Source organism: Kitasatospora sp. NBC_00315 (assembly GCF_041435095.1).
Lineage (GTDB): Bacteria > Actinomycetota > Actinomycetes > Streptomycetales > Streptomycetaceae > Kitasatospora.
Window position 1 is genome coordinate 1,320,542 of record NZ_CP108025.1, and the last position, 114,741, is coordinate 1,435,282.

General features: G+C 72.4%; 94 protein-coding genes, 1 tRNA gene, 3 rRNA genes, 1 pseudogene and 1 riboswitch (2 of these 100 only partly in view). Of the genes and pseudogenes, 30 read left to right on the forward strand and 69 right to left on the reverse strand.

The genetic code is table 11. From position 1 onward, the window contains the following. Positions 1–56 carry the beginning of an enoyl-CoA hydratase family protein gene (locus tag OG823_RS05535; protein ID WP_371477997.1) on the reverse strand. It extends 709 nt beyond the left edge of the window, so 56 of the gene's 765 nt are visible here — the first part of the coding sequence; it begins with the start codon at positions 54–56; its stop codon lies off the left edge, out of view. A gap of 135 nt (positions 57–191) precedes the next feature. Here OG823_RS05535 and OG823_RS05540 point away from each other — a divergent pair, with 135 nt between their 5' ends. After that, positions 192–494, forward strand: coding sequence for a hypothetical protein (locus tag OG823_RS05540; RefSeq protein ID WP_371477998.1), 303 nt, complete (start codon positions 192–194; stop codon positions 492–494). A 592-nt stretch (positions 495–1,086) separates the two neighbouring features. Then, entirely contained in the window at positions 1,087–3,393 is a 2,307-nt protein-coding gene (locus OG823_RS05545; protein ID WP_371478000.1) for a glycosyl hydrolase family 18 protein, read from the forward strand. A gap of 51 nt (positions 3,394–3,444) precedes the next feature. Here the strand turns inward: OG823_RS05545 and OG823_RS05550 are convergent, their stop codons facing one another. Continuing rightward, entirely contained in the window at positions 3,445–4,608 is a 1,164-nt protein-coding gene (locus tag OG823_RS05550; RefSeq protein ID WP_371484317.1) for a geranylgeranyl reductase family protein, read from the reverse strand. A gap of 289 nt (positions 4,609–4,897) precedes the next feature. On the opposite strand from OG823_RS05550, the gene OG823_RS05555 reads away from it, so the two are divergent. Next, a complete protein-coding gene (locus OG823_RS05555; protein ID WP_371478002.1) occupies positions 4,898–6,259 on the forward strand; it encodes a dipeptidase in 1,362 nt (453 codons plus the stop codon). Here the strand turns inward: OG823_RS05555 and OG823_RS05560 are convergent. The 7 genes from OG823_RS05560 to OG823_RS05590 all read right to left on the reverse strand — a co-directional run bounded on the left by OG823_RS05560 (position 6,235) and on the right by OG823_RS05590 (position 14,205). Beyond that, entirely contained in the window at positions 6,235–7,038 is an 804-nt protein-coding gene (locus OG823_RS05560; RefSeq protein WP_371478003.1) for a DUF4184 family protein, read from the reverse strand. The genes OG823_RS05555 and OG823_RS05560 overlap by 25 nt on opposite strands. A gap of 210 nt (positions 7,039–7,248) precedes the next feature. Next, positions 7,249–8,334 carry an NUDIX domain-containing protein gene (locus OG823_RS05565; RefSeq protein WP_371478005.1) on the reverse strand — a complete coding sequence of 362 codons (1,086 nt, stop codon included), beginning with the start codon at positions 8,332–8,334 and terminating at the stop codon, positions 7,249–7,251. Positions 8,335–8,672: 338 nt separating this feature from the next. Then, on the reverse strand, positions 8,673–9,560 hold the full coding sequence (locus tag OG823_RS05570; protein WP_371478006.1) for a C40 family peptidase: 888 nt from the start codon (positions 9,558–9,560) through the stop codon (positions 8,673–8,675). 452 nt (positions 9,561–10,012) lie between these two features. Further along, complete coding sequence (locus OG823_RS05575) at positions 10,013–11,455, reverse strand: acyl-CoA synthetase (protein WP_371478007.1); 1,443 nt, start codon at positions 11,453–11,455, stop codon at positions 10,013–10,015. 136 nt (positions 11,456–11,591) lie between these two features. Continuing rightward, on the reverse strand, positions 11,592–12,554 hold the full coding sequence (locus OG823_RS05580) for an electron transfer flavoprotein subunit alpha/FixB family protein (protein WP_371478008.1): 963 nt from the start codon (positions 12,552–12,554) through the stop codon (positions 11,592–11,594). Positions 12,555–12,599: 45 nt separating this feature from the next. Then, positions 12,600–13,385, reverse strand: coding sequence for an electron transfer flavoprotein subunit beta (locus OG823_RS05585; RefSeq protein ID WP_371478010.1), 786 nt, complete (start codon positions 13,383–13,385; stop codon positions 12,600–12,602). Between the two features lie 406 nt (positions 13,386–13,791). Beyond that, positions 13,792–14,205 carry a TlpA family protein disulfide reductase gene (locus OG823_RS05590; protein ID WP_371478011.1) on the reverse strand — a complete coding sequence of 138 codons (414 nt, stop codon included), beginning with the start codon at positions 14,203–14,205 and terminating at the stop codon, positions 13,792–13,794. Between the two features lie 343 nt (positions 14,206–14,548). On the opposite strand from OG823_RS05590, the gene OG823_RS05595 reads away from it, so the two are divergent. From OG823_RS05595 to OG823_RS05605, 3 genes are all read left to right on the forward strand, one after another. Next, positions 14,549–14,977, forward strand: coding sequence for a DUF4395 domain-containing protein (locus OG823_RS05595; protein ID WP_371478013.1), 429 nt, complete (start codon positions 14,549–14,551; stop codon positions 14,975–14,977). 181 nt (positions 14,978–15,158) lie between these two features. Then, a complete protein-coding gene (locus tag OG823_RS05600; protein WP_371478016.1) occupies positions 15,159–15,938 on the forward strand; it encodes a lysophospholipid acyltransferase family protein in 780 nt (259 codons plus the stop codon). 394 nt (positions 15,939–16,332) lie between these two features. Further along, the gene (locus OG823_RS05605; protein WP_371478017.1) at positions 16,333–17,379 is read left to right on the forward strand and encodes a TolB family protein; all 1,047 of its coding nucleotides are present in this window, start codon (positions 16,333–16,335) and stop codon (positions 17,377–17,379) included. 236 nt (positions 17,380–17,615) lie between these two features. Here OG823_RS05605 and OG823_RS05610 read toward each other — a convergent pair whose 3' ends face one another. From OG823_RS05610 to OG823_RS05640, 7 genes are all read right to left on the reverse strand, one after another. After that, complete coding sequence (locus OG823_RS05610; RefSeq protein WP_371478019.1) at positions 17,616–18,302, reverse strand: maleylpyruvate isomerase family mycothiol-dependent enzyme; 687 nt, start codon at positions 18,300–18,302, stop codon at positions 17,616–17,618. Positions 18,303–18,499: 197 nt separating this feature from the next. Continuing rightward, positions 18,500–18,616, reverse strand: a 5S ribosomal RNA gene (gene rrf / locus OG823_RS05615). Positions 18,617–18,706: 90 nt separating this feature from the next. Beyond that, positions 18,707–21,847, reverse strand: a 23S ribosomal RNA gene (locus OG823_RS05620). A 285-nt stretch (positions 21,848–22,132) separates the two neighbouring features. Then, positions 22,133–23,656: ribosomal RNA gene (locus tag OG823_RS05625) — 16S ribosomal RNA — on the reverse strand. Together the 16S, 23S and 5S rRNA genes form the textbook arrangement of a ribosomal RNA operon. A gap of 419 nt (positions 23,657–24,075) precedes the next feature. Next, positions 24,076–25,152 carry a low specificity L-threonine aldolase gene (locus OG823_RS05630; protein WP_371484318.1) on the reverse strand — a complete coding sequence of 359 codons (1,077 nt, stop codon included), beginning with the start codon at positions 25,150–25,152 and terminating at the stop codon, positions 24,076–24,078. Then, positions 25,149–25,907: an SDR family NAD(P)-dependent oxidoreductase gene (locus OG823_RS05635; RefSeq protein WP_371478021.1), complete on the reverse strand. Its 759-nt coding sequence runs from the start codon at positions 25,905–25,907 to the stop codon at positions 25,149–25,151. Before OG823_RS05635 ends, OG823_RS05630 begins: the two co-directional genes overlap by 4 nt. Then, positions 25,904–27,304, reverse strand: coding sequence for a DUF6421 family protein (locus tag OG823_RS05640; protein WP_371478023.1), 1,401 nt, complete (start codon positions 27,302–27,304; stop codon positions 25,904–25,906). Before OG823_RS05640 ends, OG823_RS05635 begins: the two co-directional genes overlap by 4 nt. Before the next feature lie 501 nt (positions 27,305–27,805). Here OG823_RS05640 and OG823_RS05645 point away from each other — a divergent pair. Further along, the gene (locus tag OG823_RS05645) at positions 27,806–28,369 is read left to right on the forward strand and encodes a DUF5134 domain-containing protein (protein ID WP_371478025.1); all 564 of its coding nucleotides are present in this window, start codon (positions 27,806–27,808) and stop codon (positions 28,367–28,369) included. Positions 28,370–28,520: 151 nt separating this feature from the next. Then, on the forward strand, positions 28,521–29,477 hold the full coding sequence (locus OG823_RS05650; protein WP_371478027.1) for a M56 family metallopeptidase: 957 nt from the start codon (positions 28,521–28,523) through the stop codon (positions 29,475–29,477). 125 nt (positions 29,478–29,602) lie between these two features. Here the strand turns inward: OG823_RS05650 and OG823_RS05655 are convergent, their stop codons facing one another. Beyond that, positions 29,603–30,064 carry a MarR family winged helix-turn-helix transcriptional regulator gene (locus OG823_RS05655; protein WP_371478029.1) on the reverse strand — a complete coding sequence of 154 codons (462 nt, stop codon included), beginning with the start codon at positions 30,062–30,064 and terminating at the stop codon, positions 29,603–29,605. 87 nt (positions 30,065–30,151) lie between these two features. Here OG823_RS05655 and OG823_RS05660 point away from each other — a divergent pair, with 87 nt between their 5' ends. Further along, the gene (locus OG823_RS05660) at positions 30,152–31,690 is read left to right on the forward strand and encodes an MFS transporter (protein WP_371478031.1); all 1,539 of its coding nucleotides are present in this window, start codon (positions 30,152–30,154) and stop codon (positions 31,688–31,690) included. A gap of 206 nt (positions 31,691–31,896) precedes the next feature. Continuing rightward, positions 31,897–32,535 carry a TetR/AcrR family transcriptional regulator gene (locus OG823_RS05665; protein ID WP_371478034.1) on the forward strand — a complete coding sequence of 213 codons (639 nt, stop codon included), beginning with the start codon at positions 31,897–31,899 and terminating at the stop codon, positions 32,533–32,535. 67 nt (positions 32,536–32,602) lie between these two features. Here OG823_RS05665 and OG823_RS05670 read toward each other — a convergent pair whose 3' ends face one another. Further along, positions 32,603–33,469 (reverse strand): helix-turn-helix domain-containing protein, encoded by an 867-nt coding sequence (locus OG823_RS05670; protein ID WP_371478036.1) that lies wholly within the window; start codon positions 33,467–33,469, stop codon positions 32,603–32,605. A gap of 419 nt (positions 33,470–33,888) precedes the next feature. Between OG823_RS05670 and OG823_RS05675 the strand changes: the two genes are divergently transcribed. Continuing rightward, entirely contained in the window at positions 33,889–34,434 is a 546-nt protein-coding gene (locus OG823_RS05675; protein WP_371478039.1) for an ATP-binding protein, read from the forward strand. Positions 34,435–34,713: 279 nt separating this feature from the next. Here the strand turns inward: OG823_RS05675 and OG823_RS05680 are convergent, their stop codons facing one another. After that, complete coding sequence (locus OG823_RS05680; RefSeq protein ID WP_371478041.1) at positions 34,714–34,950, reverse strand: DUF397 domain-containing protein; 237 nt, start codon at positions 34,948–34,950, stop codon at positions 34,714–34,716. Between the two features lie 516 nt (positions 34,951–35,466). Here OG823_RS05680 and OG823_RS05685 point away from each other — a divergent pair. After that, positions 35,467–36,372 (forward strand): sirohydrochlorin chelatase, encoded by a 906-nt coding sequence (locus OG823_RS05685; RefSeq protein ID WP_371478042.1) that lies wholly within the window; start codon positions 35,467–35,469, stop codon positions 36,370–36,372. A gap of 839 nt (positions 36,373–37,211) precedes the next feature. Then, a riboswitch (cyclic di-AMP (ydaO/yuaA leader) is annotated at positions 37,212–37,372 on the forward strand. Then, a complete protein-coding gene (locus OG823_RS05690; RefSeq protein WP_371478044.1) occupies positions 37,359–38,657 on the forward strand; it encodes a transglycosylase family protein in 1,299 nt (432 codons plus the stop codon). (Overlaps the previous riboswitch by 14 nt.) A gap of 157 nt (positions 38,658–38,814) precedes the next feature. Here the strand turns inward: OG823_RS05690 and OG823_RS05695 are convergent, their stop codons facing one another. After that, a complete protein-coding gene (locus OG823_RS05695; protein WP_371478046.1) occupies positions 38,815–39,675 on the reverse strand; it encodes a class I SAM-dependent methyltransferase in 861 nt (286 codons plus the stop codon). A gap of 285 nt (positions 39,676–39,960) precedes the next feature. On the opposite strand from OG823_RS05695, the gene OG823_RS05700 reads away from it, so the two are divergent. Next, a complete protein-coding gene (locus tag OG823_RS05700; RefSeq protein ID WP_371478047.1) occupies positions 39,961–40,161 on the forward strand; it encodes a hypothetical protein in 201 nt (66 codons plus the stop codon). Between the two features lie 76 nt (positions 40,162–40,237). On the opposite strand, the gene OG823_RS05705 is transcribed toward OG823_RS05700, so the two are convergent. The 6 genes from OG823_RS05705 to OG823_RS05730 form a co-directional block, all read right to left on the reverse strand. Next, positions 40,238–41,266 (reverse strand): LacI family DNA-binding transcriptional regulator, encoded by a 1,029-nt coding sequence (locus OG823_RS05705; protein ID WP_371478048.1) that lies wholly within the window; start codon positions 41,264–41,266, stop codon positions 40,238–40,240. Positions 41,267–41,291: 25 nt separating this feature from the next. Next, a complete protein-coding gene (locus tag OG823_RS05710) occupies positions 41,292–43,016 on the reverse strand; it encodes a glycoside hydrolase family 13 protein (RefSeq protein WP_371478049.1) in 1,725 nt (574 codons plus the stop codon). 92 nt (positions 43,017–43,108) lie between these two features. Next, the gene (locus tag OG823_RS05715) at positions 43,109–44,020 is read right to left on the reverse strand and encodes a sugar ABC transporter permease (protein ID WP_371478050.1); all 912 of its coding nucleotides are present in this window, start codon (positions 44,018–44,020) and stop codon (positions 43,109–43,111) included. A 73-nt stretch (positions 44,021–44,093) separates the two neighbouring features. Beyond that, entirely contained in the window at positions 44,094–45,095 is a 1,002-nt protein-coding gene (locus OG823_RS05720) for a carbohydrate ABC transporter permease (RefSeq protein WP_371478051.1), read from the reverse strand. Between the two features lie 138 nt (positions 45,096–45,233). Next, positions 45,234–46,511: an extracellular solute-binding protein gene (locus tag OG823_RS05725; RefSeq protein ID WP_371478053.1), complete on the reverse strand. Its 1,278-nt coding sequence runs from the start codon at positions 46,509–46,511 to the stop codon at positions 45,234–45,236. A gap of 547 nt (positions 46,512–47,058) precedes the next feature. Next, positions 47,059–47,760: a helix-turn-helix transcriptional regulator gene (locus OG823_RS05730; protein ID WP_371478055.1), complete on the reverse strand. Its 702-nt coding sequence runs from the start codon at positions 47,758–47,760 to the stop codon at positions 47,059–47,061. A 51-nt stretch (positions 47,761–47,811) separates the two neighbouring features. On the opposite strand from OG823_RS05730, the gene OG823_RS05735 reads away from it, so the two are divergent. Then, positions 47,812–48,357: a GNAT family N-acetyltransferase gene (locus OG823_RS05735; protein ID WP_371478056.1), complete on the forward strand. Its 546-nt coding sequence runs from the start codon at positions 47,812–47,814 to the stop codon at positions 48,355–48,357. On the opposite strand, the gene OG823_RS05740 is transcribed toward OG823_RS05735, so the two are convergent. Together OG823_RS05740 and OG823_RS05745 are read right to left on the reverse strand one after the other, a co-directional pair. Further along, positions 48,350–49,507: an aldose epimerase family protein gene (locus tag OG823_RS05740; RefSeq protein ID WP_371478058.1), complete on the reverse strand. Its 1,158-nt coding sequence runs from the start codon at positions 49,505–49,507 to the stop codon at positions 48,350–48,352. The two genes, OG823_RS05735 and OG823_RS05740, sit on opposite strands and share 8 nt — an antisense overlap. Before the next feature lie 174 nt (positions 49,508–49,681). Beyond that, entirely contained in the window at positions 49,682–52,741 is a 3,060-nt protein-coding gene (locus OG823_RS05745) for an AAA family ATPase (protein ID WP_371478060.1), read from the reverse strand. Positions 52,742–53,075: 334 nt separating this feature from the next. Between OG823_RS05745 and OG823_RS05750 the strand changes: the two genes are divergently transcribed. Then, positions 53,076–54,026, forward strand: coding sequence for a terpene cyclase (locus tag OG823_RS05750; RefSeq protein WP_371478062.1), 951 nt, complete (start codon positions 53,076–53,078; stop codon positions 54,024–54,026). Positions 54,027–54,286: 260 nt separating this feature from the next. Here OG823_RS05750 and OG823_RS05755 read toward each other — a convergent pair whose 3' ends face one another. Beyond that, positions 54,287–54,715 carry a DUF6325 family protein gene (locus OG823_RS05755; protein ID WP_371478063.1) on the reverse strand — a complete coding sequence of 143 codons (429 nt, stop codon included), beginning with the start codon at positions 54,713–54,715 and terminating at the stop codon, positions 54,287–54,289. Between the two features lie 241 nt (positions 54,716–54,956). Here OG823_RS05755 and OG823_RS05760 point away from each other — a divergent pair, with 241 nt between their 5' ends. Next, on the forward strand, positions 54,957–55,280 hold the full coding sequence (locus OG823_RS05760) for a nuclear transport factor 2 family protein (protein WP_371478065.1): 324 nt from the start codon (positions 54,957–54,959) through the stop codon (positions 55,278–55,280). Between the two features lie 73 nt (positions 55,281–55,353). Here OG823_RS05760 and OG823_RS05765 read toward each other — a convergent pair whose 3' ends face one another. After that, the gene (locus OG823_RS05765) at positions 55,354–56,577 is read right to left on the reverse strand and encodes a serine hydrolase domain-containing protein (RefSeq protein ID WP_371478067.1); all 1,224 of its coding nucleotides are present in this window, start codon (positions 56,575–56,577) and stop codon (positions 55,354–55,356) included. 129 nt (positions 56,578–56,706) lie between these two features. Between OG823_RS05765 and OG823_RS05770 the strand changes: the two genes are divergently transcribed. Beyond that, positions 56,707–57,276 carry an NUDIX hydrolase gene (locus tag OG823_RS05770; protein ID WP_371478068.1) on the forward strand — a complete coding sequence of 190 codons (570 nt, stop codon included), beginning with the start codon at positions 56,707–56,709 and terminating at the stop codon, positions 57,274–57,276. Between the two features lie 72 nt (positions 57,277–57,348). Here the strand turns inward: OG823_RS05770 and OG823_RS05775 are convergent, their stop codons facing one another. Next, positions 57,349–57,963: a cytochrome b/b6 domain-containing protein gene (locus tag OG823_RS05775; protein ID WP_371478070.1), complete on the reverse strand. Its 615-nt coding sequence runs from the start codon at positions 57,961–57,963 to the stop codon at positions 57,349–57,351. Then, the gene (locus OG823_RS05780) at positions 57,947–58,609 is read right to left on the reverse strand and encodes a molybdopterin-dependent oxidoreductase (protein WP_371484319.1); all 663 of its coding nucleotides are present in this window, start codon (positions 58,607–58,609) and stop codon (positions 57,947–57,949) included. Before OG823_RS05780 ends, OG823_RS05775 begins: the two co-directional genes overlap by 17 nt. 294 nt (positions 58,610–58,903) lie before the next feature. On the opposite strand from OG823_RS05780, the gene OG823_RS05785 reads away from it, so the two are divergent. From OG823_RS05785 to OG823_RS05795, 3 genes are all read left to right on the forward strand, one after another. Then, on the forward strand, positions 58,904–59,710 hold the full coding sequence (locus OG823_RS05785) for a TetR/AcrR family transcriptional regulator (RefSeq protein ID WP_371478073.1): 807 nt from the start codon (positions 58,904–58,906) through the stop codon (positions 59,708–59,710). A 272-nt stretch (positions 59,711–59,982) separates the two neighbouring features. Beyond that, positions 59,983–61,830, forward strand: coding sequence for a hypothetical protein (locus tag OG823_RS05790; RefSeq protein WP_371478075.1), 1,848 nt, complete (start codon positions 59,983–59,985; stop codon positions 61,828–61,830). 384 nt (positions 61,831–62,214) lie between these two features. Beyond that, entirely contained in the window at positions 62,215–64,482 is a 2,268-nt protein-coding gene (locus tag OG823_RS05795; protein ID WP_371478078.1) for a glycosyl hydrolase family 18 protein, read from the forward strand. Between the two features lie 61 nt (positions 64,483–64,543). On the opposite strand, the gene OG823_RS05800 is transcribed toward OG823_RS05795, so the two are convergent. From OG823_RS05800 to OG823_RS05850, 11 genes are all read right to left on the reverse strand, one after another. Next, positions 64,544–65,251, reverse strand: coding sequence for a spermidine synthase (locus OG823_RS05800; RefSeq protein WP_371478079.1), 708 nt, complete (start codon positions 65,249–65,251; stop codon positions 64,544–64,546). Positions 65,252–65,318: 67 nt separating this feature from the next. Next, positions 65,319–66,452, reverse strand: coding sequence for a YeiH family protein (locus tag OG823_RS05805; RefSeq protein ID WP_371484320.1), 1,134 nt, complete (start codon positions 66,450–66,452; stop codon positions 65,319–65,321). Between the two features lie 11 nt (positions 66,453–66,463). Continuing rightward, a complete protein-coding gene (locus OG823_RS05810) occupies positions 66,464–67,027 on the reverse strand; it encodes a cysteine dioxygenase (RefSeq protein ID WP_371478080.1) in 564 nt (187 codons plus the stop codon). A gap of 105 nt (positions 67,028–67,132) precedes the next feature. Further along, positions 67,133–68,038, reverse strand: coding sequence for a LysR family transcriptional regulator (locus OG823_RS05815; protein ID WP_371478081.1), 906 nt, complete (start codon positions 68,036–68,038; stop codon positions 67,133–67,135). A 182-nt stretch (positions 68,039–68,220) separates the two neighbouring features. Next, on the reverse strand, positions 68,221–69,093 hold the full coding sequence (locus tag OG823_RS05820; RefSeq protein ID WP_371478083.1) for an amino acid ABC transporter permease: 873 nt from the start codon (positions 69,091–69,093) through the stop codon (positions 68,221–68,223). Then, a complete protein-coding gene (locus tag OG823_RS05825) occupies positions 69,090–69,734 on the reverse strand; it encodes an amino acid ABC transporter permease (RefSeq protein WP_371478084.1) in 645 nt (214 codons plus the stop codon). The genes OG823_RS05820 and OG823_RS05825 overlap by 4 nt, the downstream gene beginning before the upstream one ends. Positions 69,735–69,942: 208 nt before the next feature. After that, entirely contained in the window at positions 69,943–70,839 is an 897-nt protein-coding gene (locus OG823_RS05830; protein ID WP_371478085.1) for a glutamate ABC transporter substrate-binding protein, read from the reverse strand. A gap of 9 nt (positions 70,840–70,848) precedes the next feature. Continuing rightward, positions 70,849–71,577: an amino acid ABC transporter ATP-binding protein gene (locus OG823_RS05835; RefSeq protein ID WP_371484321.1), complete on the reverse strand. Its 729-nt coding sequence runs from the start codon at positions 71,575–71,577 to the stop codon at positions 70,849–70,851. A gap of 59 nt (positions 71,578–71,636) precedes the next feature. Continuing rightward, positions 71,637–71,888, reverse strand: coding sequence for a LapA family protein (locus tag OG823_RS05840; protein WP_371478086.1), 252 nt, complete (start codon positions 71,886–71,888; stop codon positions 71,637–71,639). Between the two features lie 273 nt (positions 71,889–72,161). Next, positions 72,162–73,934: an ABC transporter ATP-binding protein gene (locus tag OG823_RS05845; RefSeq protein ID WP_371478087.1), complete on the reverse strand. Its 1,773-nt coding sequence runs from the start codon at positions 73,932–73,934 to the stop codon at positions 72,162–72,164. Between the two features lie 106 nt (positions 73,935–74,040). Then, complete coding sequence (locus OG823_RS05850; RefSeq protein ID WP_371478088.1) at positions 74,041–75,855, reverse strand: ABC transporter transmembrane domain-containing protein; 1,815 nt, start codon at positions 75,853–75,855, stop codon at positions 74,041–74,043. 358 nt (positions 75,856–76,213) lie between these two features. On the opposite strand from OG823_RS05850, the gene OG823_RS05855 reads away from it, so the two are divergent. Next, positions 76,214–77,077 carry an aldo/keto reductase gene (locus tag OG823_RS05855; RefSeq protein ID WP_371478089.1) on the forward strand — a complete coding sequence of 288 codons (864 nt, stop codon included), beginning with the start codon at positions 76,214–76,216 and terminating at the stop codon, positions 77,075–77,077. Positions 77,078–77,213: 136 nt separating this feature from the next. Here the strand turns inward: OG823_RS05855 and OG823_RS05860 are convergent, their stop codons facing one another. Next, entirely contained in the window at positions 77,214–78,110 is an 897-nt protein-coding gene (locus OG823_RS05860; RefSeq protein WP_371478091.1) for a MarR family transcriptional regulator, read from the reverse strand. A gap of 405 nt (positions 78,111–78,515) precedes the next feature. Here OG823_RS05860 and fabG point away from each other — a divergent pair, with 405 nt between their 5' ends. Next, complete coding sequence (gene fabG / locus OG823_RS05865; protein WP_371478092.1) at positions 78,516–79,283, forward strand: 3-oxoacyl-ACP reductase FabG; 768 nt, start codon at positions 78,516–78,518, stop codon at positions 79,281–79,283. A gap of 247 nt (positions 79,284–79,530) precedes the next feature. On the opposite strand, the gene OG823_RS05870 is transcribed toward fabG, so the two are convergent. After that, entirely contained in the window at positions 79,531–80,493 is a 963-nt protein-coding gene (locus OG823_RS05870; RefSeq protein ID WP_371478094.1) for an LLM class flavin-dependent oxidoreductase, read from the reverse strand. A 136-nt stretch (positions 80,494–80,629) separates the two neighbouring features. Between OG823_RS05870 and OG823_RS05875 the strand changes: the two genes are divergently transcribed. Beyond that, on the forward strand, positions 80,630–80,854 hold the full coding sequence (locus OG823_RS05875; protein WP_371478095.1) for a hypothetical protein: 225 nt from the start codon (positions 80,630–80,632) through the stop codon (positions 80,852–80,854). A 149-nt stretch (positions 80,855–81,003) separates the two neighbouring features. Beyond that, positions 81,004–82,005: a phosphatase PAP2 family protein gene (locus tag OG823_RS05880; RefSeq protein WP_371478097.1), complete on the forward strand. Its 1,002-nt coding sequence runs from the start codon at positions 81,004–81,006 to the stop codon at positions 82,003–82,005. Between the two features lie 20 nt (positions 82,006–82,025). Here the strand turns inward: OG823_RS05880 and OG823_RS05885 are convergent, their stop codons facing one another. Further along, entirely contained in the window at positions 82,026–82,214 is a 189-nt protein-coding gene (locus OG823_RS05885; protein WP_371478098.1) for an I78 family peptidase inhibitor, read from the reverse strand. A 138-nt stretch (positions 82,215–82,352) separates the two neighbouring features. Here OG823_RS05885 and OG823_RS05890 point away from each other — a divergent pair, with 138 nt between their 5' ends. Further along, entirely contained in the window at positions 82,353–82,625 is a 273-nt protein-coding gene (locus OG823_RS05890; RefSeq protein WP_371478099.1) for a DUF6343 family protein, read from the forward strand. Positions 82,626–82,699: 74 nt separating this feature from the next. On the opposite strand, the gene OG823_RS05895 is transcribed toward OG823_RS05890, so the two are convergent. After that, positions 82,700–84,325, reverse strand: a complete 1,626-nt coding sequence (locus tag OG823_RS05895) for an aldehyde dehydrogenase family protein (RefSeq protein ID WP_371478100.1) — start codon at positions 84,323–84,325, stop codon at positions 82,700–82,702. 176 nt (positions 84,326–84,501) lie between these two features. On the opposite strand from OG823_RS05895, the gene OG823_RS05900 reads away from it, so the two are divergent. Next, positions 84,502–85,281, forward strand: a complete 780-nt coding sequence (locus OG823_RS05900) for an IclR family transcriptional regulator (RefSeq protein ID WP_371478101.1) — start codon at positions 84,502–84,504, stop codon at positions 85,279–85,281. 325 nt (positions 85,282–85,606) lie between these two features. Here the strand turns inward: OG823_RS05900 and OG823_RS05905 are convergent, their stop codons facing one another. Beyond that, positions 85,607–86,770 (reverse strand): hypothetical protein, encoded by a 1,164-nt coding sequence (locus OG823_RS05905; RefSeq protein ID WP_371478103.1) that lies wholly within the window; start codon positions 86,768–86,770, stop codon positions 85,607–85,609. Positions 86,771–86,946: 176 nt separating this feature from the next. Then, complete coding sequence (locus tag OG823_RS05910) at positions 86,947–87,876, reverse strand: 5-dehydro-4-deoxyglucarate dehydratase (protein ID WP_371478104.1); 930 nt, start codon at positions 87,874–87,876, stop codon at positions 86,947–86,949. 533 nt (positions 87,877–88,409) lie between these two features. On the opposite strand from OG823_RS05910, the gene OG823_RS05915 reads away from it, so the two are divergent. Continuing rightward, positions 88,410–89,201 (forward strand): NAD-dependent epimerase/dehydratase family protein, encoded by a 792-nt coding sequence (locus tag OG823_RS05915; protein ID WP_371478105.1) that lies wholly within the window; start codon positions 88,410–88,412, stop codon positions 89,199–89,201. A gap of 134 nt (positions 89,202–89,335) precedes the next feature. Here OG823_RS05915 and OG823_RS05920 read toward each other — a convergent pair whose 3' ends face one another. The 15 genes from OG823_RS05920 to OG823_RS05990 all read right to left on the reverse strand — a co-directional run bounded on the left by OG823_RS05920 (position 89,336) and on the right by OG823_RS05990 (position 107,033). Then, positions 89,336–90,775, reverse strand: coding sequence for an aspartate aminotransferase family protein (locus OG823_RS05920; protein WP_371478106.1), 1,440 nt, complete (start codon positions 90,773–90,775; stop codon positions 89,336–89,338). Then, positions 90,765–92,675 carry a 1-deoxy-D-xylulose-5-phosphate synthase gene (gene dxs, locus OG823_RS05925; RefSeq protein WP_371478107.1) on the reverse strand — a complete coding sequence of 637 codons (1,911 nt, stop codon included), beginning with the start codon at positions 92,673–92,675 and terminating at the stop codon, positions 90,765–90,767. Before dxs ends, OG823_RS05920 begins: the two co-directional genes overlap by 11 nt. A 75-nt stretch (positions 92,676–92,750) precedes the next feature. After that, positions 92,751–93,779 carry an adenosyl-hopene transferase HpnH gene (hpnH, locus tag OG823_RS05930; protein WP_371478108.1) on the reverse strand — a complete coding sequence of 343 codons (1,029 nt, stop codon included), beginning with the start codon at positions 93,777–93,779 and terminating at the stop codon, positions 92,751–92,753. 2 nt (positions 93,780–93,781) lie between these two features. Continuing rightward, positions 93,782–94,522 (reverse strand): 1-hydroxy-2-methyl-2-butenyl 4-diphosphate reductase, encoded by a 741-nt coding sequence (locus OG823_RS05935; RefSeq protein ID WP_371478109.1) that lies wholly within the window; start codon positions 94,520–94,522, stop codon positions 93,782–93,784. Beyond that, positions 94,519–96,672, reverse strand: coding sequence for a squalene--hopene cyclase (gene shc, locus OG823_RS05940; protein WP_371478111.1), 2,154 nt, complete (start codon positions 96,670–96,672; stop codon positions 94,519–94,521). The genes OG823_RS05935 and shc overlap by 4 nt, the downstream gene beginning before the upstream one ends. Positions 96,673–96,679: 7 nt before the next feature. Next, on the reverse strand, positions 96,680–97,768 hold the full coding sequence (locus tag OG823_RS05945) for a polyprenyl synthetase family protein (RefSeq protein ID WP_371484322.1): 1,089 nt from the start codon (positions 97,766–97,768) through the stop codon (positions 96,680–96,682). A 107-nt stretch (positions 97,769–97,875) separates the two neighbouring features. Then, positions 97,876–99,303, reverse strand: coding sequence for a hydroxysqualene dehydroxylase HpnE (hpnE, locus tag OG823_RS05950; RefSeq protein ID WP_371478113.1), 1,428 nt, complete (start codon positions 99,301–99,303; stop codon positions 97,876–97,878). A 130-nt stretch (positions 99,304–99,433) separates the two neighbouring features. After that, complete coding sequence (hpnD, locus tag OG823_RS05955; RefSeq protein WP_371484323.1) at positions 99,434–100,291, reverse strand: presqualene diphosphate synthase HpnD; 858 nt, start codon at positions 100,289–100,291, stop codon at positions 99,434–99,436. 41 nt (positions 100,292–100,332) lie between these two features. Further along, positions 100,333–101,316: a squalene synthase HpnC gene (hpnC, locus tag OG823_RS05960; protein ID WP_371478114.1), complete on the reverse strand. Its 984-nt coding sequence runs from the start codon at positions 101,314–101,316 to the stop codon at positions 100,333–100,335. Between the two features lie 284 nt (positions 101,317–101,600). Continuing rightward, positions 101,601–102,416, reverse strand: coding sequence for an ABC transporter ATP-binding protein (locus OG823_RS05965; RefSeq protein ID WP_371484324.1), 816 nt, complete (start codon positions 102,414–102,416; stop codon positions 101,601–101,603). Between the two features lies 1 nt (position 102,417). Beyond that, positions 102,418–103,389 carry an ABC transporter permease gene (locus OG823_RS05970; RefSeq protein ID WP_371478116.1) on the reverse strand — a complete coding sequence of 324 codons (972 nt, stop codon included), beginning with the start codon at positions 103,387–103,389 and terminating at the stop codon, positions 102,418–102,420. A 144-nt stretch (positions 103,390–103,533) separates the two neighbouring features. Beyond that, positions 103,534–104,424 (reverse strand): glycosyltransferase family 2 protein, encoded by an 891-nt coding sequence (locus tag OG823_RS05975; protein ID WP_371478118.1) that lies wholly within the window; start codon positions 104,422–104,424, stop codon positions 103,534–103,536. Then, positions 104,421–105,158 carry a CDP-alcohol phosphatidyltransferase family protein gene (locus tag OG823_RS05980; protein ID WP_371484326.1) on the reverse strand — a complete coding sequence of 246 codons (738 nt, stop codon included), beginning with the start codon at positions 105,156–105,158 and terminating at the stop codon, positions 104,421–104,423. Before OG823_RS05980 ends, OG823_RS05975 begins: the two co-directional genes overlap by 4 nt. Positions 105,159–105,228: 70 nt before the next feature. After that, the gene (locus tag OG823_RS05985; RefSeq protein ID WP_371478120.1) at positions 105,229–106,290 is read right to left on the reverse strand and encodes an iron-containing alcohol dehydrogenase family protein; all 1,062 of its coding nucleotides are present in this window, start codon (positions 106,288–106,290) and stop codon (positions 105,229–105,231) included. Next, the gene (locus OG823_RS05990) at positions 106,278–107,033 is read right to left on the reverse strand and encodes a sugar phosphate nucleotidyltransferase (protein ID WP_371478121.1); all 756 of its coding nucleotides are present in this window, start codon (positions 107,031–107,033) and stop codon (positions 106,278–106,280) included. The genes OG823_RS05985 and OG823_RS05990 overlap by 13 nt, the downstream gene beginning before the upstream one ends. A 545-nt stretch (positions 107,034–107,578) precedes the next feature. Here OG823_RS05990 and idi point away from each other — a divergent pair. Further along, positions 107,579–108,217, forward strand: coding sequence for an isopentenyl-diphosphate Delta-isomerase (gene idi, locus OG823_RS05995; RefSeq protein WP_371478123.1), 639 nt, complete (start codon positions 107,579–107,581; stop codon positions 108,215–108,217). 240 nt (positions 108,218–108,457) lie between these two features. On the opposite strand, the pseudogene OG823_RS06000 reads toward idi, so the two are convergent. Then, positions 108,458–108,928 (reverse strand): annotated as a pseudogene (locus OG823_RS06000) (ATP-binding protein); the annotation flags it as partial. Positions 108,929–109,519: 591 nt separating this feature from the next. Between OG823_RS06000 and OG823_RS06005 the strand changes: the two are divergent. Then, positions 109,520–109,604, forward strand: a tRNA-Leu gene (locus OG823_RS06005). Between the two features lie 123 nt (positions 109,605–109,727). On the opposite strand, the gene OG823_RS06010 is transcribed toward OG823_RS06005, so the two are convergent. The 4 genes from OG823_RS06010 to OG823_RS06025 all read right to left on the reverse strand — a co-directional run. Beyond that, entirely contained in the window at positions 109,728–110,969 is a 1,242-nt protein-coding gene (locus OG823_RS06010) for a recombinase family protein (RefSeq protein ID WP_371478124.1), read from the reverse strand. 359 nt (positions 110,970–111,328) lie between these two features. Next, positions 111,329–112,411 (reverse strand): IS630 family transposase, encoded by a 1,083-nt coding sequence (locus tag OG823_RS06015; protein WP_371484327.1) that lies wholly within the window; start codon positions 112,409–112,411, stop codon positions 111,329–111,331. A 456-nt stretch (positions 112,412–112,867) separates the two neighbouring features. Continuing rightward, a complete protein-coding gene (locus OG823_RS06020) occupies positions 112,868–113,902 on the reverse strand; it encodes an ABC transporter permease (RefSeq protein ID WP_371478125.1) in 1,035 nt (344 codons plus the stop codon). Continuing rightward, a protein-coding gene (locus OG823_RS06025) for a sugar ABC transporter ATP-binding protein (RefSeq protein WP_371478126.1) crosses the window boundary here: on the reverse strand, positions 113,899–114,741 show its 3' portion. Its footprint extends 657 nt past the window's final position; only the last 843 of its 1,500 coding nucleotides appear in the window; its start codon lies off the right edge, out of view; its stop codon occupies positions 113,899–113,901. Before OG823_RS06025 ends, OG823_RS06020 begins: the two co-directional genes overlap by 4 nt.

A 114,741-nucleotide genomic window follows, 5' to 3' on the forward strand; every position in this document is an offset into this window, starting at 1 on the left:
AGCGTGGTGACGGCGTCGGTGGTGCCGACGCGGACGAGCGGTTCTTCGCGGGTCATCGCGGTGGCCTGCTTTCCGGCTGAGGGTGGGTCGGATTGCCTGGGCACGACTCTGGCACGTCGCGCTGCGCCGGGCCAGAGCCGGCCGCGAAAACCACTGGTCAGCAGCTCTGCGCCCTGCCACGATCGGCTGCCGTGACCACGTCCACGACCCACCCCGCCGACCGTCTGCTCCTGCTCGCCCCGCGCATCGACGAGACCGGCCTCCAGTTGCTGACGACCGCCCGCCGCCGGGGTCTGCGGGCGCACACCGCCACCTCCTGGCGGGTGCCGCGTGAGCTGCGCGCGCCGCGGGCCGCGCACCTGTACGGCGGCCCGCTCTTCGGCGACTGCGTCGGCCGGGAGCTGGACGTCGTGCTGCGCGCGGCCGGTCCGGACGCGGAGCTGGCGGCGGGCGACCGGCGGTTCGTCCGCCACCTGCCGCAGACGGTCCGCTGAAACGGCCGCGCCCGGCGCGTCGTCAGGGGCCACCGGGCGTGTCACCGGTCGGACGGGCCGCCACGCGCGCGCCGGACCGCGCCGGAGCGCGGCGCGCAGCGCGGGAACGGGCGCGAAAACGCCTCCGCCCGGGGCGTCGGAACGCACCCGGGCGGAGGGGGATCTGAGCGCCAGGCCCGATTCGAACGGACTCTTCCTACTGAAAGTAGGACGTGCTCCACCAGCACCACTGACGCCTGTACGAAGATCTCTCTTCGACGGGATGAACATTACCAGAATCGATCACGACGTCCGAACGCCCCGGGCCCGCGTGTCCCCGGCCGGCCTCGCGCCCTGCCGGCCCCGGGGCCGGCCCGTCGACCGCCCCGAACTCCGAAGTGGTATGGACCTGTTGACGCATTGGTCCAGTCCTCCTACAGTTCCCATGCCCCCACCCCCACCAACGGGGGCATCGGTCGAGCACGTACCAGCGCATCGACACGTACAGAGGTCGTACGTCCGCGTACCCGCGCCCCGACCGCGCGTCACCGCCCGACCGTACGCGCAAGGTTCGGCACCACCCTGTTCAACCCCCACCGCTACAGGGAGAACCATGTCCGTTCAGCATCGGCCCGGCCAGGCCGGACTGCGCGGCAGACTGCTCAGTCTGCTCTCCGCGCTGCTCCTGCCGCTGGCCGCGATCACCGCACTCGCCACCCCGGCGCACGCCGCCGGGAAACTCACCGCCGTCTTCTCCAGCGCCGACAACGGCTCCTGGTGGAAGGGCACCTACATCGTCCACAACGACAACGCCGCCGCCGTCTCCGGCTGGACCCTGGAGTTCGACCTCCCGGCCGGCGTGACCATCAGCGGCAGCTACAACGGGGACGCCACCGTCAGCGGGCGCCACGTCACGGCCAAGAACGCGTACTACAACGCGAGCGTCGCCGCGCACGGCACCACCGAGCCGTACAGCTTCTGGTTCGTGGCCAACGGGCCGATCGGCGCACCGACCGGATGCCGGATCAACGGCGACAAGTGCGACGGGAGTTCGGACGTCCTGCCGACCGCGCCCGGCGCGCCCCAGCTGACCGAGTCGACCGCGCACTCGCTGGCGCTGAGCTGGCCGGCCGCGGCCGCCGGGGACTTCCCGGTCGCCTCCTACGAGGTGGTCAGCGGCACCACGGTGCTGGCGACCACGACCACGACCACGGCCCTGGTCACCGGACTCACCCCCGCGACCTCCTACACGCTGACCGTCCGGGCCCGGGACACGCGCGGCAACACCGGCCCGCCGAGCGCCGCCGTCACCGCGCGGACGGTCGATCCGGCCTCCGACACGGTGCCGCCGACCGCGCCGGGCGCCCTGCACAGCACCGGCGTCACCTCGGCCTCGGTGACCCTGGCCTGGACGGCGGCGACCGACAACCAGCGGATCACCGCGTACGACGTCTACCAGGGTGGCACCCTGGTGCAGACGGTCGCCGGCGCCGCCCTGACCGCGACGGTCACCGGCCTCTCCCCCTCCACCGCCTACACGTTCACCGTCAAGGCGCGTGACCCCGCCGACAACGCCTCGCCCGCGTCCACCGCGCTGACCGTCTCCACCGCCGACCTGGTCGGCGCGGGGAAGTACGCCAAGGTCGGCTACTTCGCGCAGTGGGGCATCTACGGCCGCCAGTACTTCGTCAAGAACCTGGACACCTCCGGCAGCGCCGCCAAACTCGACGTCGTCAACTACGCCTTCGAGAACATCGACCCGGTCAACCTGACCTGCCTGGCCGGGGTCACCAAGGGCACCACCGCCGATCCGGAGGACCCGGAGCAGGGGACGGGTGCCGGGGACGCCGACGCCGACTACGCACGGCCGATGAGCGCCGCGCAGTCCGTCGACGGCGTCGCGGACGACGGCTGGGCACCGCTGCGCGGCAACCTCAACCAGCTGAAGAAGCTCAAGGCCAAGTACCCGAACCTCAAGGCCGTGGTCTCGCTCGGCGGCTGGACGTACTCCAAGTACTTCTCCGACGCGGCCGCCACCGACGCCTCCCGCAAGAAGCTCGTCTCGTCCTGCATCGACATCTGGATCAAGGGCAACCTGCCGGCCTACAGCGGCGCGGGCGGGCCCGGCGTCGCGGCAGGCGTCTTCGACGGCATCGACCTCGACTGGGAGTGGCCCGGCTCGGCCGACGGCCACCCCGGCAACCACTACAGCGCGGCCGACAAGGACAACCTGACCCTGCTGCTGGCGGAGTTCCGCAAGCAACTGGACGCACTCGGCGGCTCGCACAAGCTGCTGACGGCCTTCACCCCCGCCGACCCGACGAAGATCGCGAACGGCTGGGACCTCTCGAAGATCTTCGGCTCGCTGGACATCGCCAACATCCAGGGCTACGACTTCCACGGATCGGGCAGCGACAACTCCTGGGAGCCGAACCGCACCGGCGACCAGGCCAACCTGTACCCCGACGCCCAGGACCCGTACTCCTTCCACTTCAGCGTGGACGGCGCCGTCCAGACCTACCTGAGCGCCGGGGTGAACCCGCGCAAGCTCACCATCGGGTTCCCGTTCTACGGGCGCGGCTGGCAGACCGTGGCCGCCGGCGGCAGCGCGAACGGCGAGTGGCAGACGGCGGGCGGCGCGGCGCCCGGCCAGTTCGCCGAGGAGGCCGGTACCCGGGGCTACAACAACCTGATCACCAGCGTCCCGAACCTGACCGTCTACCACGATCCGCAGTCGATCTCGACCTACGGCTACACCGGGGCGGGCGGCCAGTGGTGGAGTTTCGACGACGCCTGGTCGATCGGCCAGAAGACCGCGTACCTGAAGTCGAAGGGACTGCTGGGCAGCATGATCTGGGAGATGTCCGGTGACACCCCGAGCGGCACCCTCATCACGGCGCTCGACAACGGCCTGAAGTGAGCGGGGGCCCGGCGGACCGGTGACGGTCCGCCGGGCCCGTGCCCGTCCGGGTCAGCGCGAGGCGAGCGCGGAGAGCCTGCGCGCGGCCCGGTACTGGCGCAGCACCTGGGCGAAGGTGGTGTGCCCCTGCGTGGTGCGGGCGAAGGCCCGCCAGGCCGGATCGACCAGGCAGACGGCCGCGTGGAACAGGTACGGCCGGCGCTCGAAGGCGCCCAGCATCTGCTTGCCGGCCCGCATCTCCACGCCCAGCCCGGCCTTGATCGCGAAGGCGTAGTTGAGCGCCTGCCTGCGGACGTCGTTGGCACCGCCGGCCTCGGCCACCTTGACCGCCCAGTCCCCCGCCAGCCGGCCGGAGCGCAGCGCGTACGAGATGCCCTCGCGGGTCCACGGCTCCAGCAGCCCGGCCGCGTCGCCGGCGACCAGCACCCGGCCGCGGGACAGCGGCGAGTCCTCGGCGCGGCAGCGGGTCAGGTGGCCCGACTCGATGCTCGGGGTGAAACCCGCCAGCCCGAGCCGGGCGATGTAGTCGGCGAGGTAGCGCTTGGTCCGCTCGCCGTCACCGCGCGCGGAGATGACGCCGACGGTGAGGCTGCCGGAGTCGGTCTTCGGGAACACCCAGCCGTAGCTGCCGGGCAGCGGCCCCCAGTCGAGGTGGATCCGCCCGGCCCAGTACTCGGACACCTCCGGCGGGACGGGGATCTCCGCCTCCAGGCCCAGGTCGATCTGGTCGAAGGTCACGCCGACGTGGCGGCCGATCCGCCCGGCGCTGCCGTCCGCGCCGACCACGGCCCGGGCCTCGAAGGTGCGTCCGTCGGTGGCGGTGACCACGGCCGTGCGCGTGTCGCCGCCGAGCTGCTCGACGCCGCTGACGGTCACTCCGGTCACCAGCACAGCGCCGGCCTGCTTGGCGGCCTGCACCAGGCGGTGGTCGAACTCGTCCCGGTTGACCAGGCCGAACAGCATCCGCTTCGAGCGGCGGGTCCGGGTGAAACGCCCGTCGTAGGCGAACGTCACAGCGTGCACGCGGTCCTGCAGCGGCAGCTGGAAGCCCGGCGGCAGGCTGTCCCGGGAGGGGCCGATGATGCCTCCGCCGCAGGTCTTGTAGCGGGGGTGCTCGGCCTTGTCGAGCAGCAGCACGCGACGGCCCTGCGAGGCGGCGGCGTACGCGGCCGAGGAGCCGGCCGGCCCCGCGCCGACCACGACCACGTCCCAGATGCCGTCGAGCGGTTCGGGCCCGGGCCCGGGGAGCTCGGCGGCGGAAGCCTCTGCACCGACAGGGGTGTCTGCACCGCTCGGGCCGTCGGCGCCGAGCGAGCTGCGGGGAACGGAGCTACCGGAGTCTGTCACGTCGAGTCATCCTATGCGTCCGTCCCGCCGGGGCGCTGCCCCCCACCGCCGTCGCGCCGGATTCGCTCGCGGAACGGGCTCCGGCAGGTCCTATGATCATCCGCATCCCCCTGTCCCGTTCACCCGAACCACCCCCTCGGAGAACCTGGAGCGCCCGATGCCGCAGCCGCTGGCCGATGCCGTACACGCCCTGATGGGCCGGGCCCGTGCCGACCTCGCGGACCTGGTCGCCTTCCGCTCCGTGGCCGACCCCCGCCAGTACCCGGTCGAGGAGTGCGAGAAGGCCGCCCGCTGGGTCGCCGACGCCTTCGCCGCCGAGGGTCTGACGGGTGTACGACTGCTGGACACCCCGGACGGCACGCAGTCCGTCTACGCCGAGCTGCCCGGCCCGCCGGGCGCGCCGACCGTGCTGCTGTACTCCCACTACGACGTGCAACCTCCGCTGGACGAGGCGGCCTGGCAGAGCCCGGCGTTCGAGCTCACCGAGCGCGACGGCCGCTGGTACGGACGCGGCGCGGCGGACTGCAAGGGCAACATCCTGATGCACCTCACGGCCCTTCGGGCCCTGCGTGCGGTGGACGGCTGCTACCCGGTCGGGCTGAAGATCGTCGTGGAGGGGTCGGAGGAGCAGGGCACCGGCGGCCTGGAGCGGTACGCCGAGGCGCACCCCGAACTGCTGGCCGCCGACGTCATCGTGATCGGCGACACCGGCAACTTCGCGGCCGGACTGCCGACCGTGACGGCCTCGCTGCGCGGGATGACCGTGGTGGAGGTCACCGTCGCCACCCTGGCCGGAAACCTGCACTCGGGCGCCTTCGGCGGCGCCGCCCCGGACGCGCTGCAGGCGCTGGTCCGGCTGCTGGCCTCGCTGCACGACGAGCAGGGCGCGCTGACCGTCACCGGCCTGCAGGCGGACCAGAGCTGGCAGGGCGTCGCGTACCCGCAGGAGCAGTTCCGCGCGGACGCCAAGGTGCTGGACGGCGTGCACCTGTCCGGCACCGGCAGCATCGCCGACCGGCTCTGGGCCCGCCCGGCGGTCACCGTGCTCGGAATCGACGCACCGCCGGTGATCGGCGCGACCTCCTCCGTCCAGGCCCGCGCGAAGGCCCTGGTCAGCCTGCGGGTGCCGCCGGGCATGGAGATCACGGCGGCCCAGGACGCCCTGGTGGCGCACCTGGAGGCCGGGGCGCCGTTCGGCGCGCGAGTGGAGGTCGCCCGGCTCGGCAGCGGCGAGGCGTTCCGCGCGGACACCTCCGGCCCGGCCTACGAGGCGATGGGCGCGGCGATGCTGGAGGCTTTCGGCGTCCCGATGGTCGCCTCCGGCGAGGGCGGCTCGATCCCGCTCTGCAGCACGCTGCGCACGCTCTACCCCGAGGCCGAGATCATCCTGATCGGGGTGGAGGAGCCGACCACCCAGATCCACGCGGTCAACGAGAGTGTCGACCCCCGCGAGCTGGAGCTGATGGCGCTGAGCGAGGCGCTCTTCCTGCGCAACTACGCGGCGGCCCGTCGGGCCTGAGCCCGGCCGCCGGTCCGGCGGTCGCGCCGCCCCCGCAGGCGTGCGGCCGTCGCGTACCCCACGGCGCCCGCGGCCAGACCCGCGCCGGCCCCGAAGCACAGCTCGTTGACCGGGTTGCGCTCCCGGCGGGCCAGCCGCTGCGCGGCGCCGGCCGCGGTGGCCGCGCCGAGCAGCGCCGCCACCGCCGGGCGCCACCCGCGCGGCAGCTCGACGGACGGACGCACCGGCTCCAGCCGGCCGGCCGCACGGACGGCGTACCGGGTCAGCCACCCGAGGCCCGCCACCGAGCAGCCGTGCTGCAGGACGCCGTACAGCGGGAGGCCGGCCACCCGGCGGTCCAGGACGGGCAGCAGGCGCACCCCGCAGCGGCCCTCGTGGGTGAAGCCGTCCCAGCCGACGTGGGTGGCGGCGCCGAGGGCGGCCGACACGGCGAACCAGCCGGCCCGCCGCGCGCTCGGGCCGTGCCCGGTACGGACGCTCGCGGCCTCGGCCGCGCGAGCGGCGCCCGGCGGCAGCAGCGCGACCAGCGGCCCGCGCAACAGCCCGTGCCAGGCCGCCACCAGCCCGGCGGCGAGCGCCACGTCGACGGTCGCCACCGCCCACCAGCGGTGGGTCGGGCCGCCCAGCCGGTAGACGCCCGGGAGCAGGGACGCGGCGAAGAACGGCACGTCCGGCGCCATCGACCCGGCCACCAGCGCCGACGCGACCAGCGGACCGCGCGCCCGTACGCCGTCCAGCAGCGGGAGGACGGCGGCGGCGTGGCTGACCGTGAACGGCATACCGCCCATCCTGCCCGGTGCCGCCCGGCCCCGCCGGGTGGCGGCGGGTGGGCGAGTGGCGGGCGGGGCGAGTGGCGGGTGCGAGTGGCGGGCGGGGCGACCGGTACGGGCGAGGGTTCCGGTGGAGCACGCCGGACACCGGACACGGCCGGAAACCTCCGACGTCCGACCTCCGACCACCGACCTCCGACCACCGCCACCCCGGTCCGCTCAGGCCGCGTCGGCCGCGCCGGACAGACCCGCCGTGGGAGGCAGCCCCTCGGCAGCCGGCAGCCCGGCCTCCAGGTAGCGCAGTTCGCCGCTCCGCCGGGCCTCCAGTGCGGCGGCGAGCCGTCGGTGCCGACCCGGGGTCAGCAGGCCGGCCGCCTCGTCCAGGGTGACGAACCGCCAGGCCCGCAACTCCTCGGCCGGCAGCCGAAGCCGCTGGCGGGCGCCCGCGTCCAGCAGCCCGCCGTCGTACATCAGCCGCATGCCGCCCCGGTGAGGACCGGTTCTCGGCTCCCAGTCCACGGCCAGCAGACGCAGGTCGGAGGTCTCCAGCCGCAGGTCGAGCTCCTCGGTGGTCTCGCGCAGGGCGGCGTCGGTGGGGGCCTCGCCGCGTTCCACCACGCCGCCGGGGAACTCCCAGGCGGGCTTGTAGACCGGATCCACCAGCAGCACCCGGTCCTGCTCGTCGAAGAGCAGGACCGCGGCGGCGACGGTGTCGCCCGCCGGATCAGTGCTGTGCACGATCGGACAGCGGGCCGCGCCCCTGGCGATCAGTTCGGCCAGCCGGGCCGCGGTCTGGCGCGCGGTCAGCCCGCCGGTGTCCAGCAGCTCGGCGTCCCGGCTGAGCCAGCGCCGGGCCGCACGGTAGCGGGGCAGGTGCTCCAGGCACCGGGCGCGGACGCGCGCGCTCTGCTCGGGCTCCGCCGGATACGGGTCGTGACCCTCGATCCGGCGGCGCAGGATCGTTTCCTCGGCGTCCAGGACGAAGTGGTGCACCGCGAGGCCCCGGGCGGCCAGTGCGCCGAAGATCTCGTCCCGGTAGTCCTCCCGCAGGACGGTCATCGGGACCACCAGCGGTCCGGGCACCTCGGCGAGCAGCGCCGCCGCGACCTCCGGCACCAGCCGGCGCCAGGACGGCAGGTCCTGGTAGTCGGCGAGTCCGAGGACCCGGTCCGCCGGCAGCATCCGGGCCAGCCCGTACCCGACCAGTCCGGGGTCGTACAGCATGCTCCCGGGGAGCAGTTCCACCAGCTCGCGGCAGGCACTCGTCTTTCCCACGCCGAACGTGCCATTGACCCAGACGATCACAGCGTCCCCTGCCCTCGGTCCGCCCGGTGGCGGTCGCACCGGGCGGCGCGGCCCGACCAGCCGGAGCCTGCGCCAGTGAAGGTGGTACCCGCTGTGCGGCGGTCCGCATACCTGCCGCGCGTTCCCAGCGTCGCCAACCGGCCTCGGCGCTTGTCAGCGGCATGTGCCCAGGCCGGACGCCCCGGACGCCCGGCCCGGGGACCCGCCCGGTGCGCGGCGGCCCCGGGCCCGGGGTGCCCCGACGGCCGTCGTCCCACCGCTTCGCCGCCGGGCTGCGACCGGCGGCGAAGCGGTGGGACGACCTGCGGCCCCGCGGGGACCGGCGACGGGCGGACGCGTCAGGGGCGGCCCATCTGCGTCGGGTAGTAGCCGCTGCTCAGCTTGGAGATCCGGACGTCGGTCCCCGGGTGCGCGGCCTCCACGTACTGGTTGCCGCCCAGGTAGATGGCCACGTGGTGGATCCCGCGCGCGCTGCCGTCGTCGGACCAGAAGAGCAGGTCGCCGCGCTGGAGCTGGGCGGCGGTGATCGGGGTGGTGGCCTCGTACTGGTCGTTGGCGATACGCGGGAGCGAGATGCCGGCGTGCCGGTACGCCTGCTGGACGAGACCGGAGCAGTCGTAGCCGTCGGGGCCGTTGCCGCCCATCACGAACGGCGTGCCGAGCTCGTCGAGCGCGAACTGCACGGCGTCCTCGACGTCGCCGCTCGCGCTCGGTGCGTTGTGGTCGCTCTGGTCCGAGGCGTCCGAGGCGTCCGAGGCGTCCGAGGAGCTGTCCCCGCCGCCGGTCCGGTCGAGGTAGACGTCGCGGTGGCTGGTCCAGCGCCACGCGCCACTGCTGTTGCGGAACCAGTAGACCGAACCGTCCCATCCCTGGGTGAGGCCGCTCGCCGAGACGGTGCCGCTCCCGGTCGGGATCCGGGTCGCGGTCGCACCGGCGGTCGTGGTCCGCGACCGGTAGACCTCGTAGTGGCTGGTCCAGCGCCAGGCGCCACTGCTGTTCTTGAACCAGTACCGCGAGCCGTCCCAGCCCGCGTGCGCCGGCGCGGGCTCCGCGCTCGCGCTCCCGACACTCGTACCGAGCCCCACCACGCCGGCACCGGCAGCTATCACGGCGGCCATCGCGAGCCCCCTGCGCAGCCGTCCCGCCCGGGCCCTGGGGGCGGGACGGGTCGGCTGTGCGGTCGGGTCGGTGGTGGCGCCCGGTGCGCCGGTGTCGACGGTGTTCATTCGGTGCTTGTCCTTTGCTGAGTGAGTGTGATCCACCCCGGGCGGCTCGGGGGCGCCGCCTCGTACGGGGGTCCGGCGGCGGACGACCCGGCCGGCGCCGCGAGGGCGGCTGCTCGGCCGGTCGACGTCCGGAGCGGACGGGGATTCAGTTCTGCGTGTCACGTTAGGCACGCATGCACTCACGGCGCGCAACGGCGTGCGCCAAAGGGTGGGTCCTGCTCCGCAGGCGGGTGACCGCGCCTGATCCGGTTTCAGGCCCGTACGAGCGGTGGCGCGCCGTCAGAACCCCAGGTCGGACGGCCCCGGTCGGCGCCTTCGGCCACGGCGGCCCGGTACGGCGCCGATACGGGCGCCGCGGGCCGGCACGGCACCGGGCCGGGCGTCACGGACCGGCACGGCACGGCACCGACACCACTCCGGTACGGCACCGGGCCGCGGGGAGCGGCGCCGGATCAGCCCGCGGCGCCCGACGGCAGCTCCTGGACCAGCTGCTTCTTCAGCACCTTGCCCATGGCGTTGCGCGGCAGCTCCTCCACCAGCAGCACCCGCCGGGGCCGCTTGTGCACGGACAGCCGCTCGGCGACGAAGGCGGTGAGCTGTTCACCCGTCACCGCGCCGTCGGGGACGACGTAGGCGACCACCACCTGGCCGAGGTCCTCGTCCGGGACGCCGACCACGGCCGCGTCGGCCACCGCGGGGTGGTCGCGCAGGGCGGCCTCGACCTCCCCCGCGCCGATCCGGTAGCCACCGCTCTTGATCAGGTCGACCGAGGCGCGCCCGACGATCCGGTGGAAGCCGTCCTCCCCGATCACCGCGACATCACCGGTCCGGAACCAGCCGTCGGCCGTCCAGGACTCCGCATCGGCGTCCGGCCGGTTGAGGTAGCCGGCGAACAGCGTCGGTCCGGCGACCTGGAGCTCGCCGACGCTCTCGCCGTCGGACGGGACGGGGCCGCCGTCCTCGCCGACCAGCCTGGTCCGCACGCCCTCCAGCGGCAGCCCGACGCTGCCGGGCCGGCGCTCGCCGTCCGCCCGGGTGCTCACGGTGATCAGGGACTCGGTCATGCCGTAGCGCTCGATCGGCGGGAGCCCGGTCAGCGCGGCGAGCTTCTCGAACACCGGCACCGGCAGCGGTGCGCTGCCGGAGACCAGCAGCCGGGCGGTGCGCAGCTCGGTGGCGGCGGCGTGGTCGGCGGCGATCCGTGACCAGACCGTGGGCACGCCGAAGTAGAGGGTGCCCCCCGCGCGGGCGTAGCCGTCGGGTGTGGGTCGCCCGGTGTGGACCAGCCGGCTGCCGGTGCGCAGGGCGCCCAGGACCCCGAGCACCAGGCCGTGGACGTGGAAGAGCGGCAGGCCGTGCACCAGGGTGTCCTCCGCCGTCCACTGCCAGGCGCGCGCGAGTGCGTCCAGGTCGGCGGCGACGGCGGAGCGGCGGATCACCGCGCCCTTGGGTGCCCCGGTGGTGCCGGAGGTGTAGAGCACGAAGGCGGTGGCGTCCGCGGCCGGTTCCGGCAGGGCCGCGTCCTCCTGCCGGCCGAGGTCGACGGGCAGCGCCTCCAGGCCGGGCAGCGCGTCCAGGCCCTCGGGCACGGCGTCGCCCGCGGCGAGGGCGAGCAGCGCGGCGCCGGAGTCCCGCAGGATGTGCGCACGCTCCTTGGGGCCGGAGTCGGGCGGCAGCGGCACCACCGGGACACCCGCCAGCAGGCCGCCCACCACGGCGGTGACCGTCTCGGCGGTCGGCCGGGCCAGCACCGCGAGGGCGGGTGCGCCGGCCACCCGGACGGCGACGGCGCCGGCCGCGCCGAGCAGCCGCTCGCGCGAGAGCGCGACCCCGTCGATCCGCAGCGCGTCGGCGCTGTCGCCGTGCCCGTCCTGAAGCGCCGTCAGCAGGCTCATGTGCCCCTCCGTGTCGGTCCGTCGGGTCGACTCTACGGGGGGCCGGGCGCACCACGGACGCCGGAGGGCGCGGCGGGCCGTGTCCGGCCGCCGCACCCTCCGGGCGGGTCCTGTCCTGCGCTTCCAGCGGGTGCGACTAGCCCTTGCGGGTCTTCACCTCGGTGGTGAGTTGGGGGAGGACGGTGAAGAGGTCGCCGACGACGCCGTAGTCGACGAGTTCGAAGATGGGGGCTTCGGGGTCCTTGTTGACGGCGACGATGGTCTTGGAGGTCTGCATGCCGGCTCGGTGCTGGATGGCGCCGGAGATGCCGGCGGCGACGTAGAGCTGGGGGGAGACCTGCTTGCCGGTCTGGCCGACCTGGTTGCTGTGGGGGTACCAGCCGGCGTCGACGGCGGCGCGGGAGGCGCCGACGGCGGCGCCGAGGGCGTCGGCGAGGTCCTCGACGACGGTGAAGCCCTCGGCGGCACCGACGCCGCGGCCGCCGGAGACGACGATGGCGGCCTCGGTCAGCTCGGGGCGTCCGGTGGCGACGCGGGGGGTGCGGGCGGTGACGGTGGCGGCGTTGCCGGTGAAGGCGACGGTGACGCTCTCCACGGTGCCGGCGGCGGGGGCGGGCTCGGGGGTGGTGGAGTTCGGCTTGACGGTGATGACCGGGGTGCCGTGGGTGACGGTGGAGCGGACCTGGAAGGAGGCGGCGAACACCGACTGGGTGGCGAGGGGGCCGTCGTCGCCGGCCTGCACGTCGACGGCGTCGGTGATGAGGCCCGAGCCCAGGCGCAGGGCGAGGCGGGCGGCGATCTCCTTGCCCTCGCCGGAGGAGGTGACCAGGACGGCGCCGGTGTCGGTGGCGCGGGCGATCTGGGTGAGGGCGTCGACCTTGGGGACGACGAGCTGGTCGGTGAACTCGGGGGCGTCGGCGACGTAGACCTTGGCGGCGCCGTACTCGGCGGCCTTGGCGGCGATGTCGGCGGCGCTCGCCGCGGCGCCCAGGATGACGGCGGCGGGCTCGCCGAGGCGGCGGGCGAGGGTCAGCAGTTCGAGGGCCGGCTTGCGGACCGCGCCGTCGGCGTGGTCCACGAGAACCAGGATCTCAGCCATGATTCGTTGCTCCTGATGGTTCGTGAAGTGGCGCTGGCGGCGGGGTCAGATGAACTTCTGGGCGGCGAGGTAGCCGGCGAGCTGTCGGCCGCCCTCGCCCTCGTCCTTGACGATGGTGCCGGCGGTGCGGGCCGGGCGGGCGGTGACGTCCTGGACGGTGGTCCAGGCGCCGGCCAGGCCGACCTGTTCGGCGTCGATGCCCAGGTCGTCGAGGTCGTAGGACTGCACGGGCTTCTTCTTGGCGGCCATGATGCCCTTGAAGGAGGGGTAGCGGGCCTCGCCGGACTGGTCGGTGACGGAGATGACGGCGGGCAGTTCGGCGCGCAGCTGCTCGGTGGCGCTGTCGCCGTCGCGGCGGCCGGTGACGGTGGTGCCCTGGACGGCGACCTCGGAGAGCAGGGTCAGCTGCGGCACGCCCAGGCGTTCGGCGAGCAGGGCGGGCAGGACGCCCATGGTGCCGTCGGTGGAGGCCATGCCGCCGACGACGAGGTCGTAGCCGCTCTTCTCCAGGGCCGCCGCGATGATCGCGGAGGTGCCGATCACGTCGGTGCCGTGGATGTCGTCGTCGTTGACGTGGACGGCCTTGTCGGCGCCCATCGACAGGGCCTTGCGCAGGGCGTCCTTCGCGTCGTCCGGGCCCACCGTCAGGACGGTCACCTCGGCGTCGCCGTGCGACTCGGCGATCCGCAGCGCCTGCTCGACGCCGTACTCGTCCAGCTCCGACAGGAGGCCGTCCACGCCCTCCCGGTCGGTGGTGTGGTCGTCCTCGAAGCGACGGTCACCGGTCGCGTCGGGCACGTACTTCACACAGACAACGATCCTCAAGCTCACGGCCTGTCTCCTGTACTCGTCTCGTCCGGCGGCTGCGGCTGGTGCAAGTGGGCGCGAACACTCCACGCGCCCTCTCCGGGGCAGCGAATACCCGTGCCCGTCCGGAACTTCCTGGCAGCATACTCGCCAGTAGATCAGTCGTCACTACTGGCCAGTAGCTTAGCCCCGCCGGAGCCCGGACGGAGTGCCGCTCCGCACCTGTCCACACCGGATCGAACGCCCGACCGGACAGCCTTCGGGACGGCTGCACCGCCGTCGTGGCCCATCCTGCCCCAGCCCGCGCCGAACACCACCTGACTGGGCGGCACATCCGCTGTGAGATTCACCGGTCTTGACAGGAATGATCGAGGTACTGACGGAAAACGCCCAGCTCACAGCCGGTCCCGCCGATCCGGCGGCGGACGGGTCAGACCGCTTCGCCCAGCGCCGCGATCACGTCCGCGCGACGCGGCTGACCGGCCGCCCTGCGCACCACCCGGCCGGCGGCGTCCAGCACCAGCACGGTCGGCGTGCGGGCGATGTCCAGCCTTCGCACCAGGTCGAGCCGCTCCTCCGCGTCGATCTCGACGTGCGCCACGCCGTCCACCATCCCCACCACCTCGGTGAGCACCCGGCGGGTGGCCCGGCAGGGCTGGCAGAACGCGGAGGAGAACTGCACCAATGTCGCGCGCTCGCCCAGCCCCGTCCCCAGCTCCCCGGCGGACAGCCGTACCGCGTCGTCCCTGCCCCGCACCTTCAGCCTCCCGTCGCGCCGGGCGCGCCACAGTCCGAACGCGCTCGCCAGGACGAGCACGACACCACACACCAGCAACCCGGTCATGGCTCCAGTGTGCGGCAGGCGGCGCGGTGACCGATCCGGCGGGGCGGGGCAACGGCCGGTCGGGGCGGCTCGGGGACGCTCGGGCGGCCGCGGCGACCGGTCGGGGCCGCGGTGACCGCGGCGACGGCGGGAGCGACGATCGCCACGCGGGCCGCCGGGCCGGGAGCGGCCCCGCTTCGGACGGCCGGTCGCTCCCGCGTACGATCGGGGGCGTGGACTCCTCCCTGCCCGCGCTGCCGCGCCTGACCACCCGCCGGGTGGTCGACCTGTGCCGCGCCGGTGCCTCGCGCTGTCGCTGACCCGTTCCCCGGTCAGCCCGCCCGAGCACCCCACCGGAGCCACCATGCAGATAGACCCGCGCGGCCCCCGTTTCGCCGCCGTCCTCACCTCGCTCGTCCTGGCCGCCGTTCTGATCACCGGCAGCGGCCCCCTGCTCGCCCTGCAGACCGCGGTCTTCGCCCTCGGTGCCTTCGCCGGCCTGCGGTACTCGCCGTACGGCTGGCTGTACCGCGTCCTGGTGCGTCCCCGCCTCGGGCCGCCGACCGAGACCGAGGACGCGCGGCCGCCGCGCTTCGCCCAGAGCGTCGGCTTCGGCTTCGCCGCCATCGGCACCGCGGGCTACCTCACCGGCCAGACCTGGCTGGGACTGGTCGCCACCGCGTTCGCGCTCGGCGCGGCCTTCCTGAACGCGGCTTTCGACTACTGCCTGGGCTGCGAGGCGTACCTCCTGCTGGCCCGTGCCAGGAGCCGGACGACCGCCCCGACCTCCTGACCTCGTACGGCGGGCGATCCCGGCCACCGGCACCCTCGCGTGACAGACTGCACTCGTTCGGGGGATCATCTCCCTGTAACACCCGTGGCCGTCGCGGCGTGCCGCGCCTTCCGGTTCGGCCGCCGTACCCCACGGGTACCGCCGGACCGGGCACCAGGCCCGTGGGAAGTTAGGGCTGACCGTGGCAGATCTCGTGTACCCGCCGGTGATCGGAGCCGCACTCACCGTCTTCCGCGCGCTCGACGTGCGCATCAAGATCGTGGGTGCCGAGCACATCCCCGCGACGGGCGGCGCGGTGCTGGTGAGCAATCACATCAGCTACCTGGACTTCCTCTTCGCCGGGCTCGGCGCCGTCCGGGGCGGCAAGCGCAAGACCCGCTTCATGGCGAAGGACGACGTCTTCAAGCACGGTGTCTCCGGGCCGCTGATGCGCGGGATGAAGCACATCCCGGTCGACCGCACCGACGGCCAGCCCGCCTACGACGCCGCCGTCCGCGCCCTGCGGGCGGGCGAGGTCGTCGGGGTGTTCCCCGAGGCCACCATCAGCCGCTCGTTCATGCTGAAGAAGTTCAAGACCGGCGCCGCCCGGATGGCCGCCGACTCCGGCACCCCGCTGCTGCCGGTCATCCTCTGGGGCACCCAGCAGCTCTGGACCAAGGGCCGGCCCAAGACCCTCACCAAGCGGCACGTACCGGTCACGATCATGATCGGCGAGCCGATCGAGCTCGCCCCGGGCGACAAGCCCGTGATGGTCACCCGGCGCCTGCGGGCGGCGATGAGCGAGATGCTCGACCGGGCCCAGCGTGAGTACCCGGGCAGCCCCTCCGGCCCGGAGGACACCTGGTGGCTGCCCGTGCACCTCGGCGGAACGGCCCCGACGCTGGAGGTGGCCGAGGCCGAGGACGAGGTGGAGGCGACCGCGAAGGCGGAGCGCCGCGCCGCCAAGGAGCAGGGCAGGTAGCAGGCGATCGGCCTCCCGGCGCTTCGCTGCTCCGGCCGCCGCCGGCTCCTCCGGTTCGGGCGGCGACCGTGGCCCCGGGGAGACGCCGTCGCCGTCACCCCGAGGGGCCGTGGCTCCGTACCGGTGGGCTGCCGTCCTCGTCGAGGACGGCAGCCCACCGGTGTCACCAGTACGCCTTGCGGATGAACATTCGGTAGTCATTCGACCCCGGAGCGTGGCGTGTCGTCCCGCCCCGCCGCCCCCGCCTCTGACACAGTGACACCGCCCGCCAACCGGGCACTCGTTCTGGATCGGAGAAGGCGACATGCGCGGCAGCAGGGTTTCGTACGGGGCAGCAGCCTGTTCCCTCCTCCTGGGATCGCTGCTCACGGGGTGCGGAGCCGACAGCAATCTGATGCCCTCCGCCGCGGTGGACACGCCCGCGCCGACCGAGTCCGGCGCGGCGGCTCCCGTGGTCGCGGCGGCCGCACCGGGAGCACCCGCCGCACCGGCCGTCACCGCCCACAACGGACTCATCGCCACCCGGGTCTTCCTCGACCCAGGTCGCACCACCGGTGCGATCGCCACGATCGCCGCCGACGGCAGCGGTCAGCACCAGCTCACCCAGCCGGCCACGGGCTCGGTGGACGACCATCCGGACTGGTCGCCCGACGGCAGGACGATCGCGTTCGACCGTCTTACCGACGGGGGCAGCCCGCACCTCTGGACCGTCGACGCGGCCGGTGGGGAAGCCCAGCAGCTGCCACCGATCTGCACGGACGGGGCGCCCGACTGCCTGAACGAGAGCGAGACGGACCCCGCCTACTCCCCCGACGGCAAGCTGGTCGCGTTCGGGCGGACCTGGGGCACCGTCGACGAGCGGAACCAGATCCAGTACTCGGACCTCTTCGTCACGAACGCCGACGGCAGCAATCTGCAGCGCGTGTCCATGCTGACCAACGACAAGCCGTTCTCGGGCGCCGTCCGCAACCCGACCTGGTCCCCGGACGGCGCACAGCTCGCGTTCGAGTACCGCACGAGCGGCACCGGGTCGCCCGCCGACAGCCGTGCGATCTTCGTCGTGAACGCGGACGGAACCGGGCTGCGGCAGCTGACCCCCTGGGCCCTGCGGGCCGGCGAGCGGGTCAGCTGGGCGCCGGACGGCTCACGCATCCTGTTCACCACCTTTCCCACCGGGCCGGAGGCCACCCCCGGCGGCGGCATCTACACGGTCCACCCGGACGGCAGCGCGGTCACCGCACTCACCCCTGCCCCGTCCGACGCCGGCTACGGACCGGCCTCCTTCTCCCCCGACGGTCAACTGATCGCTTTCACGCAGGCCCCCGCCGGTGGGAGCGCCAACATCTACACGATGCGGAGCGACGGCTCCGGGATCACCCGGATCGTCAACACACCGGACCAGTGGGAGAGCCGTCCCGCCTGGGGGCCGGCCGCCGGGTAGCGGGCAGAAACCGCTTCGGAGCCCGCGCAACAGCGGCCCAGTGCGACGAAGTCCGCTTCGGTCAGGCCCCGGCGGGCATCACCGCTTTGCGCTGCTTCGCCCTCGACGGTACCGGTCATCCCACCCACAAGCCCAGGGCTGCGTGATCCGCCGCTACATCATCCGGCGGAGCGAGCACGCCGAGGACAAGCGCCTTCGCGCTGTTGTGGCCAGCGTGAACGTCGCCTGATCTCAAGTCAGGGAACCAGCGGCCCAGTCAGCACACCCAACCCCGCCTCATGGTCCCCGGCCCAGGTCACCGAGCCAGTGTCCCGCGGCTTGCGCCCCCACAACATCAGCAGCAGGTCCTCGGCAGTGCCCGAGACCTCCGCGATCGGCTCGCCGGGCCCGTAAGTCCAGCAGCGGCCGGCGTCGGTGGCGGTGATCCGCACGGCCTGCTCGGGATGGGTAGCGGCCCCCCTGGAGATCATGCGGTGCGCCATGGTGTCGAAGACCTCGGCGACACCGTCGGCAGCGAGCGCGGCATCCATCGGCGTCGCCGAGCCGAGCGCGTGCTCGGCGTCCCACCGGTGCATCAGCGTCTCCTGGCTACGGCGCCGACGCCAGAACCCGACCGTGTGCGGCGGGAAGAACGTCCAAGCCTCGGTCGAGGGATCAACCGACAGGGCCTGCACGAGCGCGTCTGCGGTCTCGGCGTACCAGGCCTTCAGACCGGCCCGGTCACGGGGTGCGGCACCCTCGTCATAGCTGTCGCCATGTCCCTCCCGCACCGCCGCGACGACCCACAGGTTCCCCGCTCCCATGTGCACGGCCAGATCCACCAACCTCCAACCGCCGCAGTGCTCGACCGGGGCCGACAAATCACCGTCCAGCACGGCACCGAACGCCTCCAGTTCTCGCCGAAGATCAACCAGGTAGTCCATGGCGCCAAAATACAGCCCGCCAGCTACGCGGGACTCACCGCCCGAACGGGGCGAACGTTGCCTGATGCGGCACCGGCGACGATTCCGCCCGCGGTCGACGCCGGTCACGGCGCCGGCCACCGCACCGGGCATCGAGCAAGTTCCGGACATGCGAAAAGGCCCCGCCGGTTACCCGGCGGGGCCTTTCCTGAATGATTGTTCGGCGGCGTCCTACTCTCCCACAGGGTCCCCCCTGCAGTACCATCGGCGCTGTGAGGCTTAGCTTCCGGGTTCGGAATGTAACCGGGCGTTTCCCTCACGCTATGACCACCGAAACACTATGAAACTGTCACCGCACCGCTCTCCCCGTGGCCCGGGAAAAACGGGGTCGTTGTTTCAGAACAACACAGTGGACGCGAGCAACTGAGGACAAGCCCTCGGCCTATTAGTACCGGTCAGCTCCACCCCTTACAGGGCTTCCACATCCGGCCTATCAACCCAGTCGTCTACTGGGAGCCTTACCCTCTCAAGGAGGTGGGAATACTCATCTCGAAGCAGGCTTCCCGCTTAGATGCTTTCAGCGGTTATCCCTCCCGAACGTAGCCAACCAGCCATGCCCTTGGCAGGACAACTGGCACACCAGAGGTTCGTCCGTCCCGGTCCTCTCGTACTAGGGACAGCCCTTCTCAATATTCCTACGCGCACAGCGGATAGGGACCGAACTGTCTCACGACGTTCTAAACCCAGCTCGCGTACCGCTTTAATGGGCGAACAGCCCAACCCTTGGGACCTACTCCAGCCCCAGGATGCGACGAGCCGACATCGAGGTGCCAAACCATCCCGTCGATATGGACTCTTGGGGAAGATCAGCCTGTTATCCCCGGGGTACCTTTTATCCGTTGAGCGACGGCGCTTCCACAAGCCACCGCCGGATCACTAGTCCCTGCTTTCGCACCTGCTCGACCCGTCGGTCTCACAGTCAAGCTCCCTTGTGCACTTACACTCAACACCTGATTGCCAACCAGGCTGAGGGAACCTTTGGGCGCCTCCGTTACTCTTTAGGAGGCAACCGCCCCAGTTAAACTACCCACCAGACACTGTCCCTGATCCGGATCACGGACCCAGGTTAGACATCCAGCACGACCAGAGTGGTATTTCAACGTCGACTCCACAACCACTGGCGTGGCCGCTTCAAAGTCTCCCACCTATCCTACACAAGCCGAACCGAACACCAATATCAAGCTATAGTAAAGGTCCCGGGGTCTTTCCGTCCTGCTGCGCGAAACGAGCATCTTTACTCGTAATGCAATTTCACCGGGCCTATGGTTGAGACAGTCGAGAAGTCGTTACGCCATTCGTGCAGGTCGGAACTTACCCGACAAGGAATTTCGCTACCTTAGGATGGTTATAGTTACCACCGCCGTTTACTGGCGCTTAAGTTCTCAGCTTCGCCGAGACGAATCTCGACTAACCGGTCCCCTTAACGTTCCAGCACCGGGCAGGCGTCAGTCCGTATACATCGCCTTACGGCTTCGCACGGACCTGTGTTTTTAGTAAACAGTCGCTTCTCGCTGGTCTCTGCGGCCGGCCCCAGCTCACGGAGTGCAAGATCCGATCACCAGTTCCGGCCCCCCTTCTCCCGAAGTTACGGGGGCATTTTGCCGAGTTCCTTAACCATAGTTCACCCGAACGCCTCGGTATTCTCTACCTGACCACCTGAGTCGGTTTGGGGTACGGGCCGCCATGAAACTCGCTAGAGGCTTTTCTCGACAGCATAGGATCATCCACTTCACCACAATCGGCTCGGCATCAGGTCTCAGCCTCAATGAGTGACGGATTTGCCTATCACTCGGCCTACACCCTTACCCCGGGACAACCACCGCCCGGGCTGGACTACCTTCCTGCGTCACCCCATCGCTCACCTACTACCCTGTTGGGTCAGCGGCTCCACCACGTCCCTTTGTCCGAAGACTCCGGGCCGGCTTCACGGCTTTAGCATTCAGAGGTTCGACGTTGGCGCTTCAAAGCGGGTACGGGAATATCAACCCGTTGTCCATCGACTACGCCTGTCGGCCTCGCCTTAGGTCCCGACTTACCCTGGGCAGATCAGCTTGACCCAGGAACCCTTGGTCAATCGGCGCAAGAGTTTCTCACTCTTGTATCGCTACTCATGCCTGCATTCTCACTCGTGTCCCGTCCACAACTGGATTCCTCCGCTGCTTCACCCGGAACACGACGCTCCCCTACCCATCACAGCAGGCGTTGGGCCTATAGCTGCAATGACACGACTTCGGTGGTGTGCTTGAGCCCCGCTACATTGTCGGCGCGGAATCACTTGACCAGTGAGCTATTACGCACTCTTTCAAGGGTGGCTGCTTCTAAGCCAACCTCCTGGTTGTCTCTGCGACTCCACATCCTTTCCCACTTAGCACACGCTTAGGGACCTTAGTCGGTGTTCTGGGCTGTTTCCCTCTCGACCATGGAGCTTATCCCCCACAGTCTCACTGCCACGCTCTCACTTACCGGCATTCGGAGTTTGGCTAAGGTCAGTAACCCGTTGAGGCCCATCGCCTATCCAGTGCTCTACCTCCGGCAAGAAACACGTGACGCTGCACCTAAATGCATTTCGGGGAGAACCAGCTATCACGGAGTTTGATTGGCCTTTCACCCCTAACCACAGGTCATCCCCCAGGTTTTCAACCCTGGTGGGTTCGGTCCTCCACGAAGTCTTACCTCCGCTTCAACCTGCCCATGGCTAGATCACTCCGCTTCGGGTCTTGGGCATGCAACTACGCATCTAAAAAGACGCTGCGCCCTATTCGGACTCGCTTTCGCTACGGCTACCCCACACGGGTTAACCTCGCTACACACCGCAAACTCGCAGGCTCATTCTTCAAAAGGCACGCAGTCACGAGACACACAGCAAGCTGCACGTCCGACGCTCCCACGGCTTGTAGGCACACGGTTTCAGGTACTATTTCACTCCGCTCCCGCGGTACTTTTCACCATTCCCTCACGGTACTATCCGCTATCGGTCACCAGGGAATATTTAGGCTTAGCGGGTGGTCCCGCCAGATTCACACGGAATTTCTCGGGCTCCGTGCTACTTGGGAGAAGCTCAAGTGAGCCGCTGATGTTTCGTCTACGGGGGTCTTACCCTCTACGCCGGACCTTTCGCATGTCCTTCGACTACACCAACGGTTTCTGACTCACCCAGCCGCCGGCAGACGACTGAAGAACTTTCCCACGACCCCTACTACGCAACCCCTGCCGGGTATCACACGTAACAGGTTTAGCCTCATCCGGTTTCGCTCGCCACTACTCCCGGAATCACGGTTGTTTTCTCTTCCTGCGGGTACTGAGATGTTTCACTTCCCCGCGTTCCCTCCACATACCCTATGTGTTCAGGTATGGGTGACAGCCCATGACGACTGCCGGGTTTCCCCATTCGGAAACCCCCGGATCAAAGCCTGGTTGACGGCTCCCCGGGGACTATCGTGGCCTCCCACGTCCTTCATCGGTTCCTGGTGCCAAGGCATCCACCGTGCGCCCTTAAAAACTTGGCCACAGATGCTCGCGTCCACTGTGCAGTTCTCAAACAACGACCAGTCACCCACCATCAACGCGTCACGACGCATCTCAAGTAGGACCGGCACTGAAGCAACGACCATGACGGCCGTTCCTTCAGGACCCAACAACGTGCCCGCCACGACCCAACCCCACCGGATGCTTTCCACGCGCCGAAGCGCAGTACTCGCGGTCGATGAGACCGAACCGTGCCGAATAGTCAACGTTCCACCCATGAGCAACCGTGTGAGACATTCGCTCACATCCGGCTATGTGCTCCTTAGAAAGGAGGTGATCCAGCCGCACCTTCCGGTACGGCTACCTTGTTACGACTTCGTCCCAATCGCTGGTCCCACCTTCGACGGCTCCTCCCCTTACGGGTTAGGCCACCGGCTTCGGGTGTTACCGACTTTCGTGACGTGACGGGCGGTGTGTACAAGGCCCGGGAACGTATTCACCGCAGCATGCTGATCTGCGATTACTAGCAACTCCAACTTCATGGGGTCGAGTTGCAGACCCCAATCCGAACTGAGGCCGGCTTTTTGGGATTCGCTCCGCCTCGCGGCATCGCAGCCCTTTGTACCGACCATTGTAGCACGTGTGCAGCCCAAGACATAAGGGGCATGATGATTTGACGTCGTCCCCACCTTCCTCCGAGTTGACCCCGGCAGTCTCCTGTGAGTCCCCATCACCCCGAAAGGCATGCTGGCAACACAGAACAAGGGTTGCGCTCGTTGCGGGACTTAACCCAACATCTCACGACACGAGCTGACGACAACCATGCACCACCTGTATACCGACCACAAGGGGGCGACCATCTCTGGCCGTTTCCGGTATATGTCAAGCCTTGGTAAGGTTCTTCGCGTTGCGTCGAATTAAGCCACATGCTCCGCTGCTTGTGCGGGCCCCCGTCAATTCCTTTGAGTTTTAGCCTTGCGGCCGTACTCCCCAGGCGGGGAACTTAATGCGTTAGCTGCGGCACCGACGACGTGGAATGTCGCCAACACCTAGTTCCCAACGTTTACGGCGTGGACTACCAGGGTATCTAATCCTGTTCGCTCCCCACGCTTTCGCTCCTCAGCGTCAGTAATGGCCCAGAGATCCGCCTTCGCCACCGGTGTTCCTCCTGATATCTGCGCATTTCACCGCTACACCAGGAATTCCGATCTCCCCTACCACACTCTAGCCTGCCCGTATCGAATGCAGACCCGGGGTTAAGCCCCGGGCTTTCACATCCGACGCGACAGGCCGCCTACGAGCTCTTTACGCCCAATAATTCCGGACAACGCTCGCACCCTACGTATTACCGCGGCTGCTGGCACGTAGTTAGCCGGTGCTTCTTCTGCAGGTACCGTCACTTGCGCTTCTTCCCTGCTGAAAGAGGTTTACAACCCGAAGGCCGTCATCCCTCACGCGGCGTCGCTGCATCAGGCTTTCGCCCATTGTGCAATATTCCCCACTGCTGCCTCCCGTAGGAGTCTGGGCCGTGTCTCAGTCCCAGTGTGGCCGGTCGCCCTCTCAGGCCGGCTACCCGTCGTCGCCTTGGTAGGCCATTACCCCACCAACAAGCTGATAGGCCGCGGGCTCATCCTGCACCGCCGGAGCTTTACACCAACCCCCATGCGGAGGAAGGTCATATCCGGTATTAGACCCCGTTTCCAGGGCTTGTCCCAGAGTGCAGGGCAGATTGCCCACGTGTTACTCACCCGTTCGCCACTGATCCACCCCGAAGGGCTTCACCGTTCGACTTGCATGTGTTAAGCACGCCGCCAGCGTTCGTCCTGAGCCAGGATCAAACTCTCCGTGAATGTCTGCTCGTAATCGAGCGGCCACCCGCGTTGAGCGGCGCGGCGACCCCCGGAATAGGGAAGCCCCGCGCACTGCGTCCTCGCTAGTGTTTTGTTACCAAAGGAATCTCCAACCCGGATCGAACGACCCGGGCCGGGGATGTCAACATATCTGGCGTTGACTTTTGGCACGCTGTTGAGTTCTCAAGGAACGGACACTTCCTTCGAGCCGCTCTCACGGTCTCTCCGGGCGCTTCGTTCTTTCGTGTTTCAAGCTTATCAGAGGTTTTCCGCTCCGTTTTCCGGAGTTTCGTTCAACCGACTCGCTTTTGCCGCCCCTCTCGGTGCGACTCCGGAACTGTACGGGGATCCGGCCGCCACAAGCAAATCGTCCCGTCCCGGGGCTCCGGGACGGGACGATCCGGTGTCCGACGGCGCGGTCAGGAGCGAACCATCTCATCGGCGATGGCCGCCGCGAAGGCGTCGATATCCGCCTCGGTGGTGTCAAAAGCGGCCATCCAGCGCACCTCACCGGTGTGCTCGTCCCAGAAGTAGAAGCGGTACTGCTTCTGGAGCCGCTCGCTCACCTCGCGCGGCAGCAGCGCGAAGACGGCGTTGGCCTGGACGGGCCGGACGACCGTGACGCCGTCGATGCCGCGGACGGCCGCCTCCAGCCGGCGGGCCATCGCGTTGGCGTGGCTCGCGTTGCGCAGCCAGAGGTCACCGGCCAGCAGCGCCTCGAACTGCACGGAGACGAACCGCATCTTCGAGGCGAGCTGCATCGACATCTTGCGCAGGTACTTGAGGTTCCGGACCCGCTCGGGGTTGAGGACCACGACGGCCTCGCCCATCAGCAGGCCGTTCTTCGTCCCGCCGAAGGAGAGCACGTCAACGCCGGCGTCCGTGGTGAAGGCGCGCAGCGGCAGGCCGAGCGAGGCCGCCGCGTTGGCCAGCCGTGAACCGTCCACGTGCACGAGCATGCCGTGCTGGTGGGCGTGGTCGCAGATGGCCTTGATCTCCTCGGCCGTGTAGAGCGTGCCGAGCTCGGTGCTCTGGGTGATCGACACGGCCAGCGGCTGCGCGCGGTGCTCGTCGCCCCAGCCCCACGCCTGCTGGTCGATCAGGGCGGGGGTGAGCTTGCCGTCCGCCGTGGGGACGGTGAGCAGCTTGATCCCGGCGATCTTCTCCGGGGCCCCGCACTCGTCGACGTTGATGTGCGCGGTCGTCGCGGCGATCACGGCGCCCCAGCGCGGGAGCAGGGCCTGGAGGGCGACGACGTTGGCACCCGTGCCGTTGAAGACGGGGTGTACCTCGGCCCGCTCGCCGAAGTGCTTGCGGAACACCTCCTGGAGGTGGGCGGTGTAGTCGTCCTCCCCGTAGGCGACCTGGTGCCCGCCGTTGGCCACGGCTATCGCGGCGAGGATCTCCGGGTGGACACCCGCGTAGTTGTCACTGGCGAACCCCCGCACGGCCGGGTCGTGGTGCCGGACGGCGTCGGTGGAGGTGGGGAGGGTCATCGGGCTGTCAGCCACAGGTGCTGTCCGTTCAGGTCTGCTGCGGGGCGGTCCCAGAGGCCCGCCAGGGTGTCGGCGAGGTCGGCGGTGTCGGTGAAGCCCGCGAACTTGGCGTCGGGCTTCTCGGCGCGCATCTGCGGGGTGACCAGTGCCTTGATGACCAGGATGGCAGCCGCGGCGGTCGGAACGCCGTCGGCCGAGGCGCTCTCCCTCGTGAAGGAGTCGGCGAGGGCGAGGGTCCAGGCCTCGCTCGCGGCCTTCGCCGCCGCGTAGGCGGCGCCGCCCGCGGTCGGTCGGTGGGCGGCGGTCGCCGAGACCATCGCGTACCGGCCGGCGGAGCTGCGCAGCAGTGCGGGCTGGAAGGCGAGCGAGGTGTGCTGGAGGGTGCGGATGACGCGGTCCTGCAGCCAGTCCCAGTCGTCGAGGCGGCTCTCGAAGAAGGTCTTGCTGCCGCGCCAGCCGCCGACCAGGTGGAACAGGCCGTCGACGCGTTCGTGCTCCGCCTCCAGGTGGTCGGCCCAGTCGTGCACCTCCTGCGGGTCGAGCAGGTCGATGACCTGGCCGCTGATCCGCGCGCCCGGAACGGCGGCACGGACGGCGTCCGTCGCGGCGTCCAGGCGCTGGGCGTCGCTCCCGGCGGCGATGACGGTGGCGCCGTCGGCGGCGAGGCGGCGCAGCGTGGCGCGCCCGGCCGGCCCGGTGGCGCCGGTGACGGCGATCACCCTGCCGGTCAGGGCTCCGGTGGCGGGGGCGCTCACGCGGCGGCTCGCTGGATGCCGGCGCCGGTGATGCCGGTGGTGGCGGCGATGACGCCGCTGAGCTTCTTGGAGAGGGCCTCGTAGAACATGCTCAGCGGGAACTCGTCCGGGAGGACGGCGTCGCACAGGGCCTTGTTGAGGGCCTTGCTGTCGTTGAGGTCGAGCGGCAGCGCGTCCGGGCCCTTGGCCCAGGTCGAGGCGGGGTGGGGGGTGAGGTAGCGGGAGACCAGCTGGTAGGCGGCGATCCAGTGGGCGGTCTTGGGGCGGTCGATACCGTCGCGGTAGAGGGTCTCGATCTCGCCGCAGAGCGCGTTGGTGACGTCCGCGACGCGGTCCCAGTCGATGCTGAGGCGGTTGTCGCGCCAGCGCAGCGCGTCGTGCTTGTGGAGGTAGGCGAAGAGCAGCTGGCCGCCGAGCCCGTCGTAGTTGCGGACGCGGTCGCCGCTGACCGGGAAGCGGAACATCCGGTCGAAGAGGATCGCGTACTGGACGTCGCGGCCCTGGGGGTAGCCCTCGGCCTCCAGGCGCACGGCCTCCTTGAAGGCGGTCAGGTCGCAGCGGAGCTCTTCGAGGCCGTACATCCAGAACGGGCTGCGCTGCTTGATCATGAAGGGGTCGAACGGCAGGTCGCCGTGGCTGTGGGTGCGGTCGTGCACGAGGTCCCACAGGACGAAGGTCTGCTGGGCGCGCTGCTGGTCGTCGAGCAGGCCCGCGGCGTCGGCGGGGATCTCCAGGCCGAGCAGGTCGACGGCGCTGGCGGTGACGGCGCGGAAGCGCGCCGCCTCGCGGTCGCAGAAGATGCCGCCCCAGGTGAACCGGTCCGGCGCCTTGCGGACGGCCACGGTCTCGGGGAAGAGGACGGCGGAGTTGGTGTCGTACCCGGCCGTGAAGTCGGTGAAGGTGATCGGCACGAACATCGGGTTGTCGAAGCGGGTGCGCTCCAGCTCGGCGAGCCAGTCGGGCCACACCACGCGCAGCAGGACGGCCTCCAGGTTGCGGTCCGGGTTGCCGTTCTGGGTGTACATCGGGAAGACCACGAGGTGTTCGAGGCCGTCCTCGCGCTGCGCGGCGGGCTGGAAGGCCATCAGGGAGTCCAGGAAGTCGGGCTCGCGGTAGCCGGTCTCCGCCCACTTGCGCAGGTCCACGCTGACGGCCGTGAGGTAGTCGGCGTCGTGCGGGAAGAGCGGGGCGAGTTCCTCGACGGCGGACAGCACGGTCTCCAGCAGCGGGTCGACCGTGTGCCGCTGGACGGCGGACAGGTCGATCGAGCCGTCCTTGGACTGCAGCGGGCGCAGTGCCTCGACCGCGCTCTTGAGCCGCTGCCAGGCCGGGTGACCGGCGTGGGTCTCTACCGGAGCTTCGGCCGCCACAGCGAGCCTCGGCGAAAGATTCTGCATCTCTGACTCACTTCGACAGGAGTTATTTCGACAGATACACCATAGGTACGGAAGGTTCTCCTGTTCAAGGGGGGTCGGGACGGACAATCTGCGGTGGGCGGCCCGGTGCTCGGGTGTCCACCATCCGGACGGCGTCCCGGACACCTGTCGTTCCTCCGGACGGCTCGCGCGGGGGCCCGGGCGCCGGCGGCGCGACCGGAGCGGGCGCGGCGCCGTACGCCGACCATGACGCCTGCGCCCCGGTGGCGCCACCGGACGGGCCCTGCCCCGCCGCGGCGGTGCTCCGGAGGCCCGAACCGGCTCGGCGTCGCCGGGGCCGGAGCCCCGCGGATCGTCACCCCGGGGAACGAAACGTCGTGGAGCGGGCCGGAAGAAGCAGTCACGCCGGTGGGCAGGCCGGCGGTCACCCCCGTGCGCCCCTGCACGCGCCCTGCTGCCCGCGCGCCCGGCGGGTGATGGTGGACCGTGCCGCCCGTACGCACCGGTCGAGAAGGGGTGCCGATGCACGGTCCAGTCGTCGTCACCTGGCTGCTGGCGGTCTTCACCGCGGCGGCGGGCGCCCACTGCTTCTCCCGGCTCCGGGGGGCGGCCTGCGCGCGCCCGCGGGCGGGCGGCCGTGCTCTCCCGCACCGCGAGTCTGACGCCGCCGAGGCACTGATGGGCATCGGCATGGCGGCGATGGCGGCGGCCGGCTCGGCCGTTCCCGCCACGTTCTGGGCCTGGCTGTTCGGCCTGCCCGCGCTGGGCCTCCTGCTGGCCGCGCTCACGCCGACCCGGCCCGCCGTGCGGGCGCACCGGCTGCACCACGCCCTCGGCGCCCTCGCCATGACGTACATGGCGCTGGCGATGGCCGGCTCCCCCGCCCACGCGCACCACGGCGCCGCGACGGGCATGCCGGTGGTGACCGGCACCCTGCTGCTGTACTTCGGCGGCTACACCCTCTGGGCCGGCAGCCGGCTGCTCTCGACCACGGGGGGCGCGGTCCTCAGCGGTACTTCGGGCCTGCCGCAGGCGTGCCGCCTGACGATGGGCATCGGCATGTTCGCGATGCTGTTGACGCTCTGAGGCCCCGAGCGCCCCGGGGCCCGGCCGGACGGGCGCGCCGTGGTGGCGTTGGTCACTGGTGCCGGCAAGCCGTTCCGCGGGCGCCGGGGAGCGCATAGGTTGGGCCGGGAGCGTACTGTCGCGCTCCGTGCGTACTGGGGGTTCCCCTGCCATGACGGCCCTTCTCGGCCTCTTGCTGCTCGGACTGCTGCTGTCGACCGTCGCGCCGCGCCTGCTGGCCCGGGCGCGCTGGGTGGAGCGGGAACCGGTGCTGGGGCTGCTGGTCTGGCAGTGCCTGGTGGTCGCGGTGCTGTTGTGCTGTGCGCTGAGCCTGCTGCTCGCCACCTCCGCCGCCCTGCCGGAGCTGCGGGTGCTGCTGTTCTCGGGCGCCCCGCACGGGGTCGAGGCGGCGTACGGCCTGCAGGGGGCCGAGGGCTGGGGCCGGCTCTGCGCGGCGCTGCTGGCGGCGGGCGGCCTGCAGACGCTGCTCGCCCTCACCCGCGAAGTCCGCTCGGCCCGGGCGCTCCGGGACCACCGCCACGCGGAACTGGCCCATCGTGCACCCGAGTTGCCCGCCTCGATCGCGTCGTGGCGCAAGCGGCGCCGACGGCGTGAGCGGCTGGTGGTGCTGGAGAACGTCCGGCCGGAGGCGTGGTCCCTGCCCGGCCACGGCTCCCGGCTGGTGGTGACCACCGGCGCGCTGCAACAGCTCACCGACCGGGAGCTGGCCGCCGTACTGAGCCACGAGCGCGGACACGTCCGGGCCCGGCACCACTGGCTGTCGCAGTGTGCGCAGGCGCTCGCCACGGGCTTCCCGGGCGTGGGGGTGTTCAGCGCGTTCCGCGACCAGGTGGGCGAGCTGGTGGAACTGGCGGCCGACGACCGCGCGGCGCGCCGGCACGGACGGACCACCACGGCCCTGGCGCTGGCCGAACTGAACCTGGGGCGCGGGGTGTTCGGTGCCTGCCCGCCGGGCCTCGCGCAGTCCCCCCGGCGAGTGGACCGGCTGCTGGCGGAGCAGCCGCGGCTCTCCGTGCGGCGCCGCCTGCACCTGACGGTGGCCGCGCTGGCCGCGCCCGCCTCGGTGCTGCTGCTGGCGGCGGCGCCGGGCATCGCGGCGCTGTTCTGACGGCCGGATCCCACCACCGCGTCGCACGGGACCGCACACGACGGGCACGCGGCGCCGGCCGGGGCGCCTGACGACGCCTCGGGATCACCCCGGCCGGGTGGCTCCCGGCCTCGTCCGCCGTCGGCTCAGCAGGGAGCGGCCGGCTCCGGACGGGGCGGTGCGACAGCGCCCGGCGGATTGCCCGACGGGGCGGCGAGCGTGCGCGCCAGCACCTCGCGGTGCAGCGGACGGGCCTCCTCGTAGCGCCGGCGGCCGTCCCCGGTCAGGGTGACGTAGATCCCCCGGCGGTCCAGCTCGCACATCTTCCTGGTGACCAGACCCGCCTTCTCCAGGCGGCCGATCAGCCGGGACAGCGCGCTCTGGCTGAGGTGCACCATGGCGGCCAGCTCCTGGACGCGCAGCAGCCGGTCGCAGGCGGCGTCCTCGTCCTCGGCCAGTCGCTCCAGCACCTCGAACTCGCTCATGCCCAGACCGTGCAGCTCCCCCAGCTCGCGGTCGAGGGCGCACGCCGCGGCGGCATGGCGGGCCAGCAGGTCACGCCAGTCGGCCACCAGGGCCTCGCCTGCAAGGACGTCGATTTCGGACACCCCGCCACGCTAGCACATGTCGGGGAACTTATTGCGGCAACATTAATTTCACTTGCATTGATTGCACATGCATGTAGTGTCCTGACCATGACCGCTCCAAGCCGCTCCGACGCAACCTCCGGCCTCTCCAAGCCCTCTGACCACCCGTCGCCCCTCGACCAGCACTGGACGCCCCTGCTCTGGGGCACCCTGGTCGTGCTCTGCACCGCCATGTTCCTGGACGCCCTGGACGTCTCGATGGTCGGCGTGGCCCTGCCCTCCATCGGCACCGACCTGAACCTCTCGACCTCCGCGCTGCAGTGGGTCGTCAGCGGCTACGTCCTCGGGTACGGCGGCCTGCTGCTGCTGGGCGGCCGCGCCGCCGACCTGCTCGGGCGGCGCCGGGTCTTCCTGGTCGCGCTCGCCGTCTTCGCCGCCGCCTCCCTGCTCGGCGGCCTGGTCGACAATGGCGGGCTGCTGATCGGCGCCAGGTTCCTCAAGGGCGTCAGCGCCGCGTTCACCGCGCCGGCCGCCCTCTCGATCATCACCACGACGTTCCCCGAGGGCCCGGCCCGCAACCGGGCCCTGTCCATCTTCACCACCTGCGGCGCGAGCGGCTTCTCGCTCGGCCTGGTGCTCAGCGGCCTGCTCACCTCCGCCGGCTGGCGCTGGACGTTCCTGATGCCCGTCCCGGTCGCGCTGCTGGCCCTGGTGTTCGCCGCCCGGGTGCTGCCGCGTCAGCCCCGCGAGCAGCACTCCGGCGGGTACGACGTGGCCGGAGCCGTCACCGGCACGGCCTCCGTCCTCCTCCTGGTCTTCACCGTGACCGAGGCGCAGGGCGCCGGCTGGCTCGGCCTGCGCACGGTCGGCTCGCTGGTCGTGGCGGCCCTGCTCGCCGCCTCCTTCATCCTGATCGAGCTGCGCACCGCGCACCCCCTGGTACGGCTCGGCATCTTCCGCAACGGCGGGGTCGCCCGCGCCAACCTGGTCGCCGGCACGCTGATGGGCTCCTACGCCGGCTTCCAGTTCATCGTCACGCTCTACCTCCAGCGGCTGCTGGGCTGGTCGGCCCTGGAGATGGCCTTCGGGCTGCTGCCCGCCGGGGCGCTGGTCGCCCTCTCGGCCACCCGGATGGGAGCCGTCGTCGACCGCTTCGGCACCAGCCGGCTGCTGCCGATCGGGACGCTGGCCCTGCTGCTCGGGTACGCCCTCTTCCTACGGCTGGACGAGCACAGCGGCTACCTCGCACTGGTCCTGCCGAGCATGATCCTGCTCGGTGTCGGGTTCGCGCTGGCCTTCCCCTCGGTGAACATCGCGGCCACCAACGGTGTGGCCGACGAGGAGCAGGGCCTGGCCTCCGGGCTGGTGAACACCGCCATGCAGGTGGGCAGCGCGATCGTGCTGGCCGTGGTCACCGCCGTCATCACGGCGGGCAGCGGCGGCGGGCACAGCGCCCGGGAGCAGCTGGACGGCTACCGCCCGGCGCTGCTGCTGGTCGCGGGCGTCGCCCTGCTCGGACTGCTGGTGGCCGCGGCCGGCGCGGTGATCGACCGCCGCAGGGCGCCGGTCGGCTTCGCGGTGCCGGACTACGACTACGCCCCGGCCGGCGCGGACGCCCCCGCGCAGGAGGTACTCAGCAAGCGCTGACCGCGCGACCGTCGAAACCCCGTGCCCGGCCGTCGCGAACGGCCGGGCACGGCATCGCCCGCTCCACCAAACCCCCGTGTTGGTGGAGCGGGCGATGCCGTGCCCGGTGTGCCCACCGCGGGCCCGGGTTTCCGGGTACGGCGGGATCCCCGTGCCTCCCGGCCAGTATATTGGCCGGGAGCCAACGGACGTACGGAGCTGACACGATGGCACCTCGCGGGGATTCGGTCAACGAGGAAATGCGTCGGCGCTCCCGCCGCCGGATCATGCGGGCCACCTTGGAACTCGTCGACCGGCACGGCTACGCCGGCACGACCCTCACGGACATCGCCGAGCGGGCCGGGCTCGCCCGGGGGCTGCTGTCCTACTACTTCGACGGCAAGCGCCTGCTGATGCAGTCGGCCACCCACCGGCTGATGCACCTGGAACTCTCCGCGGCGCTGTCCGGGCCGGACGCCGGTGCGTCCCCCGAGGCGCGGCTGGCCTGCGCCATCGACGCCGTGCTGGGCCTCGCGATCGACCACCCCCGGGTGATGCGCTCGCACCTCGCGCTGATCCTCGACCCGGACGTCGGCGAGTTCGTCAAGGATCCCGAGCAGCAGCAGCTCGGCGCGATCCTGCAGGAACTGCTGCTGGACTGGGGCGCCTCGGACCCCCTCGCCGAGCACGCGGTGCTGCGCAGCGCGCTGATGGGCGGCTGCATCGGGCTGCTGCTGCCGGGGGCCGAACTCCCGCTGGCGCCGATCCGGGCGGACCTCTTCGGCCGCTACGGCCTGGCGTGGGAGCTGGGGCGGCCGCCGCAGCCCGCCCCGCCCGAGGGGAGCAGGCCGCCGGCGCGTGCCTGAGCGGTGACGGCGGCGCCGGGCCGTGGGCGCGGGACGGCGGCGCGCACGGCTCGGCCCCGGGCGTCCGTCAGCGCTCGGCCAGGATCGAGGTGAGCAGGTCGATGGTGTGCTCGGGCGTGAGGCTGTCCACGCAGAGCCGCTCCATCACCTGGATGTAGGCGTCGACGTCGTCCCGCTTGTCCAGGTAGAGCGCGCTGGTGAGCTGCTCCAGGTAGACGACGTCGGCGAGATCCTGCTCGGGGAAGCGCAGGATGGAGAACGCGCCGCTCTCGCCCGCGTGCGCGCCGAACCGGAACGGCATCACCTGGATGACCACGTTGGACTGCTCGGCGATGTCGATCAGGTACTTCAGCTGACCGCGCATCACCTCCGGGCCGCCGACCGGGCGGCGCAGGGCTGCCTCGTCGATCACCGCCCACAGCCGGGGGCTGTTGCCCTCGGTGAGCAGCTTCTGCCGGCGCAGCCGCAGGCTGACGCGGCGCTCCAGCTCCTCGTCGCTGATCACCGGGCGGCTCTGGCCGAACACCGCGCGGGCGTACTCCTCGGACTGCAGCAGGCCCGGGATGAACTGCACCTCGTAGGTGCGGATCAGCGTGGCCGCCTCCTCCAGACCGACGTAGGTCTGGAACCAGCCCGGCAGCACGTCGTTGTAGCTGTGCCACCAGCCGGACTTGTTGGCCTCGCGGACCAGGCCGAGCAGTGCCTCGCGCTCGGTGCCGTCGTTGACCCCGTAGAGGCTGAGGAGGTCGGCGACGTCGCGCTCCTTGAAGCTGACGCGGCCGAGCTCCATCCGGCTGATCTTCGACTCGGAGGCGCGGATGGCGTACCCGGCATCCTCGCGGGTGATCCCGCGGCCCTCACGGAGCCGGCGGAGCTGGGAGCCGAGGAGGATCCGGCGAACCATCGAGCCGCCGCCCGGCTGAACTGTGGTCATGCGGTCCAAACCTCCACCCTGGGGCAAACAGCGCACAGTCTGCCATCAGTTGAGCGCTCACGGTGCCGGTACTGACGGATGTATCTATCAGTTCTGCACCTCTGACACCAGAATGCACGTGCATCCGGCGCATGCATATGCCAATAGTGCGACTGCACGTGAATCGACTCTTGCATCTGCAGTGAGCGCAGAGGACCATGGTGCACGTGCACCTGCACATCCCTGGCATTCCCGCGGGCACCGCGTCGACCCCATGCGCGACACCGCACACCAGCCCGGCAGCGCTGCGGCGCGACCGGGCACTCGTGTGCGCGCACGGGCCGTTCGAGGTGGCGGTCCAACGGCCGAGCGAGTCGGAGGTGACCGGCATGACCCCGGCGGGTCCAGCCGTGTCGGCCCCCTTATGGGAGGAGCTCTTCATGAGCACCGGTACGGCCTTGGCGGTCGACCCCCACGTGGTCACCTGTACGCTCGCTCCCCGCTACGAAGCCGTCAGAACCGCGCGCGACTTCGCCAGAACCACGCTGCACCGATGGGGACTCGGTGACCTTTTCGACGATGTCGCACTGGTCGCCTCCGAGCTGGTGACCAACGCACTGCGGCACGCCGTCGGCGCCCGGCCCGAACCGGGCCTGCCGACCGGTGACTTCGCCGCCTTCCCGACCCAGGGCGGCCCGCAGCAGGCCATGGACGGCCGGCTGCCGATCCGAATAAGCCTCGTCCACCGGGCTCCCCAGGTGGTCTGCGCGGTCAGCGACCCGAGCAGCACCGGGCCGGTCGCCCGGGAGGCCGACTTCGTGGCCGAGTCCGGCCGGGGTCTGCACCTGGTGGACTCCTTCAGCCGCTCGTGGGGCTGGCACCCGCTGGCCGGTGCGGGCAAGGTGGTCTGGGCGCTCTTCGAGGCCGAGGATCCGGACGCGGCCGCCGGCCGTGAGACCCCGGGCCGCCACCGGCGCTCCGCCTGACCGCTGTGGCCCGACGAGCCCCGACCGGGCGAGACCCGGCCCGCCGGCCCGCGCGGGCTCGGCGCGCGGCGGTCACCCGGCCGCGGGCCGGCGACACCGCCCCCGCCGCCGGGCACCGCGCCGATCGGTGCGGACGGGCGGCCCCCGCCCGGCTCCGGCGCGCTCCGGGCGCGTCCTGCGGCCGGGGCGGCTCTCCCTGCGACCCGGGGCGGAACACGAAAAAGGCCGTCGTGGTGTCAGCACCCACGACGGCCGACCGGCAGTCACGCCGACCGCTCGTCAGACCGCCAGGTGGTCGAACTCCCCGTCCTTCGCGCCGAGCAGCAGCGCCGCTATCTCCGCCCGGGTGTAGATCAGTGCCGGACCGTCCGGGAAGCGGGAGTTGCGCATCGCGACGCCGCCGTCGGACAGCGCGGCGAACTCCACGCAGTTGCCCTGGGAATTGCTGTGCCGGCTCTTCTGCCAGACCACTCCGTCGAGGTCCGCAGCCGCCATGCCGTTGTACGTGTGGTGCATTGAAGTCTCCCGAAATAACCGGAGTGGTCGTCCAGCTCGGCGTACGGCCCGAAGGCCGCGATCGACCGGCCCGGCTCCCCTGCCGGCCCGGCACCCGCCTCACTTTGACGTGATGATAGCTCCAGTGCACGTGCATCAGCACGGGACGGTGCAGGTGCACGAGGAACGCCGGATGTCGGTGCAACCGCCGGGCATGTCGATCGATTGACGGTACGTAAGCGGACAAACTTGACCGAATCCAGACCCGCGCCATAACCGCCCGTAGGCGCACCCCCGCATAATGTTGATCTTCGGCTGCCGGGAGTCGTGTCCCCGTGACCCACAGTCAGTCGCCGGAATGTGTGTGATACATGTCACTTCGCACCGCGATCCCCCCGAAGGCTGTGAGGGCATCGGGGAGCAGACGTGAATACGTGGCACGGTTTGTCACTCTCTGACCGATATGACGTCATGCGGGCTGTCCGATATCGGTAGCCGACTGCGACTCTGCCCGGCCGATGTCCTACGATCTCCGCCATGAGCACCGCAGCCATCCCGGGCGCGCCACTGCCCGTCCGCACTCCAGGCTCCCGTGCGCGGGGGCGCCATCGTCGACCCGAGCGCCCCGAGATCCCGGTCGGTTCCCCGCCCCTGGTGCTGGCCGTGCCGGCAGCCGAAGGGCCCGAGTCGCGCCCCGTGGTCGACGAACTCCTCTCGATCGTCCGCAGTGAGCAGTCCGGCGTCGAGGCCGCCGCCGCCTACCTGCCGAACGCGTCCGGCGAGGCCACCGGCCCCGGCGTGGGCGACCTGATCGGCCAGGCCCTCGCCGCCGGTCTCCCCGCACCCATCGTGGTGCCGCTGCTGCCCGGCCCGCACGGCTTCCTCGCCGGCCTGCACCGCCTGGCCGCGGAGCGGGGCGCCACCGTCACCGACGTGCTCGGTCCGCACCCGCTGCTGGCCGAGGCCGTCCACGTACGGCTGTCCGAGGCCGGGCTCGCCCGTGCCGACCGGGCCCGGCTGTTCGCCATCACCACCGCGGCGGACGGCGTGGTCCTCACCACCGTCGGCGGCGAGGAGGCCGCAGCCGCGGCCGAGATCACCGGCGTGCTGCTGGCCGCGCGGCTCGCCGTGCCGGTCGTCGCCGCCGCGCTCGACGTCCCCGGCTCGGTGGCCGCGGCCGTCGACCACCTGCGCGCCACCGGCTCGCAGCGGCCCGCGCTGGCCCCGCTGGTGATCGGGCCGGAGGCCGACACCGAGCTGCTCGCCACGGCCGCCGAGGAGACCGGCTGCCCGAGCGCCGCGCCGCTCGGCGCCTACCCGACGGTCGGCCAGCTGATCGCCTCCACGTACCTGTCCGCCCTGGAGGTCGCACTGACCGAGGCGGAGCAGGCCCGGGAGCAGGAGCCCGAGCACGACCGGGCCGACGAGCAGGTCGCGGAGTAGCACGACTCCGTACGAAGCACACCGCGCGACAGGGCCCCGGAGCTGCTCCGGGGCCCTGTCGCGTCGGCGGCTCGGGCCCCGGCCGGCAGCCGGAGCGAACGCCCTTCCGCGCCCCCTGGCCCTGGGGCCCCGGGCCCGCCCACTGCGGCCCCCGCTCCGCCCCGTCCCCGTGCCACGGATCCGCGGGCCCGGGCCCGCCGGGCTCGCGCCGCACGCCCGGCCACGCGGCAGCGCCGGACGACCGCCCGGGACGCGCGCGCGGCACTCCGGTGACCGGGCTCCGGTGACCGGGGCTCCAGTGACCGGGGCTCAACTCGGCCACGACGACGGCATGTGATGCCCTTTGGCACTTTATGTCCCTGATGTCCGATGGGCGGTCGACCCGCCCCCCGTCGACGATCACCATGTCGGCGACCGCAGGCCGGGAGCACCTCGGTGCGATCCGACACCGAACGCCCCGAAGTGTCCGGTAAGGCCGCTTCATCCAGGTCTGTCGCGTTGTACCAGATTGCGCCGCAGGGCCCTTGGTCCCGAAAGCCGACTCGCACCGCTCCGGTTGCGGGCCTTCGCGGCCCGTGGTTCCGTACCCTCCCACCGGCCGGCCGGCGCACCCCCGGGGCTCCCTGAAGGGTCGGCAGATCCCGCCGAGGGCAAGGACTTTGCCCGAAACGGGCGTTATGTGATCATGATGGATCCGGACCCGCGCAGTTCGTGAAGGCTGCGTGAGGAGCGTCACACATGTTTGCAGTTTGAACTTAAGTCTGCTTAACGTGCTCCCCGTTCGTGGTCACACGAACCCAGTTCATCCGCAACGCCGAGGCCTGCCGTCGGATGCGCTGGCAGCGCGAACACCGCACCACGGCAGGCGCGGGGGACCCAGGTAAGCCGCCCCGGACCGGTCCAGCACCGGTTCAGGGCTAGGGGTGAAGCCGTGCTCAGCACGGCCGGGCAACTCCAGCCCGAATCCGACAGCTCACCTCGCAGGCGTGGGAGAGGAACACGTCTTCATGCTGACCACCAACGGCACCCGCATGTCCGGCCGCACCCGTCGTCTGATCGCCGCTGTCGGCGTCGCCGGCGTCGGTCTCACGATCCCCTGCCTCACCGCCGGCTCGGCGAACGCCGCCTCGGTCGCCACCTGGGACAAGGTCGCGCAGTGCGAGAGCAGCGGCGACTGGAGCATCAACACCGGTAACGGCTTCTACGGCGGCCTCCAGTTCACCTCCAGCACCTGGGCCGAGTTCGGCGGCACCGCCTTCGCGTCCCAGGCCAACCTGGCCACCAAGGACCAGCAGATCGCGATCGCCGAGAAGGTGCTCGCCTCCCAGGGCCCCGGCGCCTGGCCGGTCTGCTCCGTCCAGGCGGGCCTGACCGCCGGTGGCGCACCCGCCGCCGTCGACACCGGCGCCCCGGCCACCACCACGCCGGCCGCCCCGGCGACCCAGGCCCCGGCCGCCTCGACTCCGGCCGCGTCCGACGGCTCCACCTCCGACAGCTCCTCCTCCACCGGCTCCGCGTCGGGCAACTCCTGGTCGGGCGACAAGTCCTGGTCGCAGAAGAGCGGCTCGGGCGACAGCACCCGCACCTACACCGTGATCGCCGGCGACTGGCTCTCCTCCATCGCCGACAAGAACCACGTCCAGGGTGGCTGGGAGCGTCTGTACGAGCTCAACAAGTCCGTCCTGACCAACGGCGCCGACACCATCTACCCGGGCCAGCACCTGGCCCTCGGCGGTGCCGGCACGGCCACCAAGAGCTCGGCCACCGACACCTCGGGCAAGAAGTTCGACTGGTTCAACCGCTCGAAGTCGACCGACTCGTCCGCCGCGAAGACCACCACGGCCCCCGCGGCCTCCTCGTCGGCCACCGACACGGCCACCACCGCCACCACCGCCTCCACCACGACCACCACGCAGGCCGCCACCGGCAGCATGGCCGCCGCGGTCTCCTTCGCGGAGTCCAAGGTCGGCCAGGCGTACATCTACGGTGGCACCGGCAACGGCGGCTGGGACTGCTCCGGCCTGACCCAGGCGGCGTTCCGCGCGGCCGGCATCTCCATCCCGCGGGTGGCCGCCGACCAGGCCGCCGCCACCACCCACGTCTCGCTGGACAACCTGCAGCCGGGCGACCTGCTGTTCTGGTCCAACAACGGCAGCGACTCGGGCGTCTACCACGTCGCGATCTACACCGGCAACGGCAGCTACGTCGAGGCCGCCAACCCCAGCGCCGGTGTCCGCACCATGACCGTCGCCAACTGGGCGCCGGACTTCGCGGGCCGGATCTGATCCGGTAGCACCACGCGCGACAGCACGGCACGTACGCCGCCGCCCCTGGGAGGAGCCCACCGCTCCTCCCAGGGGCGGCGGCGTCGCCGTACCCGCAGGAACGACGGACGGTCGAAGGCCGGCCCCCGTCAACCGCGGGGGCCGGCCTTCGAGATGCTCAGTGCGCCGCGCGCACCGCCGAGACCAGTCCGCCGGCGCCCTCGTCCTGCTGCGACGGGCCGAGCACCGGGCGCCCGTAGGCCGCGGCACGCTCACGCAGGGTGAAGGTCTCCGCCTCCCAGCCCAGGCCGTCCAGCCAGCCGACCGGGTCCTGCGGCATCTCCCAGACCCACATCGACGCCGCCGAGCCCGGAGCGGCGTCCCTGCGGAAGCGTTCGACCACACCGCGCGAACCCAGGGTCAGGCCCATCCTGCTGCCTGCGGCGGACAGCGCACCGACCCGTTCGAGCAGTGACTGCACAGCGTCCTCGGGCAGATAGATCAGCAGCCCCTCGGCGATCCACACCGTCGGCTGCGCCGGATCGTGCCCGGCCGCGGCCAGGGCGCCGGGCCAGTCCTCGCGCAGGTCGACCGGTACGGTGATCCGCTCGCAGCGCGGAACGGCCCGCTCCTGACGCAGCACCGTGGCCTTGAAGCCCAGCGGTTCGGCCGTGTCCACCTCGAACAGCGTCGTCCCCGCAGGCCAGTCCATCCGGAAGGCCCGGCTGTCCATCCCGGCTCCGAGCAGCACCACCTGGCGGACGCCGGACGCGACCGCCCGGTCCAGCAGGTCGTCCAGGAACTTCGTCCGGATGACGATCGAGAAGGCCACACCGAGCCGGCGGCGCCGGGCCGCCTCGTCCGCGTCCGGGGGCCGCGGGGCACCGGGGCCGATCCCGCCGGCCGTGGCGAAGGCGAGCGCCAGCGGGTCCCGGAACAGCGGCTGCTCGCGTGCCGTCTCCATCGCCCTCACCCGGGCCACGCCCACGGCCGTGGCCCACACCCCGGACGGCTCGACCCGTCCCTCCGCATCAGTCATGCGTTCAGCCTAGGCCGCCGGGGCGCCGCACCGGCGCGGTGGGAATCAGCGCTCCGGGGGCCGGCTCCGACCCGGTGGCGACGACGTCGGCCCGCGCCGGCCCCCACCGGCGGTGCACCAGGGACGCGGCCCGTTTCGCTCGTGGTCCGGCCCCACCCCGACCGGGCCGGAGCAGCGGACGCGGCGGCCGGTCGCAGCACGCCGCCGGTGCGGGATCGGCCGACGGCGTGGTGCGATCGGCCGCCGACGGGCATGCTGGCGTTCCGCATCCGAGGAGGAGTCGCCATGGCCAAGGTCACCGTCACACTGGACGCCGATCTCGCGATCGAGGTGATGCTGCTCGCCGGGGTCAGGAGCCCGCAGGACGCGGTCGAACTGATCGTCCGTGACTACCTCGCCAGGGGTCACCGCACCGAGGCCCGGACCGGCGAGGCCGGCGACGGCTCACGCGTCACCCAGGACCGGCCCATCGTCCAGGAGGGCTGATCCCGGCGCTGAACGCGGCAGGCCCCCGGGAGAGCGTCGAGGACGCTCTCCCGGGGGCCTGCCGTACGTGGGCGGGCTACTCGCCGCGGTTCGGCCTGGCGCCGGTGGAGCCGCGCATCACCAGCTCCGGCTGGAACATGAACTCACCGCGCTGGGCGGCGTTCCCGCCGACCTCCTCCAGCAGGGCGTCGACGGCCGCGGTGGCCATCGCCTCGACCGGCTGGCGGATGGTGGTCAGCGGCGGCTCGGTGAAGGCGATCAGCGGCGAGTCGTCGAAGCCGACCACCGAGACGTCCTGCGGCACCGCGAGGCCCCGCTGGCGGACGGCCCGGATCGCGCCGAGCGCCATCATGTCGCTGCCGCAGACGATCGCGGTGCAGCCCTTGTCCAGCAGCGCGCCGGCCGCGGCGTGGCCGCCCTCCACGCTGAAGAGCGTGTGGTGGATCAGCCCCTCGGCCTCCTCCTGGGTCATCCCGAGGACGTCCTTCAGGGCCGCCGTGAAGCCCTCGATCTTGCGCAGCACCGGGACGAACCGGCGCTGGCCGACGGCCAGGCCGATCCGCTCGTGGCCCAGCTCGGCGAGGTGCTGGACCGCCATCCACATCGCGGCCCGGTCGTCCGGCGAGATGAACGGCGCGGTGATCTTCTCGCTGTAGCCGTTGATCAGCACGAACGGCACCTGCCGGCCGGTCAGCTTGGCGTACCGGTCGTGGTCCGCCGTGGAGTCCGCGTGCAGACCGGAGACGAAGACGATGCCGGCCACGCCGCGCTCGACCAGCATCTCCACGAGTTCGTCCTCGGTGGAGCCGCCGGGGGTCTGGGTGCAGAGCACCGGGGTGAACCCGTGCCGGCTGAGCACCTGCTCGATCACCTGCGCGAGCGCGGGGAAGATCGGGTTGCTCAGCTCGGGCGTGATCAGCCCGATCAGACCCGCGCTGCGCTGTCGCAGCCGGGTCGGCCGTTCGTAGCCGAGGACGTCCAGCGCGGCCAGCACGGTCTGCCGTGTGGTCGCGGAAACGCCCGCTTTGCCGTTGAGGACGCGGCTGACGGTCGCTTCGCTGACCCCCGCCTGCGCCGCGATGTCCGAGAGTCGCGCCGTAGTCACGATCCCAGAGCCTATTGCAACCACGTCACACCGCCCACCAGATGGTGCTGTCCGCCGCCAGAACGACCTCGTTCTCCAGCACGACAGCCTCGGCCGAGGAGAGCAGGATACGGCCGGGAGCCGCGATCCGGACCGGCTCGGAGCCGGTGTTCGCGGTGCAGACGAAGGAGCCGGCGGCGCTGTCGCGGCGGAAGGCGAGCACGCCCTCGGGCGCGTCCAGCCAGGTCAGCTCGGTTCCGGCGCCCAGCGCCGGGTGCTCGCGGCGCACGGCGAGGGCGCTGCGGTAGAGCTCCAGCGTGGAGGTCGGGTCGCCGGTCTGGGCCTCGACGGAGAGCTGGGCCCACTCGGCGGGCTGCGGCAGCCAGCTCGGACCGCCGGCCTCCGGGCCGAAGCCGTACGGCGCCTCGCTGCCCGACCACGGGATCGGGACGCGGCAGCCGTCGCGGAAGCCGTCCTGGCCGGCCTGCCGGAAGAAGGACGGGTCCTGGCGGACCTCGTCCGGCAGGTCGGTGACGTCCGGCAGGCCGAGCTCCTCGCCCTGGTAGACGTACGCCGAGCCGGGCAGGGCGAGCATCAGCAGGCTGGCGGCGCGGGCGCGGCGCAGGCCGAGCACGCGGTCGCCCGCGGTACGGATCTGGGTGCCGCCGGGCGGGTTGGCGAAGCGGGTGGCGTGCCGGGTGACGTCGTGGTTGGAGAGCACCCAGGTGGCCGGGGCGTCGACCGGGCGCATGGCGTCCAGCGAGACGTCGACGACCTCGCGCAGGGCCGCGGCGTCCCAGTGGGTACCGAGGTACTGGAAGTTGAAGGCCTGGTGCAGTTCGTCCGGGCGGACGTAGTTGGCGGTGCGCTGGACGGTCGGGGTCCACGCCTCGGCGACGCCGATCCGCTCGCCCGGGTACTCGTCGAGGATCTTGCGCCAGACGCGGTAGATCTCGTGCACGCCGTCCTGGTCGAAGAACGGCATGACGTCGTTGCCGAGCAGCTTGAGCTGGTCGTGCGAGCCCAGGTTCGGCAGGCCGGGTGCCTTGACCATGCCGTGGGCGACGTCGATCCGGAACCCGTCCACGCCCATGTCCAGCCAGAACCGCAGGATCGAGCGGAACTCGTCGGCGACGGCCTCGTTGTCCCAGTTGAAGTCGGGCTGCTCCGGGGCGAACAGGTGCAGGTACCAGTCACCGGGCGTGCCGTCCGGGTTGGTGGTCCGGGTCCAGGCCGGGCCGCCGAAGATGGACTCCCAGTCGTTGGGCGGCAGTTCGCCGCTCTCACCCTGGCCGGGCTTGAAGTGGTAGCGCTCGCGCAGGGCCGAGCCGGGCCCCTCCCGCAGGGCGCGCTGGAACCACTCGTGCTGGTCCGAGGAGTGGTTGGGCACCAGGTCGACGATGATCCGCAGGCCCAGGCCGTGGGCGTCGCGGATCAGGCCGTCGGCGTCCATCAGGGTGCCGAACATCGGGTCCACCGCGCGGTAGTCGGCGACGTCGTAGCCGCCGTCGGCCTGCGGGGAGGCGTAGAACGGGGACAGCCAGACCGCGTCCACGCCGAGGTCGCGCAGGTACGGGAGGCGGCTGCGGATGCCGGGCAGGTCGCCCATGCCGTCGCCGTTGGAGTCGGCGAAGCTGCGCGGGTACACCTGGTAGATGACCGCTTCCCGCCACCAGCCTCTGGGCGCGCCGGCATTGTCGGCAACCGCCACGGGCGCGGCGGCGGGGACGGCGGCGGCGGGCCGGGAGGTGTCGGCCAGATTCTGGGTCATGGACAGTCATCCCTTGGGGACTAGGTGTCGGACCGGCCGCCGGGGTGTGGCGGCCGGTGCGCGGCGACAGGCTGTGGCAGGAGTGGGGTGGCTCAGGACTTCGCGGCGCCGGCGGTCAGGCCGGTCACCAGGTGACGCTGCACCAGGTAGAAGAGGAACGAGGACGGGATCGCGATCAGTACGGCGGTCGCGGCCATCAGGTTCCACTGGGAGTCGTGCTCGCTGACGAACGTCTGCAGGCCCACGGCCAGCGTGTACTTGCCGGAGCTGAGCATGAAGGTCGAGGCGAAGGCGACCTCGGCCCAGGCGGTCAGGAAGGAGTAGAACGCCGCCACCGCCAGGCCGGGCCGGGCCAGCGGCAGGACGAGCCGCCAGAAGGTGCCGAACGGGTTGAGCCCGTCCACCCGGCCGGCCTCGTCGATCTCCACCGGGATGGTGTCGAAGTAGCCCTTGAGCAGCCAGGCGCAGTACGGAACCGTGGTGGTCGAGTAGACCAGGATCAGACCGACGTAGCTGTCCAGCAGGCCCAGCGAGGACAGGATGGTGTACATCGGCACGATCAGCACGGCGATCGGGAACATCTGGGTGACCAGCAGGGACCACATCAGCGGGCGGTGGCCGGGGAAGCGCATCCGGGAGACCGCGTAGCCGGTGGTCGCGGCGATCAGCACGCCGACCACCGTGGTGACGCCGGCGACCAGCATCGCGTTGCCGAACCAGGTGAAGAAGTCGGTGTGGAACAGCACCGTGTCGTAGTTCGACAGCCCGATCTTGTCGAAGATGGCGCCGGGGTGGAGATAGTCGCTCTTGTCGGGGCCGAGCGAGATGAAGACGATCCACAGCACCGGGAAGAGCGCGATCAGGCTCGCCACGATCAGCGCGCCGTGCGACAGCGCCTTGGCCAGGGGGCTCAGTTCGCCGCGCCTGCGCGCTCGGGTCGTGCTGACGGTCGGGATGCCGGATCCCGGCACGGTGATGGTCGGTCGTTCTGCGGTGGTGCTCATCGGATGCCTGCCTTCTTGGCCGTCGTGGTCACGGGGATTGCGCCGGTCGGACGCCTGGTCGACGGGGAGCCCGTCAGCCGTTCGCCTTCTCGTTGCGGGCCAGCCAGCGCCGGTAGAAGGAGGTGAAGACGATCAGGATGGAGAGCAGGATGACGCCGTAGGCGGCCGACTGGGCGTAGTCGCGGGGCTGCTGGCCGAAGCCGAGGCGGTAGGCCCAGGTGACCAGGAGCTGGGCGTCCGATCCGCCCGAGCCGAAGAGCAGGAAGATCACGGCGAACTGGTTGAACGTCCAGATCACACCGAGCAGCACGACGGTGCTGGAGACGCTGCGCAGGCCCGGCAGGGTCACGTGGCGGAATTGCTGCCAGGCGGTCGCGCCGTCCATCTCGGCGGCCTCGTACAGCTCGCCGGGGATCGACTGCAGACCGCCGAGCAGCGAGATCATCATGAACGGGACGCCGCACCAGGTGTTGACCAGGATCGCGGCCGCCTTCTGGGCCACCGGGTCGTCCAGCCAGCCGGGCTGCGGCAGGTGCAGGGTGGAGAGCACGGTGTTGACGGCGCCGCCGTCGGAGAGCATCAGCCGCCAGGAGAAGACCGTCACGAAGGTCGGCACGGCCCACGGCAGGATCAGCAGCAGGCGGTACGCGCCGCGGCCGCGCAGCTTCTGGTTGAGCAGCAGCGCGAGGCCGAGGCCGAGCGTGTAGTGCAGGCAGACGCAGATGACCGTCCAGGCGATGGTCCAGGTGAAGTGCGACCAGAACCGGTCGTACGAGCCCGGGCCCCAGAGGATGTCGGCGTAGTTGTGCAGGCCCACGAAGTGGTACGAGGCCGGGATCCTGTTGACGCCGATCTGGCGCGCCGTGTTGAGGCTGGTGGCGTCGGTGAGGGTCATCCACATGCCCTCGGCGAGCGGGTACAGCACCAGCACGCCGAGTACCACGACCACCGGCGCGATCATCGCGTAGGCGTACCAGTGCTTGCTGTACGAGCGCTTGAACCGCTCCACGAAGCCCGGGCGCGGTTCGCGCTCCCGGCTGCCCTTGCTGGGTGCACCCTGCACGGCGACTGCCATTTGTTGACACCTTTTCGAGAGGTCCGCAGCCTCAACTCGGCGACTGCTGTTCGTACGAGGACGGCCGGAGTGCCCTCGGTCCCACGGCCGGTGGCCGTCCGGCCCGCCCTCGCGGGCTTGCCGGACGGCCGGGGGTGACTACTTGCTGAAGTCGGGGAGGAGCTTGGCGTAGTCGGTGGCGATGGTGGTGAGGCCGTCCTGGGTGCTGGTGCCCTGGACGATCTTGCCGAGGTTGGTGCCGAGGGAGGCGAAGAGGGAGCTGTACTCGGGGAGTTCGGGGCGGGGCTTGGCGGTGGCGAGGACGGCCTGGAAGCCGGCGATGCCGGGGTTGGCCTTGACGTCGGGGGTGAAGGCGTCGGCGCGGGTGGGGAGGGTGGAGTTCTTCTGGGCGATGAAGGACTCGCTGTCGGCGGAGGTCATGTAGGCGGCGAACTTCTCGGCGGCGGCCTTGTGGGCGGTGTCGGAGCCGGCGTAGACGGAGACGTTGTGGCCGCCGGTGGGGGCGCCGGCCTTGCCGGCGGTGCCGGCGGGGACGGGGGCGATGCCGAGGTTGTTCTTGTCGGTGAAGGCGGTGCCCTTGTAGATGTTGGTGACCTCCCAGGGGCCCTGGATGATGGCGGCGACCTTGCCGCTGTTGAAGGCGTCCATCATGTGGGCGTAGCCGTCGGAGGTGAGGTCGGCCTTGACGGTTCCGGGGGCGGTGAAGAGGGTCTTGTAGGTTTCGACGGCCTTGGCGGCTTCGGGGGTGGTGATGGTGATCTTCTTGCCGGTGGCGTCGACGGTGTCGGTGCCTTCGCCGAAGAGGAGGGGCATGGCGTAGTAGCCGTCGCCGGCGCGCATCCAGAAGCCGTCGACGCCGGCCTTGTCCTTGAGGGTGGCGGCGTCGGTCTTGAGTTCGTCCCAGGTGGTGGGGGCGGTGGTGATGCCGGCCTTGGTGAAGAGGTCCTTGTTGTAGAGCAGGCCGAGGGTGTCGGTGACCAGGGGGATGCCGTAGAGCTTGCCCTGGTACTTGGCCTGCTGGACGAGGCTGGGCTGGAAGGCGGCGGCGTCGGTGGCGGCGGGGGTGCCGTCGAGGGGCTCGAGGTAGCCGGCCTTGGCGAAGGCGGCGGTCCAGCCGACCTCGGAGCGGAAGACGTCGGGGGCGCCGGAGGCGCCCATCGCGGTCTGCAGCTTGTTCTGGGCCTGGTCGAACGGGACGCTGACGAAGTTGACCTTGATGTTCGGGTTGGCGGCCTCGAACTTCTTGGCGAGCTCCTGGTAGTTCGGCGCCTCGTTGGTGGCGTTCGAGGTGTCCCAGTAGGTGATGGTGACCGGGCCGGAGGCCTTGCTGTCCGAACCGGAGCCACTGCTGCCACAGGCTGCCATCGAGACCGCGAGGGCCGCAACGAGGGCAGAGGCCGCGATGCCACGCCGCATGAGAACTCCTAGAAGAAGGTGGGGGTGCCCGAGATGGTCGAGGACGGCGCATAATGGCTGTCCCGAGCCGACCGCGCCGTAGTGCCGCCGGGCTTGGGGAGGAACGTAACAGCGAAGCAATCCTCGCGGAAAGAGCTTGCAGCAAGTTTCTGCAAGATCCTGCGATCGTTACGTTCGCGTGTCCCCGGCGTAGCCGCGCGGTTGTCTCTCGATGACGGACCCGCCGTCGGATGCCCTGCTCGGCGCACCCGTGGACAGCGCCGCCACCCGGCGGGCGCCCGCGAAACCCCTTGCACGCCATCGGTCGCCCCGCGCGCCGGGGCTTCATTGTCATGCTGCGGACCGCTGCCCTTCATGCGCTCCGTCCGCACCGAGCTGCTCCGGCGCGGGGTGCCCGCCGGATCCGTCCACTACGAGGTGTTCGGCCCGGACCTCTGGCTCGCCGACCGCTGACCGCCGACCGCAGACCGCAGACCGCTGACCGCTGACCGCTGACCGCTGACCGCAGCCTCCCCCCGCGCCCCGCCTGCTCCCGTGCGGCGGGGCGTCAGGCGTTCGGCGGCGCGATGACGATCGAGCAGATCCCGGGGGCGGAGAACGGCCGCAGCGTGACACCGCCGGGGCGGCCGGCCCGTTCGGCCAGCGCGTCCAGCAGGCCCCGGTGCACGGCGCAGACCACCTCCGGGTGACGCTCGGCGTTCGCCAGGAACGGGCAGCTGTGCAGCCGTACCTCGGCGCCGTCCGGCGTCGACTCCGGCGCGAATCCCCAGCCTTCGGCCTCGGCCAGCACCCGCCGCGCCAGCTCCCGGCCGCTCGCCGGCCCGGGCTCGGCTCCGGTACCGGCTCCGATACCGGGCTCGGCTCCGGTGCCGGGCTCACCGGCGGATCCCGCGCCCCACCGCCGGCCGGCCTCCTCGGCGCGCGCGGAGCGCTCCTGCGCACCGGCGCCGTAGCCGAGCGCGAGCACCTCGACCAGCCTCCGGTACGCCGTCAGCTGTTCCCGCTCGGGGGCCGCCGCGTACCGCAGCCTGGGCCGCCCGCGCCCGGCGGCCGGCTCCCGCCGCACCTCGACCAGACCGGCCTCGACCAGGGCGGTGAGGTGATGGCGCACGGTGGTGACGTGCAGCTCCAGCGCCTCGCCGAGCTGCCCGACGTCCAGCGGCCCGGGCGCCTCGGTCAACGTGGCCAGCAGGGCCCGCCGGGCCGGCGCGGCGAGCGCCTTGTGCACACCGGGGTCACTGCTGTCCATGGCGCCATATTACGGTGGCCGGTCCGCCGGCCGGCCGGGAAGACTGGGCGGATGCGCATCAGATCCGCCACCAGGGACGAACTGCCGCTGCTCCGGGAGATCGAGTGGGCGGCCGGGGAGTGCTTCCGGGCCGTCGGCATGCCCGAGATCGCCGACGACGAGCCGCTGTCCGTGACCGAACTCGCCCGGTACCTGGACACGGGCACCGCGCTGGTCGTGGTGGACGCGGACGACCGGCCGGTGGCCTACCTGATCGCCGTGCCGGTCGACGGCGCCCTGCACGTCGAGCAGGTGTCGGTGCACCCGGCCCACGCCCGCCGGGGCCTGGGCCGCGCGCTGATCGACCACCTGGCCGCGCACACCGAGGCCGCCGCGCTGACCCTGACCACCTTCGCCGACGTGCCCTGGAACGCCCCGTACTACGAGCGGTGCGGATTCCGCCCGCTGGCCGCGGCCGAGGTCACCCCCGGCCTGCGGGAGATCCGCCGGCAGGAGGCGGCGCACGGCCTCGACCGCTGGCCGAGGCTCTGCATGCGCCGTGACCTGCACCGCCTCCCGGCGGACGGACCGGCTCCGGCGGAGCCGCCCGTCAGCTGACGCTCAGACGCAGCACCGTGGTCGAACGGAACTCCTCGCCCGGCCGCAGCACGGTGCTCGGGTACTCCGGCCGGTTCGGGGAGTCGGGGTGGTGCTGGGTCTCCAGCGCGATGCCGGAGTGCGGCCCGTAGGCCGTGCCGGACGCGCCGGTGACCGCGCCGTCGAAGCTGTTGGCGGTGTAGACCTGCAGGCCCGGCTCGGTGGTGAGCACCTCCAGGGTGCGACCGCCCGCCGGGTCGTGGAGCAGGGCCGCGCGGGTCGCCCCGCCGTCCTCGGCGCGGGCGCGCAGCACCCAGTTGTGGTCGTAGCCGCCGCCCGCGAGCTGCGGGTGGCCGTCGTGGATGGACTCGCCGACCCGCCGGGCGGTGGTGAAGTCGAACGGCGTGCCGCTCACCGGCTCGTAGGGCCCGTACGGGATCTGCCGGTCGTCGACCGGGGTGTACGCGTCGGCGTCGAGGGTGAGCAGGTGGCCCAGGATGTCCCCGTTCCCCTCGCCCGCCAGGTTGACGTACGCGTGGTTGGTGAGGTTGACCACCGTGGCGCGGGTCGTGGTCGCACGGTAGGAGATGGTCAACTCCCCCGTGGCGGAGAGGGTGTAGGCCACGCTGACGTCGAGCGCGCCGGGAAAGCCCTGGTCCCCGTCCGGGCTGTGCAGGTGGAACCGGACCCCGCCCGGGCCCCGGCCGGGCGGGACGATCTCCTCGGCCTGCCAGATCCGGTTGGCGAAGCCGTCCGGGCCGCCGTGCAGGGTGACCCCGCGGCCGGTGGGGGCGAGTTCGTGCGCCTCGCCGTCCACGGTGATCCGGCTGTCGGCGATCCGGTTCGCGTAGCGGCCCACGGTGGCGCCGTAGTACCGGGCCGGGCCGAGCACGTCGGCCAACCGGTCGCTGCTGAGCAGGATCTGGGCGCTCACGCCGTCACGGTCGGGTGCCCACAGGGTGTGCAGGGTCGCGCCGAGCGACAGGACGGACGCCTCGTACGGGCCGGCCCGCAAGGTCCAGCGCTCGATGGCGGCGTCGCCGCCGGGCTCGAACGGCTCGCAGCGCACGGACGTCCCCGGGTGCTCCTCGCCCCCTTCCGCCACAGCCTGCTGCACCGCCTCCGTGTGCTTCACGTCCGTGCCCTGCACGTCCGCCCGGTGCGTCGCCATGACCTGCTCCTCAGTGGTCGCCGGGGCTCGCCGCAACGGCTGCCCCGCGTCGAATTCTGTTCGAGTCTGAGCGATCCTGTCGCCCCACCGGCAAGCCTAGCGGCGCGGCGGGCCCGGGGCGTCGTCCGTCCACACCGCGACCCGCCGCACCGCGGCCCGCCGCACCGGCCGCGCTCAGTCCGGCGTCCCGGACTCCTCCGGCGTCCCGGGCTCCTCGGACGTCCCGGGCAGACCCGACGTCAGGCCGAGGGCGGCGGCGAGCCCCTCCGGGCCGGTGCCGGTCTTGCGGTGCACCGCGGCGAGCCGACGGTGGACCATGCTCAGCGGCACGCTCAACTGCTGGGCGATCCGCTGGGCCGGGAGGCCCTTCACGGCCAGCGTGGCCACCTCCCACTCCGGGGCGCTCAACGCGTCCTTGCTGACCGTCCGCAGCCGGTTGGGACGCAGCCCGGACTTGGCCAGCTCCCGGCGGGCGCGGCCCACCAGGCCGTCCGCGGCGCAGTGCTGGGCGAGCTCGATGCCCTGGTAGAGGTACTCGGCCGCGTCGTCCAGCCGGCCGACCCGGCGCAGCGCGCAGCCCAGGTCGACCAGTGCGACGGCGTGCTCGTAACCGGCCGGCGACTGACCGAGGTGGCTCACCGCGCGCTCCAGCAGCTCCACCGCCTTCGGTCCGTCGGCGATCTCGGCGTGCAGCCGCAGGGCGATGCCGATCGCGGACGCGGTGCCGAAGGCCTCCGCCCGGGCCACCGACTCCTCGGCCAGCTCCCAGGCCCGCTTGGGGTCCTCCTTCGCCAGTGCGACCGCGAGGTGCCCGGCCCAGGGCGCCCAGACGGTGTTGTGCCAGCCGCGTTCGGTCAGCCTGGCCCCGGCCAGCTTGAGTTCGGCCGCGGCCGGCCCGTGCCAGCCCTTGGCGAGCAGCAGCTTGCCGTACAGGGACGCCGCGTCCGGCAGCACCATCGCGGTCGCGTGGTAGGGCGGGCGGAAGTGGTGCTTCTCCGCCAGCTCCCAGGCCTCCTCGGTCCGGCCGCGGGCGATCAGGGTGTCCACCAGCACGCCGACGGCGTCCCACTCCAGCGGCAGGCCGGGCGCGATCCGCTCGGAGAGCCGCAGTGCCCGGCGCAGGAAGTCCTCGGCCTCGGCGAGCAGGCCGCGACGGAACCGGGTGAGGCCCATCAGGAAGTAGCCGAAGCCGCGGTGCGCGCCGCTCCAGCCGGCCAGCTCGAACTCCATGATGGCGTCCGAGAAGAGCCGTTCGGCGAGCGCCAGCCGGTCGGTGTACGTGAAGGTGAGCCCGATGATGGCGGGCAGCTCGAAGCCCCAGGTGGTGCCGGTCCACTCCAGGCCGTCGGGCAGGCGGCCGCCGTCCAGGGCCTCCTCGACCAGCGAGAGCGCCACGGTCGCGGGCTCGCCGCGCAGGGTGAGGTCCCAGGCCCGGATCGCGAGGACGGCGCGGTCGGCGGTGCCCTGGCCGGTGAGGCCGCGCCAGAGTTCCTCCAGCCGGTGGGAGCGCGCCGGGCCGTCCTCCTCGTCCTTGCGGAAGGCCTGCCAGACGAAGGACGCCGCCTCCAGCCGCAACCGGCCCGCCGCGTCCTCGGTGCGTCCGATCTCGTCCCGGCAGACCCGGGCCGCCTCGGCCAGTTCGCCGTTGTGGGCGAGCACCTCCGAGAGCCGGAAGGTGGCGTCCACCCGCAGTTCCGGGCGCAGTCCCTCGTCCGGGTCGAGGGCGAGCCGCAGCTGGTTGGCGGTCGAGGCCGGGTCCGTGAGCAGCGCGGAGCAGCCGAGTTCGTAGAGCACCTCGGCGCGGTCCTCCTCCTCCGGCGGCTCGTCCAGGGCGCGGCGCAGACAGGCCTGGGCCGCCTCCGGCGCGCCGATGGCGAGGTGTTCGTTCGCGGCCCGCCGCAGCTTGCGCACCGTGCGGTCGTCGCCCTCGGGGTGCGTGGCGACCAGGTGGCGGGAGGCGGCGATCAGGCCGAGACCGGCGTTCTCGATCGCGGTGAACGCGACGCCGTGCATGCCCGTCCGGGTGGCGTCCGGCATCGTCCGGTAGATCGAGGTGCCGATCAACGGGTGGACGAACTCCAGCTTCCCGCCGGGCATCTGGATCAGCACACGGTGCTTGCGCAGCGCCTTGATGGCGTCACTCGCGGCCTCCCTGCTGAGCGCCGAGATGCGGGTGGCCAGGTCCACGTTGATGTCGGTGCCGAGCAGCGCGGCGGCCCAGGCGAAGCGCAGGGTGCTGGTGCCGAGCTTGTCCAGCCAGGTCTTGAGCGTCATGCCACGGGCCTCGGCCGCGAGCTCGGCCAGGACGCCGGCGTTCTCCTCGACCGGCTCCAGCTCCTGGTCGACGATCCGGCCGAGCAGCGCGGTGGCGTCGTACGGGTTGCCCCGGGTGACCGTCCAGAGCGCGTAGCAGAACGCCTCGTCGGCCTCGGCCCCGAGCGCCTCCCGGACGATCTCGGACATCGAGGCCGGGGTGAGGGCGCGCAGCTCGTGCCCGCGGGTGACCTGGCCGGCGATGGCCTGCTGGAACGGCAGCGCGTCCGGGGTGAACTCGTCACCGTCGCGGTAGGCCATGACCAGCAGCACCGGCAGTTCGCGGGATCGGACGGCGAAGGCGGCCAGCCAGCTCAGCGACTCCAGGTCGGCCCAGTGCAGGTCGTCGATGATCATGACGAGCGGGGCACGGCGCGGGGCGAGCTGGGTGAGGACGTAGTCCAGACCGTCCCTGATGCCCTGCGGGTCGATGGCGACCGCCTCGCTGCCGGGGCGGAAGAGACCGATGGCGGGGCCGACGGTGTCGTACCAGTTGCCGAAGACCTCGTTGCGCTCGGATTCGGTGAGGCCGCCGAGCACCGGCTGCAGGAGCTGACGCAGGACGTGGTACGGCTCGGTGTACTGCTGCTCGCCGCCTCGGGCGAACAGGACGGTGCAGCGCTCCCGGGTGTGGGCGCGGCGCCGGACCTCGTGCAGCAGCGTCGTCTTCCCCAGACCGGCCCGGCCGGAGAAGATCAGCAGTTCGCCGATCTCGGTACCGCCGGCCGCGAACTCCCGGCAGAGCTTGTCGACCGCGAGCTCGGCCGAGCGGACCTCCGACTCGCGGTCGCGCAGCCGGGTGTGGCTCTCGGGGTGGTCAGTCCTGTCGGCGCCCTCGGGTCCGGTGGGATCCGAGAGGCTTGCGAGGCGGTCCGTGAGGTGGGGATCGGTGGGGCCCGCGGGGCCCTCCTGACCTGGCATGCCGTCAGCTCCGACACTGGTCCCGCGCTCGAATGCGCCCCGTGTTTCGCGTTCCTCGGCCACCGCCATGCCCTCCGCCTCGCCGATCCATACCTGCCGGTCCACGGTCACGAAAGGGCCATGGACCTGGAGCCGACACTAGCGCTCGCAGGGGGCGCTCCGGGTGGCATTCGCGCAGGCCGAGGGCGAGATCGAGGGTTCGTGCCGAGCGGCCGGGGCAATTGCCCTGATATCCCTATCGGCCGATCATTCCATCAGATACCCTCGGCCCCTCGGGGCACAGTTGATCTTCTTTCTCCAATCACCCAACCCCCACGGTGCCACCGGGAGTCCGATGTCTGACGAGAACTCACTTCTCCATCCGTTCCCCCACCGTCGCAGCCCCCACGCCGCGCAGGCCGCCGAGCAGCACCGCACGTGGCTGCGGCGCCATCCGCTGCTGTACGGCGACATCGGCGACTCGCCCTACGCGCACTGGGAGGTGGTCGATCTCGCCGCGCTCGGCTACCCCGACGCCGGGCCCGACGAACTCGCCCTGGCCGCTGACCTGATGGGCTTCTACTTTCTCTTCGACGACCAGTTCGACGGCCCGCTCGGGCGACGGCCGGCCGAGGTCGCGCGGATCTGCGACCGCCTCGCCGGGATCCTGCACGGCGCGCCGCCCGACCCGGACTCCCCCGCCGAGACGGCGTTCGCCGACCTGTGGCGGCGCAGCACGCTCGGCATGCCCGCGCGCTGGCGGGCCCGCGCCGCGTACAACTGGGAGTGGTACTTCGCCAGTCACCCGGCCGAGGCCGCGGGGCGCATCTCCGAGAGACCGCCCGATCGCGAGGGCTACCTGGCCCTGCGACGGGGCACGGCCGCGATGGAGACCATCTTCGACATGATCGAGCGGCTCGGCCGCTTCGAAGTGCCGATGGCCGCCCATCACCACCCGGTGCTGCGTCAACTGCGGCAACTGGCAGCCGACATACCCTCGCTGAGCAACGACGTCCGCTCCTACCCGAAGGAGGCGCCGACCGGGGACGTCAACAACCTGGTGATGATCGTCCAGCGGGAGCGCGGCTGCTCGGCGCAGGAGGCCTGCGCCGTCGTCACGGCCGAGGCACAGCAGATGCTCGCGCGCTGCACCGAGCTGGTCGCCCAACTCCCCGAGAGCTACCGGGCGCTGGGCCTTGATCCGGCGGATCTGGAGCTCGCCGGGCGCTACGCGCAGGGCCTGACCGCCTGGCTGGCCGGCTACCTGCACTGGGAGTCCAGGACCGGGCGCTACCGGATGGCCTGAGCCGGCGAGCAGCCGGGCCCCGGCGGCGGACTCGCACTCCTCGGAGGTGAGCCGCCCCGGCCCGGCCACCCGGCCGAGACCCGCCGGCCCATCCGCGACGTCCGGCCGGCGGTCGACTGCGACGCGAGAGCGCCGAGCGGTAGAGGTACGGGTGCGGGTACGACCGAAGCGTCGGCCCCCGTCCGCACCGGGCCGCACCGGGCCGCACCGGGCCGCACCGGGCCGCACCGGGCCGCACCGGCGGGAGCGGGGCGGCGCCCTCACGTACCGGCCGTTCGCCGCGCCCGGGCGGCACGCACCGCCTGTTCGATGTTCTCCGGCGGGATCCGGACGCCCGAGGCGATCCGTCCGCCCGCCTCCCGGATCGCGTCCGCCGCGGCCTGGGCCCAGAGGTGCTCGATCAGGACGATCAGTGCCACCGTGCCCGGTTCCAGCAGTTCGGCGGCCTCCTGGGCGTCCTCGGGGCCAATCAGGGGCAGTGCCGCCCCGGCGTCCGGCACGACGCCCCGGAGGTGCTCGAAGTCGGCGAGTTCGCCGTAGGTCGCCTCCCCGTCGGCCTTCCGGGTGACCACCAGCGAGTCGATCACCCGGATGTCACCACCCGTGCTCAGCCTGCCGAGGGCCCTGGCCGCCTCGACGGTGATGGTCTCCTGCGGGAACGTCAGGACGAGCAGTTCGGCCGGTCCCATGCCGGACCCCCTTCCGTACGCGGTTCACCGCTCCGTGACGGTGCGTGACGGTCCACGGTTCCGGTGCGGTGATTGCCTGCGGTGATTCCCGTTCCGCGATTCACCTTTTTGTGGATACAAGCACACAAAGGTGTCGAAATGCCGACGCGCCGCACGCGGACGCGGGCCGCGGCGCCGGCTGCGCGCACCGTGGAGTCGGGGGCGACATCCCGCCCCCGTACTTCGACAAGGGAGAGCACAGATGGCCATCGCCGTTGACAAACTGTCCGATCCGGCGGTCCGCGCCCTGGTGGCGGCGATCAACGCCGGCGACCGCGACGCGTTCCGGAACACCCTGGCGCCGGACGCGACGATGTCGGACGACGGGAGCGAGCGCGACGTGGAGGACTGGACCGAGCGGGAGATCTTCGCGTCCCGCGGCCGCATCGACGTCCGCTCCGAGTCCTCCGCGGGCCGGGCGCTGATCGCCGACTACCGCAACGACACCTGGGGCGAGATGCGCACCGCCTGGCGGTTCACCGTCGACGGCGGGAAGATCACCCGGTTCGAGACCGGTCAGGCCTGAGCCGACGGGCCGAGGGGCCCCTGCCGAGCCTGAGAGGCCCCTCGACCCGGGCCCCCGGGCCCGGCCGGGCCCCTCAGCTCGCGGGCAGGCACTCCCGCACCGCTCTGATCAGGGTGCGCGAGCGGATGTCCCCCGTGACACCGGGCTGCATCCCGTTGGTCACGTACCCGAAGCCGATGCCCAGCTGCGGGTCGGCGAAGCCGAGCGAGCCGCCGCGCCCCGGGTGGCCGAAGCTCGCCGGCGAGGCCATCGGCGAGGTCGGGCCGTGCCGGAAGAAGCCCAGACCGAAGGTGGAGTTCACGATCAGTACGCGGTCCGGCCCGCTGACCGCCGGCCCCATCGCCCTGGCCAGCAGGTCCGGGCCGAGCAGCGGGGCGAGCACCTCCCCGGGCGCGCCGCCGTGCCGGTCGGCGGCGCCGATCAGCGCGGCGTAGAAGCGGGCCACCGAGCGGGCCGTGCCGATGCCGCCCGCGCCGGGGATCTCGGCGGCCTGCACGGCCGGGTCGTTGAGATCCACCACCGAGCGGACCGAGGCGAAGGCCCGGGCGGTCAGCGAGCCCCGGTCGCGGTAGGCGTCGACCACCGCCTGCTTGGGACGCACCCGAAGCCCGCTCGGCCCGCTCTGCGCCGCCTCGGGCGCGGGCAGGTCGACCAGTCGGCCCACCCTGGAGGCCGCGCCGGACGGCAGGCCGATCCAGAGGTCCAGGCCGTAGGGCCGGGCGATCTCCTCGGCGAAGTACTGGCCCACGGTGCGCCCGCTGACCCGCCGGATCACCTCGCCCACCAGCCAGCCGAAGGTGTACGGGTGGTAACCGTGCGCGGTGCCCGGCTCCCAGGCCGGCGCCTGGGCGGCGACGGCGGCGGCGGCCGGCTCCCAGGTGAGCACGTCCTCCAGGCGCAGCGGCACGTCCAGCGCGGGCACCCCGGCCTGGTGGGAGAGCAGCTGGTGGACGGGGACGGCGCCCTTGCCGGCCGCGCCGAACTCCGGCCAGTAGGAGGAGGCCGGCGCGTCCAGGTCGAGCAGACCGCGCTGGGCCAGGTGCAGGGCGGTGGCGGCGGTCAGGCCCTTGGTGACCGATCGCAGCACCTGGGCGGTGTCCGCCGTCCAGGGCACGGCGGGCGCCGGACGGCCGCCGACCTCGGGCCGGGCGTCGCCGCCCCAGAGGTCGACCACCTTGCGGCCGCGCACGTACAGCGCGAAGGCCGCGCCGAGCTCGCCGTACTCGCGGAAGTTGCGGGCGAAGGCCTCCCGGACCGGCCCGTAGCCCTCGGCCGTCTCGCCCCAGATCTCCACCACCGCGCGCCGCCTTCCACCGCCGACCCACCCTCGGACATCCGGCGGTCATCGGTGGATCCGATCATCCGACCGCCGCGTCGAACCCTAGCCGGGCCGTGCGGCGGACGCCGACTCGGTACGGTGACGGTCATGAGCGAGCACAGCACGGTTCCGGTCCCGGACCCCGCCGACCCCGCCGACCCCGCCGAAGAACTGCTGGACGTCGTCGACGAGCACGACCGGGTGACCGGACAGGCGAAGCGCGGAGAGGTGTACCGGCTGGGGCTCACCCACCGGTGCGTCTTCATCCTGGTCCGGAACCCGCAGGGGCGGATCTTCGTGCATCGGCGGACGGACACCAAACTGTTCGCGCCGGGGGCGTACGACATGTTCGTGGGCGGTGTGGTCGGCGCCGGCGAGACCTACCGGAGCGCGGCGGTGCGGGAGGCCGAGGAGGAGCTCGGAGTCCGGGGCGTCGAGCCGCGCCGGCTGTTCAAGTTCCTCTTCGAGCAGGGCCCGCTCTCCTGGTGGTGCGACCTGTACGAGGCCGAGTGGGACGGACCGGTCGCCCCACAGGCCGAGGAGGTCGCCTGGCACGACTGGCTGACCGGTGAGGAGCTGGCCGGCCGGCTCGCCGAGTGGGAGTTCGTCCCGGACGGGCGCGACGCCTACCGGCGCTACCTGGAGTCCACCGCGCCCGGGGACGCAGCCGCCGGCTGAACCGGCCGGCCCTGCCAGGACGGCCGCGCAGGGCGGCCTTCGGAGCGACCGGGCGGACCGGCCGGGCGGGCCTCAGCTGCTCGTGGGCCCGTCGCCGTCCCAGTGCGGGTGTTCGCGCACCGCCCAGAGCCGGTCCACCGTCCCGGTGCGCATCCCGCGCCGGGACTCCGGGTCGCGGACGGCCATCCAGACGTGCCCGGCGACCACCAGGCCGACGGCGAGCGCCAGCCAGTCGTGCACGAAGGTCGCGCCGGTGCGCCAGACCAGCGGCGCGAGGTCGGTGAACCACATCAGCAGGCCGGTGCCGATCATCACCAGGGCCGCCCCCGCGATCCAGGCCGCGTACAGCTTCTGCCCGGCGTTGAACTTCCCGGCCGGTCGACGCGGCACGCGGTGCAGCACGGCCGAGACCCACTGCCGGTCGTACGGGGCGAACCGGCCGAGTCGGGAGAGGTCGGCGCGCAGCGCGCGCGAGCCGAGACCCAGCAGCAGCGGGAGCGGGAGCAGCACCCCGGCCCACTCGTGCACGGTGACCACCAACCGGCGCCGGCCGACGAGTTGGGCGAGCGCGGGCACGTACAGACAGGCGGCCGTCGCGATGCAGATGAGCATCAGGGCGGCGGTGCCGCGGTGCACCCGGCGTTCGGCGCGGGCGAAGCGGGCCCGCCGGTCAGTCGGTCGGGGCATCGTCGCGCCCGTTGGACTGTCCGACCCAGGCGTCGACGTCATAGCCGTAGTGCTCCCAGTAGCCGGGTTGGACGGTGGAGGTCAGGGTGATGCCGGAGAGCCACTTCGCCGACTTGTAGAAGTACATCGGCGCGACGTACAGGCGGACCGGCCCGCCGTGCTCGTGCGTGACCGGGGCGTCCTGCATCCGCAGCGCGACCAGCACGTCGTCGCGACGGGCCTGTTCCAGGGTGAGGCTCTCGGTGTAGCTGCCGTCGAAGCAGCTGAAGCGCACGGCGGTGGCGTCGGGCCGCACACCGGCGGCGTCCAACAGCTGCGACAGCCGGACGCCTTCGAACGGGGTGCCCGGCACCCGCCAGCCGGTGACGCACTGGACGTCGTGCACGATTCGGGTCTGCGGCATCGCCTGGAGATCGGCCAGGCGGTGCGTGGCCGGCCGGTCGACCAGGCCGTCCACGGTGAGGGTGTAGTCCTCGGCCGTGCGGGTGGGCACCGAACCGACCACCGAGTAGTAGCGGAACCCGCCACCCGGCAGCAGGCCGGTCAGTCCGGTCGGGTCCTTCTCGCTGACCTTGGACACCACCGCGTCGGCGGCGCGCTGAAGGTAGGGGCCGGCGGCGACGCCCGCGACGCCCAGGCCGAGCATGCCGAGGATGACGCGGCGGCCTACGGGGGTACCGCGCTCGGCGGGGCTTTCGTTCACTCCTCCATTCGAGCAGGTCGGACGGCCCGGAGCCAGGGCCCGGCGGGAGACGTCAGGGTTTCGTCATCTCCGCCGGCCCGCCGGCCCGCCGGCCGCCGGTCTGTCCCGTGGTGCGAGGGGCCGGCACCGGACCGGACGGGCGTGCGACCGGACGGGCACGAGACGCGACAGGGCCCGGCGCGGGCCGGCCCTGGCAGGCGCACCCGGGCCGGCCGGGCGGCCGGATAGGGTGACGCCATGGCTTCCCGTACACCGCCGGCGGCGTCCCGGGCCGGCTCCGCGACCGCCGCGACCGCCACTGCCGCCGCGGACCGGCCCCGGCGGCGGCTCAGTGTGGACGAACGGCGCGAACAGCTGATCGCCGTAGCCCTGGAGCAGTTCAGCCTCCGCCCGCCGGAGGAGGTGTCGATCGACGACATCGCCGCGGCCGCCGGGGCCTCCCGCCCGCTGGTGTACCACTACTTCCCCGGCAAGCAGGCCCTGTACGAGGAGTCCCTGCGCCGGGCCGGGCAGGAGCTGGCTGGACGCTTCGAGGAACCCGCCCGCGGTCCGCTCTCGGAGCGGCTGCTGCGCGTGATGGGCCGCTACCTGGACTTCGTGGACAGTCACGGCCCCGGCTTCTCGGCCCTGCTGCGCGGCGGCTCGGTCGCGGCGAGTCCGGGGACCAACGCCGTGATCGACCAGGTGCGGCTGGCGGCCCACGACCAGATCCTGCTGCACCTGGCGCTGCCCGCGCCCAGCGCGGCCGTCCGGCTGGCGGTACGGGCGTGGATCGCCACCGTGGAGATCACCTCACTGGAGTGGCTGGCCGAACGCTCGGTACCGCGTGAGGAGTTGCAGCTGCAGCTGGTGCAGGGGTTCATCGCCTCGCTGGTGCTGACCGTCGCCCGGGAGCCGGCGCTGGCCGGCGACCTCGCCGGGTACTTCGCCGACGAGCGGCCGGACGGGCCGGCCGGGCAGCTGGTGAGCCGGCTGGCCGACCTGTTCGCCCGGCCGGACCTCGCCGAGGCCGTCGCCCGGCTCGCCGCGCAGCCGCCGGCCTGAGCCCCCGGCGCCCCGGCCCCGGTGGCCCGGCCCCGGTAAGCCCTTGGTCACCTCCGGTGGTGCGTCCGTCCCGACCGGCCCGGTCACAGCGGTCACCCCGGTCACGGCGGGCACGACCGGTCACGGCGGGGAGGACCGGGACGGGTGGGGCGGCCGGGCCGGTCAGCACCCCGCCCGAGCCTGTTCGGCTTCAGCTGGGCGGGCGGTGTCTGATAGAAATTGAGCGCATCTCAGACGATCACCGAACGCAGTAGAGCGGGGGGCTCGCCACCATGACCCAGGACGGCTACACCGACGGGGAGGTGGCTCCGTTCGCGGCCGCCGAGCAGGCCTCCGCGACGCTCGGCGCCCTTGCCGAAGCCCTGCTCGACGGGCGCACCACCCGCTACCCAAGCGCTTCGCTGACCGTCCTGCTCGGCGCCGCGCACCCGGCCGCCGAGTCCCTGTTCGGGATCGGCCTCGCCGAGCACGGTCCGGCGCACCAGGCGGTCGGCCACCTCGGCACGGTGGTCGCGGCCGGTACGGCCCGCGCCCGTGCGGCCTCGACCGGCGCCCCGGCGGGCGCGGCGGCCGCCGCGGCGCTGCTCGCGCGGTTCGGCGGCGGCGCGGTCCGCGGCGCGACCCCGGACGCCGGCGCCCCCACGGCCGAGCTCCTCGGGCTGCCGGTGACCGGCGAGGTCGCGGATCCGAAGCTTCGGCCGCCCTTCACCGCCCCGCTGGCCGACCTCGCGAACGGTCAGCAGACCCGCCGGCCCGCTCCCCTGGCGCCGGGCGCCGGCGCCGAACTGCGCCTGGTCGTCCCGCCGGTCTTCCACCCGCTCACCGCCCCGGACGCCGGGACGGACCTGGCCGTGCACCTGGCCGAGGTCGCCGAGGAGCTGTTCAGCGGCACCGGAGCGGCACCGCGCCGGGATCTGGCCGTGGCCGGCGCGAGCCTCGCGGACCTGTTCGCCGCCTCCGGAGTGGCGTACGCCGGCCTGTCGGCGCTGACCCTGGACGGCCGCCCGACCGACGCCGCCCTGGTGGTCTCGCTCGCGCGGAACCAGAGCCCCGTCCAGGTGCTCGCCACCGACACCGCCGGCGCCCGCCCGCACGCCGAGGTGTGGACGGTGCTGCTTCCCTCGGGACCGGCCGTGGTGCTGGTCGAGGGCCGCACCGTACCCGTACCCGCCCGGCTGACCGGCGACGGCGCCGCCCGCTGGGTGGTGCTGTCGGTGGCACAGGCCATGGTGCCGCTGCCCGACAGCGCTTCGGTGCTGTGCGTGCAGCTGACCACCGCGCACGCGCAGGACTGGGAGCTGTACACCGGGGCGTTCGCCGAGCTGCTGAAGAGCATCCAGTTCGCCTGGGACGGCGTGGACGGCCGGACGCTCGCCCCTCTCCCGGCGCAGGCCACCGCCCCGGTCACCGCACCCGCCCCGGTCGCGCCGGTCGAACCCGCCGCCGCGCCCGTTCCCCCGGCCGCGCCCGCCGAACCCGAGGGCACGCCGGTCCGGATCCCGCCCGCCGACTTCAACCCCTTCGCCCCGCAGCCGGAGATCCCGGCGCAGGCCGCCGCCGAGCCCGCCCCGGAGGAGGAGACGAGGAAGGGCACGCCGGTCCGGATCCCGCCCGCCGACTTCAACCCCTTCGCCCCGCAGCCCGCCAGGGCCGCCGCGGCACCGGCCGCCGAGGGCGAGGACGAGGAGCCGCTCAAGGGCACCCCCGTGCGCGTCCCGCCGCCGGACTTCAACCCCTTCGCCCCGCCGAGCAGCCCGCCCGCCGCCCCGCCGGCAGCGCCGGCCGCGCCCGCCGCACCGGCGGCCCGCACCAGCGACCCCTTCGGCACCGTGACGGCGGCGGATCAGCAGACCGACCCGTTCGGCACCACGCTGCCGTCGGCCGCGCCGACGCCGGTGGCCGCACCGCCGATGCCGACCTCACCGCCGCCGGCCCCGCCGGCCGCTCCCCCGCTCGCCGCGGCGGATCCGGACGACGACGCGCCGAAGAAGGGCACCCCCGTGCGCGTCCCGCCGCCGGACTTCAACCCCTTCGCCCCGCCGAGCAGCCCGCCCGCCGCCCCGCCGGCGGAGGCCGAGCAGGCGCCGCCCGCCGCACCCGAGACCAGCCCGTTCGGCTGATCCGGCGGCCCCGCGGACCCGGGGCGAAGCCCCGGCCGGCGCAACCGCACCCGGCCACGCCGGGCACCGGCCGGCGCATCCGCATCACCCGTGCCCGTACGCCCCGGCGGCCGGCCCTCCCCGAGGGCCGGCCGCCGTCCGCTTCGGCGGCCGGCCCGTGGCAGGCACGCGACGCCAAGTGGTACAGACCTATTGCCAGTTGGGACCACGCTCCCTACCCTCGCATAGCACAGGACCTCCACGGCAACCCGACGGCCAGAGGCTCCCGCTCCGCGCTGCCCCAACGCCGGAGCTCGGCACGCTGCTCGACGCACCTGACACCTCCTCACAGGTATCGGGGCGGCTCCGGCCCGCCCGGGGCGGCCCCAGACAGGAGCCACACTCATGCGCAGACGTCGGATCCGCCTCCCCCTCCTGGCAGCGGGGAGCCTGCTCGCCCCGCTGATCGCGATCGCCCTGCCCGCCACCGCCGCCCATGCCGCCTCGGCCACCGCCGCCTTCACCAAGGGCAGCGACTGGGGCTCGGGCTACGCGGGCGACTACGTCATCACCAACGGCTCCAGCACCGCACTCAACGGCTGGACCCTGGAGTTCGACCTCCCGGCCGGCAACTCGGTCTCCTCGCTGTGGAACGCCACCTACACCACCGCGGCCTCCCACGTGACCGTGAAGAACCCCGGCTGGGCGAGCAGCCTGGCGCCCGGCGCCTCGTACGACGTCGGCTTCAACATCGCCTACTCCGGCAGCTACCAGCCGCTGCTGAACTGCAAGCTGAACGGGAACCCGTGCACGGGCGGCGGCACCGGCGGCGGGGACGTCACCGCGCCGAGCACCCCGGGCGCCCTGGCCGTGACCGGCACCACCCAGACCTCCGCCTCCCTCGGCTGGAGCGCCAGCACCGACGACACCGGCGTGGCGGGCTACGACGTCTTCCAGAACGGCGCCAAGGCCGCCACCGTGACCGGGACCTCGGCCACCGTCAACGGCCTGACCGCGAACACCTCGTACCAGTTCACCGTGCAGGCCTTCGACGCGGCCGGCAACCGCTCGGCCGCCGCCGGGCCGGTGACCGCGACCACCAGGCCCACCTCCACCGACACCCAGGCGCCCACCGCCCCGGGCACCCCGTCCGTCAGCGGGACCACCGCCGACAGCGTCTCGCTCGGCTGGACGGCCGCCACCGACAACGTGGGCGTCACCGCGTACGACGTGTACAACGGCACGGCGCTCGCCGCCACCGTGACCGGGACCTCGGCCACCGTCAACGGCCTGAGCGCGGCGACCTCGTACACCTTCACCGTCAAGGCCCGCGACGCGGCCGGGAACACCTCCCCGGCCTCCGCGCCGGTGACGGCGAAGACCCAGAGCGGCGGCGGCACCGGCGGCGCGCTGAAGATCGGGTACTTCACCCAGTGGAGCATCTACGCGCGCGGCTACAGCGTGAAGCAGCTCGACACCTCGGGCTCGGCCGGGCGGCTCACCACGCTCAACTACGCCTTCGCCAACATCAATCCGAGCAGCAAGCAGTGCTTCCTCACCAACCACGCGGCCGGCAACGACTCCGACCCCAACGCGGGTGACGGCGCCGGGGACGCCTGGGCCGACTTCGGCAAGGGCTGGGACGCGGGCAGCTCGGTGGCCGGCACCACCGACACCTGGGACCAGGCGCTGGCCGGCAACTTCAACCAGCTGAAGCAGCTCAAGGCCAAGTACCCCAACCTCAAGATGCAGATCTCGCTGGGTGGTTGGTCCTACAGCAAGTGGTTCTCCGACGCGGCCGCCACCGACGCCTCGCGCAAGGCGCTGGTCAGCTCCTGCATCGACATGTACATCAAGGGCAACCTGCCGGTCATCGACGGCCGGGGCGGCGCCGCCAGCGCGGCGAACATCTTCGACGGGATCGACCTCGACTGGGAGTGGCCCAACTCCGACGGACACCTCGGCAACGTCTACAAGCCCGCCGACAAGGCCGACTACACCCTGCTGGCCCAGGAGTTCCGCCGTCAGTTGGACGCCCTCGGCGCCACCACCGGCAAGCACTACACGCTCAGCGCCTTCCTGCCGGCCGACCCGCTGAAGATCTCCGCCGGCATCGACGTCCCCGGCCTGTTCGGCGCGTTCGACTTCGCCACCGTCCAGGGTTACGACTACCACGGCGGCTGGGAGAACGTCACCAACCAGCAGTCCGCGCTGAAGGTCGCGGCGGGCGACCCGAGCCCGGCCACCCAGCAGTTCAGCTCCGAGATCGCCATCAACACCTACGTCAACGGCGGCGCCCCGAAGAGCAAGCTGACGCTCGGCATCCCGTTCTACGGCCGGGGCTGGACGGGTGTGCCACGCGGCACCACCAACGGCCTCTTCCAGACCGCCACGGGCCCCGGGCCGGGAACCTACGAGGCCGGGTACGAGGACTACCACAAGCTCAAGGACATGGCCGCCGGGGGCGGTTACACCGTCTACCGGGATCCGGTCGCCGGTTTCGCGTACATCTACAACGGCTCGGTGCTCTACACCTACGACGACCCGACCGAGATCGCCCGCAAGACCGCCTGGATCAAGTCCCAGGGGCTGGGCGGCGCGATGGTGTGGTCCTTCGACGGTGACACGGCGAACGGCGAACTGATGGCCGCGGTGGACAACGGCCTGAAGTGAGGCCACCGCACGAACGGCGCCCCGTCGGCCCGCACCACGGCCGGCGGGGCGCCCGCGTGTCTCAGACGGCCCGGCGCGCCAGGTGGACGACGTCCGGAACGCCCCGGGCAACCGGGATCTCGTACGTGAACACGTCCGAGAACCCCGCCGTGCGCAGCGCCTGCTCGAAGCCGGCGGACGGCTGCGCGCTCCAGACCGCGAGCACCCCGCCCGGCCGCAGCCTGCGCCACACCATGGCCAGCCCGCGCGGGTCGTAGAGGCCGCCGTTGGAGTCGGTGACCGTCCAGTCCGGTCCGTTGTCGATGTCGAGGCAGAGCGCGTGGTAGCCCTCGCCGTCCCCCGCGAGGTGGGCCAGCAGATCGGTGTGCAGCACCGCGACCCGGGGATCCTCCAGGGCGCCGGCCGAATGGGCCGCCAGCGGGCCGGTGCGGTGCCACTCGATGATCGCGCCCTCGCGTTCGACCACCGCGATCCGGCCCCAGCGCGGTTCGGCGGCGGCGTACGCGAGCGAGAACCCGACGCCGAGCCCGCCGATCAGCACCGAGAGCGGCTCGGCGCCGGGGGCGGGCTCGCCCAGCGCGTCCAGGGCCGCCTGGACCAGCAGCCGCTCGGAGCGGCCGTCCGCGGTGTCCATCAGGAAGCAGCCGTTGGCGATGATCTCGAAGTGCTCACCGCGCCGCCGCAACACCACCTCGCCGTACGGGCCCTGCCGCCGGTCGAGGGTGTCGACGGCGTCAGAACCGTCCCGGTCGGGCAGTACGGTCGCCATGCTCGGTCCTTCGGTTCTCGCGCGTCGGTACTGGTACGTGGGCGACTCTATCCGAACCGGCGGGGGCTCAGCGGGTCATCAGGACACCCGCGTAGGAGACTCCGGCGACCGTCGCCCAGGAGGCCAGGCCGAGGGCGGCGATCCGGCCGCCGGTGCGCAGCACGGTGGGCAGGTGGACGGCGCTGCCGAGGCCGAACAGGGCACCTGCGAGCAGGACCTGCTGGGCGTCCCCGGCCGCCGTGAGCAGGCCGGCCGGGACGGCGCCGGTGCTGCGAAGCGCGATCGTCAGCAGGAAGCCGGCCACGAAGAGCGGCAGCACCGGCGGGCGGGCGGCGCCCGGTCCGGTGACGCCGGCCCGGGCGCGCGAGCGGCGGGCGGCGACCGTGACCCCGGCGACCAGGGGCGCGAGCAGGACCACGCGCATCAGCTTGACGAGCACGGCCTCCCGCAGTGCGGCCGGGCCGCCGGTCTGCGCGGTGGCGACCACCTGACCGACGTCGTGGACGCTGGCCCCGACCCAGCGGCCGAAGTCCGCGTCGCCGAGGCCGAGCGGGTGGTGCAGCAGCGGAAGAACGGCGATCGCGAGGGTGCCGCAGAGGGTGACCAGGGCGACCGAGGCCGCGAGGTCCTCCTCGTCGCTGCCGGCGGCCTGGCCGACGGCGCCGATCGCCGAGGCGCCGCAGATCGAGTACCCGGCGGCGACCAGCAGCGGCTGGTCACCGGGCAGGCCGAGCCGGCGGCCGAGCCAGAGGGTTCCGGCGAAGGTGACCGCGACGACGGTGAGCACCATCGCCAGGGTGGCCCAGCCGAGGCCGAGCACGTCGTCCAGGCCCAGCCGTAGGCCGAGCAGCACGATGCCGGCCCGCATCAGCCGCTTACCGGCCACGGAGAGTCCCGGCCGGGCCGCGCCCCGCACGAACGCGCTCAGCCCGGGCAGGTGCGCGGCCGCGGTGCCGAGGACGACGGCGGCGGTCAGCTCCGGTACGGCGGGCACGAGCCGGTGCACACCGGCGGCGGCGGCGACCCCGAGGGCGGCGAGCAGCAGGCCGGGGACGACCGCGCGCAGCCCGGCGCGCCGGCGGCCGCTGGCGGTGCGGGTGGTGCGGGTGGTGCTGGTGGTGCCGGTGCGGGTGCCGGTGGCGCGGGTACGGGTGCCGGTGGCGCGGGTACGGGTGCGGACTGTGTGGGTGCGCAGGGGCAGGGCCACGGCGGTCAGAGCTCGCCCTCGGGGAGCCGGTAGACCCGGCGCACGCTGCTGCCGAGCCGGGAGACGTCGGCGCCGTAGACGTGGACGGAGATGGCGGTGCCGGTACCGGCGTTGCGGACGCGGTGGATGTCACCGGGCGGCGCGAAGGCGGCCACGGTGCCCGGCGGGCCGAGCACGTCCCCGAGGGGGACCAGGCGCCCGGTACGGCCGTCCGGGACCAGCCGGTAGCGCCGTTCGCTCTCCTCGCCCTGGTGGACGCCGGCGACGCACCAGGCGACGTGGTCGTGGACGGAGGTGCGCTGCCCGGGCAGCCAGACCAGCACGACGACGGAGAACGCTCCGTCGGGATCGGCGTGCAGCACGTGCTGGCGGTAGCGGTCCGGGTCGCCCTCGCACTGGGCGGCGGTGAGCAGTCCCTCGTCACCGAGGCTGGGGCGCAGGCACTCCCCGACCAGGTAGGCGGTCAGGTCCGGGGGCAGCCCGCGGTCCACCACCTCGCCGATCTCGCCGACGAGGGCCCGCATGCGCTCGCTGAGGACGGTCGCCGCGACCGTGACGGAGGGTGTCATACCGGCAGCGTCGGCCGGATCGGCCCATCACGTCCAAGGAGGGTTCCTTGGCTTTCCGTCAGCGATGCTTATGGGTGGGACCGAGGCCGACGGCCGGGGAAGGGGTCAGCAGCCGACCCGGGCGGCGGCCGCCGTCCGCAGACTGTCCAGCACCACGGTGGTCGCCGGCAGGGCCCGGTGCTCGCGCAGCACGTACGCGCACACCTTGCGGCGCCGGTGCGGTTCGACGCCGCGGCCGGTGACCTTGCGATGGCACATGAAGGAGAGCACCAGTGCGGGCATCAGCGCGATGCCGACCCCGGCGGCGACCAGGCTCTGCACCGCGAGGTTGTCGTCGGTGGTGAAGACCACGTCGGGGGTGAAGCCCTCCTCGGCGCAGATGTGCAGCAGGTTGGCCCGGCAGCGCGGGCAGCCGGCGATCCAGCGCTCCTCGGCGAGGTCGGCCAGCCGGACGGCGTGCCGGCGGCCGAGCGGGTGGCCGACCGGGAGCAGCACCGTGAGCAGGTCCTCCATCAGCGGGATCTCCTCCAGGCCGTCCGGCACCTCGGTCGCCGTTCCCGGGTACCCGAAGGCCAGCGCGATGTCGCACTCGCCGCGGAGCAGCCGGTGCAGGGATTCCGGCGGCTCGGCCTCCAGCAGCTCGACCCGGATGCCGGGGTGCTCGGCGAGCAGCTGCGCCATCGCGGAGGGCACGAGGGTGGCGTTGGCGCTGGGGAAGGCGCAGACGCGGACCCGGCCCGCCCGCAGCCGGCCGAGCGCGGTGAGCTGCTGTCGGGCGGCGGTGAGGCCGGCGAGGATCCCCTCGGTGTGCCGGGCCAGCGTCTCGCCGGCCTCGGTCAGCCGCAGGCCCCGGCCGGCCCGGGCGAACAGCGCTACGCCCGCGTCGCGTTCGAGCGCCTTCATCTGCTGGGTGACGGCCGGCTGGGTGTAGCCGAGTTCCCGGGCCGCCGCCGAGTAGGAGCCGGCCCGCACCACCGTGTGAAAGGTTCTGATGTGCCGTGAGTCGAACACCGAGGAATCATAAGCAGAAATTGGGTTCCGCCGGGCAATTCCCACCCGTCCCCGGTGCTTCGTCCGTCCCGGACGCGGCCCCTGGTCACTCGCCGTCCCGGACGCGGCCCCTGGTCACTCGCCGTCCCGGACGCGGGCTCCGCGCTCGCCCCCGGTTCGGCGGGGCCGCCGCGACGGCGGCGCTACCGGGCGGCCGGCGGCAGGCCCATCGCGACGTCCGCCCCGGCCACCGGAGCGGCGCCGCGCGCCTTGGGGCTGCGCCTGCCCCGGCGTTCCAGCCGGCCGGCCAGCCAGGACAGCGCCAGGCACATCCCGATGTAGACCGGCGCGATCACCATCACCACGGGGATGAACGGCAGGTCGTAGTCGAGGTTGGTGGCGATCAGCTTGCCGGCGTGCAGGAACTCCTCGTAGGTGATCAGGAAGCCCAGCGAGGTGTCCTTGAGCGCCACCACCAGCTGGCTGACGATGGCCGGCTGCATCGCCCGGTTGGCCTGGGGCACCAGCACGTACGCCATCACCTGGGTCTTGCGCATGCCCAGCGCGAGGGCCGCCTCCCGCTGCCCCTGCGGCACCGCGAGGACGCCGGCGCGGAACACCTCGGCCAGCACCGAGCCGTTGTAGAGGGTCAGGCCGGCGACCAGCGCCCACAGCGGCTGGGCCTTCAGTGCGACGAAGATGAAGAAGATCATCACCAGCACCGGCATCGCCCGGAAGAACTCCACCACCAGGGTGGAGAGCAGCCGTACCGCGCGGTGCTCCGAGAGCCGCCCAGCCGCGAACAGCGCGCCGAACGGCAGCATGAGCAGCACCGTCCAGCCGAACGCCTCCAGGGTGTTGCGCAGACCGCGCAGCAGGAGGTCCTGAACGCCCCGGTACTCGAACGGCATCCACTTCTGGTACGTGAACTGCTGGGTGTGGAAGAGCATGTAGACCACCCAGGCGAGCAGTGCGGCGATCGCCAGCAGCGCCAGCAGGCCGTACAGCCGATGCCGGGCGGCCGCCTTCGGGCCGGGGGCGTCGTACAGCGCGGAGGCCGGGGCGGACGCTCTCATCGGGACACCGCCGCACGTCGCTCCAGGAGGTTGAACAGGGCGCTGATCGCGAGCGTGAGGATCAGGTAGCCGACGGCGATCCAGACGAAGGTCCAGACGATGCTGTAACCCAGCTCGTTGATGGTCCGGTAGCTGCCGAGCAGTTCGACCACGCTGAACGAACCGGCGATCGCGGTGTTCTTGGCGAGCGCGATCATGACGCTGCCGACCGGCGCGACCACCGAACGGTAGGCCTGCGGGAGCACGATCAGGTTCAGTGTCTGCCCGAAGGTCATCCCCAGGCTGCGGGCCGCCTCCCCCTGGCCCTGCGGCACGGTGTTGATGCCCGAGCGCAGCACCTCGCAGACGAAGGCGGAGGTGTAGCAGCCCAGTGCGAGCACCGAGAAGGTGAAGAACGGCAGCACGATGTCGAAGCGCGGCAGGCCGAGCACCACGATGAAGAACAGCAGGGTGAGCGGGGTGTTGCGCAGGATCGTCACCCAGCCGGTGCCGAAGGCGCGCAGCGACCTGATCGGCGAGACCCGGAAGCCCGCCGTCAGGACGCCCAGCAGCAGCGCCAGGACGGCGCTCACCAGGGTGAGTTCGAGGGTCCCGACGAAGCCGTGCCAGTACGTGGAGAAGTTGTCGATCAGGACTTTCATGGGCCGGGCGCTCCTGGGTCGGGTCTGACAGTTCGCGTCGGATCAGGCGCCCGGCGTCGGGCGCCCGGCCGGGCGGGCCACCGGATCGGCCTCGTACGGGGCCGCACCCGGGCGATTCGGACCCGCGTCCGGGTGGGGTCACCTCCCGGCCGGAGGCCGGGGGAGGGTGCCCGGCGTCGCGTGCCCGGCGGGCGGTGTCGGACACGACCTAGTACCGGTCGATCTGCGGAGGGGCTGGGGCGGGCACCCCGGACAGGCCGAGGGTGGCGTCGTAGGCCTTCTTCCAGTCACCGTTCCGTTCGTGGGCGGCCAGCGCGTCGTCGAGGGCGAGCCGCAGCACCGTGTCGTCGTGCGGGGTGCCGATGCCGTAGGGCTCGGTGGAGAACGGCGCTCCGGCGAGCTTCAGTTCGTCCGGCACCTTGGCGGCGTAGCCCTGGAGGATGGCGTTGTCCGTGGTGACGGCGTCGACCTGGCCGGTGATCAGGTTGTCCACGCAGGCCGAGTAGGTGTCGTAGCCGACCAGGTGCGCCTCGGGGTGGTCCTTCTCGATCCGCTGGTACGGGGTGGAGCCGGCCGCCGAGCAGACCTTCCTGCCGGCCAGGTCCTGCGGGCCGTGGACGGCGGTGTCGCCGCTGCGCACCAGCAGGGCCTGACCGGCCACGAAGTAGGGGCCGGCGAAGCCGACCAGCTTCTTGCGGTTGGCGTTGATGGTGTAGGTGCCCACGTAGTAGTCGACCTGACCGTTCGACAGGGCGGTCTCGCGGTTGGCCGAGGCGATGGTCCTGAACTGGATCCGGTCCGGTCCGAAGCCGAGGTAGGCGCCGACCATCCTGGCGATCTCGATGTCGAAGCCGGAGTACTCGCCGGTGGCCGGGTTCTTCTCGCCCAGGTACGGCTGGTCCTCCTTGGCGCCGACGACCAGGTGCCCCCGGCCGCGGGCGGCCTCCAGGGTGGGCGAGCCGTTGATCACCTCACCGGTACGGACCTGGTAGCTCGGCAGCGCGCCTGGCTGCGGTCCCTTGGGCGGCGGGGTGCCCGGCTTGCCGCAGGCGGCGACCAGGAGCAGGAGCGCCAGGGCGGCCGGGAGCCGCTTCGCGAAGGTCACCGGTCCCCCTCAGTGCTTCAGGATCTTGGACAGGAAGTCCCGCGCCCGCTCGCTCTCGGGGGCTCCGAAGAAGGCCTCGGGGCTGCGGTCCTCGACGATCCGGCCGTCGGCCATGAAGACGACCCGGTTGGCGGAGGCGCGCGCGAACCCCATCTCGTGGGTGACCACCACCATGGTCATCCCCTCGCTCGCCAGTCCGCGCATCACGTCCAGCACCTCGTTGATCATCTCGGGGTCGAGTGCCGAGGTGGGCTCGTCGAAGAGCAGTGCCTTGGGGTCCATCGCCAGCGCACGGGCGATCGCCACCCGCTGCTGCTGGCCGCCGGAGAGCTGCGCCGGGTACTTGTCGGCCTGCCCGGTCAGCCCCACCCGCTCCAGCAGCGCGCGGGACTTCGTCTCCGCCTCGGAGCGGGCCCGGCCGCGGACCTTGATCTGGGCCAGCGAGACGTTCTGCAGCACGGTCCGGTGCGCGAACAGGTTGAAGGACTGGAACACCATCCCGACCTCGGCCCGCAGCCTGGCCAGGCCCTTGCCCTCGGCGGGCAGCGGCTCGCCGTCGATGGTGATGGTGCCGCTCTCGATCGGCTCCAGGCGGTTGATCGCCCGGCACAGGGTGGACTTGCCGGAGCCCGACGGCCCGATCACCACCACGACCTCGCCGCGGCCGACCGTCAGGTCGATGTCCTGCAGGACGTGCAGCGCACCGAAGTGCTTGTTGACGCCGCTCAGTTCGATCAGCGGCGGGAAGACGGCGGTACTCAACCGGGTGATCCCTTCTCAGAGGTCGAGGAGGGCCGCTACCTGCTGCGCCGGCCCTTGAGCAGCCAGCCCAGCGCACCACCCGCCAGCAGCGTCGCCAGCAGGGCGATCCAGAGCGGCGCGGTCACGGTGAACACCCAGAACTGGATCTTCACCCGGTCGAGGTTGGCGAACAGGAACCAGACCGCGAGGACGACGATGGCGCCGATCGCGAGGTAGCGGGTCGGGATGCCGGCGATCTCGCTCTTCCGGGCACCCGAGGATGACGAACCGTCTGAAATCTTGGTCACCCGGGAAGTCTGGTCGCCCGTTCGCCGGATCGGCCGTTCACCTGGCCGCGAGCGACCCGGCCGGCCCCGTCACTGCACCCGATCGGCGCAGCGGGGGGCCGGCGGCGGGCGACGGGCGGCGGGCGGCGGGCGACGGGCGGCGGGCGGCGGGCGCCGCCCGGGCCCGAGCCGGCCCGGGCCGGGAGCACAGGCCCGGGCCGGGAGCACAGGCCCGGGCCGGGAGCACAGGCCCGGGCCGGGAGCGCAGGCCCGGGCCGGGAGCGCAGGCCCCGGCTACCCCTCGTCCCGCCAGGAGCGCCAGAGCGCCGCGTACGGGCCGCCCGCCGCGACCAGCTCGGGATGGCTGCCGTACTCGCTGATCCGCCCGCCCTCGACCACCGCGATCACGTCCGCGTCGTGCGCGGTGTGCAGGCGGTGGGCGATGGCGATCACCGTCCGGCCCTCCAGCACCCGGGCGAGCGAGCGCTCCAGGTGCCGGGCGGCACGCGGGTCGAGCAGCGAGGTCGCCTCGTCGAGCACCAGCGTGTGCGGATCCGCCAGGACGAGCCTGGCCAGCGCCAGTTGCTGCGCCTGCGGCGGGGTCAGGGCCACCCCACCGGAACCGACCTCGGTGTCCAGGCCCTCCGCCAGCGCGTCCGCCCACTCGGTGGCGTCCACCGCGGCGAGCGCCGCCCGCAGCTCGGTGTCGTCGGCGTCCGGCGCGGCCAGCCGCAGGTTGTCCCGCAGCGTGCCGACGAACACGTGGTGCTCCTGGTTGACCAGCGCGACCTGGGCCCGCACCCGCTCGGCGGGCATCCGCGCCAGCGGGGCCCCGCCGAGGGTGACGCTGCCCCGGCCGGGGGCGTAGATTCCGGCCAGCAGGCGGCCCAGGGTGGACTTGCCCGCACCGGAGGGTCCCACCAGCGCCACCCGGCTGCCGGGTGCGACGTCCAGGCTGATGCCGTGCAGCACGTCGGCGCCCTCCCGATAGCCGAAGCGGACGTCGGTCGCCTCCACCCGGCGGCCGTCCGGCCGGGCGCTCTCGTCGGTGGGCGGATCCTCCACCTCGCGCACGCCGACCAGCCGGGCCAGCGAGGTCTGGCCGACCTGGAGCTCGTCGTACCAGCGCAGGATCAGGTCGACCGGGCCGGTGAGCGCCTGGGCGTACAGCACGCCGGTGGTCAGCTGGCCGACGCCGATCCAGCCCTTGAGGGTGAAGAGGCCGCCGAGGACGAGCGTGCCGAGCACCGCCAGTGTGTAGACGGCGTCGATGGTCGGGAACCAGACCGAGCGCAGCCAGAGCGTGTAGCGCTCCCAGGCCAGCCACTCGCCGAGCTTGCGGTCGGTCAGCCGTACCCGGTCGTCGCCCAGCCGCAGCGTCTCGACCGTGCGTCCGGCGTCCACCGTCTCGGCCAGCACGGTGTTGACCGCCGCGTACCCGGCCGACTCGGAGCGGTAGGACTGCGGGGCGCGGCGGAAGTACCAGCGTGAGCCGGCCAGCAGCAGCGGCAGGCCGGTGACCGCGGTGAGGGCGAGCAGCGGCGAGGTGACCACCAGCGCGCCGAGCACCAGCACCAGCGAGACCACCGCGACGGCCAGTTCCGGCACCGCCTCGCGGACGGACTTGGAGAGCCGGTCGATGTCGGTGGTGCCCCGGGAGACCAGATCTCCGGTGCCGGCCCGCTCCAGGATGCCGGGCGGCAGCGCCACCGACCGCACCAGGAAGTCCTCCCGGAGGTCGGCGAGCACCTGCTCGCCCAGCACACCGCCGCGCAGCCGCGAGCACCACGTGAAGGCGGACTGGACGGCGAGCGCCAGGACGTACCAGGCCACGGCGGTGGCGATCGCGCTCTCGGCGGTGCCGGCCGCCAGCGACTCCACCAGCCGGCCCAGCACCCAGGGGCCGACCAGACCGGCCACCGTGGCGACGGCGTGCAGGCCCACCACCGCGCCGAAGGCGGACCGGTGGCGGCGGGCGAGCAGGCGGACGTACTCGCGGACGGCCGCCGGCGAGCCGACGGGCAGCATGGTCGTCGGCCCCTGCTCCCGGTGGGCGGGTGGCTTCATGCGGTGCTCCTGGGACTGGGGCGGCGGACGGCCGCGGAGGTGCGGGCCGGACGGGTGCGGGGCGGACGGGCGCGGGGCGGACGGGCGCGGGGCGCGTCGGGGGCGCTCACACCGCCTCCTTCACGGGCGTGCGCGGCGTCGCGTCCACCGGCTCCTCGCGGGTGACCACGGCGCGGTAGTGCGGGTCGCCCTGCATCAGCTCGCGGTGGGTGCCGGCGGCCACCGCCCGGCCCTCGCGCACCAGCACCACCCGGTCGGCCTGGTCGAGCAGCAGCGGACTGGTGGCGAGGACCACCGTGGTGCGCCCGGCCCGGTTGCGGCGCAGGCCGGCCGCGATCCGGGACTCGGTGTGGGCGTCGACCGCGCTGGTCGGCTCGTCCAGGACGAGGACCGGCGGGTCGGCGAAGAGCGAGCGGGCCAGGGCCAGGCGCTGGCGCTGGCCGCCGGAGAGCGAGCGGCCGCGTTCGGTGATCCGGGCCAGCATCGGGTCGCCGCCGCAGTCCGGGGAGCCGTCCACCAGGGCGTCCAGGACGTCCTCGGCGCGGGCGGCGGCCAGTGCGTCCGCCGCCCCGATCCGCCCGGAGGCGGGCACGTCGAGCAGCTCCGCCAGCGTGCCGGAGAGCAGCACCGGCTCCTTGTCGTGGACCAGGACGGCGGCGCGCGCCTCGGCCAGCGGCACGGAGTCCAGCGGAACGCCGCCGAGCCGTACCGGGGGCGGCTGGGCGGCCGTCGCCTGCGGGGCGTCCGGGCCGTCCTCCTCGGCCTGCGGCACGTGGCCGCCCAGGCGTTCGGCGAGCGTTCCGGCGAAGTCCGGGTCGCCGCAGACCACGGCGGTCAGCTCGCCCGCGCGGGCGGTCAGGCCGGTGACCGGGTCGTGCAGGTCGGCGCGCTCGGGGTGGCCCAGGACGGCGTCCGGCTCACCGTTGGTCCGGGTCAGGGCGAGCACCCGGGTGGCCCGGCCGGCCGAGACCCGGGCGACGCTCCAGGCGTGCGCGGCCTCGCCGAGGATGCGCAGCGGGGCGGCCAGGAAGGCGGTGGCGCCGTACACCGAGACCAGCGTGCCGATGCCGATCGCGCCGGTGGCGGCGAGGTGCGCGCCGTACCAGGTGACACCGACCACGAACAGGCCGGGCAGCAGCACCTGCTGAGCCTGCATCAGGGCCCAGAGCCGGGTGGCCCGAACGGCTGCCGCCCGGACCTTCTGCGAGGCGGCGCGGTAGCGCGCGAGGAACAGCTCCTCGCCGCCGATGCCGCGCAGCACGCGCAGGCCGGCGACGGTGTCGGCGGCCAGCTCGGTGGCCTTTCCGCCGAGCGTGCGCTGTTCGGAGTACCGCTCCTCGAAGGGGCCCAGCAGCGGCCAGACGGAGGCCGCCAGCACCGGCACGCCGAGCAGGACGACCAGGCCGAGCAGCGGCTGCACGGTCAGCACCGTGATGCTGACCGCGAGCCAGACCAGGACGGCGGCACGCACCCGGGCGACCAGCTCGACGTACCAGCCGATCTTCTCGACGTCGCCGCTGCCGACCGCGACGACCTCCCCGGTGGCGATCCGGCGGGAGAGGCCGGCGCCGAGCCGGGAGGCCTGGCGGGCGACCAGCTGGCGGACCTGGGTGGCGGCGGTGATCCAGTTCCAGACGGCCTGGCGGTGCAGCAGCACCGTGCCGACCGAGGCGACGACGGCCAGCGCGAGGGCGAAGGCACCGGCCTGCCAGATACCGGCCGGATCACCGTCCACGGCGGCCTGGACGCCCCGGCCGAGCGGCAGCGGGAGGGCCGCCTGGCAGCCCATCTCCACCAGCGCCCAGCAGGTGGAGAGCACCTGGCCGCGCCGTTGGCTGCGCTGGAGCCAGCGCAGGAAGGCGAGCGGCGAGGAGAGATCGGGACTGCCGGGGTCGGGCAGCGGCAGGGATGTGAGCGGCATGACGCTCCGTTGCGGGGTGTACGGGCACGGGGAACGGACGCGCGGCCCGGGTCTCGGGCGCGCGGCCACGCTCCCGACGCGGGACGGCGGGGCCTGGGAAAAGGGCTGCGGGGGGAGGGCTGCGGGGGGAGTGACTGCGGGAGGGAGAGGATGCGGGAGGGCGGGGCCGGTGCCGTCACGGCCGGGCGGGTTCAGGACGTCATGGGAGTCGAGCCTGCCGTCAAGGATGTGACCCACGCAACAGGTTTTCCGGCCGGTCACCGGGGCCGGACAAACCTTCGACCGGCGGGAACATCGGCACCACCTGTGGGGTTGGCACGTCCGGAAGCATTGGACGACCAGGAGGGCACCCCTTCCCGTGAGCACCATCCCCACCGTCACCCTCAACAACGGGGTCCGGATCCCGCAGCTCGGTTTCGGCGTCTGGCAGGTCCCGGACGCCGAGGCCACCACCGCGGTGCGCAGCGCCGTCGAGGCGGGCTACCGCTCCATCGACACCGCCGCGATCTACGAGAACGAGGCCGGCACCGGCCAGGCGCTCGCCGAGGCCCTGGCGGGCGGCGTCGCCCGTGAGGATCTCTTCGTCACCACCAAGCTCTGGAACTCCGGCACCGCCGACTGGACGGGCGAGCAGGGCCGCGACGCCGTGCTCCGGGCCTTCGACGAGTCGCTGGGCAAGCTGGGCCTGGACTACGTGGATCTCTACCTGATCCACTGGCCGCGGCCGATGCACGGCAGCTACCCGAACGTCTGGAAGGCGTTCGAGCAGTTGCTCGCCGACGGCCGGGTGAAGTCGGTCGGCGTGTCGAACTTCGGCCCCGAGCAGCTGACCCGCCTGCTGGCGGAGTCCTCGGTGGTGCCGGTCCTCAACCAGGTCGAGCTGCACCCGCACTTCCCGCAGCGCGAGCTGCGCGCCTTCCACGCCGAGCACGGCATCGCCACCGAGGCGTGGAGCCCGCTCGGCCAGGGCAAGGGCCTGCTGAGCGAGCCCGCGCTGGTGAAGATCGCCGAGAAGCACGGCCGGACCGTCGCCCAGGTGGTGCTGCGCTGGCACCTGCAGAGCGGCGTGATCGCGATCCCCAAGTCCGTGACCCCGTCGCGGATCAGGGAGAACCTGGACGTGACCGGCTTCGAGCTGGACGCCGAAGATCTCGCGGCGGTCGCCGCCGTGGAGACCGGCGAGCGGCTGGGCCCGGACCCGCAGGGCTTCGACTGGAACTGAGGCCGGTCGGCGCGGACGTGCCGGTGAACGACCTCGTGCCGAGCCTCCCGCCGCAGCCGCTCGTGATCTGCGCCGAAGGCCGTCGCCCCGAACGGGGCGACGGCCTTCGGTTCCGAGGCGAATCGTTTTGGCTGGTCTACAGACGCGCCGCCTTGGCGAGCAGTGCGAGGGCCGCCTCGTGCTCGTGCTCCTCCAGCGGCGAGAGCAGCAGCAGCTGCACCTGCCGCACGCCGGCGGCCGAGCGGTGCAGCAGATCCTGGCCGGCCGAGGAGAGCGAGAGCAGGTTGCGGCGGCCGTCCGAGGGGTCGCGGCGACGCAGCACCAGGCCCCGGCGGACCAGACGGCTGACCATCTCGGCCATCGTCGCCTTGTCCAGCGAGGCGAGCTCGCCGACCGTGCGCTGGTCGGCGCCCGGCTCCGACTCCAGGGCGTCGAGCACCGCGTACTGAGGCGCCGTCAGCTCGGAGCCGACGTGCTCGGTCCAGAGCTTGGTGTGCACCTGCTGGCCGACCCGGATCAGATAGCCGATCGCCCGCTGGGCGTCCAGTATCGGACGGGCGTCGGTGATGACGGCGACGGCGGCCGGCTCCAGCCGGGCTATCCGCGCCATCACCCGAACGATTTCGAGCTGCTCCTCGGGCGTCAGCGGCTCGAAGAGCGTCCGCTGCACACGGACCACTCCGCCGGTGGCCTCGCGAACCGCCTGCGCGCCGTTCTGAGAGAGTGCCAGCAACTTGCGCCGGCCGTCCGCGGGATCCCGGCGCCGCAGCACCAGCCCCCGTCGGACCAGACGCGCGACCATTTCGGCCATCGTCGCCTTGTCGAGCGATGCCCGCTCCCCGACCGTGCGCTGGTCGGCGCCCGGTTCGAGGGCGAGGACCAGCAGCACGGCGAACTGCGGAGCCGTGAGGTCGGCGCCGACGTGCTCGGACCACAGCCTGGTGTGAACCTGCTGTGCAACGCGGATGAGGTGGCCGGGCGACTGCTGCAGTCGCGCGGACACTCGGGTCGTCGGGATCTCCCCCAGCACCATGTATCCGTCCCGATGTCACACCCGGTGTGTGTGGGACACCCGGGTGGGGCAGTAACGGCGTGTGGGCGTCCCGCTGTGAGGGAGGGCGCGCCAGCCGTGCAGCCGGTGGCTGCTGGCGCACACTATACAAACGCCAAGCCCCTGCTGGCAGACGGGGGCCGATAGTAGACGCAACTTCCATGAACTTGGCATATTTACACGCCCCGCCGGCCCTCGTTCACCCGTTCACAGCAGAAAGCCGACCGGTCGGTCCTTACCCTCGGTCACCTGCGGCTCTGTCCTCTGGCCCCACTGGCTACTCGTCGGTAAGGTGTCCGCGAAGCGCTCTCAACGCCACCCTCCGGACCGGCCGACGCCCCCGCGCGATTTCCGGCCCGCCACCCCACGAGAGAGACGAGCCCCAGCATGACCGAGCAGAGCACAGCCGCCAGGGTCGCGGTCGTCACCGGCGCCGCCCGCGGCATCGGCGCCGCCACCGCCCTCCGACTGGCGGCCGACGGATACGCCGTCGCCGTGGTCGACCTGGAGGAGGCAGCGGGCAAGGACACGGTCGACCGGATCGTCGCGGCCGGCGGACGTGCCCTCGCCGTCGGCGCGGACGTCTCGGACGCCGAGCAGGTCCAGGCCGCCGTCGACCGGATCGCGGCCGAGCTCGGCGCCCCGGTCGTCCTGGTCAACAACGCCGGTGTCCTGCGCGACAACCTGCTGTTCAAGATGTCCGAGTCCGACTGGGACACCGTGATGAACGTGCACCTGCGGGGCGCCTTCCTGATGTCCCGCGCGGTGCAGAAGCACATGGTGGACGCCGGGTTCGGCCGGATCGTCAACCTCTCCTCCTCCTCCGCCCAGGGCAACCGCGGCCAGGCCAACTACTCGGCCGCCAAGGCCGGTCTGCAGGGCTTCACCAAGACCCTGGCCATCGAGCTCGGCAAGTTCGGCATCACCGCCAACGCCGTCGCCCCCGGTTTCATCGCCACCGAGATGACCGCCGCCACCGCCGCCCGGATCGGCATGGAGTTCGAGGCCTTCAAGGAGGCCGCCGCGACCCAGATCCCGGTCAACCGGGTCGGCGTCCCCGAGGACATCGCCAACACCATCTCCTTCCTCGCGGGTGAGGGCGCAGGCTTCGTCTCCGGCCAGGTCATCTATGTCGCGGGCGGACCGCTCGACTGATCGTCACGGCCCCGCCGAGCACCCCTGGACCGATTGCCGGGCCCGGGGGCGCTCCGCCGTTCCGGCCCCGGGCCGCACGCCTTGGGCCGCACCGTCCTGCCTTGGGCCGCACCGTCCTGCCCCCGTGGCCGACGGCGATCACGGGCCGCGCGGCCGACGGCGATCACGGGCCGCGCGGCGGGGCCACCGGTGACGGAGTGCCGGTCCACCGGTGCCGAGAGGCTTGGGCCGCCCCGCCGTACCCGGGTCAGCGGCGCCGGCGCAGGAGGGGAAGCAGCTCGGCGAGCTGCTCCAGCTGGCCGTGCTGCGCGCGCAGGTCGCCCGCGCCGATCCGGCAGACCAGGTGCCGCGCCCCCGCCGACAGGTAGCCCTCCAGGATCCGGGCGATGTGCTCGACCGGGCCGGCCACCAGGGTCTGGATCGTCTCGATCACCTCCAGCGGAAGGCCGTAACTCGCCCGGCAGTAGGTGTCCAGCCCCAGCCGGCCGGCGGCCGGATCGGGTGCGACCAGCAGCGTGGTGTAGAGCGCCGGGGTGATCGCGGCCGGCTCCCGGCCCGCGGCCGCGGCCGCCTCGCGGGCCGCCGCGAGACCGGGTGCGTAGTCCTGCGGATCGGGCGGGTACGGCAGCCAGCCGTCGTACAGCCGGCCGGTCCGCTCCAGCGCCGCCGGGGTCGCGCCGCCGAGCCAGAGCGGCGGACCGCCCGGCCGGTACGGGGTCAACCCCTCGGGCAGATCGTCGAGATGCAGCACCGCCCCGTGGAACGCGGACGGGTCGGGCGAGGTCCAGAGGTGGCGCCAGAGTGCGACGGTGTCGTCGAGCCGGGCGAAGCGGCGAGGCCACGGCACCTCGGAGATCGCGTACTCCCGCTCGGAGCGCTTCGGGAAGCCGGCGCCGACCGTCACCACCAACCGGCCCCCCGACAGCAGGTCCAGCGAGGCGAGTGCCTGCGCCGTCGCCACCGGGCGGCGCAGTGCGGGCAGCAGGGCCGCCGTGCCGAGGGTGATCCGCTCGGTCCGCGCGGCCACCGCACCGAGCACGGCCAGCGGTTCGAGCACCGGCCGCAGCAGGGTGTCCCCCACCCAGAGCGAGTCGAAGCCGAGCGCCTCGGCCCGGGTCGCGAGGTCCAGCAGCCCGCGCGGGTCGGCGTTCTCACCCCACTGTGCCCGGCCGGTCGGCAGTACCACGCCCATGCGCACGTCATCGTCCATACCGGCCAGCCTGGTCGGTGCCCGGTGGAGCGGCAATTCCCGGTCAGGAATGGCGAGTACCGCGCGCTGCCCCGGACTCGGCGCCCATCGCCCCGCCCGCCCACCGTCCGTGGCTCCGCCCGGTTCCGCCGCGCCGATGGAGCCGCCCTCCCGGCACGGCCCGCTACGGCTCGTCGCCGCCGTGACGACCTTCGCCACCGCCGCCGAGATCGCTCCCGCCGACATCGCTCCCGCCGAGCTGGAGGCAGAGGCCGTCCTGCCCGCCGACCGGGCCATCGCGGCGATCCCGACCCGGCTCCGCCCACGACCGGGACCGTCCTTCCACCCCTCGTCCGCCCATTCGACGGACCGCCATTCATGAACACCATCCCGAAAGAAATCCGACATCGGCGAACGAAATATCGGCAGCCTCGAATATCTGGCGACAATCTCGCCCAGTAGAACCGTGACCTGCGATCTTTCCCGACGGAACGGGTCTGGTGAATTCTCCGCACGGGTAATCTCCATTCCGTGCGAGACCAGATCGAATCACCACCGCCACCGAGCCGGCCACGGCCCCGCCAGGGATCGGCCGCCTATTCCAGCTGGCCGCCGCTGAGCCGCTCACAGGCCGTCCTGCTCGGCCTGACCGTGCTGGCCTACCTGCTCGTGATCGCCGGGGTGCTGCTCGACACCACGCTGGTGGACCTGGACTGGTGGGCCCGGCTCGCCCGGCCCTACCGGCGCTGGCCGGAGCTGGAACCGCTGCTCAGCACCTGGGTGGTGGCCGGCCAGCGCGGGCCGTCCGCGATCGCGGCCTTCTGCTGGCTCGGCTGGCGCGCGCACCGGATGCACAGCCTGCGTCCCCTGCTCGTGATGGGCACTGCGCTGCTGCTGCTCAACGTCACGGTCGGCACCGTGAAGATCGTCACCGGCCGGCTCGGTCCGCACTACGCCCACTACGTCGGCTCCGCCGAACTCTTCTCCGGCGGCACGGTGTTCCCCTCCGGCCACACGGCCAACGCCGTGGTGACCTGGGGTGTACTGGCCTACCTCGCGACACGCTGGCGGCGGACGGGCGCCGTCCTGGCCGGCGTCACCGCCTGCTCGATCGGGCTCACCACCGTCTACCTGGGCACGCACTGGGTGAGCGACGTCCTCGCGGGCTGGGCGGCCGGCCTGCTGGTCCTGCTGGCCCTGCCGCTGGCCGAACCACTGCTCGCCCTGACCGCCGCGCGGATCGCCGAACGACGCGAGGCTCGGCGACGTACGCCCGCGGACGCCGGCTCGGCGCGGCTGCCTCCGGCGGCCCCCGACGGGAGGGGCCGGGACGCACTGGTGTCCCTCCGGCCGGCCCCGGTCCGGCGAGCACGGGCGGGCGGGGGCGAACCGTACCGGTCGGATCCCGACCCGACCGGGGCCGCGGCGGCCGAAGCCGGGCGGATCGGCGGGCGCGGCTCCGCCGAGCGGAGCGGGACGCAGTGGAGCGGGGCTGCGCGAACGGGCGTGGAGCGGGCGGGAGCGGAGCGCTAGACCCGTCCGCTGGGAGGGGCTCAGCCCTCCCAGCCGCGCTCCACCACCCCGTCGCGGACCAGGAGGTTCAGCCGTCCCTCACGGTGGTCCATGGTCATCATGGCGCCCGGTGCCAGCACCCGCACGACGCGCCAGCCGCGCTCGTCGGCCAGCCGCCGCGCGGCCCCCACCGGCAGCCCGGGGAAGTCGTCCGTCCCACCGCTCGGCATGGCCGCCCCCTCCTGGTCGCGCTGCTGGTCGAGCTCCCGGTTCGCCGCGCTGACCGCGCGGGCGCCGGGGCCTTCGGGAGCACCGCCGGGCGTACCCTGGAACGGTAGACCGGAGACGGCCGGGAGGAGGCGAGCGTCGTGCGTGCGACGACCCCGCGCCGATGGCGCAGCGGCACCGAACCCGCCACCGCCCGGAGCGACCTGAAACTGCGGCTGCTGCTCTCGCTCACCTTCACGCCGTTCTTCGCGCTCTGCACGGCGGGCTTCGCGGTGTTCGCCGCGCGCGCCACCGCCACCGACGTGCCCGGTCGCGGGACGCTGATCGGGTTCGCGATCGCCTGCGGCGCGCTGACGCTGTTCGCGCTGGTGGACCTCTGGGTCGTACTGCGGCGCCGGCAGACCGAACTCTGACGGCCCCCACGGCCCCCCGCGGCCCCGCGGCCCCGCGGCCGCTCGATGCTCGCGCGACCGCGGGAGCCCCGGGGTCAGCCGGGGGCCTCCCCCGGCAGTCCCTCGGGCCGGCCGTCCACCCGGCGCGGAACGCCGAGCGGGTTCCCGTCCCGCAGTTCGGGTGGCAGGAGTTCCTGCGGCACGCCCTGGTAGCTGACCGGGCGCAGCCAGCGCCCGATCGCGCCGGCGCCGACCGAGGTGGCCACCGAGGTCGCGGCCGGGTAGGGCCCGCCGTGGTGCATCGCGGGGGCGACGGCGACGCCGGTGGGCCAGCCGTCCACCACGATCCGGCCCGCCAGCGGGATCAGCCGGCGCAGCAGCCCGGCCGCGTCCTCGCCGTTCTCGTCGGCGGCGAACCGGACGGTCGCGGTGAGGTTCCCGTCCAGTCGGGCGAGCACCGCCTCCAGCTCGGCCTGGTCGCGGTAGTGGGCGAGGACGGTGACCGGGCCGAAGCACTCCTCCAGCAACAGGTCGTGCGGGCCGTCCTCGGCGAGCAGCGCGGCCGGCACCGCGAGTACGCCGGGGCGTACGGCGAGCGGAGCGCCCGCGGTCGGCTCCTCGCCCGCCGCCAGCAGCTCGGCCACGCCGGGGAGCGCGGTCCGCTCCCGGACACCGGCCAGGAAGGCCGCGCGCATCCGCGCGTCCAGCAGCGGGGTGGCGGCGACCCGGCCGGCTGCTTCGACCACCGCCTCCTCCAGCGCTCCGGGCTTGCTCCGGGCTCCGCCGGGCGTCTCCGCGACCCCGCCGGGGTCGCCCGCGGGCACCAGGACGAGACCGGGCTTCACGCAGAACTGCCCGCCGCCCAGCGTGAAGGAGGCGGCCAGGCCGGCGCCGATCTCGTCGGCCATGGTGGCCGCCGCGGCAGGGGTGACGACCACCGGATTGAGGCTGCCGAGCTCCCCGTGGAACGGGATCGGCCGGGGGCGGGCGGCCGCGACGTCGTGCAGCGCCCGCCCGCCCCGGACCGATCCGGTGAAGCCGACGGCGGCGGTGAGCGGGTGGCGTACGAGCGCGGCCCCGGCCTCGAATCCGTGCACCACGGCGAGGACGTCCTCGGGGAGGCCGACCGACACGGCGGCGGCGCGCAGCAGGCGGGCGCAGAGCGCACCGGTCTCGGGGTGGCCGGGGTGGGCCTTGACGACCACGGGGCAGCCGGCCGCGAGAGCGCTGGCGGTGTCACCGCCGGGGACGCTGAACGCGAGCGGGAAGTTGCCGGCGGCGAACACGGCGACGACGCCGAGCGGGGTGTTGGCGCGGCGGAGGTCGGGTCGCCCGAGCGCGGAGTCGGCGTGGTCGATCACCACGTCGAGAAAGGCACCGTCGTCGACGATCTCGGCGAAGGCGCGGAACTGGTAGGCCGTGCGGGCGAGTTCGCCGGTGAGCCGGGGAACGCCGAGGGCGCTCTCGGCGTCGGCGACGGCGACGACCTGCGCGGCGTCCCGCTCCAGGTGGTCGGCGGCGGCCCGTAGCAGGGCGGCCCGCCGGGGGCGGTCGGCCAGCGCGGCGGCGGCCGCGGCGGCGGCTCGTACGGCCCGGTCGATGTCGGCGGGAGAGGACTCGACGCCGACCCGGGCACGGTGCTCGCCGGTGCGCGGGTCGACGCTCCACACCGGGGCCGGGAACGCGTCGTCGGTGGTCACGGGTACGGTGTCGCTGGTCACGGCCTGAGCCTCCTGGTCGACGGCGGTGGCGGGGTGGCGGCCGCGGCGGGCCCGGCCGGGCCCGGCGTAGTGTCCGCACCGAACTGTCCACACGCCCGTTTGTTCAGTATGCTGAACGATATACAACTACTTGAACTCGCGGGACGATACGCCGCGCGACAGAGGGGGTCAAGGGCATGACCACGCCGACCAGTGCCGCCGCCGGCGGCGCACAGGTGAAGTCCGCCGTGCGCACCGTCGAGCTGCTGGAGTACTTCGCCGGGCACACCGGCATGCACAGCCTCGCCGAGGTGCAGGAACAGACCGGCTACCCGAAGAGCAGCCTCTACATGCTGCTGCGCACCCTGGTGGAGCTGGGCTGGGTGGAGACCGACGCCACCGGCACCCGGTACGGCATCGGGGTGCGGGCGCTCCTGGTCGGTAGCTCGTACATCGACGGGGACGAGGTCGTCGCGGCAGCCCGTCCGGCGCTGGACCACCTGGCCGACGACACCTCCGAGACCATCCACCTGGCCCGCCTGGACGGCACGAACGTGGTCTACCTGGCCACCCGGCAGTCGCAGCACAGCCTGCGCCCGTTCACCCGGATCGGACGGCGGCTGCCCGCCTACTCCACCTCGCACGGCAAGGCCCTGCTCGCCACACACACCGACGAGCAGATCCGCCGGCTGCTGCCGGCCGAGCTGGAGCCGCTGACCGAGCACACCCACACGGACCGCGAGAAACTGATCGAGGAGTTGCACGAGATCCGCGAGCGCGGCTACGCGATCGACCGCGAGGAGAACACGCTGGGCCTTCGCTGCTTCGGCGCCGCCATCCCGTACCGCACCCCGGCCCGGGACGCGGTCAGCGTGTCGGTGCCGATCGCCCGGCTGACGCCCGGCCGGGAGCAGATGATCCGGGACGCCCTGCTGGACGCCCGGGACCGGCTCACCCTGGCCACCCGCCACCTCTGACGGTTCGCCACCCTCCGGCGGCGCTGCGCACCTTGCGGCCGGGGCTCCGCCGTTCGCCCGCCCGCCGCCCCACCGGGCGGGCGCCGGTCGCGATGCCCGCCGGGCTTGTCGACCGGGTCGTGCGGCGCCGCCCGTGCCCAGCCACGGGCGCGGCCGCCATTCATGTCCGTGAACTTCGGTGACCGGCTCACCGCAGCCACCCAGGGGCTCCGCGCCGCCGGCGGCCACTGCCCGGCGGCCCAGGCGACGGGGGTCGGTCGTCGAGGCCCGGTCGCCGGTGGAGCCGTCGATGGATCCCACCGGGGGAGCGGCCGGCGGCGGGGCCTCACGGCCGGCCGCCGAGGGTGGCCGCGCCGAGCGCGGCGGTCAGCTGCCGGAGGTCCTCGTCGGAGGCCAATCCAGCGTGGTAGAGCCGCAGTTCACTCGACCCCGGCGGAGCTTGGGTCGCCGTCGGATCCCCGCCCGCACCCTCGACGATGCCGAGGTTGGCCGCCAGTACCGCGCCCGCCGGCGCGACGGCGGCGGCCTCGGCGACGCGGGCGGCCGGGACGACCAGGCCGTCCACCAGCCCCGACAGGCGGGGCACGTCCACCCCGGGGTTGGATCCGCTGCGGTGCACGCCCGGGTCGGCGTGCAGCAGGATCCGGAAGCCGGGGGCGGACGCCGCCCGGACCGACTCGACGACGGCCCGCTGGAGGGCGAAAGCGGCCGCGACGCGGTGGGCGAGGGCGGCTCCGGCGAGGTCGGCGCCGAGCAGTTCCGCCGCCCGCGCCGGCTCGTCGCCGTCGCGGGGCTCGGGACCACCGCGCCACAGCGGCTCCAGAGCGGTCCGTACCGCGGCCCGCAGTGCGCCCGGATCGGCGCCGGCCGCCCGGTACCCGCGCCCGCAGGCCGCGCAGAAGCAGAGCGACATCAGGTACTGCCCGACCGGGCCGAGCGGGACGCCGGCGATCTTGTCGTGGGCGTGCAGGTGCGCGAGTCCGTACCAGCCGCAGGCCTCCAGCTCCACGCCGCCCACCCCGGGCCGCACGGCGGCCTCCGCCGCCAGGTCCGCGCAGTACTCCACCACCTCCGCCTGCGCGACGCACGGCGCCCACGGGTAGTGCTCGCCGTAGGCGTTCTCCACGGTGATCCGCTCGTTCTCCTCGCCGAGACGGGAGTTGTGGGCGAGCACCACCCAGGAGTGCACCTCCAGACCGGCCGCGGCCAGTGCCGAACGCGCCGCGTCGAACGGATCCGCGCCCGGCACCCAGCTCTGTGTGTACGGCTGCAGTGCCCGGCCGCGCCACCGGCCCGGGTCGGGCGGGTAGTAGACGGCGGCGTGGCGGGCGGTGACGATCCGGGTGCGCGGGTGGCGCGGGGTGAGCGCGCGGGTGGAGTGGTAGGCACCGGCGAGGGTGATCTGCTGGACGCCGAGGCCGGCGAGCCGGGCCGGGGCGTCCCGGTCGCCGACGACGTCCCAGGGATAGAGGAAGGCGGAGCTGCGCACGGTCGGGTCTCCTTGCTCTGTCGGTCGTCGAGTGCCGTCGACGGCCCCGCGTGAGGACCGGACGTCGGGTGAGGACGTGGCGTCGGGTGAGGACGTGGCGCAGCGGTCGTACGGGGCGCAGCGGTCGTACGGGGTGGGCGCGCGGCGGGGAGCCGGCCGGCGACCGGAGCGTCCGGTCAGATCAGATCGCGTGCCCGCTCGATCAGGGCGGCGAGTTGGGCGATGTGCTCGTCGGTCGCCTCGGTGAGCGGCGAGCGGACGGTGCCGACGTCCAGACCGTCCATCCGGACACCGGCCTTGACCAGCGAGACCGCGTAGCCCGCGCCCTGGTTGCGCAGTTCGACCAGCGGCCGGAAGAAGCCGTCCAGCAGCCGGTTGACGGTCTCGTCGTCGCCGCTGCCCAGCGCCTTGTGGAAGGCGAGCGCGAGGTCGGGGACGAAGCAGAAGGCCGCGGAGGAGTAGAGGGTGACGCCGATGCCCCGGTAGGCGAGAGCGGTGAGCTCGGCGGTCGGCAGGCCGTTGAAGTAGCGCAAGGGCAGCCCGGGGCGGGAGGTGCGCACGGCGCTGACGATGCGCTGCATCCGGTCCAGGTCGCCGACACCGTCCTTGAAGCCGATGATGTTGTCGACCGCGGCGAGCCGGACGACGGTCTCCGGGTCGAGCACCGCGTTGTCGCGCGCGTAGACGATGACGTCCAGCGCGGTGGCCTCCGCGAGCGCGGTGTAGTGCCGCTCCAGGCCGGCCTGGGACGCGGTGACCAGATAGGGCGGCAACGCCAGGACCCCGTCGGCGCCGGCGCTTTCGGCGCGCCGGAGGAACTCGACGGCGAGCGCGGTGCCGTGGCCCGCCCCGGCCACCACCGGGACGGCGCCCGCCACCTCCTCGACGGCGGCGGCGACCACCCGCTCGTACTCCTCCAGGCCCAGCGCGTGGTACTCGCCGGTGCCGCAGGCGGCGAAGACGGCGGCCGCGCCGCGATCGAGGCGGGACCTGATGTGGGCCCGGAACACGGCGGTGTCGACGCTGCCGTCGGCCGCGAAGGCGGTGACGGGGAAGAACAGGAGGCCGTCGAGGCGGTCGGCGAGGGGCTTGGCGTTCTCGGACATGGCGGTCGCTCTCCGGGGTCAGGGTATCTGCGATGACAGCGTTTATACATCATTGTGACTCACATACACATCCATGAACAGCGAATCACGTCAGAGCCTCACCAATTCGGGAAGATGCGTGGGTCCACTGGGGTTGACGCTCCCCCTCGGGATATCTAAGCTGTTCAAGCATATGAACTCTGTCCATGGGCGTATCACGAGGGAGCGGCAGGCCCGCGCCCCGTCACGGCCCCCGGACCCACCACACATCGCTGTGCCGCGCCGCCGGCCCCACGACCGTGGAGCCGCCCCGAGAGAAGGCGAACCCACCCGTTCCTCCCGCCGGAAGGACCATCCTCCGGTCCCGGCCCGGCCCCGCGCGGCAGCGGGGCCGGGAGAGGTCCGCGACCGGCGCTTCGACGGGACACCACCGCACCTGGACTCCGTACCCGACGCGAGCGACGAGCATGGAGTGGTGCGCCTGCTCACCCGGCCCCGCTCGGCGACGACCTCGATTCCGACCACATCAAGTCCCACACCGTCAGGACGTACTGATGCCCCGGACCATCCTGCTGACCGGCGCGGCCGGCGGCGTCGGCACGCTGCTGCGCGAGCTGCTCCCCGGCCACGGCTACCGGCTTCGCCCGGCCGACCTGCACCCGATCGACGGTGCCGAGGACGCGGTCGTCTTCGACCTGCGGGACGCGGCGGCCGTCCGCGCGGCCGTGCGGGGGGTGGACGCCGTGGTCCACCTCGGCGGCATCTCCGTGGAGGACTCCTTCGCGAACATCCTCGGCAGCAACATCGAGGGCCTGCACCATCTGTACGAGGCGGTCCGCCTGGAGGGCGTGCGGCGGGTCGTCTTCGCCAGCAGCAACCACGCCGTGGGCTTCACCCCGCTGACCGGCGGGGGGCTGATCGGCAGTGACGTGCCGCCCCGCCCGGACACGTTCTACGGCCTGTCCAAGGTGTTCGGCGAGGGACTGGCCTCGTTGTACGCGGACAAGTACGGCGTGGAGACGGTCTCGATCCGGATCGGCTCCTGCGTCGCCCGGCCGTGCTCGCCGCGGATGCTCGCGACCTGGCTCAGCCCCGCCGACTGCGCCCGGCTGGTGCACGCGGGGCTCAGCGCACCCGGCGTGGGCCACACCGTGGTCAACGGCATCAGCGCCAACACCCGTGCCTGGTGGGATCTCTCCTCGGCCCGGGCACTCGGGTACGAACCGCAGGACGACGCCGAGGTGTATGCCGCGGAGATCATCGCCGAGCACGGTGAGCTGGATCCCGACAGCCCGGAGGCCCGGCTGCTAGGCGGCTGCTTCACCACCGTCGAACCGCCGCTCTGAACTCGGCCGGGGCGAGTCCGCGGCCGGCCCTGGTCCGGACGGCGGACTCGCCCCGGCCGGACACCGTCCTCGACGCCCCCGAATGCTCCCCCGAGCCCCCCGGGGGAGGGAACGCCGCCCTCCCCCGGCGGGGCTCAGCGGCTGCCGACCGCCTGCTTGACCAGCGTCCGGCCGAAGTCCCACATCAGACCGCTGCCCCGGTGGGCGTCGTCCATCACGTCGGTGAAGGCGTCGACGAAGCGGTCCACGTCCCACTCGGTGATGGTCAGCGGCGGGATCAGCTTGATCACCTCCAGGTGGTCGCCGGAGACCTGGGTGAGGATCCGGTGCCGTTGCAGCAGCGGCACCACGACCATCTGGGCGAACAGGCCCTTGCGGGCGGCCTGCAGCGCCGTCCAGCCGGTGCGCAGTTTCAGCGAGCGGGGCCGGCCGAACTCGATGCCGATCATCAGGCCCCGCCCCCGGACCTCGGCGAGCAGTTCGTACCTGTCGGTCAGCGCGGCCAGCCGCTCCCGGAGCAGGTCGCCGATCCGGCGGGCGTTCTCGACCACCCGCTCCTCGCGCATCACGTGCAGGGTGGCGAGCCCCGCCGCCATCGCCTGGGCGTTGGATCCGAAGCTCGCCGAGTGCACCAGCACCCGGTCCATCGAGGAGTACACCTTCTCGAAGATCCACCCCTTGCCGAGTGTCGCGCCGATCGGCACGTAGCCGCCGGAGAGCGCCTTGGCCGCGCAGAGCAGGTCGGGCAGCACGCCCTCCTCGTGCTGGTAGGCGAAGAAGTCGCCGGTGCGGCCGACGCCCGTCTGCACCTCGTCGCAGATCAGCAGCGCCTTGTGCTCGTGCAGCAGCTCCTGGGCCGCGCGCAGCCAGCCGGGCGGCGGCGCAAGCACGCCCTTGCCCTGGATCGGCTCCACGATCAGCGCCGCGACGTCGCCCTTCCGCAGCTCGCGGGCCAGCGCGCCGAGGTCGCCGAGCGGAATCGCGGTGTCCGGCAGCAGCGGGTCGAAGCCCTTGCGGAACCCGCTCTCGCCGTTGACCGAGAGGGAGCCGGCCGTGAGCCCGTGGAACGCGTGGTCGCAGTACAGGACGCGGCGCCGGCCGGTGGCGTACCGGGCGAACTTGAGCGCCGTCTCGACGGCCTCGGTGCCGCTGTTGCCGAAGAACACCCGGTCCAGGCCGGGCGTGTGGGAGAGCAGCTGCTCGGCCAGCAGGCCGGGCAGCGGGGCGCAGTCGAAACGGGTGAGATCCGGCAGGTCGAGATCCATCACCTGCTGGACGGCGGCCCGCACCACCGGGTGGTGGCGGCCGAGCGCGAAGACGCCGAAGCCGGCCAGCATGTCGAGGTACTCGTTGCCCTCGGCGTCGTAGAAGTAGGGCCCCTCGGCGCGCTCGTAGGACTTGTCGAAGCCGATGGTGTGCAGCATCCGCGGCAGTTGCGGGTTCAGGTGGCGGCTGTGCAGCTCGTAGCGCTCGGCTCCGCGCTCGGCGAGCAGGGCGGCGAGGTCGAGGCCCGGTGCGGTACCGGCGCGGGGTGCGCCCGGGAGGTCGGATCCGTAGCTGGGGTCAGCCGGCATGGCGCTGGTTCGCTCCTCGGGTCGGCAGCAGGTGCTTGGCGATCGCTGCGGTCTGGGCGGCCACCCCGGTACCGGTGAGGCCGATCTCCTCCAGGATCTCGCCGCGCGAGGCGTGCGCGAGGAACTCCTGCGGAATACCGAGGACCCGCAGCGGGGTGTCCACCCCGGCGTCCCGCAGGGCCTGGGCGACGGCGGCGCCGACGCCGCCGGCCCGGCCGTTGTCCTCGACCGTGACCACCAGCCGGTGGGCGGCGGCGAGGACGGGAAGGGCGGGGTCGACGGGCTTGACCCAGCGGGGGTCGACGACGGTGGCGGTGAACCCCTCGGCCACCAGCAGGGCCGCGGCGTCCAGGCAGGCGGGGGCGGTGGTGCCGACCGCCACCAGCAGGATCTCCGGCGCCGCCCCGGTGCGCTGAAGGACGTCGACGCCGCCGATCCGCTCCACGGCGGGGATCGCCGGCCCGGTGTCGGCCTTCGGGAAGCGCACCACCGTGGGCGCGTCCGCGACGTCCAGGGCCTCGCGCAGCTGGGCGCGGAGCTGGTCGGCGTCGCGCGGGGCGGCCAGTCGCAGGCCCGGGACGACCTGCAGGACCGACATGTCCCACATGCCGTTGTGCGAGGCGCCGTCGGTGCCGGTGACGCCGGCCCGGTCGAGCACGAAGGTGACCCCGAGGCGGTGCAGCGCGACGTCCATCAGGACCTGGTCGAAGGCCCGGTTGAGGAAGGTCGCGTAGACCGCGACGACCGGGTGCATACCGCCGGTGGCCAGCCCCGCCGCGCTGGTGACGGCGTGCTGCTCGGCGATGCCCACGTCGAAGGTCCGCTCGGGGTACGCCTGGGCGAACTTCGCCAGCCCGACCGGCTGCAGCATCGCGGCGGTGATCGCCACGACGTCCGGCCGCTCGGCGCCCACGGCGAGCATCTCGGCGCCGAAGACCGACGTCCAGGAGACGCCGGAACTGGGCGAGATGGGCAGGCAGGTGTACGGGTCGATCGGGCCCACCGCGTGGAAGCGGTCGGCCTCGTCCTGCTCGGCGGGCCGGTAGCCGCGGCCCTTGACGGTCAGGCAGTGCACGATGACCGGGCCGCCGAAGCCGCCGGCCTGCCGGAGCGCCTGCTCGACGGCGCCGGTGTCGTGGCCGTCGATCGGGCCGAGGTACTTCAGGCCGAGATCCTCGAACATGCCCTGCGGGGCGAAGGCGTCCTTGAAGCCCTTCTTGGCGCCGTGCAGCGCGTCGAAGATCGGCTGGCCCACCAGCGGGGTGCGCTGCAGCGCGCCCTTGCCGAGCGCCAGGAACCGCTCGTAGCCCCGGGTGGTGCGCAGGGTCGCGAGATGGTGCGCGAGGCCGCCGATCGTCCTCGCGTAGGAGCGCTCGTTGTCGTTGACGACGATGACCAGCGGACGGTCCTGTGCCTCGGCGATGTTGTTGAGCGCCTCCCAGGCGAGGCCGCCGGTGAGCGCGCCGTCGCCGATCACGGCGACCGTCCGCCGGTCGTGCTGGCCGAGCAGCTGGGCGGCCTTGGCCAGCCCGTCGGCGTACGCGAGCGCGGTGGACGCGTGCGAGTTCTCCACCAGGTCGTGCTCGGACTCGGCCCGGGACGGGTACCCGGAGAGGCCGCCCCTGGATCTGAGCCGACTGAAGTCCTGCCGGCCGGTGAGCAGCTTGTGGACGTAGCTCTGGTGGCCGGTGTCCCAGACGATCCGGTCGTACGGGGAGTCGAAGACCCGGTGCAGCGCGATGGTCAGCTCGACCACGCCGAGGTTCGGACCGAGGTGGCCGCCCGTCCGGGTGACCGCGCCGATCAGGAACTCGCGGATCTCCTCGGCGAGTACGGGGAGATCGGCGGCCGGTAGGAGTTTGAGGTCGGCCGGCCCCTTGATGGTGGACAGCAGTGACATGGTTTCACCTCATGACTGGGCTGACCGACGGGGTGCGGCGGCCCGGCACGGGTGGCCCGTGCCGGGCCGGCGGAGTCAGTGCGAGCGGTTGGCGGCGATGGTCTCCCGCGCCGCCCGGATCGACTCCTTGAGCGAACCCATGGTGGCGAGCACGGCCGTCGGCTCGTACCCGCAGTGCGCCATGCAGTTCTCGCAGCGCGGATCGCGGCCGCGGCCGTACTTGGACCAGTCGGTCTTCTCGATGAGCTCACGGTAGGTGGGGACGTAGCCGTCGGACATCAGGTAGCAGGGGCGCTGCCAGCCGAACAGCGAGTAGTTGGGGATCCCCCAGGCGGTGCACTCGAAGTCCACCTTGCCCTCCAGGAAGTCCAGGAAGAGCGGGCTGTGGTTGAGGCGCCAGCGGCGGCGGTTGCCGCCCGCGAAGGTCTTCCGGAACAGCTCCCTGGTCTGCTCGACACCGAGGAAGTGCTCCTGGTCCGGGGCCTTCTCGTAGGCGAAGGCCGGGGAGATCATCATCTCGTCGACCTGGAGGTCGTCGTTGAGGTAGTCGAGCACCTCGATGATGGTCTGCGGGGTGTCGGTGTTGAAGAAGGTGCTGTTGGTGGTGACCCGGAAGCCCCGCCGCTTGGCCTCCTTGATCGCCTCCACCGCCTCGTCGAAGGTGCCGTCCTTGGCCACCGAGGCGTCGTGCCGCTCGCGCAGCCCGTCGATGTGCACCGTGAAGGTGAAGTACGGCGAGGGCTTGAACTTGTCCATCTTCTTGCGCATCAGCAGCGCGTTGGTGCAGAGGAAGACGTACTTGCGCCGCTCCACCAGCTGCCGGACGATCTCGTCGATCTGCGGGTGCATCAGTGGCTCGCCACCCGCGATCGAGACCATCGGCGCGCCCGACTCCAGCACGGCGCCGACCGCCTGGGCGACCGGCATCCGCTGCTTCAGCACCCCCGCCGGGTGCTGGATCTTCCCGCATCCCTCACAGGCGAGGTTGCAGGCGAACAGCGGCTCCAGCTCGACGATCAGCGGGAACTTCTCGCGCCGCTTGAGCAGCTTCTGCTGCATGAGGTAGGTACTGACCCGTACGGTCTGGCGCAGCGGCATGGCCATGGCTAGCTCGCCTCCTGGGGGAGCGTCGAGGATGTCGGGTGGGGGTGGACGAGGGGCGGGGCGAGGGCTCGCCCGGTGGCTGCCGGGACCGTCTGCCGGTGCCAGGCGACCAGCGCGGGCACGGTCGCGCGCAGCGTCCGCCAGGCGCGCAGCCCGGCGGGCAGGGTGACCGGGCGGAGCAGCTCGTGCTCGGGGGTGTCGACGACCACCCGCAGGACGGCCGCGGGCAGGATGCCGCGGGCCGGTGTGCCGTCGGCCGTCGCGGGCGGGGCGGGGCGAAGCTCCTGGAGCAGGGCGAGGACGCCGGCCGCCTCCATGTCGACGGCGAGGGCGCCCTGGGCGTGCAGCGCCGTACGCTCCAGGCCGCGGACGACGTGGTCGGCGGTGTGGTGCACACCGGTGTGGACGGTCAGGCCCCGGGCCTGCAGGGCCTCGGTCAGAGTCGGGCCGGAATCGATTGCGAAGAAGTTGCCTTCGGCATCGCGCACCCCGTTCGCAACGATGACGTCACCCGGGCTTATTCCCGGTGCCACCGCCGCGCCGAAACCGGCCACCACCAGGGCGCCGTAGCCGCCGGGGGCCGCCGTGAGCAGCCCTCGGACGGCGAGCGCGGCGCGGCGCCGCCCCATGCCGGTGCGCACCAGCACCGGCGGGCCGCCCGCCGAGCCCGTCCAGTCGCCGCCGCGCAGCGCCCAGACCTCGGGGCCGAGCGCGCAGAGCACCAGGAGCGGGGCGGTGGTCATCGGGCGGCTCCGATCCCCGGCGCGGCGCCGGCGCCGACCGCCGGGGTGCCGTTGAGGTAGCGGCCGAGGGCGGTGACCGGGAAGACCAGCCGGTAGAGGTGGTAGTTGATGGAGAAGTCCCAGGGGAACCCGGTGCCGGTGAACTGCGGTTCGTCCCAGGTGCCCTCGGGCAGCTGGGTGCGGACCAGCCAGTCGACGCCGCGCTCCACCACGGGGTTGGCCCGGCCGTCCGGGCCCTCGCCGGCCGCCAGCAGCGCCATCAGGGCCCAGGCGGTCTGCGAGGCGGTGGAGTCGCCGCGGCCGGCCCACTGGGCCGGGTCGTCGTAGGAGCGCATGTCCTCGCCCCAGCCGCCGTCGGTGTTCTGACGGTCCTCCAGCCAGCGGACGGCCTTGCGGATGGCGGGGTGCCGTTCGGGGACGCCGGCCGCCACCAGGGCGGGCAGCACGGAGCCGGTGCCGTAGATGTAGTTGGTGCCCCAGCGGCCGAACCAGGAGCCGTCGGCCTCCTGGTTGCGCAGCAGCCAGCGCACGCCCCTGCGGGTCCGCGGGTCGTCCGCCTTGCCGACCTCGGCGAGCATCTCGACCACGTGCGCGGTGACGTCGGCGGAGGGCGGGTCGACCACCTCGCCGAAGTCGCAGAAGGGCAGTTTGTTGGGCAGCACGCTGGTGTTGTCGACGTCGAACGCGCCCCAGGCGCCGTTCCTCGACTGCATGCCGAGGTTCCAGTCGACCGCCCGCTCGACCGGACCCGCCACCCGCTGGGGATCGGGGTGGGCGACCCGGCGCAGCGCGAGGACCACCTCGGCGGTGTCGTCGATGTCGGGGTAGTTGTCGTTCTCGAACTCGAAGGCCCAGCCGCCGGGTGCGAGGGAGGGGCGCTGGACGGACCAGTCGCCGCGCCGGGTGATCTCCTCGCCGATCATCCAGTCGACGGCGGAGACCAGCGCGGGGTGGTCGGCGCCGACTCCGGCGTCGACCAGGGCGATGGTGGCCAGGCAGGTGTCCCAGACCGGCGACTGGCAGGCCTCCAGCCAGCGCCGGCCGTCCTCGGTGTGGACGGTGAAGCGGTCGAAGGCGGCGAGCCCGGCCTGCATGACCGGGTGTTCGAGCTCGTAGCCCTGGAGGTGGAGGGCGATCAGCGAGTAGACCGCGGGGGGCTGGATGCCGCCCCAGCAGCCGTCCGCCTCCTGGCGCTCGACGATCCAGCGGGCGGCCTGGGCGAGCGCCGTCCGGCGCAGGGGGCGCAGGGCCCGCCGGTGGTAGGCGTGCAGCAGTTTGTCGAGCCGCTCGAAGAGGCCGTCCCAGCTGGTGGCCGGGGCGAGCGGGCGCTCGGGGAAAGGATTCGCCGGGTCGCTGTGCAGCTCGGTCAGGGTGAAGGGGGCGGGGCGGACCGGGCGGTGCGCGGAGACCACGGTGAGCGGTACGATCGTCTGCCTGGCCCAGCAGCCGAACGCGTAGATGTTCAGCGGCAGCCACTTGGGCAGGAACATGATCTCCGGCGGCATCTCCGGGAGCCGCTCCCAGGGCCACCAGCCGAACAGGGCCAGCCAGATCCGGGTGAACACCCGGGTGGCCGCGATGCCGCCGCGCGAGCGGATGTGCCGAGCGGCCGCCAGCATGTGCGGGGCCGCCGGGTCGTCCCCGGCGAGCTTGAGCGCGACGTACGCCTCCACCGTGGTGGAGAGTTCCGGCGGGCCGCCGTAGAAGGTGGACCAGGTGCCGTCGTCCCGCTGCTGGGAGCGGATCCACTCGGCCGTGGCCTTGGTCAGTTCTTCGTCCCGGATGCCGAGGAACTGGCGCAGTAAAAGGTCCTCGGCGTCCATGGTGACGTTGGTCTCCAGGTCCCCCTTCCACCATCCCTCGGAGCTCTGCAGCGAGAGCAGGTGGGTGGTGGCCCGGGACAGTGCCTCCCGGGCGGAGGCGGGGGGCGGGGGGCCGTCGACAGGCCGTAGGTCGGGTGGTTCATCAGCTTGTCGGACCGGCCGTACTCCGTCGGTCTCCCACCGCGTGGCGTGCGCGGCGGGCAGCGGCGTGGCCGCGACCGGTGCCTGGTGGCCGTTCAGGCCCTCGGGCACCGGTGGGCGGTCGCCCACCGCGACCGGCTCGGAATCGTACTCAGGGTCGAGCCGGCCGTCCGCAGTTGCTGTCAACTTGACGTCACCTCTCTCGTACCACCACGAATTCGGCGAGTGCGACGAAGTGCTCGCGCACCACGTCGGCCATCGGCACCTCGTCCAGGGCGGCGAGGGCAGTCTTGTGCTGGCGGCGGGCCTCGTCCTGGGTCCAGGCGCGGCCGCCGGCCTGCTCGATCAGCGCCGCGCGGGCGGCGAGCTGCGACTCGCTCTCCTCGCCGCGGCCCTCCGGGTCGGCGAGCTGATCGGCCAGCAGCCGGGCGGCGGCGTTGCCCTCGGCGAGCGCGGCGGCCACCGGCAGCGACTTCTTGCGGTTGCGCAGGTCGCCCCAGTGCGGCTTGCCGGTGACCTCGGTGGCGCCCCAGATGCCGAGCAGGTCGTCGACCGCCTGGAAGGCCAGTCCGAGGTGGTGGCCGTAGCGCTCCAGCGCGTCGGCGACCCGGTCGTCGGCGCCGGCCAGCACCGCGCCGATGGCGGCGGCCGCGGCGAGCAGGGCGCCGGTCTTGTTGCCCTCCATCTCCAGACACTCCTCCACCGTGACGATGTCGCGGTGCTCGAAGGAGAGGTCCTGGGCCTGGCCGTCGATGAGCTTGCGGGTGGCGGTGGTGATCAGCCGCACGGCGCGGGCCGCGTCGGTGGCGCTCGCCCCGCCCGTGACGGCGGCGTCCAGCAGCACCTCCGTCCCGAGGGTGGCCAGCGCGTCGCCGACCAGGATCGCCTGGGCCGGACCGAAGACCGTCCAGGCGGTGGCCCGGTGCCGTCGGGTCTCGTCACCGTCCATCAGATCATCATGGAGCAGGGAGAAGTTGTGCACCAGTTCAACGGAGACCCCGCCGGGTACCCCGACCTCGGCGGGAGCGCCCACGGCCTGCGCCGACAGCAGCGCCAGCGCGGGGCGGACGGCCTTGCCGCCGTCCCCCTGCGCGGGGGTGCCGTCGCGGTCGATCCAGCCGAAGTGGTACGCCGCCACGGTGTCCATCGGCGCTGCCAGCCGGGCCACCGAGGCACGCAGCGGCGCGGCACAGAGCGTGCGGGCCCGGGCGAGCAGCTCGGGCACCGAGACCGGCTCGGCCTGCGCCGTGCCTCCGACGGCGGTGCCGATGCGTGACTCCACGTGCGTTCCCTCTCCCTGGTGGTGCCGGGCCGTGCTGGACGGCCGGGTGCTTGCGGTCTCGGCGGTGCCGAGGGTCTTCGCCGCGTCGGCGCGGACGGGGCCCGGTGTCACCTGGGCCACCTTCCGTCGCCCCGGTCGACCGGGCGGCGGGCGCCGCCCGCCAGGGCCGCGTCGGCGGCCGCGTGGCCGCTGCGCACGGCGCTCTCCATGGTCGCGGGCCAGCCGGTGGCGGTCCACGAACCTGCCAGCAGCAGGCCGGGGACCTTCGTCAGGGCGGACGGCCGCAGCGCGGCGGTGCCCGGGGCCGGGTCGAAGGTGGCGGTGCGCTCGCGGGTGACGAAGAAGTCCAGCACCCCGGCGCCCGCCGCGGCCGGCAGCAGGCGCTCCAGCTCGGGCAGGTAGCGCGCCCGCAGCTCGGCGACCGGCAGATCGATCTCGTCCTGGACGGCGGACTGCGACACCGCCAGGTACTGGGCCCCCGGGTGGGCCGCGCCGAGCGCGGAGGCGGCCAGCCCGGAGTGCGCGGTACGGTCGAAGACCCACTGCACGGGCGAGCCCAGGGCGGCGAAGAACGGCCGGCGCAGCACCGTGCGGTCGTAGACCACGTGCACGTTGAGGATCGGCGCGGTGCCGAAGGCGGCCAGCCGGTGCTGCCCCTCGATCGCGTCCGCCGGCAGCAGCGCGGCGGCGGTGTCCTGAGCACCGGCCAGGACGACGGTGTCGGCGGTGAGCAGTTCCCCGCCCTCCAGCCGCACGGCGTGCTGGGCGGCCGGCTTGAGCTCGGCCGCGCGGGCGCGCAGCAGTACGCGCACACCGGCGCGCTCCAGCTCCGCGAGCGCCGCGTCGTGGTGGATCGCGCCGAGCGGGGCGGCCGCCATACCGATGTCGGAGGCGCCCGGGTCGGAGAGCAGGCCGGTCTTGAAGACCATCGCGGCCAGCGCCAGCGACACCTCGTCCGCCCTGGCGTTCAGGGTGGCCACGCCGACCAGGTCCCACAGGGCGGCGAGGGTGGCCGCGTTCTGGCCGTTGCGGCGCAGCCAGTCGCCGAACGAGATCTCGTCCAGGGCCGGGTCGGACAGGTCCAGAGCCTTCAGCGCGAGCGCGCCGCGCACCACCCGCAGCCGGTCCGCCGGGCGCAGGTGGGGGTACGTGGCGAGGCTGCCGGCCAGGTGCAGCGGGACGGGGAGCCCGGACCGGCGCAGCCGGCCCACGGTCCGCCGGACGGCCGGACCGCCGCCCGAGACGCCGAGCACCGGAACGTCCAGCCGGGGCTGGAGGTGCACCAGGCGCCCGGCGCCGAGCCGGTCCACCAGACCGCGGTAGGCGGTGCAGCAGCGCAGGAAGACGTGCTGGCCGTTGTCGACCGTCAGCTCGCCGCGCTGGAAGGAGAAGGCCAGGCCGCCGAGCCGGGGCCGGCCCTCCACCAGGGTGACCCGGTGGTCGGCCTCGGCCAGGCGCAGCGCCGTGGTGATGCCGGCGAGACCGCCGCCGACCACGACGGCGGTGGGCCGGGCGGTATCGGTTCGCGCGCTCATCGGCCCTCCCCCCTCTCGTCGGTGCGCCCGCCGGCGTCGGTGCACCGCACACACGTGACACTCATGGCCAACGCGAATCTGCCCATGCGTGATTCCGCGTTGACAAAGCGTGACATAACTGGCGCGAGAATCAAGAACGCCCTCCGGCGAGCCCCGACAGCGCCACGTATGCCTTCTCCCAGCCGGGCAGGGAGACCCGACGGCGCAGCACGGACCCCGGATCGGCCGCGATCCGGGCGAGCAGGCGGTGGTAGATGCCGGCCATCGCGGCGGTGCAGGCCCGGCTGCGCCGGTCCAGCATCGGGAGCAGCCGCAGGCCCTCCTCGAAGGCCTCCTGGGCGCGCGCGGCCTCGAAGGCGACCAGCCCGGTGAAGTCCGCGCCGACCGGGGGCCGCGACAGGGCGAAACCCTGCTCGCAGCCGAACCGCGCGAGGTCCTCGGCGGGCAGGTAGGTGCGGCCGTTGACGGCGTCCTCGCGCAGGTCGCGCAGGATGTTGGTGAGCTGGAGCGCCAGGCCCAGCGTGTCGGCGTACCGCGCGCCCAGGACCGGGTCGTCGCAGCCGTAGACACCGAGCGACAGGCGGCCGATCGAGCCGGCCACGCAGCGGCAGTAGACCTTGAGCTGGTCGAAGGTCTCGTACTCGGCGCCCTTGAGGTCCATCTCGACGCCGTCGATGAGCTCGTCGAAGCCCTCCAACGGGATCGGGAAGCGCCGGGCGGCGTCCGCCAGGGCGACCTTGATCGGGTCGACGTCGTCCTCGACGACCGCGCCGGAGCGGATCTCGTCCAGCAGCTCGCGGGTGCGCAGCAGCTGGTCGGCCTTGCGCTCCGGCGGAAGTTCGCCGTCGCCGATGTCGTCGACCCGGCGGGCCAGGGCGTAGAGGGCCGACATGGCCAGCCGCTTGGGCTCCGGCAGCAGCCGGATGCCGTAGCTGAAGTTGCGGGCCTGCAGCCCGGTCACTGCCTCGCAGTACCGATACGCCGCCATGACCTGCGCCGATGCCAGTGGTGATGCCGCCACTCGGGCGTTCACCTTCCCTTCGCGAAGATTGCCGCCGCCTTCACTGCGAGGCGGCGCTTGTCCGGCTTCGCCTGCTGGGCGAGTACGTCGTACCCGGCCGCCTCGACGGCCGCCAGGGCCGCGTAGCCGCCGGCGGTGAATCCCGCCAGGAGCAGTCGGAGCCTCCCCCGAACCGTACCCACCAGCGGCGCGCCGCGATCCAGCAGGGTCCGGGCCCGGTCCGCCTCGAAGGCGATCAGCTCCCGGACGGCCGGGCCGGCGGTGGGCGCGGCGAGGTCGGCCTCGCTCACGCCGAAGCGCGCCAGGTCCTCGGTCGGCAGGTAGATCCGACCCCGGGCGAGGTCCTCGGCGACGTCCTGGAGGTGTTCGACGATCTGCAGGGCGCTGCAGACCGCGTCCGAGAGTTCGATCCGTTCGGGGGTGGCGACGCCGGCCAGGGCGAGCACCAGCCGGCCGACCGGGTCGGCGGAGAGCCGGCAGTAGCCGATCAGGTCCTCGTGGCGGGCGTAGCGGGCGGTGCTCTGGTCCACCCGGTTGGCCTCGATCAGCCGGCGGAACGGCTCGGGGGTCAGCGCGTGCTTGCCGACCATCGGGACGAGGGCGCGCATCAGCGGGTGCCGGGGGCCCGCGCCGCCGGACCGCGCCGCCGGGTCGAGGGCCGCCGGGTCGAGAGCCGTTGGGTCGTCGAGGGCCGTTGGGTCGAGGGCCGCCTCGAAGACCCGGTCGAGGTCGCGCTCCAGACCGTCGAGCAGCCCCAGCCGGAAGGCGCTCTCCTCGGGGGTCAGGGGGCCGGACGCGGCGGGGGCCGCCGGCGCGGGCACGGCCACGCCGAGCAGCCGGGCGACGCCCGCGGGGTCGGCGAGGTCGCCGTCGCCGGCGTCGTCGACCAGCCGGGCGAAGCCGTACACCGCCATGAGGTCGGCACGCCAGGCGGCCGGAAGGAAGAACGGGGCGACCGGGAAGTTCTCCAGGTCCGCCTTGTCCAGCGTCACCCCTGCTGACTGATCCGCTGACTCAACACTCGGATGGGCCGAAGCCGACACTGCTGTCACTCCCCCGTTCTACACCGCCTGGACCACTGACCTCACCCGGACACGCGTCCGATAGCGCGACCCGGGCGACGGACCGCTCCCCGGTGTACAGCCTGGCACCGCGGAACGCGCCGGAGAAGAGCGCCCCCGGGCGCCGCGCGGGCCGCTCACCCGCACGGGCGAGGGCCGGTGCCCGGACGCTGTCGTCCCGGCACCGGCCCCCTCTTCGCCCGGATGCGGCGCCGCTAGGGGCGCTCGCCCTTCTCGTAGGCGCGCACGACGTCCTCGGTCGGCCCGTCCATGATCAGCTCGCCGGTCTCGATCCAGATGGTCCGCTCGCAGGTGTCCCGGATCGAGTTGTTGTTGTGGCTGACCAGGAAGACCGTACCGGCCTCCTTGCGCAGCTCGCGGATCCGGTCCTCGCTGCGCCGCTGGAACGCCTGGTCGCCGGTGGCCAGCGCCTCGTCGATCAGCAGCACGTCGTGGGTCTTGGCCGCCGCGATGGAGAACCGCAGGCGGGCGGCCATGCCGGAGGAGTAGGTGCGCATCGGCAGGTTGATGAACTCGCCCTTCTCGTTGATGCCCGAGAAGTCGACGATGTCCTGGTAGCGCGCCTTCACCTCGGCCGGCGGCATCCCCATCGCCAGGCAGCCGAGCACGACGTTGCGCTCGCCGGTGAGGTCGTTCATCAGCGCCGCGTTCACCCCGAGCAGCGAGGGCTGCCCGTTGGTGTAGATGCCGCCGCGCTCGGTCGGCAGCAGGCCGGCGATGGCGGCCAGCATGGTCGACTTGCCCGACCCGTTGGAGCCGATCAGGCCGACCGCCTCGCCCTTGTACGCGGTGAAGCTGATGCCCCGCACCGCGTGCACCTCGGTGATGGCGGGCGAGCGCTTGCGCGAGATCAGCCGGCTGAGCGCGGAGGTGGCACTGCCCTTGCCGGAGCCGGCACCGTGCACCTTGTAGACGATGTGGACGTCGTCCACCACAACGGTGGGAACGCGCGCGGAGTCCGTCTGGTCGGCCACGGTGTCGGCCTCTCCTCGGCTCTCGGTGGTTGCGATGTCAGCCACGGCCGTACTCCTCCTCGGACTTCCAAAAGAACACGTAGCCGAACGCGAACGCGACCACGGCCCACACGGCGGCGATCAGCCACACGTGGTGCGGAAGCGTGAGGTAGTGCGGGAGATCGTGCCCCGCCGCGTCCTTGCCACCGGGGTAGATGTTCTTGTCGAAGCTGTCGGGCATGAACGCGTAGCGCATCAGGTCCATGTAGACCGACGCCGGGTTCAGCTCCGTGATCGTCTTGACGAACGGCGGCCAGGAGGAGATGTTGCCCTGGATGCTGTACATCACGCCCGAGACGTACATCCAGGTCCGCAGGACGAACGGCATCAGCTGGGAGATGTCGGACGCCTTGGAGCCGACCCGCGCCATCACCAGGGCGAGGCCCGTGTTGAAGAGGCACTGGAGCAGCAGCGTCGGGACGATCAGCAGCCAGGTGCTGCCCGGCATGGTCCCGTTCACCAGGACGATCGCGACCAGGACGACCATCGAGATCAGCAGCTGCTGGAGCTGGATGACCGTGAAGGCGATCGGCATGCTGGCCCGCGGGAAGTGCAGGGCGCGGATCAGCCCGAGGTTGTCGGAGATCGAGCGGGTGCCGGACTGGATCGCGCTCTGCGAGAACTGGAACACGAACACGCCGACGCACAGCCACGGGATGTACTCGGGGACGGTGTCCCGGCTGCTGAGGATCACACCGAAGACCAGGTAGAACACCGCACAGTTGAGCAGCGGCGTCAGTACCTGCCAGACCTGGCCGAGCTTCGCCGTGGTGTACTGGGCGACCAGTCGGGCGGTGGCGAAGGCCACGATGAAATGCCGACGGCCCCACAGCTCCCGGGTGTAGGCCACCAGGCCGGGCCGCTTGCCACTGACCGTCAGGCCGTACTTCTCCACCAGTTGCTTGGGGGTCAGGCCCGTGTCCGCCCCCCTCGGGGCGGAGAGGGTGACGGGTTCACTCACTGTCGACACATTCGTCCTTCGCGGGGATCAGGAGTCTGGCGCCGGCCGGTGGGGGAACACCGGCCTTCGCCGAGGGGGATCCACTGGGATCACGGGGAGCTCCGGCCGGCGGTGTGGTCACCGGCCGATGCGGTCATCGGATGACGGGGGTCATCAGATGAACGGCGGTCTGCCCAACCTGGTCAGCCGCCACACAGTACGCCATCGCATGGGCCGACGCGCACCGCAGGGCTCGCGCCAGCCCGCCCGGAACCCGCCCCACCATGCCTTGAGCGCCTCCGGGGAGGGGCGGCGGGCCAGCGTCAGCAGGAACCAGGTTCCCAGGTAGAGAGGCACGAACAGGGCCGGAAGGTTCCGTCGCGCCAGCCACACCCGGTTGCGCGCCACGTTGTGGAAGAACGACGCGTGCCGGGCCGGCGAGGTGGTCGGGTGGTGCAGCACCACGTCCGCGCGGTAGTCGATGGACCAGCCGGCGTCGAGCGCGCGCCAGGCGAGGTCGGTCTCCTCGTGCGCGTAGAAGAACTCGCCGGGGAGCTGACCGGCCTGGCCGAACACCTTGCTCCGCACGGCGCTGGCGCCGCCGAGGAAGGTGGTCACCCGGGAGGAGCGCAGCGGATCGCTGGCGCGCAGCCGGGGGACGTGCCGGCGCTGGGTGATCCCGGTGTCCGGGTCGGCGATCCGGAAGGAGACGATCCCGAGCTCCGGATCGGCGGTGAACGCCTCACGCAGCAGCCGGGCCGAGTCGCTGAGCGGGAGCAGGCCGTCGTCGTCCAGGAAGAGCACCGCGTCGACGTCCCGGGCGTCCGGCCCGAACAGCTCGATGCCGACGTTGCGCCCGCCGGGGATGCCGAGGTTCTCCGGCAGCTCCACGCTGCGCACACCGGCCGGCAGCGGCGGCAGCGGGGCCCCGTTGCCGACCACGGCCAGCTCGACCGCCGGACCCTCCTGGCCGGTCACGGAGTCGATCAGGGCGTTGAGCTCGGCCGGGCGGTTGCCCATCGTGATGATCACGGCGCCGAGCCGGAACCCGTCCGCCGCACTCATCGGAGCCTGCTGGAGAGGACGATGCTGAGCAGGTGCAGGACGGTCTGCAGCATCGCGATGGCCGCCAGCACGACCACCGCGAGGCGGGTGAAGAACAGCCCGCCGTGGACGGCGTCGGCGATGCCCGCTGCCAGCACGAACAGCGAGGCCTCGACCGCGCCGACCAGCCGGTGGAACTTCAGGAAGGCGGCGGCCTTGCGGGCCCTGGCGACGCCCGAGGAGCGCGGCACCGCGGCGCTGTCCTCGACGGCGGTCAGCCCGCTGCGGGCGCGGGCCACATCGACCAGGTCCGTCTCGGACTTGATCAGGATGGCGCCGAGCGCGGCCAGCGTGCCGAGGAAGGCCCACTCCCAGTGGGAGGCGGTGCCCTCGCGGTGGAACAGGTCGCTCGCCCGCAGGCCGAGGCCGGTGAGCAGCGCCGCCTCGGACATGTAGTGGCCGACCCGGTCCAGGTAGACGCCGGTGAGGGAGGTCTGGCGGCGCCAGCGCGCCACCTCGCCGTCCACGCAGTCCAGCAGCAGGTAGAGCTGGATCAGCACCGCGCCGAGGACGGCACCGGTCAGACCGGGGACGACCAGCGCCGCCCCTGCCAGGATGCCGGTGAACATCATCAGGTAGGTGAGGCCGTTGGGCGTGATGAAGGTGACCGGCGCAAGCACCCGGGTGATCCGCAGCGAGATGCTGCGCATGTAGAGGCGACCCGCCCAGTGCTCAGCGCTGCGGCGCTGGAGCATGCCCTCGGGGTGGATGACGGCCCGCAGCTCCTCGATCGAGGGGCGGACCGTGAGGTCGACCGCGGGGCGGTCAGTCGTTGACTGCTTGGACATAGTCGGCGTACGCGTCCCTGATAGCGGAGGGGGAGAGGTCGAGGTGCTCAAGGATGGTGAAGCGTCCCGGGCGGGTGTTCGGAGCGTAGTGCACCGCCTCGGTGAACTCCGCCTCGGTGAAGCCGATCTGAGCTGCGGTCACCGGCAGGCCGTGACGCGCCAGGCGCTCCACGATCAGACCGGTCAGCTCGCGCTCGCCCCGCAGGAAGCTGGCGAAGGCGGCCCCGAGGCCCACCTGTTCGCCGTGCTGGGCGGATCGCTTGGGATACAGCACGTCCAGGGCATGCGAGATCTCGTGACAGGCACCGGAGGAGGGCCGGGTACTGCCCGCGATATTCATCGCGATGCCGGACAGTACCAGGGCTTCTGCCAGGGCCGTAAGGAGGTCCTGGTCCTGAAGGCTCCCGGGGTGGCGCAGCAGGTTCTCACCGGCCGAGCGGGCCATCGCGACAGCCAGTCCGTCCACCGGTTCGCCCGTCACGGCCTGGGAGAGCTCCCAGTCCGCGCAGGCCGAGATGTTGGAGATCACGTCGCCGATGCCGGCCGCCACGAAGCGCTGCGGAGCCTGCCGGACGACGTCGAGGTCCACCACGATGCCGATCGGCCCGGGGACCCCGTAGGAGCCCCGCCCGGCGTCGTTGTCGAGGGTCGAGACGGGCGAGCAGATGCCGTCGTGGGCCAGGTTGGTGGCGACCGCGACGACCGGCAGGCCGACCCGGGCGGCGGCGTACTTCGCGGCGTCGATGATCTTGCCGCCGCCCATCGCGACGATGGCGTCGTAGTGGCCGGCCCGCATCCGGTCCGCGAGGCGCACCGCGCTGTCCAGGCTGCCGTCGTCCACGTTGTACCAGTCGGCGCCGGGCAGGGTCGGCTCCAGTCGCTCCCTCAGCACCGCGCCGGAGCCGTTGCTGATGGCGATCGCGATCCGGCCCGAGGCGGACAGCCGCTGGTCGGCGAGGATGCCGGCCAGCGCGTCCAGGGCCCCGGAGCGGATCTCGACGAAGACCGGCGACGGCACCAGGCGGGTCAGTACTGGCACGCGATCTCCCGCGCCCGGGTCAGGTCGTCGTGGTTGTCGACCTCGACCCAGGTCACCTCGCCGATCGGCTGCACGTCGATCCGCAGGCCCCGGTTCACCATCTCCTGGTAGCCGTCCTCGTAGTACAGCTGCGGGTCGCGCTCGAAGGTGGTCCGCAGGGCGTCGGAGAGGTCCTCGGCGGCGGAGGGGTTGATGACCGTGACGCCGATGTACTCCCCGCTGGCCTCGGCGGGCTCCATCAGCTTGGTGATCCGGCGCATCCCGGCGGCCGGGTCGACGACGACCTTCATCTCCTCGTCCGCCAGCTTCTTCACGGTGTCCAGGGCCAGCAGGATCCCGGGGGCGCGACCCTCCTTGGCGAGGCGGTCGTTGCCGTCCAGCATGGTGCGCTGGACCGAGGCCGGGTGCACGGTGTCCCCGTTGGCGAGCAGCAGGCCCTCGCCGAAGAGGTCGCGGGCGCACCAGAGGGAGTAGGCGTTGTTCCACTCCTCGGCCTTGTCGTTCTCGACCAGGGTGAGCTTGACGCCGTACTTCTGCTCCAGGGCGTCCTTGCGGTCGTACACCGCCTCCTTGCGGTAGCCGACCACGATGGCCGCCTCCCGCAGACCGACCTCGGCGAAGTTGCCGAGGGTGAGGTCCAGGACGGTCCGCTCGCCGTCGACCGGCACCAGCGCCTTGGGCAGCGTGTCGGTGTACGGGCGCAGCCGGCGGCCGGCGCCGGCTGCCAGAACGAGGCCGATCATGCGGTGTCTCCTGATCCGTCGTGCTCCGCCGGTGGAGCGCCGCGCGGAGGGTGACCGCACGGGCGACCGAACGGGAGTGACCGAACGGCGGTGACCGAGCGGGGCGGTCCAGCGTGGGTGGCCGAGCGGGATGACCACGTGGGACGACCACGCACCGGCCGGCCACCCGGGTGGCGCTCCGGTGCCGCCACTCGGGCGACACACCGTGTAAGTGATGGTAGGCGACCGCGACGACCAGCCCGAACGCGCCCGGGGCGGACGGCGGGCGGGCGACCGCGGGCCGCTCGGACGGGCGGCCCGGCGGGGCGGACGGCGGAGGGACGGTGGGCGGACGGCGGGCGGACGGCGGGCGGACGGCGGGCGGACGGCGGGCGGACGACCGGCGAGGGGCTCGAACGTCCGAAACCGGTCAGACCTGGGTACTTATCGAATGGACTTCCTATTCGATCGCACAGGACCGGACCAACTATGCGTCGGGCGGAAATCCGCCGCACCCATGCGGCAGACTGGGGCCCGACGCCACCGGTGCTCCCGAAAGAGGCCTCATGCCGCAGAGTCCCCCGACCAACCCGACGCACTTCACCTCGGAGATCGACACAGGTCTCGACGTCGAGACCGACGTCGACGACCGGTCCGACGAGGCCGGCCCGGAGATCCTCCTGGAGCTCGTGGACGACGAGGGCGTCACGATCGGGACGGCCGAGAAGCTCTGGGCGCATCAGCAGCCCGGCCGGCTGCACCGCGCCTTCTCGGTCTTCCTCTTCGACCGGCAGGGCCGGATGCTGCTCCAGCGCCGCGCGCTCGGCAAGTACCACTCCCCCGGGGTCTGGTCCAACACCTGCTGCGGTCACCCGTACCCCGACGAGCCGCCCTTCGTGGCCGCCGCCCGCCGCACCGCGGAGGAGCTGGGCGTCGCACCGGCGCTGCTCTGCGAGGCCGGCACCGTCCGGTACGACCTGCCGGACGAGGCCTCCGGGCTGATCGAACGCGAGTGGAACCACCTCTTCGTCGGCCTGGTCACCGCCCCCGTGCGGCCGAATCCGGACGAGGTGGACGACTACGCGTTCGTCAGCGCCCAGGAGCTCGCCGAGCTGGAGAAGGAGCGGCCGTTCTCGGTCTGGTTCCGGACCGTCCTCGAAGCGGCGCTGCCCGGGATCCGCGAGATCGCCGGCCACGACTGGTAGGCACCGCCCGACCTGCACCGGATCGCCGGCCGGGCCCGGGTGAGGGGCCGCGTACGGCTACGTACGGGCCGGTGATCCGCCCTCGTTGCGCGGGGTGAGGAGCGGGGCGAGCGGCACCAGGGGTACGGCAGGGCCGCTCGCGGTCACCTGCGGGACGGTCGGGAGGGTCGGGACGCCGCGTCCCGGTGGGCCGGCCCCGACGGCCGGCGTCAGCGACGGTTCGTCGTCGGCGGCCGTGGGCGGCGGGAGCGGCAGGGAGGCCCAGACGACCTTGCCGCCGGCCGCCGTCCGCTCCACGTCGCAGACCCCGCCGGCCTGCAGCGTCACGCTCTTGACCAGCAGCAGCCCGCGGCCGCCGAGCTTGCCGAGGTCACCCTCGAGCGCCTTGGGCCGGTACGGGTGGTCGTCGTAGACCGAGACCCGCACCCAGCCGCCGGCGATCGCCAGCTCGGTGACGACCTGCGGGGACAGCACCGCGGCGTGCGTCACCGCGTTGCTCACCAGCTCCGAGACGATCAGCAGCAGGTCGTCGATCAGCTCCTGGTAGCGCAGCCCGGTCATGCCCTGGGCGAGCAGCCGGTCCCGTACCGCGTGCCGGGTCCTCGGCACCGACGACTCCTGGGCCAGGACCGAGATCCGCCAGGCACCCTCGACCGGACCGCCACCCGACCCTCTCACCCCGGGCCCGTCCGCCCCGCTGATCTGTTCCACGTCAAGCCGCCCTTTCACGCTGGCACGGGAGGCGTCACCGACTGCCGCCGGTGTCGGGAATCAGGCGGTTCCCCTCATGGCTCCCGTGGTCCACAGAGGCTAGGAGAGCGGCGGCGGACACCACGGCAGCCTCGACAACTTGCTCGTGTCGGACCACTTCCGACCGATTCGGACCGCTGGCCATCCTGCACCTGAACAGAAAGCTTCACCCCGGATCGATGGAATGTTCACGGGACGGTCCTCTTCCCCACACCGGCCCCACCCGTTTCCCGCCCGCCCGGCGCTCGATCGAGCACCCCCATCACCACCGCGCCACCCGCACCCCACCGGATGCGCCCCCGCGCGCCCGGCTCGCCGGGCCGGTCGCCCGCCACCGTGACCCCGCCCGGCGGCCCGCCCGCCACCGCGCCCCGCCCGTTGAGCAACCGCCCTGAATGACCCTTCTTGTACCGCTTCACCGCCGGTCACCGGATCAGCGGACCGCACCCCCTCCCCGGCCACAGAAACGCAGGTGAGGAGCGCTCCAGAACCCTGGTAGTGTTCTCTCTGTCGCCAAGGGGAACAGCAGGAAGCCCCGAGGTTGCACACCCTGTCCGGGTGGCGGAATGGCAGACGCGCTAGCTTGAGGTGCTAGTGCCCTTTATCGGGCGTGGGGGTTCAAGTCCCCCCTCGGACACACTTTTTGTACACGGTGCCCAGCTTTCGGGCAGCGGTCATCGGCGCCCGTTCCTTGCCTTCGGCGAGGGACGGGCGTTCGCCGTTTCACGCCCTGCTCCGGTGGGCGTCGGCTCGGTGGCGGTCAGCCGATGACAGTCCTCTCTTTCGCCGCAGTGCCAGCGGTCAGAGTTCTGCCCGCCGGGTCGTAGACGAGGTCGATACCGCGGGCTCGAAGCCCCGCGACGACCTCGAGTGCGCTAGCGACTCCCCCGGCCTGCTCGTCCGCCGGGCCGACGGTGAGTCTGATCCACAGAGCCGGCAGGCGCGGCAGGACCTCGTCCTCACGCACGTACGCGTTGCGCGGCCGATCAGGACTGGGCGTAGTGGCGCTCGAGTGGCCGTGGCGGCAGCGGTAGGCGGGGCGGCCGTGCGACCAGCAGGACTCCATCACCCGACCGCACGGGCCGCAGCGCAGCAGCCCCGCAAGCACGTACTCACGCTCGGGGAGCGTGTCGCGTCGGGCGCGGATGCCCTGGACCGCGATGAAGTCCGCCTCACTGACCAGTGCGGGATGCGCCACATCGGTGGAGATGACCCAGTCGTCGGGGGAGTTCCAGCGCATCACGTCGCGCGTGCCGAGAGTGGTGTTGGCGGTGTCGATCAGGTCGTGGTCGGTGCGCTGGCGGTTCCACACCTGGCGTCCGGTGTAGCGGGGGTTGGCCAGGATCGCCCGCACGGTGGTGAGGGTCCACCGCTGCGCGCTGCGGTGTGCGTTGCGCTCCGGGTCCGCCGACGAGGGGCACGGGATCGCGGTGTCGTTGAGGGCGCGGGTGATCCGGGCGATGCTGTGGCCGGCCAGGCGCTGGGCGAAGATCCAGCTCACGATCCGCCCGCACTCGGGGACGGTGTCAAGACGCTGGATGCGCAGGCCGCGGCCAGCCAGCGCCCGGTTGGGATGCGGCCCTGCGTCCACGAGGCGGTACCCGTAGGGCGGGCGGCCTCCGAGGTAGCGGCCCTGGTCACGGGTTTGGACGGTCATGGCCGTGCGGACTCGGATGCGGGTGCGGACGATCTCGCGTTTTGCCAGGATGCCGAGCAGGACCATCAACTCCTCGTGCCCGGCGACCTTCGGGTCCACCGCGCCGCCCAGTTCCGGTATCCACACGGTGACGCCGTAGTGCTCGAACAGCGGGGCCATGGCGGTGAACTGGTTCCCGTAGAAGGCCCGTTCGCTGGAGCCGATCACGATGGCGTCGAACTCCCGCTCCGGATCGGCCATCGCCGCGAGCAGCGTGGCAGCCTCGGGCCGCCGGGCCCAGGGCAGGGCGCGGCTGTGGCCGACGTCGAAGAACTCCGCCACGATGCGGCCGTGACCACTCGTCAAGGCCTGCGCTCGTAGGAGCTGCCACCCTCGCGAGGTGACCGGGTCCTGATGGTCCTCGGTGGAGACCCGACCGTAGAACGCGAACCGCAGCCCGCACGGCTCCGAACGACCAGCCTCAAGCCGAAGCCGACCAAACCTCCCGGCCCAATGCGCCAACGATCCGCCTGGGACCGGGTCAGGCGCCGAAGCGGACAGCAGAGCCGTCGTAGTCCCCATGGTCATGGGCGGCACCTCCCACAGACGCGCACCTGCTTCCCCACCATCGGGATGACCGCCTGCGCGGCAGACACACCGAAAGACACCACACTCAACCCGAAAGCATGAACATCACCTTGCGGCGTCGGCGACACGGGCGGGAGCTAGTGTCCTGCACCATGAATTCGTTCAAGATATGAGGCGAGTCGTTCGAGGATCTCGTCGGCGCTCCTGGTCCAGGCGAAGGGCCGGGGGTTCTCGTTCCAGGTCTTGATCCAGTTCCGGATGTCCTTCTCCAGTGCGCGGACGGAGGTATGGACTCCGCGTCGGAGCTGCTTGTCCGTCAGTAGGCCGAACCACCGCTCGGCCTGGTTGAGCCAGGACGAACTGGTAGGGGTGAAGTGCAGGTGGAACCGGGAATGGGCGGCAAGCCACTTCTGGATCGCCGGCGTCTTGTGGGTGGCGTAGTTGTCACAGATGAGGTGCACGTCAAGGTCAGCGGGCACCTCCTTGTCCAGCTTGGCGAGGAACTTCTTGAACTCCACGGCACGGTGGCGGCGGTGGAGTGAGCCGATGACCTCGCCGGTCGCCACGTCCAGTGCGGCGAAAAGGGTGGTGACGCCGTTGCGCAGGTAGTCGTGGGTGCGGCGCTCGGGCATGCCGGGCATCATCGGCAGGACCGGGGCCGAGCGGTCGAGCGCCTGGATCCGGCTCTTCTCGTCGACACAGAGGACCAGGGCCCGCTCCGGCGGATCGAGGTACAGCCCGACCACGTCGCGGACCTTGTCGATGAACTGCGGGTCCTTGCTGAGCTTGAAGGTGTCCACCAAGTGCGGCTTGAGACCGAACGCCTTCCAGACCCGGCCGACCGTGGACTTCGACAGCCCGCTCTCGGCGGACATGGACGCACGCGACCAGTGGGTCGCGTCCCTCGGTGTGCGCTCCAGGGTCGCGACGACCAGGTCCTCGACCTGGTCGTCGCTGATCTTCCGAGGGGCGCCGGGGCGTTGCTCGTCCGCCAAGCCCTCCAGCCGGCTCTCCAGAAAGCGTCGCCGCCACTTGCCCACCGTCTGTGGCCAGATGCCCAGTTCGGCCGCAACCACCTGGTTCGACTTCCCGTCCGCGCACCCGAGGACGATCCGGCACCGTTGCGCCAGCGCCTGCGAGGACTTGGCCCGCCGCGACCAGCGGACCAGCGTCTCGCGTTCCTCGTCCGTCAACGTCAGCTCGGCCATCGGCCGTCCCATTCGCGCCACGGTACAAGGCTACACATATACATCGGATTTCAGGCGCGGGATACTAGGACATAAAGGGCAAACTACTCTCATCAAATGCCCTCTCAGAGAACAGGGCACCACGAGAACAGGGCACCACCCGCGAGGAACTGGCCCGGAGGGCGGCCGCACCACCGTAGAACGCCCCGCCCGGCCCCGAGGGCAGCCGGCCAGCGTTCGTACCGATGACAGGGGACTGCCGGTGCCGCGCTGTGCGAGCAGCGGCACCGGCAGTCCGATGGTGGTGGTTCGGCCGACCCTCAGCGGCCTAGCACCGTTCCGTCAGGGAGGTGGACCCTGCCCGCCGCGGCATCGGGGCGGGTGGTCCAGCGGGTCCACCGCTGACGGAAGATCAGAGACGGGCGTGGCCCGGTCGCGCGGCTCCTCGAAGTGCCCCGGCCCGTGGGGCCGGCCGGCACCGAGGAGATCTCAGGCGGGGAGTCCGATGGGGCGTTCGCCGTTGCGGCGTTGTTGGATGACGACGGCGATGACGAGGAGGGCGCCTTGGGCGACGTTCTGCCAGAAGGAGTTGATGCCCTGGACGGTGAGGCCGTTCTCGAGTGCGCCGAGGAGGGCGACGGCGAGGAGGGTGCCGCCGATGCCGCCCTTGCCGCCCTTGAGGGCTGCGCCGCCGAGGGCTGCGGCGGTGATGGCCTTGAGTTCGAGGCCTTCGCTGCCGGAGGTGGGCTGGCCGGAGCCGGTGCGGGCGGTGAGGAGGATGCCGGCTACGGCGGCGACGGTGCCGATGAGGGCGTAGACGGCGATGAGGTACTTGTTGATGTTGATGCCGGCGAGGCGGGCAGCGGTGTCGTTGCCGCCGATGGCGTAGGTGTTGCGGCCGATGTCGGTGTACTTGAGGAGGACGTGGACGGCGACGGCGGTGAGGATGAGGATCCAGACCATGACGGGCAGGCCGGCGATCTTGCCGCGGCCGAGGAAGACGAAGACGTCGTTGTTGAGGACGTAGCCCTGGGCGCGGCCGTTGGAGATGAGCTGGGCGAGGCCCTTGTAGGCGGCGAGGCCGGCGAGGGTGGCGATGGTGGGGTTGACGCGTCCGTAGACGATGATCACGCCGTTGAGGATGCCGATGAGGATGCCGACGCCGATGGCGGCGGCCATGCCGGCGTAGGGGTTGGATCCGGCGGAGGTGAAGGCCATGGCGGAGACGACGGAGGCGACGCCGGCCTGGGAGCCGACCGAGATGTCGAGGCCGCCGCAGATGATGACGACGGTCTGGACGATGGCGAGGAGCCCGGTGATGGTGGCGGCCTCGGCGATGACCTGCATGTTGTTCAGGGTGAGGTAGTTGTCGTTCAGGACGCCGAAGAGGGCCAGCACGACGACGAGGGCGCCGATGAGGCTGAGGTTCTGGCCGCCGACGGAGGCGAGGAGGGCGAGGCGGTTCGGGGCCTTGCGCTGGTCGGGGCTGCTGTCGGCGGCCCGTCGGGTGGTCGTGGTGCTCATGCGGTTGCTCCAGGGACGGGGGCGATGTCGTCGGCCATGGCCAGGTTGAGGATGGTTTCTTCGGTGGCCTCGGTGCGGTCGAGTTCGCCGGTGATGCGGCCGTTCTGCATGACGAGGATGCGGTCGGCGAGTCCGAGGATTTCGGGGAGTTCGGAGGAGATGACGAGGATGGCGACGCCTTCCTCGGCGAGGTCGGCGATGATGCGGTAGATCTCGGCTTTGGCGCCGACGTCGATGCCGCGGGTCGGCTCGTCGAGGATCAGGACCTTGGGTTTGCGGGCGAGCCAGCGGGCGAGGACGACTTTCTGCTGGTTGCCGCCGGAGAGTTTGCGGACCTCGTGCTCGATGGAGGGGGTGCGCACGCGCAGGCGGTCGGTGTAGTGCTGGGCGAGTTCGCGTTCCGCGCCACGCTTGACGAAGCGCAGGCGGCTGAGTCGCTTCAGGACGACGGTGGAGGTGTTGTCGCGGATGGAGCGTTGCAGGAAGAGGGCCTGGGCCTTGCGTTCCTCGGGGGCGAGGCCAAGGCCTGCGCGGATGGCGGCGCCGGGGTTGCCGGAGGGCAGCCGCTGTCCGTCGAGGGTGACGGTGCCGCTGTGGACGGCCAGGTCGCCGGCGAGGGCGAGGGCGAGTTCGGAGCGGCCGGCGCCGATGAGTCCGGCGAGGCCGACGACCTCGCCGGCCCTGATCTGCAGGGTGACGTCGTGGACGGCGTCGGTGCTGACGTGCTGGACGTCCAGGACGAGGCGGTCGGTGGCGACGTGTTCGCGGGTGAACATGGTGGACAGGTCGCGGCCGACCATGAGGCGCACCAGTTCGCCCTCGGTGGTGGTGGCCGCGTC

What these genes read in the sequence shown, in the direction of transcription:
- OG823_RS05870 (WP_371478094.1), bottom strand. Translation starts at nt 80,493, where the DNA reads ATGGACGATGACGTGCGCATGGGCGTGGTACTGCCGACCGGCCGGGCA.
- hpnE (WP_371478113.1), bottom strand. Translation starts at nt 99,303, where the DNA reads ATGAGCGCGCGAACCGATACCGCCCGGCCCACCGCCGTCGTGGTCGGC.
- OG823_RS05570 (WP_371478006.1), bottom strand. Translation starts at nt 9,560, where the DNA reads ATGAACACCGTCGACACCGGCGCACCGGGCGCCACCACCGACCCGACC.
- OG823_RS05780 (WP_371484319.1), bottom strand. Translation starts at nt 58,609, where the DNA reads ATGCTCGGCCTGGGCGTCGCGGGCGTCGCCGCCGGCCCCTACCTTCAG.
- OG823_RS05650 (WP_371478027.1), top strand. Translation starts at nt 28,521, where the DNA reads ATGACGGCCCTTCTCGGCCTCTTGCTGCTCGGACTGCTGCTGTCGACC.
- OG823_RS05740 (WP_371478058.1), bottom strand. Translation starts at nt 49,507, where the DNA reads ATGGCGACGCACCGGGCGGACGTGCAGGGCACGGACGTGAAGCACACG.
- OG823_RS05575 (WP_371478007.1), bottom strand. Translation starts at nt 11,455, where the DNA reads ATGAGCCTGCTGACGGCGCTTCAGGACGGGCACGGCGACAGCGCCGAC.
- OG823_RS05760 (WP_371478065.1), top strand. Translation starts at nt 54,957, where the DNA reads ATGGCCATCGCCGTTGACAAACTGTCCGATCCGGCGGTCCGCGCCCTG.
- OG823_RS05800 (WP_371478079.1), bottom strand. Translation starts at nt 65,251, where the DNA reads ATGGCGACCGTACTGCCCGACCGGGACGGTTCTGACGCCGTCGACACC.
- OG823_RS05700 (WP_371478047.1), top strand. Translation starts at nt 39,961, where the DNA reads ATGGCCAAGGTCACCGTCACACTGGACGCCGATCTCGCGATCGAGGTG.
- OG823_RS06015 (WP_371484327.1), bottom strand. Translation starts at nt 112,411, where the DNA reads ATGGGACGGCCGATGGCCGAGCTGACGTTGACGGACGAGGAACGCGAG.
- OG823_RS05775 (WP_371478070.1), bottom strand. Translation starts at nt 57,963, where the DNA reads ATGCCCCGACCGACTGACCGGCGGGCCCGCTTCGCCCGCGCCGAACGC.
- OG823_RS05750 (WP_371478062.1), top strand. Translation starts at nt 53,076, where the DNA reads ATGTCTGACGAGAACTCACTTCTCCATCCGTTCCCCCACCGTCGCAGC.
- OG823_RS05820 (WP_371478083.1), bottom strand. Translation starts at nt 69,093, where the DNA reads ATGAGAGCGTCCGCCCCGGCCTCCGCGCTGTACGACGCCCCCGGCCCG.
- OG823_RS05675 (WP_371478039.1), top strand. Translation starts at nt 33,889, where the DNA reads ATGAGCACCGGTACGGCCTTGGCGGTCGACCCCCACGTGGTCACCTGT.
- OG823_RS05845 (WP_371478087.1), bottom strand. Translation starts at nt 73,934, where the DNA reads ATGAAGCCACCCGCCCACCGGGAGCAGGGGCCGACGACCATGCTGCCC.
- OG823_RS05790 (WP_371478075.1), top strand. Translation starts at nt 59,983, where the DNA reads ATGACCCAGGACGGCTACACCGACGGGGAGGTGGCTCCGTTCGCGGCC.
- OG823_RS05935 (WP_371478109.1), bottom strand. Translation starts at nt 94,522, where the DNA reads ATGACCACCGCCCCGCTCCTGGTGCTCTGCGCGCTCGGCCCCGAGGTC.
- OG823_RS05810 (WP_371478080.1), bottom strand. Translation starts at nt 67,027, where the DNA reads ATGACACCCTCCGTCACGGTCGCGGCGACCGTCCTCAGCGAGCGCATG.
- idi (WP_371478123.1), top strand. Translation starts at nt 107,579, where the DNA reads ATGCCGCAGAGTCCCCCGACCAACCCGACGCACTTCACCTCGGAGATC.
- OG823_RS05915 (WP_371478105.1), top strand. Translation starts at nt 88,410, where the DNA reads ATGCCCCGGACCATCCTGCTGACCGGCGCGGCCGGCGGCGTCGGCACG.
- OG823_RS05720 (WP_371478051.1), bottom strand. Translation starts at nt 45,095, where the DNA reads ATGGCAGTCGCCGTGCAGGGTGCACCCAGCAAGGGCAGCCGGGAGCGC.
- OG823_RS05825 (WP_371478084.1), bottom strand. Translation starts at nt 69,734, where the DNA reads ATGAAAGTCCTGATCGACAACTTCTCCACGTACTGGCACGGCTTCGTC.
- hpnH (WP_371478108.1), bottom strand. Translation starts at nt 93,779, where the DNA reads ATGGCCATGCCGCTGCGCCAGACCGTACGGGTCAGTACCTACCTCATG.
- OG823_RS05665 (WP_371478034.1), top strand. Translation starts at nt 31,897, where the DNA reads ATGGCACCTCGCGGGGATTCGGTCAACGAGGAAATGCGTCGGCGCTCC.
- OG823_RS05850 (WP_371478088.1), bottom strand. Translation starts at nt 75,855, where the DNA reads ATGCCGCTCACATCCCTGCCGCTGCCCGACCCCGGCAGTCCCGATCTC.
- OG823_RS05660 (WP_371478031.1), top strand. Translation starts at nt 30,152, where the DNA reads ATGACCGCTCCAAGCCGCTCCGACGCAACCTCCGGCCTCTCCAAGCCC.
- OG823_RS05590 (WP_371478011.1), bottom strand. Translation starts at nt 14,205, where the DNA reads ATGACCGGGTTGCTGGTGTGTGGTGTCGTGCTCGTCCTGGCGAGCGCG.
- OG823_RS05980 (WP_371484326.1), bottom strand. Translation starts at nt 105,158, where the DNA reads ATGCTCCAGCGCCGCAGCGCTGAGCACTGGGCGGGTCGCCTCTACATG.
- OG823_RS05785 (WP_371478073.1), top strand. Translation starts at nt 58,904, where the DNA reads ATGGCTTCCCGTACACCGCCGGCGGCGTCCCGGGCCGGCTCCGCGACC.
- OG823_RS05770 (WP_371478068.1), top strand. Translation starts at nt 56,707, where the DNA reads ATGAGCGAGCACAGCACGGTTCCGGTCCCGGACCCCGCCGACCCCGCC.
- OG823_RS05595 (WP_371478013.1), top strand. Translation starts at nt 14,549, where the DNA reads ATGCAGATAGACCCGCGCGGCCCCCGTTTCGCCGCCGTCCTCACCTCG.
- OG823_RS05920 (WP_371478106.1), bottom strand. Translation starts at nt 90,775, where the DNA reads ATGCCGGCTGACCCCAGCTACGGATCCGACCTCCCGGGCGCACCCCGC.
- OG823_RS05555 (WP_371478002.1), top strand. Translation starts at nt 4,898, where the DNA reads ATGCCGCAGCCGCTGGCCGATGCCGTACACGCCCTGATGGGCCGGGCC.
- OG823_RS05725 (WP_371478053.1), bottom strand. Translation starts at nt 46,511, where the DNA reads ATGCGGCGTGGCATCGCGGCCTCTGCCCTCGTTGCGGCCCTCGCGGTC.
- OG823_RS05860 (WP_371478091.1), bottom strand. Translation starts at nt 78,110, where the DNA reads ATGGTGCTGGGGGAGATCCCGACGACCCGAGTGTCCGCGCGACTGCAG.
- fabG (WP_371478092.1), top strand. Translation starts at nt 78,516, where the DNA reads ATGACCGAGCAGAGCACAGCCGCCAGGGTCGCGGTCGTCACCGGCGCC.
- OG823_RS05685 (WP_371478042.1), top strand. Translation starts at nt 35,467, where the DNA reads ATGAGCACCGCAGCCATCCCGGGCGCGCCACTGCCCGTCCGCACTCCA.
- OG823_RS05875 (WP_371478095.1), top strand. Translation starts at nt 80,630, where the DNA reads ATGGAGCCGCCCTCCCGGCACGGCCCGCTACGGCTCGTCGCCGCCGTG.
- hpnD (WP_371484323.1), bottom strand. Translation starts at nt 100,291, where the DNA reads ATGGCGGCGTATCGGTACTGCGAGGCAGTGACCGGGCTGCAGGCCCGC.
- OG823_RS05975 (WP_371478118.1), bottom strand. Translation starts at nt 104,424, where the DNA reads ATGAGTGCGGCGGACGGGTTCCGGCTCGGCGCCGTGATCATCACGATG.
- OG823_RS05580 (WP_371478008.1), bottom strand. Translation starts at nt 12,554, where the DNA reads ATGGCTGAGATCCTGGTTCTCGTGGACCACGCCGACGGCGCGGTCCGC.
- OG823_RS05695 (WP_371478046.1), bottom strand. Translation starts at nt 39,675, where the DNA reads ATGACTGATGCGGAGGGACGGGTCGAGCCGTCCGGGGTGTGGGCCACG.
- OG823_RS05645 (WP_371478025.1), top strand. Translation starts at nt 27,806, where the DNA reads ATGCACGGTCCAGTCGTCGTCACCTGGCTGCTGGCGGTCTTCACCGCG.
- OG823_RS05630 (WP_371484318.1), bottom strand. Translation starts at nt 25,152, where the DNA reads ATGACCCTCCCCACCTCCACCGACGCCGTCCGGCACCACGACCCGGCC.
- OG823_RS05990 (WP_371478121.1), bottom strand. Translation starts at nt 107,033, where the DNA reads ATGATCGGCCTCGTTCTGGCAGCCGGCGCCGGCCGCCGGCTGCGCCCG.
- OG823_RS05910 (WP_371478104.1), bottom strand. Translation starts at nt 87,876, where the DNA reads ATGTCCGAGAACGCCAAGCCCCTCGCCGACCGCCTCGACGGCCTCCTG.
- dxs (WP_371478107.1), bottom strand. Translation starts at nt 92,675, where the DNA reads ATGTCACTGCTGTCCACCATCAAGGGGCCGGCCGACCTCAAACTCCTA.
- OG823_RS05885 (WP_371478098.1), bottom strand. Translation starts at nt 82,214, where the DNA reads ATGCCGAGCGGTGGGACGGACGACTTCCCCGGGCTGCCGGTGGGGGCC.
- OG823_RS05560 (WP_371478003.1), bottom strand. Translation starts at nt 7,038, where the DNA reads ATGCCGTTCACGGTCAGCCACGCCGCCGCCGTCCTCCCGCTGCTGGAC.
- OG823_RS05605 (WP_371478017.1), top strand. Translation starts at nt 16,333, where the DNA reads ATGCCCTCCGCCGCGGTGGACACGCCCGCGCCGACCGAGTCCGGCGCG.
- OG823_RS06020 (WP_371478125.1), bottom strand. Translation starts at nt 113,902, where the DNA reads ATGAGCACCACGACCACCCGACGGGCCGCCGACAGCAGCCCCGACCAG.
- OG823_RS05610 (WP_371478019.1), bottom strand. Translation starts at nt 18,302, where the DNA reads ATGGACTACCTGGTTGATCTTCGGCGAGAACTGGAGGCGTTCGGTGCC.
- OG823_RS05730 (WP_371478055.1), bottom strand. Translation starts at nt 47,760, where the DNA reads ATGGACAGCAGTGACCCCGGTGTGCACAAGGCGCTCGCCGCGCCGGCC.
- OG823_RS05710 (WP_371478049.1), bottom strand. Translation starts at nt 43,016, where the DNA reads ATGACCCAGAATCTGGCCGACACCTCCCGGCCCGCCGCCGCCGTCCCC.
- OG823_RS05755 (WP_371478063.1), bottom strand. Translation starts at nt 54,715, where the DNA reads ATGGGACCGGCCGAACTGCTCGTCCTGACGTTCCCGCAGGAGACCATC.
- OG823_RS05735 (WP_371478056.1), top strand. Translation starts at nt 47,812, where the DNA reads ATGCGCATCAGATCCGCCACCAGGGACGAACTGCCGCTGCTCCGGGAG.
- OG823_RS05745 (WP_371478060.1), bottom strand. Translation starts at nt 52,741, where the DNA reads ATGCCAGGTCAGGAGGGCCCCGCGGGCCCCACCGATCCCCACCTCACG.
- OG823_RS05715 (WP_371478050.1), bottom strand. Translation starts at nt 44,020, where the DNA reads ATGAGCACCACCGCAGAACGACCGACCATCACCGTGCCGGGATCCGGC.
- OG823_RS05545 (WP_371478000.1), top strand. Translation starts at nt 1,087, where the DNA reads ATGTCCGTTCAGCATCGGCCCGGCCAGGCCGGACTGCGCGGCAGACTG.
- OG823_RS05680 (WP_371478041.1), bottom strand. Translation starts at nt 34,950, where the DNA reads ATGCACCACACGTACAACGGCATGGCGGCTGCGGACCTCGACGGAGTG.
- OG823_RS05795 (WP_371478078.1), top strand. Translation starts at nt 62,215, where the DNA reads ATGCGCAGACGTCGGATCCGCCTCCCCCTCCTGGCAGCGGGGAGCCTG.
- OG823_RS05670 (WP_371478036.1), bottom strand. Translation starts at nt 33,469, where the DNA reads ATGACCACAGTTCAGCCGGGCGGCGGCTCGATGGTTCGCCGGATCCTC.
- OG823_RS05640 (WP_371478023.1), bottom strand. Translation starts at nt 27,304, where the DNA reads ATGCAGAATCTTTCGCCGAGGCTCGCTGTGGCGGCCGAAGCTCCGGTA.
- OG823_RS05900 (WP_371478101.1), top strand. Translation starts at nt 84,502, where the DNA reads ATGACCACGCCGACCAGTGCCGCCGCCGGCGGCGCACAGGTGAAGTCC.